Origin of the sequence: Candidatus Chloroploca sp. Khr17 (assembly GCF_004138165.1) — a bacterium.
Classification (GTDB): domain Bacteria; phylum Chloroflexota; class Chloroflexia; order Chloroflexales; family Chloroflexaceae; genus Chloroploca.
Map to the genome: position 1 here is coordinate 57,672 of NZ_RYFF01000002.1, position 115,343 is coordinate 173,014.

At 57.4% G+C, this 115,343-nt stretch carries 103 protein-coding genes (2 of these 103 cut by a window edge); 47 read left to right on the forward strand and 56 right to left on the reverse strand.

From position 1 onward, the window contains the following. The 5 genes from EKD05_RS01670 to EKD05_RS01690 form a co-directional block, all read left to right on the forward strand. Window positions 1-956, forward strand: partial view of an ABC transporter ATP-binding protein gene (locus tag EKD05_RS01670; RefSeq protein WP_129670580.1) — the 3' portion only. 295 nt of this gene lie to the left of the window's left edge; the window shows 956 of its 1,251 coding nt (coding positions 296-1,251); the start codon falls outside the window, past its left edge; the stop codon is at window positions 954-956. A 14-nt stretch (window positions 957-970) separates the two neighbouring features. After that, window positions 971-5,101: a glycosyltransferase gene (locus EKD05_RS01675; RefSeq protein ID WP_129670581.1), complete on the forward strand. Its 4,131-nt coding sequence runs from the start codon at window positions 971-973 to the stop codon at window positions 5,099-5,101. Between the two features lies 1 nt (window position 5,102). Beyond that, window positions 5,103-6,536: a glycosyltransferase family 4 protein gene (locus EKD05_RS01680; RefSeq protein WP_129670582.1), complete on the forward strand. Its 1,434-nt coding sequence runs from the start codon at window positions 5,103-5,105 to the stop codon at window positions 6,534-6,536. A 201-nt stretch (window positions 6,537-6,737) separates the two neighbouring features. After that, the gene (locus EKD05_RS01685; RefSeq protein ID WP_240695578.1) at window positions 6,738-8,297 is read left to right on the forward strand and encodes a glycosyltransferase family 4 protein; all 1,560 of its coding nucleotides are present in this window, start codon (window positions 6,738-6,740) and stop codon (window positions 8,295-8,297) included. A 5-nt stretch (window positions 8,298-8,302) separates the two neighbouring features. After that, a complete protein-coding gene (locus tag EKD05_RS01690) occupies window positions 8,303-9,301 on the forward strand; it encodes a glycosyltransferase family 2 protein (RefSeq protein ID WP_129670584.1) in 999 nt (332 codons plus the stop codon). Window positions 9,302-9,314: 13 nt separating this feature from the next. On the opposite strand, the gene EKD05_RS01695 is transcribed toward EKD05_RS01690, so the two are convergent. After that, entirely contained in the window at window positions 9,315-10,238 is a 924-nt protein-coding gene (locus EKD05_RS01695) for a methyltransferase domain-containing protein (protein ID WP_205703840.1), read from the reverse strand. A gap of 235 nt (window positions 10,239-10,473) precedes the next feature. On the opposite strand from EKD05_RS01695, the gene EKD05_RS01700 reads away from it, so the two are divergent. Both EKD05_RS01700 and EKD05_RS01705 read left to right on the forward strand, forming a co-directional pair. Beyond that, on the forward strand, window positions 10,474-10,872 hold the full coding sequence (locus EKD05_RS01700) for a hypothetical protein (RefSeq protein ID WP_129670585.1): 399 nt from the start codon (window positions 10,474-10,476) through the stop codon (window positions 10,870-10,872). Further along, window positions 10,869-11,945, forward strand: coding sequence for a glycosyltransferase (locus EKD05_RS01705; RefSeq protein WP_129670586.1), 1,077 nt, complete (start codon window positions 10,869-10,871; stop codon window positions 11,943-11,945). Before EKD05_RS01700 ends, EKD05_RS01705 begins: the two co-directional genes overlap by 4 nt. Before the next feature lie 88 nt (window positions 11,946-12,033). On the opposite strand, the gene EKD05_RS01710 is transcribed toward EKD05_RS01705, so the two are convergent. After that, window positions 12,034-13,173 carry an aminotransferase class V-fold PLP-dependent enzyme gene (locus tag EKD05_RS01710; RefSeq protein WP_129670587.1) on the reverse strand — a complete coding sequence of 380 codons (1,140 nt, stop codon included), beginning with the start codon at window positions 13,171-13,173 and terminating at the stop codon, window positions 12,034-12,036. 15 nt (window positions 13,174-13,188) lie between these two features. Continuing rightward, on the reverse strand, window positions 13,189-14,040 hold the full coding sequence (locus EKD05_RS01715; protein ID WP_129670588.1) for an alpha/beta fold hydrolase: 852 nt from the start codon (window positions 14,038-14,040) through the stop codon (window positions 13,189-13,191). Window positions 14,041-14,265: 225 nt separating this feature from the next. On the opposite strand from EKD05_RS01715, the gene EKD05_RS01720 reads away from it, so the two are divergent. From EKD05_RS01720 to glnA, 4 genes are all read left to right on the forward strand, one after another. Beyond that, on the forward strand, window positions 14,266-15,333 hold the full coding sequence (locus EKD05_RS01720) for a hypothetical protein (RefSeq protein ID WP_129670589.1): 1,068 nt from the start codon (window positions 14,266-14,268) through the stop codon (window positions 15,331-15,333). A 14-nt stretch (window positions 15,334-15,347) separates the two neighbouring features. Continuing rightward, window positions 15,348-16,826 (forward strand): hypothetical protein, encoded by a 1,479-nt coding sequence (locus EKD05_RS01725; protein WP_129670590.1) that lies wholly within the window; start codon window positions 15,348-15,350, stop codon window positions 16,824-16,826. Then, window positions 16,807-17,244: a hypothetical protein gene (locus tag EKD05_RS01730; protein ID WP_129670591.1), complete on the forward strand. Its 438-nt coding sequence runs from the start codon at window positions 16,807-16,809 to the stop codon at window positions 17,242-17,244. Before EKD05_RS01725 ends, EKD05_RS01730 begins: the two co-directional genes overlap by 20 nt. 515 nt (window positions 17,245-17,759) lie before the next feature. Beyond that, the gene (glnA, locus tag EKD05_RS01735; RefSeq protein WP_129670592.1) at window positions 17,760-19,181 is read left to right on the forward strand and encodes a type I glutamate--ammonia ligase; all 1,422 of its coding nucleotides are present in this window, start codon (window positions 17,760-17,762) and stop codon (window positions 19,179-19,181) included. Window positions 19,182-19,289: 108 nt separating this feature from the next. On the opposite strand, the gene EKD05_RS01740 is transcribed toward glnA, so the two are convergent. Both EKD05_RS01740 and EKD05_RS01745 read right to left on the reverse strand, forming a co-directional pair. Further along, window positions 19,290-19,568 (reverse strand): hypothetical protein, encoded by a 279-nt coding sequence (locus EKD05_RS01740; protein WP_129670593.1) that lies wholly within the window; start codon window positions 19,566-19,568, stop codon window positions 19,290-19,292. A gap of 187 nt (window positions 19,569-19,755) precedes the next feature. Continuing rightward, window positions 19,756-21,075, reverse strand: a complete 1,320-nt coding sequence (locus EKD05_RS01745; RefSeq protein WP_129670594.1) for an ammonium transporter — start codon at window positions 21,073-21,075, stop codon at window positions 19,756-19,758. Window positions 21,076-21,516: 441 nt separating this feature from the next. On the opposite strand from EKD05_RS01745, the gene EKD05_RS01750 reads away from it, so the two are divergent. The 6 genes from EKD05_RS01750 to EKD05_RS01775 all read left to right on the forward strand — a co-directional run bounded on the left by EKD05_RS01750 (window position 21,517) and on the right by EKD05_RS01775 (window position 27,567). Continuing rightward, window positions 21,517-22,077, forward strand: a complete 561-nt coding sequence (locus EKD05_RS01750) for a hypothetical protein (protein WP_129670595.1) — start codon at window positions 21,517-21,519, stop codon at window positions 22,075-22,077. Between the two features lie 148 nt (window positions 22,078-22,225). Then, complete coding sequence (locus tag EKD05_RS01755) at window positions 22,226-23,482, forward strand: glycosyltransferase (RefSeq protein ID WP_129670596.1); 1,257 nt, start codon at window positions 22,226-22,228, stop codon at window positions 23,480-23,482. Beyond that, a complete protein-coding gene (locus EKD05_RS01760) occupies window positions 23,479-25,890 on the forward strand; it encodes a 1-deoxy-D-xylulose-5-phosphate synthase N-terminal domain-containing protein (RefSeq protein ID WP_129670597.1) in 2,412 nt (803 codons plus the stop codon). Before EKD05_RS01755 ends, EKD05_RS01760 begins: the two co-directional genes overlap by 4 nt. Before the next feature lie 102 nt (window positions 25,891-25,992). Beyond that, window positions 25,993-26,706 (forward strand): sensor histidine kinase, encoded by a 714-nt coding sequence (locus EKD05_RS01765; protein ID WP_129670598.1) that lies wholly within the window; start codon window positions 25,993-25,995, stop codon window positions 26,704-26,706. Then, on the forward strand, window positions 26,681-27,310 hold the full coding sequence (locus tag EKD05_RS01770) for a response regulator transcription factor (protein ID WP_129670599.1): 630 nt from the start codon (window positions 26,681-26,683) through the stop codon (window positions 27,308-27,310). The genes EKD05_RS01765 and EKD05_RS01770 overlap by 26 nt, the downstream gene beginning before the upstream one ends. Continuing rightward, the gene (locus EKD05_RS01775; protein ID WP_129670600.1) at window positions 27,307-27,567 is read left to right on the forward strand and encodes a hypothetical protein; all 261 of its coding nucleotides are present in this window, start codon (window positions 27,307-27,309) and stop codon (window positions 27,565-27,567) included. The genes EKD05_RS01770 and EKD05_RS01775 overlap by 4 nt, the downstream gene beginning before the upstream one ends. A 56-nt stretch (window positions 27,568-27,623) precedes the next feature. On the opposite strand, the gene EKD05_RS01780 is transcribed toward EKD05_RS01775, so the two are convergent. The 3 genes from EKD05_RS01780 to EKD05_RS01790 form a co-directional block, all read right to left on the reverse strand. Next, on the reverse strand, window positions 27,624-28,979 hold the full coding sequence (locus EKD05_RS01780; RefSeq protein WP_129670601.1) for an MFS transporter: 1,356 nt from the start codon (window positions 28,977-28,979) through the stop codon (window positions 27,624-27,626). A 156-nt stretch (window positions 28,980-29,135) separates the two neighbouring features. Further along, window positions 29,136-32,054: an insulinase family protein gene (locus EKD05_RS01785; RefSeq protein WP_129670602.1), complete on the reverse strand. Its 2,919-nt coding sequence runs from the start codon at window positions 32,052-32,054 to the stop codon at window positions 29,136-29,138. A gap of 106 nt (window positions 32,055-32,160) precedes the next feature. After that, window positions 32,161-33,129: a hypothetical protein gene (locus EKD05_RS01790; protein WP_129670603.1), complete on the reverse strand. Its 969-nt coding sequence runs from the start codon at window positions 33,127-33,129 to the stop codon at window positions 32,161-32,163. Between the two features lie 153 nt (window positions 33,130-33,282). Between EKD05_RS01790 and EKD05_RS01795 the strand changes: the two genes are divergently transcribed. The 9 genes from EKD05_RS01795 to EKD05_RS01835 all read left to right on the forward strand — a co-directional run bounded on the left by EKD05_RS01795 (window position 33,283) and on the right by EKD05_RS01835 (window position 42,396). After that, a complete protein-coding gene (locus tag EKD05_RS01795; protein ID WP_129670604.1) occupies window positions 33,283-34,227 on the forward strand; it encodes a hypothetical protein in 945 nt (314 codons plus the stop codon). Between the two features lie 66 nt (window positions 34,228-34,293). Next, on the forward strand, window positions 34,294-35,520 hold the full coding sequence (locus tag EKD05_RS01800; protein WP_129670605.1) for a CpXC domain-containing protein: 1,227 nt from the start codon (window positions 34,294-34,296) through the stop codon (window positions 35,518-35,520). A gap of 15 nt (window positions 35,521-35,535) precedes the next feature. Further along, a complete protein-coding gene (gene gcvT / locus EKD05_RS01805) occupies window positions 35,536-36,633 on the forward strand; it encodes a glycine cleavage system aminomethyltransferase GcvT (RefSeq protein ID WP_129670606.1) in 1,098 nt (365 codons plus the stop codon). A gap of 9 nt (window positions 36,634-36,642) precedes the next feature. After that, window positions 36,643-37,032 (forward strand): glycine cleavage system protein GcvH, encoded by a 390-nt coding sequence (gene gcvH / locus EKD05_RS01810; protein WP_129670607.1) that lies wholly within the window; start codon window positions 36,643-36,645, stop codon window positions 37,030-37,032. Window positions 37,033-37,043: 11 nt separating this feature from the next. After that, complete coding sequence (gene gcvPA / locus EKD05_RS01815) at window positions 37,044-38,378, forward strand: aminomethyl-transferring glycine dehydrogenase subunit GcvPA (RefSeq protein ID WP_129670608.1); 1,335 nt, start codon at window positions 37,044-37,046, stop codon at window positions 38,376-38,378. A gap of 163 nt (window positions 38,379-38,541) precedes the next feature. Beyond that, entirely contained in the window at window positions 38,542-39,084 is a 543-nt protein-coding gene (locus EKD05_RS01820) for a Uma2 family endonuclease (protein WP_129670609.1), read from the forward strand. A gap of 56 nt (window positions 39,085-39,140) precedes the next feature. Further along, a complete protein-coding gene (gene gcvPB / locus EKD05_RS01825; protein WP_129670610.1) occupies window positions 39,141-40,616 on the forward strand; it encodes an aminomethyl-transferring glycine dehydrogenase subunit GcvPB in 1,476 nt (491 codons plus the stop codon). A gap of 322 nt (window positions 40,617-40,938) precedes the next feature. Then, window positions 40,939-41,634, forward strand: coding sequence for a lysophospholipid acyltransferase family protein (locus EKD05_RS01830; RefSeq protein ID WP_129670611.1), 696 nt, complete (start codon window positions 40,939-40,941; stop codon window positions 41,632-41,634). Between the two features lie 18 nt (window positions 41,635-41,652). Continuing rightward, complete coding sequence (locus EKD05_RS01835) at window positions 41,653-42,396, forward strand: dihydroxyacetone kinase subunit L (RefSeq protein ID WP_129670612.1); 744 nt, start codon at window positions 41,653-41,655, stop codon at window positions 42,394-42,396. Between the two features lie 80 nt (window positions 42,397-42,476). On the opposite strand, the gene EKD05_RS01840 is transcribed toward EKD05_RS01835, so the two are convergent. The 5 genes from EKD05_RS01840 to EKD05_RS01860 form a co-directional block, all read right to left on the reverse strand. Then, window positions 42,477-43,976 (reverse strand): DUF2357 domain-containing protein, encoded by a 1,500-nt coding sequence (locus EKD05_RS01840; RefSeq protein WP_129670613.1) that lies wholly within the window; start codon window positions 43,974-43,976, stop codon window positions 42,477-42,479. Window positions 43,977-43,982: 6 nt separating this feature from the next. After that, the gene (locus EKD05_RS01845) at window positions 43,983-44,225 is read right to left on the reverse strand and encodes a FeoC-like transcriptional regulator (protein ID WP_097651582.1); all 243 of its coding nucleotides are present in this window, start codon (window positions 44,223-44,225) and stop codon (window positions 43,983-43,985) included. 202 nt (window positions 44,226-44,427) lie between these two features. Continuing rightward, complete coding sequence (gene feoB, locus EKD05_RS01850; RefSeq protein WP_129670614.1) at window positions 44,428-46,149, reverse strand: ferrous iron transport protein B; 1,722 nt, start codon at window positions 46,147-46,149, stop codon at window positions 44,428-44,430. Window positions 46,150-46,160: 11 nt separating this feature from the next. Further along, window positions 46,161-46,694, reverse strand: coding sequence for a FeoB small GTPase domain-containing protein (locus EKD05_RS01855; protein WP_129670615.1), 534 nt, complete (start codon window positions 46,692-46,694; stop codon window positions 46,161-46,163). Continuing rightward, window positions 46,694-47,014 (reverse strand): ferrous iron transport protein A, encoded by a 321-nt coding sequence (locus EKD05_RS01860; RefSeq protein WP_370374866.1) that lies wholly within the window; start codon window positions 47,012-47,014, stop codon window positions 46,694-46,696. Before EKD05_RS01860 ends, EKD05_RS01855 begins: the two co-directional genes overlap by 1 nt. Window positions 47,015-47,308: 294 nt before the next feature. Between EKD05_RS01860 and EKD05_RS01865 the strand changes: the two genes are divergently transcribed. Then, window positions 47,309-48,037: a metal-dependent transcriptional regulator gene (locus EKD05_RS01865; protein ID WP_129670617.1), complete on the forward strand. Its 729-nt coding sequence runs from the start codon at window positions 47,309-47,311 to the stop codon at window positions 48,035-48,037. On the opposite strand, the gene EKD05_RS01870 is transcribed toward EKD05_RS01865, so the two are convergent. The 16 genes from EKD05_RS01870 to EKD05_RS01945 all read right to left on the reverse strand — a co-directional run bounded on the left by EKD05_RS01870 (window position 48,022) and on the right by EKD05_RS01945 (window position 66,280). Further along, window positions 48,022-49,452, reverse strand: coding sequence for a DUF2029 domain-containing protein (locus EKD05_RS01870; RefSeq protein WP_129670618.1), 1,431 nt, complete (start codon window positions 49,450-49,452; stop codon window positions 48,022-48,024). The genes EKD05_RS01865 and EKD05_RS01870 overlap by 16 nt on opposite strands. After that, on the reverse strand, window positions 49,449-50,270 hold the full coding sequence (locus tag EKD05_RS01875) for a glycosyltransferase family 2 protein (protein WP_129670619.1): 822 nt from the start codon (window positions 50,268-50,270) through the stop codon (window positions 49,449-49,451). The genes EKD05_RS01870 and EKD05_RS01875 overlap by 4 nt, the downstream gene beginning before the upstream one ends. Further along, the gene (locus EKD05_RS01880; RefSeq protein WP_129670620.1) at window positions 50,263-51,456 is read right to left on the reverse strand and encodes a glycosyltransferase family 4 protein; all 1,194 of its coding nucleotides are present in this window, start codon (window positions 51,454-51,456) and stop codon (window positions 50,263-50,265) included. The genes EKD05_RS01875 and EKD05_RS01880 overlap by 8 nt, the downstream gene beginning before the upstream one ends. 9 nt (window positions 51,457-51,465) lie before the next feature. Next, the gene (locus EKD05_RS01885) at window positions 51,466-52,287 is read right to left on the reverse strand and encodes a class I SAM-dependent methyltransferase (RefSeq protein WP_165360540.1); all 822 of its coding nucleotides are present in this window, start codon (window positions 52,285-52,287) and stop codon (window positions 51,466-51,468) included. After that, entirely contained in the window at window positions 52,274-53,632 is a 1,359-nt protein-coding gene (locus EKD05_RS01890; RefSeq protein WP_129670622.1) for a glycosyltransferase, read from the reverse strand. The genes EKD05_RS01885 and EKD05_RS01890 overlap by 14 nt, the downstream gene beginning before the upstream one ends. A gap of 11 nt (window positions 53,633-53,643) precedes the next feature. Then, the gene (locus EKD05_RS01895; RefSeq protein ID WP_129670623.1) at window positions 53,644-54,477 is read right to left on the reverse strand and encodes a glycosyltransferase; all 834 of its coding nucleotides are present in this window, start codon (window positions 54,475-54,477) and stop codon (window positions 53,644-53,646) included. An 86-nt stretch (window positions 54,478-54,563) separates the two neighbouring features. Further along, window positions 54,564-55,652 carry a non-hydrolyzing UDP-N-acetylglucosamine 2-epimerase gene (gene wecB, locus EKD05_RS01900; protein ID WP_129670740.1) on the reverse strand — a complete coding sequence of 363 codons (1,089 nt, stop codon included), beginning with the start codon at window positions 55,650-55,652 and terminating at the stop codon, window positions 54,564-54,566. Window positions 55,653-55,654: 2 nt separating this feature from the next. After that, complete coding sequence (locus EKD05_RS01905) at window positions 55,655-57,049, reverse strand: flippase (protein ID WP_129670624.1); 1,395 nt, start codon at window positions 57,047-57,049, stop codon at window positions 55,655-55,657. A gap of 1 nt (window position 57,050) precedes the next feature. After that, the gene (locus EKD05_RS01910; RefSeq protein WP_129670625.1) at window positions 57,051-58,310 is read right to left on the reverse strand and encodes a glycosyltransferase; all 1,260 of its coding nucleotides are present in this window, start codon (window positions 58,308-58,310) and stop codon (window positions 57,051-57,053) included. Window positions 58,311-58,316: 6 nt separating this feature from the next. Further along, complete coding sequence (locus tag EKD05_RS01915; RefSeq protein WP_129670626.1) at window positions 58,317-58,991, reverse strand: bifunctional 2-polyprenyl-6-hydroxyphenol methylase/3-demethylubiquinol 3-O-methyltransferase UbiG; 675 nt, start codon at window positions 58,989-58,991, stop codon at window positions 58,317-58,319. Window positions 58,992-58,996: 5 nt separating this feature from the next. Further along, window positions 58,997-60,121: a DegT/DnrJ/EryC1/StrS aminotransferase family protein gene (locus EKD05_RS01920; RefSeq protein WP_129670627.1), complete on the reverse strand. Its 1,125-nt coding sequence runs from the start codon at window positions 60,119-60,121 to the stop codon at window positions 58,997-58,999. Between the two features lie 83 nt (window positions 60,122-60,204). Then, window positions 60,205-60,813 carry an acyltransferase gene (locus EKD05_RS01925; RefSeq protein WP_129670628.1) on the reverse strand — a complete coding sequence of 203 codons (609 nt, stop codon included), beginning with the start codon at window positions 60,811-60,813 and terminating at the stop codon, window positions 60,205-60,207. Between the two features lie 313 nt (window positions 60,814-61,126). After that, a complete protein-coding gene (locus EKD05_RS01930; protein WP_129670629.1) occupies window positions 61,127-62,074 on the reverse strand; it encodes a Gfo/Idh/MocA family oxidoreductase in 948 nt (315 codons plus the stop codon). Continuing rightward, window positions 62,067-63,977, reverse strand: coding sequence for an asparagine synthase (glutamine-hydrolyzing) (asnB, locus tag EKD05_RS01935; RefSeq protein ID WP_129670630.1), 1,911 nt, complete (start codon window positions 63,975-63,977; stop codon window positions 62,067-62,069). Before asnB ends, EKD05_RS01930 begins: the two co-directional genes overlap by 8 nt. Before the next feature lie 22 nt (window positions 63,978-63,999). Then, window positions 64,000-65,136, reverse strand: coding sequence for a glycosyltransferase family 4 protein (locus EKD05_RS01940; protein ID WP_129670631.1), 1,137 nt, complete (start codon window positions 65,134-65,136; stop codon window positions 64,000-64,002). Further along, window positions 65,114-66,280, reverse strand: a complete 1,167-nt coding sequence (locus EKD05_RS01945) for a glycosyltransferase family 2 protein (protein ID WP_129670632.1) — start codon at window positions 66,278-66,280, stop codon at window positions 65,114-65,116. The genes EKD05_RS01940 and EKD05_RS01945 overlap by 23 nt, the downstream gene beginning before the upstream one ends. Before the next feature lie 660 nt (window positions 66,281-66,940). On the opposite strand from EKD05_RS01945, the gene rplS reads away from it, so the two are divergent. The 5 genes from rplS to EKD05_RS01970 are packed head-to-tail and all read left to right on the forward strand — an operon-like array spanning window position 66,941 to window position 69,522. Continuing rightward, entirely contained in the window at window positions 66,941-67,306 is a 366-nt protein-coding gene (rplS, locus tag EKD05_RS01950) for a 50S ribosomal protein L19 (protein WP_097651560.1), read from the forward strand. A 4-nt stretch (window positions 67,307-67,310) separates the two neighbouring features. Further along, on the forward strand, window positions 67,311-68,000 hold the full coding sequence (locus EKD05_RS01955; protein ID WP_240695580.1) for a class I SAM-dependent methyltransferase: 690 nt from the start codon (window positions 67,311-67,313) through the stop codon (window positions 67,998-68,000). Continuing rightward, on the forward strand, window positions 67,984-68,616 hold the full coding sequence (locus tag EKD05_RS01960; protein WP_129670633.1) for a ribonuclease HII: 633 nt from the start codon (window positions 67,984-67,986) through the stop codon (window positions 68,614-68,616). Before EKD05_RS01955 ends, EKD05_RS01960 begins: the two co-directional genes overlap by 17 nt. Before the next feature lies 1 nt (window position 68,617). Beyond that, window positions 68,618-68,995 (forward strand): hypothetical protein, encoded by a 378-nt coding sequence (locus EKD05_RS01965; protein WP_129670634.1) that lies wholly within the window; start codon window positions 68,618-68,620, stop codon window positions 68,993-68,995. A 29-nt stretch (window positions 68,996-69,024) separates the two neighbouring features. Beyond that, complete coding sequence (locus tag EKD05_RS01970; RefSeq protein WP_129670635.1) at window positions 69,025-69,522, forward strand: hypothetical protein; 498 nt, start codon at window positions 69,025-69,027, stop codon at window positions 69,520-69,522. A 55-nt stretch (window positions 69,523-69,577) separates the two neighbouring features. Here the strand turns inward: EKD05_RS01970 and EKD05_RS01975 are convergent, their stop codons facing one another. After that, on the reverse strand, window positions 69,578-70,069 hold the full coding sequence (locus tag EKD05_RS01975; protein ID WP_129670636.1) for a MarR family winged helix-turn-helix transcriptional regulator: 492 nt from the start codon (window positions 70,067-70,069) through the stop codon (window positions 69,578-69,580). Between the two features lie 174 nt (window positions 70,070-70,243). Between EKD05_RS01975 and EKD05_RS01980 the strand changes: the two genes are divergently transcribed. Continuing rightward, complete coding sequence (locus EKD05_RS01980; RefSeq protein WP_129670637.1) at window positions 70,244-71,107, forward strand: hypothetical protein; 864 nt, start codon at window positions 70,244-70,246, stop codon at window positions 71,105-71,107. Here the strand turns inward: EKD05_RS01980 and EKD05_RS01985 are convergent. Beyond that, the gene (locus EKD05_RS01985; protein ID WP_129670638.1) at window positions 71,096-72,055 is read right to left on the reverse strand and encodes a GTP-binding protein; all 960 of its coding nucleotides are present in this window, start codon (window positions 72,053-72,055) and stop codon (window positions 71,096-71,098) included. The genes EKD05_RS01980 and EKD05_RS01985 overlap by 12 nt on opposite strands. Before the next feature lie 8 nt (window positions 72,056-72,063). After that, the gene (locus EKD05_RS01990; RefSeq protein ID WP_129670639.1) at window positions 72,064-73,209 is read right to left on the reverse strand and encodes a lipocalin-like domain-containing protein; all 1,146 of its coding nucleotides are present in this window, start codon (window positions 73,207-73,209) and stop codon (window positions 72,064-72,066) included. 63 nt (window positions 73,210-73,272) lie between these two features. On the opposite strand from EKD05_RS01990, the gene EKD05_RS01995 reads away from it, so the two are divergent. The 5 genes from EKD05_RS01995 to EKD05_RS02015 all read left to right on the forward strand — a co-directional run bounded on the left by EKD05_RS01995 (window position 73,273) and on the right by EKD05_RS02015 (window position 77,776). Further along, complete coding sequence (locus tag EKD05_RS01995) at window positions 73,273-73,755, forward strand: hypothetical protein (protein WP_129670640.1); 483 nt, start codon at window positions 73,273-73,275, stop codon at window positions 73,753-73,755. Between the two features lie 571 nt (window positions 73,756-74,326). After that, the gene (folE, locus tag EKD05_RS02000; protein ID WP_129670742.1) at window positions 74,327-75,040 is read left to right on the forward strand and encodes a GTP cyclohydrolase I FolE; all 714 of its coding nucleotides are present in this window, start codon (window positions 74,327-74,329) and stop codon (window positions 75,038-75,040) included. A gap of 210 nt (window positions 75,041-75,250) precedes the next feature. Next, window positions 75,251-76,096, forward strand: a complete 846-nt coding sequence (locus EKD05_RS02005) for an ABC transporter substrate-binding protein (protein ID WP_165360541.1) — start codon at window positions 75,251-75,253, stop codon at window positions 76,094-76,096. A 125-nt stretch (window positions 76,097-76,221) separates the two neighbouring features. Then, a complete protein-coding gene (locus tag EKD05_RS02010) occupies window positions 76,222-77,022 on the forward strand; it encodes an amino acid ABC transporter permease (RefSeq protein ID WP_129670641.1) in 801 nt (266 codons plus the stop codon). Window positions 77,023-77,026: 4 nt separating this feature from the next. Continuing rightward, window positions 77,027-77,776: an amino acid ABC transporter ATP-binding protein gene (locus EKD05_RS02015; protein WP_129670642.1), complete on the forward strand. Its 750-nt coding sequence runs from the start codon at window positions 77,027-77,029 to the stop codon at window positions 77,774-77,776. A 6-nt stretch (window positions 77,777-77,782) separates the two neighbouring features. On the opposite strand, the gene EKD05_RS02020 is transcribed toward EKD05_RS02015, so the two are convergent. The 14 genes from EKD05_RS02020 to EKD05_RS02085 form a co-directional block, all read right to left on the reverse strand. Then, the gene (locus EKD05_RS02020) at window positions 77,783-78,421 is read right to left on the reverse strand and encodes a hypothetical protein (protein ID WP_129670643.1); all 639 of its coding nucleotides are present in this window, start codon (window positions 78,419-78,421) and stop codon (window positions 77,783-77,785) included. A 145-nt stretch (window positions 78,422-78,566) separates the two neighbouring features. Further along, window positions 78,567-79,484 (reverse strand): bifunctional riboflavin kinase/FAD synthetase, encoded by a 918-nt coding sequence (locus EKD05_RS02025; RefSeq protein WP_129670644.1) that lies wholly within the window; start codon window positions 79,482-79,484, stop codon window positions 78,567-78,569. 36 nt (window positions 79,485-79,520) lie between these two features. Beyond that, window positions 79,521-82,046 (reverse strand): PAS domain S-box protein, encoded by a 2,526-nt coding sequence (locus EKD05_RS02030; RefSeq protein WP_129670645.1) that lies wholly within the window; start codon window positions 82,044-82,046, stop codon window positions 79,521-79,523. Window positions 82,047-82,070: 24 nt separating this feature from the next. Next, the gene (locus tag EKD05_RS02035) at window positions 82,071-82,742 is read right to left on the reverse strand and encodes a phosphoribosyltransferase family protein (protein WP_129670646.1); all 672 of its coding nucleotides are present in this window, start codon (window positions 82,740-82,742) and stop codon (window positions 82,071-82,073) included. 18 nt (window positions 82,743-82,760) lie between these two features. Beyond that, window positions 82,761-83,480 carry an orotidine-5'-phosphate decarboxylase gene (gene pyrF, locus EKD05_RS02040; RefSeq protein ID WP_129670647.1) on the reverse strand — a complete coding sequence of 240 codons (720 nt, stop codon included), beginning with the start codon at window positions 83,478-83,480 and terminating at the stop codon, window positions 82,761-82,763. After that, window positions 83,477-84,538 (reverse strand): quinone-dependent dihydroorotate dehydrogenase, encoded by a 1,062-nt coding sequence (locus EKD05_RS02045; protein ID WP_129670648.1) that lies wholly within the window; start codon window positions 84,536-84,538, stop codon window positions 83,477-83,479. Before EKD05_RS02045 ends, pyrF begins: the two co-directional genes overlap by 4 nt. A gap of 4 nt (window positions 84,539-84,542) precedes the next feature. After that, window positions 84,543-84,869, reverse strand: coding sequence for a hypothetical protein (locus EKD05_RS02050; protein WP_129670649.1), 327 nt, complete (start codon window positions 84,867-84,869; stop codon window positions 84,543-84,545). Between the two features lie 63 nt (window positions 84,870-84,932). After that, window positions 84,933-86,003, reverse strand: coding sequence for a phosphotransacetylase family protein (locus EKD05_RS02055; RefSeq protein ID WP_129670650.1), 1,071 nt, complete (start codon window positions 86,001-86,003; stop codon window positions 84,933-84,935). Window positions 86,004-86,090: 87 nt separating this feature from the next. Beyond that, window positions 86,091-88,181, reverse strand: coding sequence for an acetate--CoA ligase alpha subunit (acs, locus tag EKD05_RS02060; RefSeq protein WP_129670651.1), 2,091 nt, complete (start codon window positions 88,179-88,181; stop codon window positions 86,091-86,093). A gap of 132 nt (window positions 88,182-88,313) precedes the next feature. Beyond that, on the reverse strand, window positions 88,314-89,087 hold the full coding sequence (puhE, locus tag EKD05_RS02065) for a putative photosynthetic complex assembly protein PuhE (RefSeq protein ID WP_129670652.1): 774 nt from the start codon (window positions 89,085-89,087) through the stop codon (window positions 88,314-88,316). 217 nt (window positions 89,088-89,304) lie between these two features. After that, complete coding sequence (locus EKD05_RS02070) at window positions 89,305-90,570, reverse strand: ABC transporter permease (protein WP_129670653.1); 1,266 nt, start codon at window positions 90,568-90,570, stop codon at window positions 89,305-89,307. Between the two features lie 5 nt (window positions 90,571-90,575). Beyond that, a complete protein-coding gene (locus EKD05_RS02075) occupies window positions 90,576-91,829 on the reverse strand; it encodes an ABC transporter permease (RefSeq protein WP_129670654.1) in 1,254 nt (417 codons plus the stop codon). Then, window positions 91,826-92,584: an ABC transporter ATP-binding protein gene (locus tag EKD05_RS02080; protein ID WP_129670655.1), complete on the reverse strand. Its 759-nt coding sequence runs from the start codon at window positions 92,582-92,584 to the stop codon at window positions 91,826-91,828. Before EKD05_RS02080 ends, EKD05_RS02075 begins: the two co-directional genes overlap by 4 nt. A gap of 152 nt (window positions 92,585-92,736) precedes the next feature. Then, window positions 92,737-94,542 (reverse strand): efflux RND transporter periplasmic adaptor subunit, encoded by a 1,806-nt coding sequence (locus EKD05_RS02085; protein WP_129670656.1) that lies wholly within the window; start codon window positions 94,540-94,542, stop codon window positions 92,737-92,739. A 222-nt stretch (window positions 94,543-94,764) separates the two neighbouring features. Between EKD05_RS02085 and EKD05_RS02090 the strand changes: the two genes are divergently transcribed. The 3 genes from EKD05_RS02090 to serA all read left to right on the forward strand — a co-directional run bounded on the left by EKD05_RS02090 (window position 94,765) and on the right by serA (window position 98,808). Continuing rightward, the gene (locus tag EKD05_RS02090; RefSeq protein ID WP_129670657.1) at window positions 94,765-96,114 is read left to right on the forward strand and encodes an Hsp70 family protein; all 1,350 of its coding nucleotides are present in this window, start codon (window positions 94,765-94,767) and stop codon (window positions 96,112-96,114) included. A 291-nt stretch (window positions 96,115-96,405) separates the two neighbouring features. Beyond that, entirely contained in the window at window positions 96,406-96,981 is a 576-nt protein-coding gene (locus tag EKD05_RS02095; RefSeq protein WP_129670658.1) for an SIS domain-containing protein, read from the forward strand. Window positions 96,982-97,230: 249 nt separating this feature from the next. Further along, the gene (gene serA, locus EKD05_RS02100; RefSeq protein ID WP_129670659.1) at window positions 97,231-98,808 is read left to right on the forward strand and encodes a phosphoglycerate dehydrogenase; all 1,578 of its coding nucleotides are present in this window, start codon (window positions 97,231-97,233) and stop codon (window positions 98,806-98,808) included. A 64-nt stretch (window positions 98,809-98,872) separates the two neighbouring features. On the opposite strand, the gene EKD05_RS02105 is transcribed toward serA, so the two are convergent. From EKD05_RS02105 to EKD05_RS02115, 3 genes are read right to left on the reverse strand one after another with little or no spacing between them, the layout of a single operon-like run. After that, window positions 98,873-99,679: a hypothetical protein gene (locus EKD05_RS02105; protein ID WP_129670660.1), complete on the reverse strand. Its 807-nt coding sequence runs from the start codon at window positions 99,677-99,679 to the stop codon at window positions 98,873-98,875. A 43-nt stretch (window positions 99,680-99,722) separates the two neighbouring features. Beyond that, entirely contained in the window at window positions 99,723-101,150 is a 1,428-nt protein-coding gene (locus EKD05_RS02110) for a hypothetical protein (RefSeq protein ID WP_129670661.1), read from the reverse strand. After that, a complete protein-coding gene (locus tag EKD05_RS02115) occupies window positions 101,140-102,186 on the reverse strand; it encodes an inositol monophosphatase (RefSeq protein WP_240695581.1) in 1,047 nt (348 codons plus the stop codon). Before EKD05_RS02115 ends, EKD05_RS02110 begins: the two co-directional genes overlap by 11 nt. A gap of 257 nt (window positions 102,187-102,443) precedes the next feature. On the opposite strand from EKD05_RS02115, the gene EKD05_RS02120 reads away from it, so the two are divergent. From EKD05_RS02120 to EKD05_RS02145, 6 genes are all read left to right on the forward strand, one after another. After that, window positions 102,444-102,956 carry a nuclease A inhibitor family protein gene (locus tag EKD05_RS02120; RefSeq protein ID WP_129670662.1) on the forward strand — a complete coding sequence of 171 codons (513 nt, stop codon included), beginning with the start codon at window positions 102,444-102,446 and terminating at the stop codon, window positions 102,954-102,956. 387 nt (window positions 102,957-103,343) lie between these two features. Beyond that, window positions 103,344-104,411, forward strand: a complete 1,068-nt coding sequence (locus EKD05_RS02125) for a deoxyguanosinetriphosphate triphosphohydrolase (RefSeq protein WP_129670663.1) — start codon at window positions 103,344-103,346, stop codon at window positions 104,409-104,411. Then, window positions 104,411-106,228 (forward strand): S8 family serine peptidase, encoded by a 1,818-nt coding sequence (locus tag EKD05_RS02130; protein WP_129670664.1) that lies wholly within the window; start codon window positions 104,411-104,413, stop codon window positions 106,226-106,228. Before EKD05_RS02125 ends, EKD05_RS02130 begins: the two co-directional genes overlap by 1 nt. Window positions 106,229-106,776: 548 nt before the next feature. Beyond that, window positions 106,777-107,643: an ABC transporter ATP-binding protein gene (locus EKD05_RS02135; RefSeq protein ID WP_129670665.1), complete on the forward strand. Its 867-nt coding sequence runs from the start codon at window positions 106,777-106,779 to the stop codon at window positions 107,641-107,643. After that, window positions 107,640-108,701 (forward strand): ABC transporter permease, encoded by a 1,062-nt coding sequence (locus EKD05_RS02140; RefSeq protein ID WP_129670666.1) that lies wholly within the window; start codon window positions 107,640-107,642, stop codon window positions 108,699-108,701. The genes EKD05_RS02135 and EKD05_RS02140 overlap by 4 nt, the downstream gene beginning before the upstream one ends. After that, the gene (locus tag EKD05_RS02145; RefSeq protein WP_129670667.1) at window positions 108,698-109,762 is read left to right on the forward strand and encodes an ABC transporter permease; all 1,065 of its coding nucleotides are present in this window, start codon (window positions 108,698-108,700) and stop codon (window positions 109,760-109,762) included. Before EKD05_RS02140 ends, EKD05_RS02145 begins: the two co-directional genes overlap by 4 nt. Window positions 109,763-109,829: 67 nt before the next feature. Here the strand turns inward: EKD05_RS02145 and EKD05_RS02150 are convergent, their stop codons facing one another. The 7 genes from EKD05_RS02150 to EKD05_RS02175 form a co-directional block, all read right to left on the reverse strand. Further along, window positions 109,830-110,186 carry a hypothetical protein gene (locus tag EKD05_RS02150; protein ID WP_097651525.1) on the reverse strand — a complete coding sequence of 119 codons (357 nt, stop codon included), beginning with the start codon at window positions 110,184-110,186 and terminating at the stop codon, window positions 109,830-109,832. A gap of 123 nt (window positions 110,187-110,309) precedes the next feature. Further along, window positions 110,310-111,524, reverse strand: a complete 1,215-nt coding sequence (locus tag EKD05_RS02155; RefSeq protein ID WP_129670668.1) for a glycosyltransferase — start codon at window positions 111,522-111,524, stop codon at window positions 110,310-110,312. A 16-nt stretch (window positions 111,525-111,540) separates the two neighbouring features. Beyond that, complete coding sequence (gene bchD / locus EKD05_RS02160) at window positions 111,541-113,481, reverse strand: magnesium chelatase ATPase subunit D (protein ID WP_129670669.1); 1,941 nt, start codon at window positions 113,479-113,481, stop codon at window positions 111,541-111,543. Between the two features lie 111 nt (window positions 113,482-113,592). Further along, window positions 113,593-114,666, reverse strand: coding sequence for a magnesium chelatase ATPase subunit I (gene bchI, locus EKD05_RS02165; RefSeq protein WP_370374867.1), 1,074 nt, complete (start codon window positions 114,664-114,666; stop codon window positions 113,593-113,595). 119 nt (window positions 114,667-114,785) lie between these two features. Continuing rightward, a complete protein-coding gene (locus EKD05_RS02170; RefSeq protein WP_129670671.1) occupies window positions 114,786-114,986 on the reverse strand; it encodes a hypothetical protein in 201 nt (66 codons plus the stop codon). A 165-nt stretch (window positions 114,987-115,151) separates the two neighbouring features. Further along, window positions 115,152-115,319: a hypothetical protein gene (locus EKD05_RS25620; RefSeq protein ID WP_165360543.1), complete on the reverse strand. Its 168-nt coding sequence runs from the start codon at window positions 115,317-115,319 to the stop codon at window positions 115,152-115,154. A gap of 15 nt (window positions 115,320-115,334) precedes the next feature. Further along, a protein-coding gene (locus EKD05_RS02175; protein WP_165360544.1) for a chlorophyllide a reductase iron protein subunit X crosses the window boundary here: on the reverse strand, window positions 115,335-115,343 show its 3' portion. 1,218 nt of this gene lie beyond the right edge of the window; 9 of the gene's 1,227 nt are visible here — the last part of the coding sequence; its start codon lies off the right edge, out of view; its stop codon occupies window positions 115,335-115,337.

The following is a 115,343-nucleotide window of genomic DNA, read 5'->3' on the forward strand; positions in this document are numbered from 1 at the left end:
GTGGCTTTCATCCCGAGTTGAATGGGCGCGAAAATGTCTTCCTCTACGGGTCGCTGATGGGGATTGGGCGGCGCGAGATGGAACGCAAGCTCGAAGAGATTGTCGATTTTGCTGATATTGGCCCTTTCATTGATACCGAGATCAAGCACTATTCTTCGGGCATGTATACGCGCCTCGCCTTCGCTGTCGCGACCGCAGTTGATCCCGATATCCTGATCACCGACGAGGTGCTGGCCGTGGGCGATGAGGCGTTCCAGCGCAAATGCATGGAACGCATCTATGGTTTTCGACGGGCTGGCAAGACGATTATCTTTGTCTCGCACGCCCTCGAAGTTGTGCGCTCGCTCTGCGATGTGGCCGTCTGGCTTGACCACGGCGAACAGCGTGCCGATGGACCCGCAGGCATAGTCATTGATGCCTATCTCGCCGAGGTCAACCGGAAAGAAAAGATTCGCCTCGAGAATGAGCGTATCCGTGAGGGCGAGGAGAGCGAGGATGCTCCCCAAGCGACCGAGAGCCTCTTTCGGCGGGGAACACGCGAAGTTGAGCTTGTCCGGGTTCAATTGCTTGACGAGACCGGTGAAGAACGGGCGGTCTTTCACACCGGAAAATCTCTGACAATACGTATACATTACGAGGCCCACGAGCCGATCACCGATCCGGTGTTTGGGGTGGGTATCTACCACGAAAGCGGAATCTGGATTAGTGGCCCGAATACCGGGTTTGACAGCGTTGCAATCCCACGTATCATGGGCCAGGGTTTTCTTGATTACACCGTCCATGATCTACCTCTTCTGACCGGGCGTTATAGCCTTAGTGTTGCGGTGGTTGATAGCACCCAGTTGCATGTCTTTGACCTGCATGACCGACTCTATCAGATTGTTGTGCATAATGATGCCGGACGTGAGCGGTACGGGATGCTGGCGTTGCGCGGCACTTGGCGTTGTGATGCGTGAGAAGGAGCAGCGGGATGGCGGAACAGAATCCGCAGAGCTTGTACGATAAGTTCTATTTTGCGACAGGCTGCGGAAGACCGTATGAGCGTGATGATCACTGGACGAATTTTTTTGGTGAGATCGCCGACGAAATCGTTGCCGCGATTGCGCCCAGCGATGTCCTCGATGCAGGCTGTGCCCTCGGGTTGCTGGTGGAACAATTGCGTGAGCGAGGGGTCGCCGCCGAGGGAATTGATATTTCAGAATTTGCGATTGCCAATGCCCCCGAAGCAGTCAAGCCCTATGTTCGGGTTGGTTCGGTCGCTGAACCCTTTGAACGTCGTTATGATCTGATCGTCTGCATCGAAGTCCTCGAACATATGCCAAAAGAAGAGTCCGAGCGTGCGGTGGCGAATTTCTGTGCCCACAGTGACGATATCCTCTTCTCCTCTTCGCCGTTTGATTATAAAGAAGTCACCCACTTCAACGTCAATTCCCCGGAATACTGGGCTTTCCTCTTTGCGCGTCACGGTTTCTACCGCGACGTTGATTTTAATGCGGCATTCATTACACCCTGGGCGGTGCGCTTCCGCCGTCGCAACGAACCGACCGCACGCATTGTGCGTGAATATGAGCGCCGTTTCTGGGAGTTGTGGAAAGAGACCACTGACCTGCGAGCGTTGAGTCTGGAACAGCGCGATCAGTTGCGCGATCTCAATGCGTTGTATGTGCAGGCTCAGCAGAACTATGAGGATGAACAGCGTCGTCATTACGCGACCCTCCAGCATTATGAGGATGAACAGCGTCGTCATTACGCGACCCTCCAGCGTTATAATGAAGCCTCGCAGCAGAACCAAGAATTTGAGGCACAACTCCGTGACCTGCACCAGCAAGTCGCTGCACTCAAGCAGAGCAAAGCGCTTTTGCGCCAGCAGCGTGATCTGATCCGGGCGATGGCGCGTGAGGATCTTGCCGATCTCCGCACTGATCCAACGCTGAGTCAAACCCAGGCCTATGCCCATCACCTTGAAGCTGAGCTCACGCATCGCGATGAGTATATCGCCTGGCTGGAAAGTCTGGTGCGGGCGTTTGAGCAGGGACGGTTGATGTCACTAATGCGACGCTTGCGCCGGAGTGGTACGATTCTCCCGCCTGCTTCTTCGTCTACTCCTACGCTTCCACCGTCGCCATCGCCACTGCCTGAATCGGCTCCTGCACCAGTGGCCTTGCCTTCTGATCCTGCGTCGGTCTATGCACGCTGGATCGTGGCCCATGAGCCCGATGCGGCTACGTTGATTGCCCAGCGGCAGCAGGCGTATCACCTGGCCTATCGTCCTTTGATCAGCATGGTTACGCCGGTCTATAATCCTGCTCCAGAAGCCCTCAAGGCGATGCTTGCGTCGGTCTTTATGCAGACCTATGATCGCTGGGAGTTGTGTCTCGCCGATGCTTCGACCGAGCCAGAGGTGCGTGCGTTGCTCCAGCAGTTTGCTTCAACTGATCCCCGCGTGCGCTTGACGACCCTCGCACAGAATGAGGGCATTAGTGCGAATTCCAATGCAGCCTTTGCCCTTGCGACGGGCGAGTTTATCCTGCTCCTCGATCACGATGATACACTGGCCCCCGAGGCGCTCTTTCAGGTGGTGCAAACCCTCAATGCCCATCCAGAGGCTGATATCGTCTACTATGATGAAGATAAGCTCAGTGAGGACGCGACGACACGGCATAGTCCCTGGTTCAAACCGTCGGCCTGGTCGCCCGATTTGTTGCTCTCGACCAACTATCTGATGCACGGGGTCTTCCGCCGGAGTCTGGTCGAAGCGTCCGGGCGCTTCAACCCGGCCACTGACGGTGCCCAGGATTGGGATTTAGCGTTGCGTTGCAGCGAGCGTACCAGGGCGATCTATCATCTTCCGCGGGTGCTCTACCACTGGCGTCAGATGCCTGGTTCAGCTTCGCGTGATGCCAATGCCAAGCCGTGGGCGCTGGCGGGTCAGGAGCGTGCGCTGCGTGATCATCTCTCGCGTGGTCTCGCTTCATCCGCCGAGGTGGTGCGGCTCAATGTGAGTGACCTGCGGGTGGTCTGGCCTGTGTCAGCTAAACTTGTTTCGATCATTATTCCCAATCGCGATCGCTACGAGTTGCTACACGCATGTCTTCGTTCGATCTTTGCCACCACAACCTACCCTAAGTATGAGGTGATCATTGTTGATAATGGCTCGGTGGATGGGCGTACGCTGGCCTATTATGAGCAACTCAAGGCCGACGGTCGGGTGCGCGTCGTTCCGTTTGCGGAAACGTTCAACTGGTCGCGAGCCAACAATCTTGGGGCCGCCGAGGCGCGCGGCGATCTGCTGCTCTTCCTCAATAATGATACCGAGGTGCGCGCCGGTGACTGGTTGCACGAACTGGTCGGTTGGGCCGAACGCCCCGAGGTTGGGGTGGTTGGCTGTAAGCTGATCCGCCCTGATGGTACGACGCAGCACGCGGGGATCGCGATTGGTGTGGAAGGCCACGGGAGCCACCTCTTTGATGGCGATGTGACCCCGACGTATGGCCCCTTTGGTTCCTCCGAGTGGTATCGCGATCTGCTGGCCGTTACGGGTGCCTGCATGATGATGCGTCGCGATGTTTTTGAAACCATCGGTGGCTTTGATGAACGCTACCGTGTCGGTTATAGTGATCTGACCTTCTGTCTTGCCGCCCATCAGCACGGTCTGCGCGTTGTCTATACGCCGCACGCCTCGTTGTTGCACCACGAAGGTGCTTCACGTGGTTTCGATTTGCCCTTTGCCGATATCCTGCGGGCCACGCTTGAGATGTTGCCGCACATTCTGGCGGGCGATCCCTACTTTAGCCCGCATCTTTCACCGGTGCAGCGCCGTCCCGCAATTGCCGATCCCGCCGGTGAAACAATCATCGAGCGGATGGCGCTGCTTGTCTCAACGTTTCATTTGACGAAGACGTATGACCCTGTCCAACTGGCTGCAGTTGCCGAGCAATTGCTCAAGCCACGTCTTCCTGCACAGCCGGTAGGATCAAGCAGCGCACCACGCCTCCTCGTCTGCTCGCACGAACTCTCGTTCACTGGAGCACCGCTGATCCTCTTCCAACTTGCGCAGCACTTTGCCGCGCAGGGTTATCAGGTGACGATGGCTTCGGTCAAGCCCGGGCCACTCGGGGCTGTGGTCGAGGCCGCCGGCATCCCGGTCGAGGTCAATCCATTGCTCTATGATGATGCCCTGGTGGCGGCTACCATGGTGCGTGACTATGATCTGGTGCTCGTCAATACGATCCTCGGCTATCGGGTTATCCTGGCCGCCCACGTAATGGGGGTTCCCTCGGCCTGGTGGATCCACGAGTCGCGCTCGGGGTATGCGTTGATGGAGAGCGAGGCGGCCCCGCGTGAGGCGTTGTCTCTTGCCGATCGCTTGATCTTCCCCGCCGCAGCGACGGCAGCCCTCTATCGCGGGTTTACTTCACGTCAACTTCCCACGCCGCTGCCGTATGGAGTGCCTGATCTTCCCTTTGAGCCTGACCGGCCTCGCGATCCTGAAGAACCGCTGATGGTGCTGGTGATCGCCAGTATGGAGACCCGCAAAGGCCAGGATCTCGTTGTCAAAGCCTTCCAGCAGTTGCCCCCGGCGGTGCGTGCCCAGTTTGAACTCTATTTCATCGGTGGTATTCACGATCCACACTATTATCGCCAGGTACGCGCCGATCTCGCGGCTGAACCAAATGTCTATTTTATCGGGTTGCTCAACCGCGATCAGACCCTGACCTATCTGCGCCAGGCCGATATCTTTGTTCTGCCTTCGCGTGACGAGGTGTTGCCTGTCTCGATCCTTGAGGCGATGGCCTGTGGCAAGGCGATGGTCGTGACCGATGTTGGTGGTGTGACCGAAGCAGTGCGCCATGAACAAGAAGGCCTTGTTGTACCGCCTGATGATGCGGGTCAATTGGCTGCGAGTCTGGCTCGCTTGATCAGTGCGCCCGAGCTCCGTCAACGCCTCGGTCGTGCCGCGCGTGTGCGCTACGAAGAGCGTTTTACCGCTGCGACCTTTGCGCAAGCGATGGGGGCGCTTGTGCGTGATCTTCTACCCCCTGAACGTGCGTTGCCCGCTGGTCACGATGCTGATGCAGAGCCTCAGCTACCCCAGGAGTAATATGACACGTGTTTTGATGGTGAGTACCGATGTGGTCGGTCCATCAATGGCGGGGCCAGGTATTCGTGCGCTCGAATTGGCGCGCGTGCTCGCACGTACACACGAGGTGACCCTTGCGATCCCCGAGGGCAGTAGGCCTTCGTCGCTGCCCTATGCGGTTGTTGCGTATCAGCCAGGCCGTGCGGGCGATCTTGCCGCTGCGGTCGCTGACACCGAGGTGATTGTTGGGCAGGGCTTTGTCTTTTCGCGCCATCCTGAATTGTTGGCTGCCTCACAACCGATTGCCATCGACCTTTACGATCCTCAGATCCTCGAGAGTCTGCATCTAGTGCGCCAAGTCGATCCGGTGACGGCGGCGATTGAGGCGCAGGGCTTTGTCGCTCGTACCAGGGCGCAACTCGAGCGGGGGGACTTCTTTTTTTGTGCGACTGCGGTGCAACGCGATTATTGGCTTGGGGCTTTGAGTGTGCTTGGTCGTATGACGCCAACGCTGGTGGCTGAGGCTGATGATGATCTGCGCAGTTTGATCGATCTTGTGCCGAGTGGCCTCGATCCTCAACCGCCACGTCGGGATCAGCCTGTTCTGCGTGGGGTGCATCCGGCGATTCCCGAGGATGCGTTTCTCTTGATCTGGGCCGGTGGTCTCTGGGATTGGTTCGATCCGCAGCTTGTCGTACGTGCCGTTGCGCAACTCCGTGAGACGTGTCCACAACTCAGGCTCTGCTTCTTTGCCGGGGCTCGCCCTAATCCTGATGGCCCACCGATTGTGACGCCCGAGGGTCTGGCTGTGCGCGAATTGGCCGCGCACCTTGGGGTGCTCAACGAGACGGTGATCATGCTTGATACCTGGGTGCCCTATGCCGAACGCGGTCGTTATCTCAGCGAAGCTGATGTTGGCGTCTCGGCGCATATGCCTGGGATCGAGACCCACTTTGCCTTTCGCACCCGTCTGCTCGATTATCTCTGGGCGCGTCTGCCGATCGTCTGTTCGCTGGGTGATAGTCTGGGGGAGCAGATCGCGCAGGCGGGGGGCGCGATCTGTGTTGCGCCCTACGATCTTGATGGCTGGTGCGCGGCCCTTCACCAACTCTATCACGATCGCGCGCAATGCAGGGCTATGGCTGCGTCAAGCGATGGCGTGGCTTGTACGTTCACCTGGGACGCGGTTGCTCAACCGCTGGTAGCTTTTTGTGATGCACCGCGTCGCACGGCACCCGATCATGGTGCAACCGAACGCCCGGCCCCAGTCGGGCTTGATCCGCAAGTGCTCGTGGCGAAACAAGCACAACTCGTCGCGCTTGATCACTATGCGCGGCAACTTGACGCCGCCTTGAACCAGAAAAATCAGCATATTGCCCACCTTGAACGCCATATCGAGCGGATCGAGATGGGCCGTGTGATGCGCTTGCTCAAGTTGCTGACCCGACAGCGGTAGCCCCTCTGTCTGCTATGACGTATCTGTTCAGACTTGGGGTAAAGCACCATCCTGGGAGCGCGGGTGGCTCGCCCGCGCTGGTCTCGATGCGGGTGAGCCGCCCGCGCTCCCAGGAGAAGTGTGAACAGGTACGCTATGACCTCGATTTAATGTGGCTCTCGAAGCGATTAGCCTGACCTTGCCAATATGATGCAGTTGTTGATGTTGAGCCACGATGTTGTAGGATCGCGCATGGCCGGGCCGGGTATCCGCGCCTGGGAGCTTGCCTGTGCCCTGGCAGGCCACGTGCCAACAACCCTCGTTGCGCCTAATCAGATCGATTTGCCCCCACCGCCTGGTTTGCAACTCGGTTCCTATACACCGGGTGAGCCAGCTAGTTTTGCCCCCTGGTTTGCTGGTGCAACGGTTGTGTTGCTCAATGGGCATCTGCTTGAGGCGCATCCTGAACTGGCTGAGCTTGATGTGCCTTTGCTCATCGATCTCTATGATCCCACCATGCTCGAAAATCTTGAACTCTTCCGCACTGCCTCAGCGGCGGAACGCTCATTGCGCCACCAGCGTGATGTGGCGCTTTTCCAGCGTCAGTTAGCCACCGGGGATTGTTTTCTCTGCGCCACTGAGCGTCAGCGGGATCTCTATATCGGTGCTTTGCTTCTCGCTGGCCGGGTGACGCCCACCTTGACTGACCACGATCCCGATCTTCGTCGCCTCATTGATGTGGTGCCGTTTGGCCTCCCTGCGGCTGCTCCTGTTCGCCAGGGGCCAGGGTTGCGCGGTGTGGTGCCTGGTATTGGCCCGGATGATCTGCTGGTGCTCTGGAGTGGCGGCCTGTGGGATTGGATGGATCCGCAGACGCTGGTAGCGGCAATGCCGGCGGTTGCCGAGGCGTTGCCTCAGGTGCGGCTGGTCTTTCTGGCGGGGCGGCACCCTGGACATGCGCTGCCAATGCAGGCAGGGGCGCAGGCACGTACGCTTGCGGCTCGCCTTGGGTTGCTTGATCGCCACGTCTTTTTCTATGACGAATGGCTGCCCTATGCCCAACGCGCCGATCTGTTGCTTGAGGCGGATCTCTTTGTTTCGTTGCATCGTGACCACCTCGAGACCCGCTATGCGGCGGTGCGTTCGCGGGTGCTTGATCATTTCTGGGTGGGCCGCCCGAGTCTCTTGAGCGACGGCGATCCAGCGGCCGAATTGATCCGTGCCGAAGGCGTTGGCTTGGTTGTTCCTCCTGAAGATCCGACTGCTGTGAGTGCGGCCCTTGTGCAGTTACTTGAGGATGCTGAGTTGCGGTCACAACAGGCGATTCGGGCGCACGCCCTGGCATCACGGTTGCAATGGGCGCACCTGATTGAGCCAATCCTGCGTTTTGTCCGTGAGCCTGTGCGTACCCGAACTCTTGTTCCTCTTCTCCGTGAGCCGGTACGCCCAACGGCGGCTTCGCCAGTTGCGCAACGCAATGAAGCCGTGCGTTTGCTGGAAGAACGTTGGCATCAGTTGCAGCAACCTGCCCCTGGCACGCCCTTCCTGGCGCACCTTGGCAGACGCCTGGCGCATCTGCTCGTGCGCCCCGTCATGCCGCTGCTTGCAGCGCATATTCAGGTTGTCTATGCCCAGGCCGAAGTAACTGATCATCTGGCTCGGGTTGGCAAAACCCAGATCGAAGCCTTTGCGATGCAACTCCAGGGCCTCGAGGATGCTGTCTTGCGCTTGGAGGCGTTGCAACGCGGGGAGGTTCCACCTCCCCCCACCAGTAAGGAGTAACGCCGGTGCGGGTGGCTGTTGTGGTCTTGAGTTGGAATGCTGCCGATGCTCTGTGCGCCTGCCTTGCCGCTCTGTTGCGCCAGCAGCGCCCTGCCGACAAGCTTCTGGTGGTGGATAATGCCTCTGCCGATGCGAGCGTCGCTCGGGTTGCCGCCGCCTTCCCCGAAGTCGAAATCCTGACGAATCCACACAATCTTGGCTTTGCCGGAGGGATGAACGTGGGCCTGCGCTCCTTGCTCGCCGCCTCGCCCCCGTTTGACATTGCTGTCCTGCTCAACCAGGATACCCTGGTTGATCCAGGCTGGCTGGCCGGTTTGTTGGCTCCCCTCGATGAGCCTCAGGTTGCAGCCGTTGGCAGCAAGATTCGCTACCCTGACGGACGCCTGCAGCATGCCGGGGCGCTGCTGGAGTGGCCGTTGGGCTTGGTACGCCATGTTGGGTGGGGCGAGCCTGATCAGGGCCAGTATGAGTTGCCTCGTGACTATGAGGTGCTGACCGGGGCGGCGCTGGCGTTGCGCCTGGCAGCGCTCGTTGACGTTGGTCTCTTTGATGAAGGCTTCTGGCCCGCGTACTACGAGGATGTCGATCTCTGCTGGCGGCTCGCCCGCGCTGGCTACCGGCTGGTGTATGCCTCGGCGGCGACGCTCGCCCATCAAGAGTCACACTCGACACGCGACGAAGTCACCCGCATGACCTACTATCACCGCGGTCGCCTACGATACCTCTTCAAACACCTCACGGTCGATCAGTTAACCAGAAGCTTTCTGCCTGCCGAAACAACCTACCTGGCGACCAGGCTTGCCTCACCCGAAGCGCGTGCCCTTCGGCGAGCATATGCTGACACCCGTGACACGGTGCATGAACTCTGTGAGGCGCGTGCCTTCTTCCATCCAGATGAGCCTGGTGTGAGCACGCATCTGCAACATATCCTTGCTCATGTGCAACAGACCATCGCCCAGGCTTACGTTCGCCAGGCCCACGATGTTGCTGCAGCCTTAGGTTAAGCCTGGGCTGTGATTAAATGACGCGTAAAATCATAATAAATTCAAGCTCGTTTTTGAGCGTCATTTCAATATCAAATGGCAATGTAAAGTCGCGCCTTAAAATTACCAGAAGCTCAAGCAATTCAAATTGCGTCCAGGCGTGATAGTGGATGCTGTAATCTATATCCAACAGAAAAGTGACGTGTTGGGCAATCGCTTCTTCCCCTTCGACTTTATGGACAAATTGAGTCCACTCTTCAAAATGTTGATGCTTTGACCAGGCCGATCCTTCGGCATGATCACGCAACAGATGTTCAATGCTGGTTGACGGGCGCTCATGGTCAAAGGTAAAGCGTTTATCGGGAACAGCCAGGTAGAGGAAGCCTCCGCGCTTCAAGACACGTAACAGATTTTTGATCGTGCCAATGGGATCCTCGCAATGTTCAAGGAAATGATTGGCAATCACAAAATCTTGCGACTCACTGGCAATGGTTGTTAATGTTTCACCGTTGTCAATAATGTCTGGTTCAACCAGATCTAAATGTGCCAGTTCAGCGTAGTGTGTACGCAAATCGGCGACTGACATCCGATCAACATATTTGACATGGGCTGTGGGTGGAACTCGTAACGGTTGATTGAGTGCCCCGATCTCAAGTCCTTCACCGTGGAGGTACCGCGATGCGGCGAGCCAACGCCCTATCTCGAAAGGTGTGGTAGGCACAGACTCGCTGGGAGGGACTTCTTCGCTGGGAGGGACTTCTTCGCTGGGAGGGACTTCTTCGCTGGGAGGGACTTCTTCGCTGGATAGGGGCGGTTCGGCACTTGAAACGGTGCTTGAGAGAACCGGGGGTGGTATCAAAAGGGCACCTGATGGAACCGGCATCGCAACAGGCTCAACTCCTGCTAGCGCACGGAAGCTTGCACGGAGGCGTTTTTTGACTCCATTCAATCCTGACATAAGATCCGCTTCCTCCAGGTTATATTACTCAGAAAATTATAGCCCCCATTGCGTGTCAATAGCACGCTCTTATTGATGAAACGAGGATAGCGTAAGTATACCACATTGCACTTTCATTGGCTCTTTGCTAGACGCCTCAGCAGCTTTACAAGGCTGCAAGGACTGTTATAGTATAGCAGGTACGACGTTAAGGCGTTAAGGCCACACTCTTCATAACCAGGGCCGAGGAGATGTTGTGACGAAGAAGTTTGACCCCCAACCTCTGTTTGTTGTCCCTGATACCCAGAACGAACCCCTGCTCGTCGCTGTTGAACGTGCTTTGCACGCTGATCACCCTGCGCTCGCGTCCTTGCCAACGCTGACTGAGCTCGCGCTGCGCGATCCGTTTCTTGCCCGTGAACTGGTGGCCCTGCGCGAGCAGTGCGAGCTTCGCCCGCCTCCCGCGCACGGTTTTGTTGCTCGCCTCCGCACGCGTCTGGCCTGGTGGTTGCTTGGCCCCGAGTTGGCCCAGACGAGTGCGTTCCATGCTTCGCTGGTGCGCGTTGTTGATAGCCTGACGGCCCATCTGGATGAAGAACGGGCCGCTCGGGCGCGCCTCGAGGCGCGTGTACAAGCATTGGAGCGTGAGGCGTGACCGAATTTGTCTGGCATTCGTCGTTTACGTCACTCACCGGCTATAGTGGCTCGTCCCGGGCGCTTGTCCTTGCGCTGCGCGACCAGGGGCGTGCTGTGCGCCCGCTCTATCTCTTCGACTCAGATGACCGTGAGGCCACCCTCTTTGGGGTCGGCGATCCGCAGATCGCTGCGTTGCAAGCGTTGCCCCTGCGCCTCGATGTGCCCCAGGTGGTCTATGGTCGCGGCGATCTCTTTGCCAAGAATAGTGGTCGTTATCGCCTTGGTTTTACGATGCTTGAGGTTGATCGGTTGCCGTCAACCTGGGTAGCCCAGGCCAATCTGATGGACGAGGTCTGGACGCCGACGGCGTGGGGGGCGGCGATGTTCCGTGCGAGTGGCGTGACGCGCCCGGTACATGTAGTGCCGCTCGGCGTCGATCTGGCGACGTTTCGCCCCGCGCCTGCGCGTGAACGTCTTGCTGAGCGTACAATCTTTCTTTCCGTCTTCGAGTGGGGCCGGCGCAAGGGGTGGGATTTGCTCTTGTCGGCCTATCGGGCGGCCTTTCGCCCTGATGATCCGGTGCTTTTGCTGCTGAAACTTGACTGCCGCACGCCTGCGACCAATCCCCTCCGTGAGTTACACGCTGCCTTGCCCGCGCCCGCACCGCCTGTAGGCATCCTCTACAACCGTGCGCTGACTGCGCCGCAACTGGCTGAACTCTATCAGAGTGTCGATTGCTTTGTGCTGCCGAGTCGCGGCGAGGGCTGGTGTATGCCCGCCCTTGAAGCAATGGCGTGCGGTGTGCCTGCGATCGTCACGGACTGGAGCGGGCCAACCGCTTTTCTCACGGAAGCCTGTGGCTATCCGCTCGCCGTGCGTCGCATGGTGCCCGCCGATCTGCACGAGCCACTCTACCGTGGCGCGCAGTGGGCCGAGCCTGACCATGACCACCTAGTGGCCCTCCTGCGCCACGTCCATCTGCATCGCGACGAAGCCCGCGCCCGTGGTCAGGCCGCCGTGCTTGAGGCGCAACGCTGGAGTTGGGCGGCAGCCGCAGACGTGATCACGCAGCGCCTTGCTGCGCTTACGTGACTGAGATGACCAATCCTATCGCTCCAACCCGAAGGCCAGCTTTTGCTGGCCTTCGGGTTGGAGCGATAGGAATTGAACGTGCTGCTCGTTACACAGCATCCCCCAGCACCTCGCCCACCTTCAGTACCTCTTCGGTCGTATTGTAGAAGTGGGGCGCAAAGCGCAGCCCACCGCGTACCGTTGCAATCACCCCGGCTTCATCAAGGCGCTTGCTGGCTGCATCGGGGTCGGGCAGGTTGTTAATGACTACAATGCCACTGCGATGCGCTGGCGACGGATCGGCAGCAAACGTATACCCGCGCTCACTCAGGTCATTGATCAGCGTATCCACATGCGTCAGCACCTGGCGCTGAATCCGCTCGATGCCAACCTCTTGCAGCAACATCACCGACTCGCGCAGGGCCACCGCCCCATAAATATTCGGTGTGCCAAGCGTAAAGCGATCAGCGCTTGCCGGGAAAGTGAGGTTGTAATCGAGGTAATTCATCGCGTCAACGACACTCGACGCCCCCACATACGCCCCTGGCTCAAGCTCATCAAGCAGTTCTTGACGGACATAGAGAAAGCCCGCCCCTGGTGCCGAGAGCATCCACTTTTGCGAGCCAGCCGCCAGGAAATCAATGTTGCACGCTTGCACATCCATTGGGAACGCCCCCAGCGTCTGGATGCCATCAACCACAAAATAGATCCCACGCTCTTTGCAGAGCTTGCCGACGGCCTCGATATCATTGCGAAAGCCGGTGGCAAACATTGCGGTGCTGAGGGCGATCACGCGGGTATGGCGATCAATGCGGGCGGCGAGCATGTCGAGATCGAGGCCACCCTTGTGTTGCGGCACTACCTTGGTCAGAACGCCCTTGTAGGCCAGTTGTTGCCAGGGGTAGACATTGGCGGGATAGTCACCTTCGAGAATCAAGACATTATCGCCGCGCCGCAACGGCAGGCTGACTGCCGCTGTATTAAGGCCCATCGCCGTATTGGGCATCAACACCACTTCGGAGGCCTCGCGGGCATTGATCAGCGTCGCCAGGCGTTGGCGCAGATCGCCCATCAGTTGAAAAACCTGCCCCAGAAAACGCATCGGTGGCTCGGTTGAAGCAAGTTGATTGTGGGCGGCAACGGCCTGCACAATGCGTGTATTGAGCGGCGAGACAGCCGCATGGCTCAAAAAGGCGTACTTCTCAGTAATCGGAAATTCAGCCCGGTAACGGACGAGATCTTCGCTCATGCCATCCTCTACTGCTCAATCAAGAAACTCACGCAACACCCGATGATAGACCTTCGGCCGCTCGATCATTGGCAAATGCCCACACCGCTCGATCCAGACCAGACGGCTATCAGCAATCAGGCGTGCCACTTCAGGGGTTCCTGATGGTGGCATAATCGTATCCTGGCGCGCCCCGATCACCAGGGTCGCATTGCGTACCGACGCCATTGCTGGATGGATGGCGTGATCGCCGGCACTCGACGCCGTTTCGAGCGCGGTACGCTGATCCATCTTCATAAAGTCAATGAAACTCTCGTAGAGGATCTGATCATCACTGGGCGTTCGATAAAAAAAGCGTGACGCAACCGTACGATAAAAAGGACGCACTCGCCCCATCCACGGTCGTCGTAGCGCCATCCAGAGCGCCAGAATATGATGTACTTGCTCGACAATGCGCCGCTCGCCTTCACTGCGAAACGTACTTACGCAGGTAAGCACGAGCCGTCGCACGCGGTGCGGATATCGCACCGCTAAATGGACGGCTACACTGGCACAGAACGAGTGCCCATTAAGGTCAAACTGTTCCAGCCCCATCCTGTCGGCAAACGCAATCACTATCTCAGCCAGATTCTCGGCGGTAGCAGTACCCTTCAGTGGTGGCGACTCACCGAACCCGGGCAAATCAGGGGCGATCACCACACGATCGTTGCCCAGATCAGCCATCGTCGGGCGCCAGTAGCGTGATGAGCCACCCCACCCGTGCAAGAGCAAAAGGGGTGGGTGAACCGCTGGCTCACCAATCGTTTCACGGTAAAAGACAGGCCCATCCCAGATTTGAATCGGCCCACGGAGTGGATACTCATCAACGGGCAGGACGTTTGCCTGCATAATGCCTCCGCGAACTAAACCGAGCACATAATGCGTGCTATTATACACCACGCTTGACAATCATCAGCGCAATGCGCTATACTTCCCCCGAAAGCGGCGCGTAAAATTGCGCAGTCTGATGCCGCAAATGTGCCTGAGCAATCTTGTTCATCGTGCTGTTCAGCGTCTCTCCTCCCCGGTGTTTGTACAGCATGCACCAGTTTGCACAACCACGAGGTTTGTCCTATGGCTCAAGGCTCTGCCTGGCCTCCTGAACCTGATCTCCCGCCATCTTCAGCCCAGGAAAGTTCGTTTGATGACGAACAGCGCTTCAGTGAGTGGATTCAGAAGCGGTTGGCGATCTATCAAACACTTGAGCAGCAAATTCAAACGAGTATCCAGCAGACGGTGGAGTTTGGTGGTGAGTTTACCCGCCAGCTTGAGCAGGAGACCGAGCGCTTCATTGCGCGCTACCGGCGTCAGCGTCAGGAGCAGATCCAGATGCGCGATGCTCTGCGCCAGGAACTTGCCGATCTCCGTATGGCTCTCGCTGAGGAACGCCGCCAGCACGAGCAGGCTCTGAGCCAGGCTCGTCATCAGGCCGACCAAGAACGCGCCCAGACACGCCAACAGGTGGCCGCCGAGGTTGCCCAGCAACGCGCTTCCGCTAAAGCCGATTGCGAACGCATGATCCGCGAGGCCCAGGTCGAGCGTGAGCAAATCCTTGCTGAAACGCAGCAGATGTCAGCCCAGTTGATGGATCTCCAGCGCTCGCTCAGCAATATGCTCAAGCCAATGTCTTCGGTCGGGTTGCCCCCGGCATCTACCTCTGAAGCAAAAAAAAAGACCGAGTTAGCTGAACGCTCGTATGCGCGTGTCAGTGAGGCACCGTCGACTGTTACTCCCCCTCCTGTTCGGGCGAACTGGCCTGAGCCATCGGTGCGTCCGTTTGCGCCCGATGCTCCTCTGTTCCAGCCAGATCCTGAACCTCAGCAGATCGTCGAAGCGACATCGTCCGGTGAGTCTGCGGTGGTGGTTGAACCCGCGCCATCTGCCGAACCTGCGTCGCCCACGGCTCCCCCTGAACAAACCGAATATATGGTGCATTTCAAAAATGTGCAGAGCTTTATCATTGCCTCGGATCTGCTTGATCGCATCGGTAACCTCAATGGGATTGAAAGCACGCGTCTGGTAGAGTACGAGCATCAGCAGCTCTCGGTTGCGGTGAGCTACCAAGGTGCTATTCCTCTTGAGCGTATGCTCAAAGAACGCCTGTCCGAAGTCACCGTAGTGGTTGACGTAGTTGGTCAGTAGCCTTCGCAACGCTGATGACACGTCACCCTCAGCCATCAGACGCCTTTCTTATTGATGTTGCCAGTGATGGTCAAGCATTTCTTGTTGATACCCTGACCGGTGTTGGCTATCAGGTGACCTTGCTCAGCCACGATCAGGTGCCGTTCCATCCTCTGGTGGAAATGGCTGCACTGGTTGTCGTTGGCAGTGCCGGTGGCGACACGAATGTCCTCATCAGCTATCGCCATTTTCATCATCATCCCCCGCTGATCATTGTTGATCCCGCTCAGGTGCGCCTGGCTGTCGGCTTCGAGCCCCTTCCTCCCGGGCCGCATCCCCTTGCTACTTTGCCTGCATTGCTCCGTCAACATCGGGGCCTCCCTGAGCCTGTGCCTTTCGCCGGGGTTGGTGGCGATGATCCTCACTTTGATGCGCTGCTGAGGACGCAAGAGCCCCCCATGCCCGCCGAGGTAGCTGAGGCAACGGCCGAAGCGCCTCCTTCGCATGCCCAGGCAGGAGAAGAGTCCGTAGCGCCGCCTATGCCCGCCGAGGTGGCTGAGGAAGCGGCTGAAGCGCCTCCTTCGCATGCCCAGGCAGGAGAAGAGTCTGTAGCGCCGCCTATGCCCGCCGAGGTGGCTGATGTCGATGACGGGGAGTCTCTCGTTGGCCCGGGCAGTGAAGCCCCGCCTATGGCCGAAGAAGACCAGCGAGCTTCCTGGGATGATCAGCCGCGCACGTCTCCGTTCCGTAGTCCACTCGAAGAGGCTCTTGGGGCATATGGCAAGCCCGCTACTTCTTCGCCCGTAACACCTGATGAGGGGGCTGAGGAAGAACGTTCTGGCCCGGTTCTATGGGTCTGGTTGCTCTTTTTGCTTGGTGTGGTGATGTTGGTCGTCTTTGTGGTGGGCAACCTCATTGCGCGTCAAGACCCGCTTGCTGGGCAAACACCGGTGCCGACCGCTGTTCCAACGCTGCCGACCAGCATGGCCGAGGCTACTGCCCCTCCTTTGCCACCTGAGCCATCGATGACCGTCAATCCTCCGACCCGCGTTGTGCCACCGACGCCGACCTCGGTGTCTGCTATGGCGCAGATCGAGATCGAGATTGTTGCCGTTACGCCTTCACAACCGCAGGTTGGTGAAAACGTCAATATTCTCGTTCAGGTGCGCAATGTTGGTACCATGCCCATCAACCAACCCTTCTGGGTTGATCTCTATGTTGATCCTGATTTACCACCGGCGCTGGCCGTTGCCTGGCCCGAGATTGCCGAGTATGGCTCAACCTGGCGGGTTGATCGCTTGGCACCGGGCGAAGTCCGTGATCTTAATACCCTCAATGCCGACCCCGAACGCTCGAACTTTCTTGCGTTCTCCATCGCCCAGGAGTACGAGATCTATGCACTGGCCGATACATTTGACGAGTTGTCAACTGACCCATCTTTTGATCAAGGTGATCTGTTGCCCCTAGCAATGATCACGGTGAACGTGGTAGAGAATGTCTCAACACAGCCGTAGTCTCTTCCTCCCCCTTCTGCTGATCCTCCTGGTATTGATGATCGCCTCGGGAGGATATGCTGATGGAACAGGGGTGGTGCAGGCACATGTCAGTCCGCCTCGTGAGGCATATGGCGCAATGGTTAGCCTCCGCCCGACGCTTGATCCGACCCGAATGCCACTCACCACGCAGCCAGTTGAGACGATTCGCGCCGAATTGACGGCTACCGCACTGGCTCCTTCGCCGACCCCCACCGCAATGCGCCCAACCGTCACACGCACGCCTAGTGCCATTGCCACGGTCACCCCGACCAGTCCCCACGTTCCCCACGTAGGAGCCTCCCGTTCCTCTGCAGGATCGCTCGCTTTGCTCTGGATCGGGTTGTTCTTCTGTGTCGTAGGGCTTGTCTTCAAGTGGCTCAGCTCACAGCGTTCGTAGCACGAGGCTCGCGTTGTTCAGCAGGCTGATGAACCCAGTCGGCAGGATCCGCTGGCCATCTGGCTTGATCGCGTTCGTAGCCCGCGACCAAGCCAGATGGGCATTTGTTTCTTTTATACAATCAGGCCGTGCTGAGATTGGATCTTCTCACTCTGGCACGAGGGCCAAGTGTCGCTTATGATGGAGTGTAATGTGCATGGGCAAATCGCTTGTCCAGACCCGCGCAAGGAGAGATCGACATCGTGGTGCGCCAGGTACGCGTGATACTTGTCGACATTGCAATGGCGCAGACAGTCGCAATCAACGGTTCAGCCCTTTCTGTATCTCGGAAGATATACAGAGTCCCCGGGGTTGACGTTTTCTCGTCTCTTCTCCCGTCCATCGCCCATCAGGGCTTTTCGTCAGTGCATTCGCGCCGTGTCGCGCCCCAGTATTGTCGCGCCGCCGCGTTGCGCAGGTTGGATCGCGTCCGCAGGACCCTGTCCGTTCTGTAGCTACACAAGGAGATTGGCTGTATGAGTATGACCGCTAAGGACGTTCTCAAACTGATTAAAGACCATGACATCAAGATTGTCGACACCCGTTTTACCGATCTTTTCGGTGCATGGCAGCACTATTCACTGCCTGCCTCGCGGTTGACCGAAGATATGATGGAAGAGGGTCTGGGGTTTGACGGTTCATCAATTAAGGGTTTTCAGGTGATCAACGAGAGCGATATGCTCATGGTGCCTGATCCCAGTTCGGCCTTTGTTGATACGACGCTCGGGGTGCCGACGCTGGTGCTGATCTGTGACATTATTGATCCTATTGTCCGCGAACCGTATTCACGTGACCCGCGCAATGTTGCCAAGAAGGCGGAAGCTTATCTCAAGAGCACTGGCCTTGCTGATACGGCCTACTTTGGCCCTGAGGCTGAGTTTTTCCTCTTTAGCGATGTGCGCTTTAGCCAGGCGGCTAATCACGGCTACTACTTCGTGGATAGCCCCGAGGCGGTGTGGAATACCGGTGCCGAGGTTCCTGGTGGCAACAAGGGCTATCGCATTCGCCACAAAGAGGGTTATTTCCCCGTGCCGCCCACCGATACCCTCCAGGATCTTCGTTCCAAGATGATCTTGAAGATGATGGAGTTTGGGATCGATATCGAACTGCACCACCACGAAGTGGCAACAGCCGGGCAGTGCGAAATTGATATGCGCTTTGATACGCTGGTCAAGATGGCTGACCAGTTGCAGAAGTACAAGTATGTGGTGCGTCAGATCGCACGTGAGCATGGCTATAGCGCGACCTTTATGCCCAAGCCCCTCTTTGGCGACAATGGCTCGGGCATGCACTGTCACCAGAGTCTCTGGAAAGATGGCGAGCCGCTCTTCTTTGATGAGACGCAGTATGCGCTGCTCTCGAAGATGGCGCAGTATTACACTGGTGGCATTCTCAAGCACGCCCCGGCCCTGCTGGCGATCTGTGCACCTTCAACCAACAGCTATCGGCGTCTGGTTCCGGGCTTTGAGGCCCCCATCAACCTGGTCTACTCAGTGCGCAACCGTTCGGCGGCCATTCGTGTCCCGACCTATTCGTCGTCGCCCAAGTCACGCCGCATCGAGTTCCGTGCCCCCGATGCGATGTGCAACCCCTACCTGGCCTTTGCTGCGATGATGATGGCTGGCTTGGATGGGATTATGAACAAGATTGAGCCGCCGCCGCCGCTTGATGTTGATATTTACGAACTGTCGCCCGAAGAGAAGGCCGATATCCGCGGTACGCCTGGTTCGCTGAGCGAAGCGCTGGATGCCCTTGAGGCTGACTACGAGTTCTTGCTGCAGGGCGGTGTCTTTACGCCTGACCTGCTCGAGGCGTATATTGATGCCAAGCGCCGTGAGGCTGTCTCCATTGCGCTGCGTCCGCATCCTTATGAGTTCTCGATGTACTACGACGCATAGGCCTCGGTTACAGACGAACACGAAAAAGGCCAGCATTGCTGGCCTTTTTCGTGTTCGTCTGTAACCGAGATTTATCTTATTTTACCCGACCAATGAATGGTTCGCGCTTCAAGAGCGGGTGTGTGTCCGACGCGATATGCCAACGACCATAATCACGCCAAGGGCAAGCGTCGTGATGCATACATACAGCACGGCGGTATAGGTGTTGAGCAGACCTTGCAACACCAGCGCCCCAAACGCAGGGATCATCCAGATCGTCCAACTAAAGACACTCATGACTCGACGGTCGGTAACGGTCAAACGTGAAGCATTCTCAAGCATTAACGTGGTGGCTGCCCAGCCGATCAACCCGATCAAGAGACTTTGCAGGTCAGATAGCATTTCCATGGTTGAACCTCCGCTGCATCGTTGCAGTTTCTTTCCTGGTTCAATCATAGCAGACGAATTGGATCATTTCAACAAATACAAGCCCCATGAAGTGTACAAAATGCACAACTTAAGTCAACCCAAACAACGCGTGAGGCGGCAGGCTTGAGCCTGCCGCCTCACGCGTTGTTTGGGTTGTGACGAAAAGTTACTTGGCCGGGGCGCGGCTGACGCCACCGGAAGGAGGTGCCGGTGGGGCCATGCCCGGGGTTGGGGTTGGGAGGAAGTCAGGATAGGCAACCATACCGTGCTCGCCAAGGTCGAGGCCGAGTTCCTCTTCCTCTTTGCTAACACGCAGACCGATGGTGGCCTTGAGTGCATAGAACAGCGCACCCGAGAGTACGACTGTCCAGACGGCAACCGCTACCACACCAATCGCCTGAGCGATCAGCAGGGCCACGCCGCCACCGTAGAAGAGGCCAAGCGTGCCTGTGTTGCCCTCGATGGCGGCAAAGAGACCAAGGGCCAGGGTGCCCCAGACACCATTGACCAGGTGAGCAGGCACAGCGCCGACTGGATCGTCAATCTTCAACGACTCAAGCCAGGAGGTCGAGAAGACCAGGAGCGGCCCGGCGACCAGGCCGATAATTATGGCACCCACCGGCGTTACAAAGGCACACGCCGCAGTAATTGCCACCAGACCACCGACGACACTGTTGAGGGTCAGGCCAGCATCGGGCTTGCCCGTGCGGATCCAGGTGAGAATAACAGTGGCCATAGCAGCAGCAGCGGCTGCCAGGGTTGTATTGACGGCAACCAGTGCGACTGCATTGGCATCAGCCTGCGACGAGAGCGCCAGTTGGCTCCCAGGATTGAAGCCGAACCAGCCGAGCCAGAGAATGAAAACACCAAGACCGACCAGCGAGACGTTGTGCCCAGGAATTGGCTGCGATTTGCCATCTTTGGAGAAGCGACCAATGCGTGCGCCGAGCACAATGGCCCCCATCAAGGCAGCCCAACCGCCGACGCTGTGGACGACCGTGCTACCAGCGAAATCGGTAAAGCCAATCGCGGTCAGCCAACCTGCGCCACTCCAGACCCAGTGAACCACCACCGGATAGATGAGCACTGCCATTAGGGCACTGACAATCAGGTATGACGAGAATTTCGTGCGCTCGGCCATAGCTCCCGAGACAATTGTGGCTGCGGTACCGGCAAAGACGACCTGAAAGAGCCAACTTGCCAGGATTGGGACGCCGCCAGCCTCAGCTGCATCATAACCGAGGAAGAACTGATCAACACCGATAAAACCACCTGCTGAGGCACCGTAGGCAAAGCCCCACCCGATCATCCAGAAGGTGAGCGCTCCGATGCAGAAGTCCATCAAATTTTTCATCAAAATGTTGACGGCATTTTTTGAGCGCGTCGCCCCGGCTTCCAGCAAGGCAAACCCGGCCTGCATGAAGAAGACAAGGAACGCTGCCAACAACAACCACATCGTATCAAGTGCAACTACCATCTCTTCCATTCTGAACACTCCTTAACAACATATGCAGCTTGTGACCAGTTCGGATGCGTGAAACTTATGACACATACGAGAGAAATCCATCCGGTCGACTTCGGAAGTACGCTACTCAGCGATAGTTGTGTCTCGTTAGAGCAGCTCACCCCCGGCGCTGCGACGTTGCAGAGCGGGTAGCGAACGCAGTACTCACCCCCCTTAAGCATCTTGGCACACATGGCCTGAAATATCTGTCTTCTTTGGTTGCTAGATAATAACTATGTTAACAGAATGCTCTGTTGTATCAAGAGTCAAGGCATCCAAAATCATTCGAACGAAAGCTGGATCTTTTGTACAAGTCATTCATGGTGGCTGCACACAACCGTATCCAGACGCGGTACAATAGAGGCAATGGTGGCGAGCTATGTCTGCTTGCCGGCAAGCCCGTATGGGCAAGGAGCACGTGCCATGGCTATGGTGATGGCAACCTTTACTGACCAGGCGCAAGCCCAACTGGCGGCGTCCCGTTTGCGAGAGGCTGGCCTTGGTGAGGTGACGGTCGGGATGAGTGACGATGACGCTGGTGCGTACCTTGGTCTTGGCGAGACGGTTGAATGGTTTCGTATCAAGGCCATTCTGGTCTCGACCCTGGGTGGGATGGTGACCATTGGTGCGCTCGGTGGTCTGCTCGGGTTGATTTATGGGGTCTTTCCCGAGAACCGGAATATGGGTATGCTGGCGAACTTTCCGACGACCCTTGCCGTTGCGCTGACCTGGCTTGGGGTTGCTCTGGTCATTGGCATTGTCCTCGGTTTTCTGGCTGGCATTCCTGTTGCGTATCTGCTGGGCAGTGCGGCTGAGCAGGCCGCTGCGCGCGGTGAAATCCAACGCCGCCCACTTGTGTCGGCCAGTGCGCCTACCTCTGAGGCCGTTGATACGGCGTTTGCTGTGATCAAGACCTGCAGTCCTTTTGAGATCGCTCGCGTCGAGCCTCCGACCGGGCTGCGACGGATGACGGTACGAGCGTAGGCCCCCAGAGGGTGGTCTGTCTTAAGTTGGTCAAAAACGCCAGTTTCGCTGGCGTTTTTGATCAACTTGAATCTCGCCTGTTTGGGCAATCACGCTAGCTATGGTATGATCATGCTGGTTCCGGCTGACCCCAGACAGAAGGGTAGCGATGAAGATTTTACTGCTTGCCCCGTATCCTCCTTTCCCACCGCGTAGTGGTGGTGCTTTGCGGGTCTTTCATTTGGCCCGCGGCCTTGCGATGCATCATGATCTGACCTTGCTGACTTTTGCCCCCAATGCGGACGCGGCTGCTGCACTGGCACCGTTGCGCGAACGTTATAGTGTGGTGACTGTGCATGGCCCTCCCCCGCGTTCGATGCTGCGCCGTGCCGTGACTACGCTGGCGGCACCGTTGCCCGATATGGCCCTACGGAATCGTAGCCAGCCGTATGCAGAGGCGTTGAGCCGGTTGCTGGCGGCGGAACATTATGATGTGGTGCAGGCCGAGAGTATCGAGATGGCCCATTATGCGCTGATGGCACGCGATTTGACGCAGCGAATCGTGCTTGATCAGTTCAATGCTGAATATCTGTTGCAACGCCGCGCTGCGCTTGCCGATCTGAAGGGCGGTCTCGCGCTTCCACCTGGCAGACTCGTTGCCGGGATCTATTCGTTGGTGCAGTGGCGTAAGTTGTCGCGCTATGAACGACGTTTGCTGCGGGCGTTTGACCATATTCTGGTCGTCTCGGAGCAGGATCGTGCTGCGCTGCAACGCCTGGTGGCTGCGGCTGCGTCGAAACTGGCGGTTGTGCCCAATGGCGTTGATACGGCGCGCATTCGTCCTGGGGCAGTACGGGGCGATCTCGGTGCCTCGACCATGGTTTTTGTGGGTGCGCTTGACTATCGCCCAAATCTTGATGCCCTGCGCTGGTTTACCGCTGAAGTTCTGCCTCTGCTGCGGCAGAAACGCCGCGGGGTGCGCCTCCTGGTTGTTGGCCGCGCCCCGGGGCGTGTTGTGCAGACCTTGGCAAGCGATGAGGTTGAATTAATTGGTGAGGTGCCTAGTGTTGCCCCTTATATTGATGGAGCTGCGGTCTTTGTTGTCCCGATGCGCATTGGCGGCGGCTCGCGTCTCAAGTTGCTCGAGGCGCTCGCGATGGAGGCACCGGTGGTGGCAACGTCTATGGCGGTCGAGGGGATTGCGGGGGTGCGAAATGGCAAGCATTTGTTGATTGCCGATCGCCCTGAGGCGTTTGCTGATGCGGTGTTTCGCCTGATGCAAGACCCTGAACTGGGACGGACGCTCGGGGCCGCCGGGCGGTCCCATGTGGTCGATCACTATGATTGGGACGCAAGCATTGCTTCGCTCAATCAATTGTATCAGCAGGTGAGTGAACCAGTAGCCAACGAACGGAAACGACGATGACAACTTCCAGGCAGCGCCGCCCGGCAGATGCGTTGCCAGTGGACACGCCACTGGCTCCGGTTATATCCGCAGATGAGCTTGCGGCCCTTGAACGGGTGCAGCAACGGCTTCTCTGGTTGTCTACGCTCATTGTCCATCATGCCAATTATGTACGCCCAAATCATGATGGCACCAAGGTTGGTGGTCATCAGGCTTCCTCGGCTTCGATGATTTCGATCTTGACGGCACTCTATTTTCACTATTTGCGTCCTGGTGACCGCGTGGCTGTCAAGCCCCATGCCTCACCGGTCTTTCATGCGATCCAGTATCTGCTTGGTCAGTTGCCCGAAGACTATCTGCCGACGCTGCGCTCCTTCGGTGGGTTGCAGGCCTATCCATCGCGGACGAAAGATCCTGATCACGTCGATTTTTCAACGGGTTCGGTTGGGCTTGGTGCGGTCGCGCCTGCATTTGCGGCCCTCGCTGGGCGTTATGCGACCGCCCATTTTGGTGCGCCTGATACCCGTCGTTTTGTGGCCCTTGTCGGTGATGCTGAACTTGATGAGGGCAATGTCTGGGAGGCGATTCTTGATCCGGCCCTCGCTGGTCTTGAGCATCTGCTCTGGATCGTTGATCTCAATCGTCAGAGCCTTGATCGGGTCGTGCCTGGGATTCGGGCGGCTCATCTCAAGCGTCTTTTTGCCGAGAGTGGCTGGCGTGTGCTCGAGGCGAAGTATGGTCGTCGTTTGCAGGCGCTCTTTGCCCGTGAGGGTGGTGCGGCGCTGCGGCAACGCATTGATGAGATGCGCAATGAGGAGTATCAGGCGCTGATTCGGTTGCCGGGGGCGGAACTTCGCCCGCGTTTGCTTGGCGATGATCCGGCGCTGGCGGCGTTACTGGCGGATGTTCCTGATGCTGAATTACCCCAGATCCTGGCGAACCTGGGCGGTCACGATCTCGAAGAATTGTTGGCAACGCTGGCCCAGGCTGATGAAGCGCCGCGTCGCCCGACGATCATTTTTGCCTATACGATCAAGGGGTGGGGCTTGCCGATTGCCGGGCATCCGCTGAACCACTCGCAGTTGCTGACAACTGATCAGATCGAGACGCTCCGTGACCATCTTGGCATCAAGTCTGAGGCGCTCTGGGCCAGTTTTGAGCCTGCGAGCCCCGAAGGACAGCTGTGTACTGCCGTTGCGCAGCGTCTGTATGGGCCACACGAGGCGTCTTTGGGGGCGCGTGAGCGTCTCGCCGCAGTTGCGGCAACAATTCCTGATGATCTTGAGGTGCTGGCGACCGGGCAGACAAGTACGCAGGAGAGTTTTGGGCGTGCGTTGATGCGTCTGAGCGAGGTGCCAGGGCTGCGTGAACGCATTGTGACCACCTCGCCGGATGTCTCGGTGTCAACGAATCTTTCGGGTTGGATCAATAAGACCGGGGTCTATGCGCCCACCGAAGAACCCGATTTCGAGAGCGCCGAGGTCTATCGGTTGCTCCGCTGGCAACGCGGGCCTTCGGGTCAGCATATTGAACTGGGCATCTCTGAGATGAACCTGTTTATGCTGCTGGGCATGTTTGGGTTGAGTCACGAGTTGCTTGATGAACTGTTGCTTCCGATTGGCACCGTCTATGACCCATTTGTGTGTCGGGGGCTTGATGCCTTGATTTACGGGCTCTATGCGGGGGCAAAGTTTGTCGTGGCCGGCACGCCTTCGGGCATTACGCTGGCCCCGGAGGGTGGTGCGCACCAGTCAACCGTCACGCCCTCACTCGGCATCGAGTTGCCCAATTTGCACAGTTTTGAGCCTTGCTTTGCGGTCGAGTTGGTCTGGACGCTGCTAGAGGGGCTCACGCAGTGTTGTGATCGCGAGAAGGGTCGGGCGACCTATTTGCGTCTTTCGACGCGGCCGCTTGATCAGGGATTGCTTGAACCAGCGCTGCAACGGCTTGGGCGGGCCGCGTTGCGGCGTCAAGTGCTGGCCGGCGGTTATCGGTTGATTGACCGCCGTGATCATGCCGATCACCCCGCATCCCCGGTCTTGCAATTGGCGGCAGCCGGCGCGGTGATGCCCGAAGTGGTGGCTGCTGCTGACTACCTGCGTCGCGAGGGCGTTGCGGTCAATGTGCTCAACCTGACGAGTCCGCGGCGGCTCTATGAAGCCTGGCGTGCTGGTGATGACCTGACCTGGTTGATTCCGCCCGATGAAGCGACGGCACCTTTTGTGACCGTGCATGATGCTTCGTCACACGCACTGGCCTGGCTCGGCAGCATCTATGGTGCACCGGTGCTTGCGCTGGGCGTGGATGCCTTTGGTCAGTCGGGGACACGTGATGAACTCTATCGCGCTTTTGGGCTTGATGTCGAAAGCATTATCAAGGCGGGGTTTGCGGCCGTTGATCGTATGCTGGTGCCCACAGCAGGGTGGTAGCCATTTCTCAACACCCTGTAGAGCGCATGAAACCATTTTCTTGATCGTGGCTGTGACTGCCGGGTGTATACTACATAACATCCAGTGAAAGGCAGTGCGGCCATGAGCATTGATCACTATCCTAATCGCATCCAGGAACCATCGGGGCGTTTTCTTGAAATTGCCGAGCGTGAGGTAGGCCGGATCATTCTTGATATTCATGATGGCCCGGTGCAAAATATTTTTGCCGCGCTTTCGCAACTCTATGTTGTGCAACGCCGGATGGTGCAAAGCCCTGATCAAGCCCCGGATGAGCTCGAACGGATCAGGCGCAGTGTGACCCTCCTTGAACATGCCCTCAATGAGATCCGTACCTTTATGGGTGCGTTTCGTCCGCCTGAATTTGAACGCCGTGACCTGGTTGCCATCCTTGAAGGGCTGGTGATCCAGCACGAGGAATTGACGGGTAATCCAGTCTGCCTGGAGCTTGAGGGTGAACTTCCTGCGGTACCTTTGCCCGTGAAGATCAGTTTCTACCGTATCTTGCAAGAGGCACTCTCGAATGCGGTGCGCCATGGCGAAGCCGACCATCATACGGTGGGCCTACACTGTGAGGGTCACAATGTGATCATGGAAGTACGCGACAATGGCTGTGGCTTTGATGCTTCGTCGGTGTTGCAGCAGGCGCTTACTGGTCATTTTGGGCTACAAGGGATGCGTGAACGGGTGGGTCTGCTCGGGGGTACCTTTATGATCGAGAGTAGCCCTGGTCTTGGGACGTGTGTGCGGGTTATCGTGCCATGTGGTGACAATGATCAAAGTCTTTCTTGCGGATGACCATGCGCTTGTCCTTGAAGGTCTGCGTTCGCTGATCGAGGGTGAAGGCGACATGGAGGTTGTGGGGACGGCCAGTGATGGCGATCAGGTGCTCGAACGAGTTCGTGCGCTTGCGCCCGATGTGGTGGTGCTCGATCTTCAGATGCCGACCGTTGGTGGGATTGCGTGCCTGCAGAGTATTCGGGCGGCGAATGTGCCTGCGAAGGTGTTAATTCTCTCGGCCTTCTATGACGGCGATACGATGCAATCGGCGCTTGAGGCCGAAGCCGATGGCTTTGCGCTCAAAACCGAGGCTCCACAACAGACCCTGGCCTGTATTCGTCAGGTCTACCAGGGCCAGCTTGTCTTTCCGCAGGCAGCCAAGCGTTGGTTACGGCAACACCGCCAGCGCCCCAGCCCGGCCTCTGATCTCTCTGATCGCGAAGCCGAGGTCTTGACCCTGGTGGCGCAGGGGCTGACGAATACGCAGATCGCCCAGCGCCTGCAGGTCAGCGATAATACGGTCAAATTCCATCTGCAGAATATCTACCAGAAGCTGGGTGTGAGCAACCGCACCGAAGCAGCCGGTATTTTCTTCAAGTTGCGTCAGGAAGGTCGGCGGTGAGTGCGTATGTGCTCTTCTTTGGTGCTGCCGTGTTGCTCATCGGGCTGATTGGCCTCGTCTGGTATGCCTGGTTCACGTTTGTGCGCCGGAGTCCTGCTGAGCAAGAGCATGAGCGGGCGCTGGCGTCGCTCAACGATGCCCAGGCCAACCGGTTCAGTGATGAGCAACTGACGCAGGTTCCCGACACCGATACCGCCTGGCAGACAATGGTGCAACGAGGGAATGCACCACCACGTCGCACCAAACGACGTCGTTGAACTGATTCTTCGTGCCCCCCAAACCCGCGCAGCGGGTTTGGGGGGCACGAAAGAGTTTACACTAGGGCTGGTGCCTCATTGCCCACTTCTTCGATCGCACGGCGGACATTGACAAAGAAGAGCAGGACAATGCCGGCAATGAAGAAGACGATCAGCGAGATGAGGGCAATGCGGTAACTGCCCGTCATTTGAAAGGCGAGCCCAAACAAGAGCGGCGCAAGCCAACTCGTGCCCCGTTCGCTGATCTCGTAGATGCTGAAATACTCGGCTTCCTGCCCCTTCGGGATCATGAGCGAAAAGAGCGAACGACTGAGCGCCTGACTGCCCCCGAGAACGACGGCAATCGCTGCGGCAAGCAAGAAAAATTGGGCGGGCACCCCGGCGGGCATCACATAGCTATAGGTGACCACAACAGTCCAGATCACAAGACTGAGCATAATCGCCCTCTTGCTGCCGATGCGCTGCGCTAACCGGCCAAAGGCGAGCGCACCAAAAAAGGCGACAAACTGCACCATCAGGATCGCCTGAATGATCACGCCCTGGGGCATCCCGAGTTCTTCGGCTCCAAAGAGGGCGGCCAGCGCAATGACGGCCTGAATGCCATCGTTATAGAGCAGGTAGCCCAGCAAAAAGAGCAGAGTCTGGCGATAGTGCTGCATCTGGCTAAACGTATGAGCCAGTTGCTTGAAGCCAATCGTCACGTAGCGCTCGCCGGGGGGCAGGCGCTTGATGGTGCCACGGGTACGCAGGCGGATCAGCGGCATAATCGTGAAGATAGCCCACCAGAGACCGGCAGAGGTGATACAGATGCGGACGGCTGTGCCTTCGTCGAGCCCCAGAGCCTCGGCATTGGTAAAAAGGATCAGATTCAGGAACAAGAGCACGCCGCCACCAAGGTAGCCCATGGCCCAACCCCTTGACGAGGCCCGGTCGCGGTTATCGGGGCTGGCAATTTCGGGCAAGAAGGCATTGTAGAAGACAATGGAAGCGCCAAAAGCGAGATTGGCGATCAAAAAGAGCGAGCCGCCAAGGATATAGCGTTCGCCCTGAAGAAAAAACATGCCCATGGTGGCAAAGGCCCCGATATAGGCAAAGATACCGAGCAAGAGCTTTTTGGCACGCGAGTAGTCAGCAATGGCCCCGAGGATGGGCAGGAAGAAGACCTGGAGCAGCACTGAGAGCGAGACGATATAGGCGAAATAGGAACCTGCGGCGACTGGAATACCGAGCGGATAGATCATCCCATCAGCATCGGCTGCGGCACGGGCAATCGAAGTCAGATAGGGGCCAAGAAAGACGGTCACAACCGTGGTTGAAAAGGTCGAGTTGGCCCAGTCATAAAAATACCAGCCAACCAGTTCGCGTCGATCATCGATGGGATACTCTGTTGTGGCCGCTTGCTCGGCACTCATAGAGACTCTTTCTGCTCAGATGCATGAACCCCCAGCACGAGCGCAATCCTTGGGAGTCTGCGACCCCATCATGCTTCTGGCGCAAGATGTCAGCAAGGCTGGCATCTTGCGCCAGAAGTATCTTTCCTAGGGGCTGCAGGCCTCCAGAAAGCACCCCTACCCCATAACATTCACCGGGTTGAGCAACCCGGGGTGCTCACGGTTAGCGGTGGCGATCGCCTCGGCGGAACCAACGACGGCAATGATACCATGATCGCGCACGGTGTCGAGGATCTCGGCGAAGGCGCGGAAGTCAGCTTCGGTCGCATCGAGGATCTGTTCGCGCAGTGCTTGACGATAAGCGTCGGTAATGCCGTTGAGGTGGCGCATCATGGCGGTGTAGCCTTTGGCGTCGGGCAGTTGGTAGCCGTCAATGTCGCCAATGGTTCCGATGATGCTGCGTTCGATCGCCGTCGCATCCATTGCTACCGTGCGCAGATAGTCGCCGGCTCGGTCATAGACGGCAAGGGTTTTGAGCAGATGCGGGTCACGGTACGAGACAGCCCCGAAGATGCCCGTACTACGCTCAAAACTGGCTCCGACCCCATAGGCACCGCCTTGAACACGCACTTTTTCGAGGTAGTAGCCGATATTCAGGAAGCGGGTGATGGCACTTGCCGCCCCACTAACCTTGAGCCCCAACGGGTAGAGGCTTGCAGCTTTGGCGACATAATTGACTTTCGCGGGGACGATCAGGCCTTCACCGGGGCCTGGCTCGGTGATCGTCCACGGGGCCGGTTCGTAGGCAGTGGAGGGCAATGTGCCGAGGAAGGCTGTGAGGGCTGGTTCCACCTGGCGTTGATTGGCTTCGTCGAGCGTCAGATTCGCCACCATCGTGCTGCGATTGATCAGACTGGTGCGGATCAGTTCGAGATCGGCCAGCACACCCGGCCAGTCCTCGTCAATGCGTTGCACCAGTTGACGGACAAAGAAGAGGGCGCTGATGCCACCGAGTTGCTCGTCGGCCCATTCTGCCGGGGCAAGGCGGGCGAGGATGCGCTTGCGGGCGAAGGCATTGCCACTTGGCACAAGCGCTGATTCACGCATGGCCCGGCTGCGAGTGGCGATCTGGCGGAACCGCTCGCGGTCATTGAGGTTGACGGTCAACAGGATGTCGTGCATCAGGGCGAGCATCGCCTCGGTCTGGGCGACGGTCGCCTTGCCTCGGATCACGAAGTGCCCCAGTGGTTCGCCGGTCTGGAGATGGGTTGAGGTGCTTGTTGAGGCATAGATGCCACCGGTGTCGCGCCCGATGCGCTGCACAAGGCGCACAAAATCCTCGTTGGCGGTGCCCATCTCGGTCAGGGCGCGGGCGAAGAGCGGGACATAGCCGAGCAGGTGCGCTGGAACGGCCCGCAGATCAAAGACGAGATCGAGATAGACGATGCCGTTGGTAAAGAGATCGTGATAGAGCAGAGGTACTTCACCGCTGGTCAGTCGTGCCGTTGGGATCGTTTTGCCCTGACGATCCAGGTCGCCCAGGGTCAGCGTAGGAATCCGGGCGAGATCTTCGGGGCGATCCGGGGTCTCTTGCAAGATCTTCAAGGCCTGGGTATCGGCAATAATTTGTTCAAGATCCTGGTCGTTCAGGGTCGCCTGGACGGCGTCGAGCCGAGCGCGTTCTTCCGCCGCATCGCGGGTTGCCTGTTCGGGATCGGGGCGCAGCATCACTCGTACCCGGTGCGTATTTTCGAGCAGGGTGTGACGGATCAGATCTTCAAACATTCGTTCGCCGTTGGCAAGGGCGGCCTTGATCGTTGCCAGCGGGGCCTCGAAGCGCAGCGGGGCCAGCGGGTCGCCATCGTAGAGCCAGGTATCGAGCGCACGGAGCATGATGCTCAGCCCGCGAGGGAAGCCGCCGGTATTATTCTCGCGCAGCGAAAACTCGACCGTGTTGAGCGCAGAGGCCAACTGGTCGGCATCAAAGCCTTCGTCGGCCAGGCGTTGCAAGGTGGTCAGGACAAGTTCCTCGGTGGCCGGTGCAGCGGTCGGATCAATGCCTTTGAGTCCCACCGAAAAGGTGTGCTGTCGTAGCCCATCGTTATAGCCGCCACCGGTCAGGCTATCGCCGAGGCCCGAGTCAGTGAGCGCCTTGTAGAGCGGTGCGGCTGGCGTGCCGAGCAACAGATAGCTCAGCATTGCCATCGCGAGGACACGGGTTTCGTCGTCTTCTTCGCCGATCATCCAGTTGATCGTCACCATCCCCTTCTTGCTACTCTCTTCAGAGGGCGCCGTATAAGTCTCTTCGACGATGCGAGGCTCGGGGAAGCGGGGTTGCAGGGCTACCTCGGATGGAATAGGCAGGGCGTCGAACTGTGCCAGGTACTCGTCAAGCAGTTCAAGGCGACGCTCGGGATCGTCATCGCCATAAAAATAGATCCGAGCGTTGGAGGGATGATAGAGCGTCGTGTGGAAGTTTTGGAACGCCTCAAAAGTGAGATCGGGAATGTATTTTGGATCGCCTCCCGAGGCCATGCCATAGGTTGTTGCGGGGAAAAGCGCGGCCTGACTGGTGCGATAGAGCAGATAATCAGGTGACGAATACTGCCCCTTCATCTCGTTAAAAACCACCCCGTGGAAGGAGAGCGGCTCATCTTTGCGGGTCAATTCGTAGTGCCAACCCTCTTGTTTGAGCACTTCGGGCGTGATCCGCGGAAAAAAGACCGCATCAAGATAGACATCAACGAGATGATAAAAATCGGCAAGATTCGTTGATGCGACGGGATAAGTGGTCTTATCTGGGTAGGTCATCGCATTGAGGAAGGTCTTGACTGAACTCTTGACCAGTTCAAAAAAGGGCTTCTTGACGGGATACTTGCGTGAGCCACAGAGCACGGAATGTTCGAGGATATGGGCTATCCCGGTATGATCGGCTGGCGGCGTACGAAACGTGATACCAAAACATTTATTTTCATCAGCGCACTCGAGCGAGAGCAGATCGGCCCCGGTGTGCGTGTGGCGATACAGCCGGGCGCGGGTATTCAACTCGGTGATCTGCTCATCGCGAAGCAGTTCAAAACCGTGGTTACGGCTCATTGCAACCTCCATCTAGTAGTTTTCGAAAATGAAAACAGGTCGACGCCTGTGATGTGCGAGTAATAGTTTTTAAGTACATAATTCGCTTCATAAGATACGTTCAGGTTCAAGTGACGGGTGACGATGCCTGGAACGTAAGGGCTGGATAGAACCGGTTCATCAAGCCAGCCGTCTGCTGGAGCATGGTCGGGGTTTCGTGGGCAAGGCTGACCAGGCGTGCGTGCATAGGCGTGCCTTCGTCATATTTCGCATTGACCTTGGCCCATTTGGGCAAGACATCCTGCTCGATCCACTGCCAGCGGTCGGCGGCATTGGTGACACTGCGCGTTCCGGTGAGCACCGCGAGCGGCCCATAATAGAACGTGAACGAGGCTTGGCTTTCCAGAGTGGTGCCGCCTTCAAAGTCGAGCCACGAACCAAGTGAAGCAATGCGTCGCCCCAGATCCGACATCTTTTCCATATACCGGGGCAAGACGGTCATTTGCTCGTGGCGCAGCATCGTTACCGCTGCCTGGTTGATCAGGGTGAGGCCTGCCTGATACTCTTGCGGCTTGCAGAGCAAGTGGACAGCTGCGTCGAGCATCCGGAACGCCTCGCGCAACCCGGATTGATCGCTTGCCGTAAGATTCGCCTCCACGGTATCCAGGCCACCGTAGAGATAGGCCAGATGGGCCCAGCCAATATCGTTGAAGATGGCATCATTGGCCTGCTTGACGAGTTCGAGGTCAGCGAGCAGCAGGGGGCGCGTGGCGGCATCGTGGAGAGCCAGCGGAAGTGAGAGCATCAGCTTGAAGACCTGTGCTGCCATCTCGTTATTGGCTCCTGACTGGCCGTTTGCGAGCGCCTCTTCGACGCGCACGGCCTTGTGTGGGGCAAGGAGCAACTCGACCATCGCGAGGCCAACGCCTACCTGGAAGGAGGCAAACGCCGCCATACCGGCCCATTTGAAGAGCCATGGTTCTTGCAGATACCACCCCGCATAGCAGGCAGTAATGGCTCGATTCCGGGCAATATAGGTTGATTGAGGCGGAAGTTCGTGCTCGAGAATGGCATTCCACTCGTCGCGTGTAGGCATAGTACGGATCTCCAGATAGACATAACGTTGAGGTTTTCGGGCTGACAAGCTATGCCTGCGTTTTCAACACAGGCTACGCCAGTTGTTCCAGCGCAGATACAGAATGTTATAATTCATTATACGTCAGTTCAGATAGGCTTGGATATTATTTTGATGCAACAATTCCTGCGGCTGCAACAGCATATTACCCCTCTTCTCGAGTTGCTTGACGAGGGGTTGCGGCTCTACCGGCGTCATTTGACGCGGTTTCTCTTGCTGGTTGGCATGCTTGCTTTGCCCCTGGGGGCGGCGCTATTTGGCCTGTTCTTGTTAGCGGATCGCGTGAGTGAGTCGGTTGTCGTATTGCTGATTCTGGGCGGCCTTCTTCTCACTCTCCCGCTGAGCTTTTATATTATGGGAGCCCTGAGTCGTGCGGCGGTGATGGCAGTTGCAGGTGAGCCGGTACGTCTGCGCGCTGCGCTGACAATTAAGCCGCGCCATCTGGCCGGAATGGGCTGTTATGGCACGATCTTTCTGATGGTCGCGAGTGCGATGATGAGCATTGCAAGCCTGGCGTGCATCTTTCTTGCCTACCTCGTTGTCTTTGTTGGCATTATCGCGGCGACGGCTTTGCCGCTCGGCGGGGGGGCGCTTGAGCAGGCGACGGCTGGCTTGCTGGTGATGGTGGTTGTGCTCATCGTTATCGCCACTTATGTGGTGAGTCTCGTTGCGAACGGGGCGGTCTATAGCAGTACGATCTATGCCTTGCAGCCATTTGTGCAGGATCAGATCGGGGTACGTGCAGCGATGCAGCGCAGCCTTGATCTGGTGACCTATCGGTTGGGGCAGAACCTGTTGATGTTTTTCTGTGCGAGCCTAGTCTTTGGGGCGGCAGCATTGGCGACCACCCTGGCGATCGGGGTGTTGGTGCCCTTGCCGACTTTCTTTTTACTGGGGGAAGAGTCGGCGGTGGCCCAGGCGATCACGGCGGCGGCCTGGGTCACTGGCCTGGCGGCGGCGATGCCGTTGTTGCCGATCTGGATGGCCCTCTTTTACCAGCAGCGGCGCATTGCGCGACGTGGTGAAGACCTCGCCGCTCGGATTAACAGAGTCGCCTGAGTGATGGTACAATAGAACATCATACAGGCGTGCTCCAGTTGTTCCATGTGTTTAGCGTAGAGTTCTATGCCCATTGCTTATCAAGAGCCTGAAGCGTTTGTGTGCCCCGACTGTGGTGCCGATTTCGAGGCACCAGTCTGGCTCATTCTTGATGCCCAGGAAGTGCCAGAAGCGGTTGCGGCGTTGCTTGAGGGTACCCTCAATCTGGTGACCTGTCCCGCGTGCCAGCGGCGTGGTCCCGCCGGTGCGCCGTTACTTTTTCACGATGGCCTGGCGCGCCGCGTGATCTTTGCGCCTGCACCTGGCTTGCCCGAGCATGCCTGGGGTGAGCAGGCCCGTGATTTGCATGCGGTGCTGGTTGGCTCGATCCCTGAAGAAGCGCGCCGCCCCTATCTGGCGGATGTTGATATTGCCCAGGATCTGGCCGGCATTGCTCATCTGTTGCGCCGGATAAAGCGTCGTCCGGTTGCACAAGCGGAGTCAGGCGTGCCCGAGGCCCCTGTTGGGCCGCCTGTGCATGAACCTGTTGCGGCGGCGCAGGTTCGCCCGCCAGCCGACGAGCAAGATGCTCCTCCATTGTTGCTGGCGGTCGAGGCGTTGCTGGGGGCCAATAGCGCCGAAGAACTTGAGCAGGTTGTGGCGCAGTACCCGATCCTCTTTGCGCCGACCACTGATGCGGTGCTCAACGAACTCGTTGAGGTCGCCGCCAATCAGCGTGCCTTCGAGATTGCCGAGAGTCTCCGTGAGGCGCGGGCTTTGCTCGCCCGGATGAGTCAGCGCCTCAGCGTTGCTTTGCCGCCTGCTCTGGTTGCTGGTGAGCCTGTCCTCCCTGCTGCCCTCACCTACGTGCCTGACGAGGTGCTCCAGGCGTTATTGCAAGCCCAGAGTGCCGCAGAAGTGGCGCAGGTTGCGGCACAGCATCCGCTGCTGTTGCAGCCAGAGATAGATCAATTGCTGGCAGAGCGTATCGAGCAGGCCCTTGATGATGAGCACGAGCGCTTGGCGCAGGTGCTCGAAGATCGCCGTGAGGCGCTTGCCCAGGTGCGTGCGCAGGCTGCTGGTGATCCAGGTGAGCTTGATGAGGCGATTGAAGCACTCTTGCTGGCCGATGGAGTTGACAGTCTTTCGCAGGTGCTGGATCGTTACCCGATCTTATTGGAAGAAGTTGCCCTGCAGGCGCTCTGGCAATTTGCTGCTGAGGCGCGCGCCGTTGATGATCACGACCTGGCCCGCTATGCCATCGAGTGTCGTGAGATGTTGCTTCGTGTTCGTAAGGGACTGAATTCGTCGTAAGCAAGGAAAGATGCCATGCTCAAACGCACGCCGCTTTTTGTAACCCATGTTGGCATGGGTGCCCGCATGGTCGAGTTTGGCGGCTGGGAGATGCCGGTACAGTATAGCGGGATCATCAATGAACATATGGCGGTACGTCAGGGGGCGGGTCTCTTTGATATCAGTCATATGGGGCGTTTTATGGTGCGCGGGCCGCAGGCCGAGGCTTTTTTGCAGTATGTGGCGAGTTGCAATGTCGCCGCGATTACGCTGGGCCAGGCCAATTATGGCTTGCTCTGTCAGCCTGACGGTGGCATTGTGGATGATATTTTCATCTACCACTTGCTCGATGAATATCTGGTGGTGGTGAATGCGTCCAACCGCGACAAGGATTGGGCCTGGTTGACGCAGCATAGCGCCGGGTTTGATGTCGAGCTTGAAGATCGTTCCGAGCGCTGGGCGATGCTCGCGTTGCAGGGGCCTGCCGCCGAGCAGTTGCTTTGTCAGGCTGAAGACTCAACCACCCACGACCTGGCCCATCTGCCGTTTCACGGGGTGGCGCTGACGACGGTCTTTGGTCAGACGGCGCTGATTGCGCGGACGGGCTATACGGGCGAAGATGGCTTCGAGCTCTTTTTTGCGGCGGGTGCAGCGCCCGAGATGTGGCAACGCCTGCTGGCCCTTGGTGACGTCAAGCCGTGTGGCCTCGGGGCGCGTGATAGCTTGCGTTTTGAGCCGTGCCTTGCGCTCTATGGGCACGAGATTAGCGCGACGATCAACCCGTACGAGGCTCGTCTTGGCTGGGTGGTCAAGCTTGATAAGGGTGATTTTGTGGGGCGTGAGGCGCTCGCTGCGATCAAGCAAGCCGGGCCAACCCGCCGCCTGACCGGGTTTGAGCTTGTTGGCAAGGGCATTGCCCGTGGTGACTATGCCGTGCATTCGGTGGAAGGGGAACCTGTCGGTGTTGTGACCACTGGTATGCCTTCACCAACGCTCGGTAAGCCATTGGGGATTGCTCTGGTACCGACCGCGCTCAGCAGTGAAGGCAGTGCCTTTGATGTTATCATTCGCGACCGACCGGTTCGTGCGCGTGCCGTGAAAATGCCGTTCTATAAGCCACGCTATAAGAAATAAGAGGAGACCATGAGCATCAGTATCCCAGGCGATCTTCGCTACAGCACGTCTGACGAGTGGGTGCGCACCGAGGGTGAGGAAGTGGTGATCGGGATCACCGATTATGCCCAGGATGCGCTTGGCGATGTGGTCTATATCGAACTGCCTGCCGTAGGTACGGTATTGACCCCGGGGGAATCGTTTGGTGTGATCGAGTCGGTCAAAGCCAGTTCTGATCTCTATGCGCCGGTCGGCGGTGAGGTTGTGGCGGTGAATAGTGATCTCGAAGGCGATCAAGAGCCGATTAATCAGGATCCCTATGGTGCCGGATGGCTGTTGCGCATCCGCCCGTCAGGTGAAGAAGAGCAGTTGATGGATGCGACGGCCTATGCCGCCTATTGTGAAGAACGAGCCCACTAGGGGAGCAGAGCATGTCCCATTATATTTCGATTACCGCGACGGAACGCGCCGAGATGCTCAAGGCGATCGGGGTTGCGTCAACTGATGACATGTTTGTTGATGTGCCTGAAGGATGGCGCTTTCCGGCCCTGGATCTGCCCGCGCCAATGTCTGAACCAGAATTGGTACGCGCTTTGCTCGCGCGGAGCAATAAGAATGCGCATGTCCATACGCACAGCATCTTTCTGGGAGCCGGGGCGTACAACCATTTTGTGCCGACGGCGATTGACCAGATTCTGCGTCGTGGCGAATACTATACCTCGTATACCCCCTATCAACCCGAAATTAGCCAGGGGACGTTGCAGGCGATTTTTGAGTACCAGAGCATGATCTGCTCGCTGACCGGGATGGAGATTGCCAATGCGTCCCACTACGATGGTGCGACGGCGCTGGCCGAGGCGGCGATCATGGCGCTTAACGTGACCCGCAATCGGCGCAAGATCGTCGTGGCTCGTAGTGTCAATCCGCAGTACCGGGCGGTGTTGCGCACGTATCTGCAGGGGCTTGAGATTGAGGTTGTCGGTGACGAGACGCCGGGCAGCAGCATCGACGATGCGCTGGCCTTGGTGGATAAACAGACGGCCTTGTTGATTGTGCAGAGTCCTGATTTCTTCGGGCGGATGCATGATCTGCGTGGTCTGGCCGAAAAAGTGCAGGCTCAGGGTGCGCTGCTGTGTGTCCATTTCGACCCGCTTGCGCTGGGGCTCTTTCAGACGCCCGCCGAAGTCGGGGCCGATATCGCGACCGCTGAAGGGCAACCACTGGGTCTTGGGCTGAATTTTGGTGGGCCGTACCTCGGTGTTTTTACCACGCGCCAGAAGCATGTCCACAAGATTGCCGGACGCATTGTTGGTGTCACCAAAGATGTTGATGGTCAACTGGCCTATGTGTTGACCCTGCGCGCCCGTGAGCAGGATATTCGGCGTGAGCGGGCGACGAGCAATATCTGTACGAATCAGGGCCTGATGGCGCTGGCCGCGACGGTCTATATGAGCCTGATGGGCCGCCAGGGGATGCGCAACGTGGCCGAGCTTTGTTATCATCGGGCGCACTATGCCGCCGAGGCGCTTGCCCGCTTGCCTGGATATCAGGTTGAACCGGGGACGTTCTTCAAAGAGTTTGTGGTGCATTGCCCACGACCGGTGGCCGAGCTTAATGCGGCGTTGCGTGAGCATCAGATTGTTGGCGGCTATGATCTGGCTGAGGATGAACCGACGCTCGGTAATGCGATGTTGCTCGCGGTAACTGAGATGAATAGCAAAGCCGACATTGATCGCCTCGTTGAACTACTGGGTCAGTTTGGTTGATGCCGGCGAACGTTGGGCAGTTGGCTAGGACGTATGCTTGAGCAGAGCGGCCGAACTCAGGTCAATTGTTGCCCATACCTTGCCGGGGGCAGGGCTGCTGAGCACGCGGCCCTTTGGTGAGCGAACCCACTGCTGAGAGGTGAAGAGGTGAAGAGGTGATACGATGAGTACGCTCACGCGCTTGCTGACAGCGGAAACTTTTGCTCTTTTACCTGGTTCACGGCATCAGGAACTTGTAGCGGGAGAGGTTATTGATCATATGCCCCCCGGTGGTGTGCATGGGATTGTGGCTGCTATGCTTGCGGCGCTTTTGATCCAGTGGAACAAGCAAACCAACCAGGGCTTTATTGGCGTTGAGTCGGGGTTTGTGCTTGCGCACGATCCGGACACGGTGCGCAGCCCTGATGTCTATTACGTTCGTGCCGAGCGCCTGCCCAAGCATGGCCTTCCCGAGGGCTTTTGGCCTTTTGCGCCTGACCTTGCCGTCGAGATTGTATCACCTCATGATACAGCCGATGAAGTACAAGCCAAAGTGGGTGAATACCTGCGCGCTGGTACGCTTGCCGTCTGGATGGTCTATCCGACCACGCGCCTGCTGGTGGTACATACGCCAGATGGTCTGGCGCGTACCTATGGCCTTGAGGCAACGCTAGATTCCGTTGAGTTTTTGCCAGGTTTTGTGTTGCCGATCAAAGATTTGTTTTAACGGGGCACGTATCGAGGGCTTTGCGCCAACGATATGGGTGAAATAAGGAGAGCTACGTGGATACGTACGAACCGCATATTTATGAACTTTCGGCTCCGGGCAAGCATGGTACCAACCTGCCGCGCCTTGATGTTCCCGAAGCAGCGTTACCGACCGCATTGCTGCGGCAGGACGGGATGAATGACTTTCCCGAACTGACCGAGCCTGAGGTCATGCGGCACTACACGCGGATTAGCCAGCGCAATGCTTCGCCCGATACAATGATGTATCCACTGGGCTCGTGTACGATGAAAGCTACGCCCAAATTGCACGAGGAGGTGGCCCGTTATGCCGGGTTTGCGGCGGCGCACCCGTTGCAAGACGAGAGCCTGAGCCAGGGTGCGTTGCAATTGATGTACGAATTGCAAGACTACCTTGGTGAAATCTCGGGGTTTGAGGCCGTCTCGTTGCAACCGGCGGCGGGCGCGCAGGGCGAGTTCACGGGCATTCTGGCGTTCCGGGCGTATCACCTTGATCGCGGCGATCTTGATCGCACCGAAGTGCTGGTGCCCAACGCTGCGCACGGGACCAACCCTGCGACTGCCGCGATGGTCGGACTCAAGGTTGTCGAGTTGAAGAGCAACGCCCGGGGCAACGTGGATATGGACGATCTGCGGGCGAAACTTTCGCCACGTACGGCTGGCATGATGCTGACAAACCCCAATACGCTCGGGCTCTTTGAAGACCAGATTGTCGAGATCTGTCAGCTTGTCCACGAGGCGGGTGGCCTGATGTACGGAGATGGTGCTAATTTCAATGCAATTCTTGGTATTGCAAAACCAGGTAAGCTTGGTTTTGATTTTATGCACTATAACTTGCACAAGACCTTTACGACCCCGCACGGCGGTGGTGGCCCTGGTTCAGGGGCGGTCGGTTGCACGGCAGAACTTGCGCCCTTTTTGCCAGGGCCACGGGTACGTCAGACGGCGAGCGGCAACTACGAACTCTTTACCCCCGAGAAGAGCATCGGGCGCATGAAAGCCTTTCATGGCAACTTTGCCATGCTTGTGCGGGCGTGGACATACATTCGCACGCTGGGGGCGGCAGGGTTGCGCGAAGTGAGTGAAATCGCCGTTCTCAACGCCAACTATGTGCGCGTGAAACTAAAAGACATCTACCCGCAGGCGGTTGACCGGATCTGCATGCACGAGACCGTGCTCAAAGGGCAGATTGCCGGTGCGCAGGGCATCCGCACGCTCGACATCGCCAAGCGGTTGATTGACTATGGGTTCCATCCGCCAACGGTCTACTTCCCCCTGATCGTGCCCGAAGCACTGATGATTGAGCCAACCGAAACCGAAGGCAAGCGCACCCTGGACATCTTCATTCAGGCCATGCGCGACATTGCCCGCGAAGCCGTTGAGACCCCCGACGTCCTACATGACGCCCCGACGACCGCACCAGTGCGTCGGCTCGACGAAGTGCGGGCCGCTCGTCAGCCAATTTTGCGTTACAACGCCGAAGCCTTTGCGCAGATCCTCAACGAGCAGTAGTGAAGGTAGGTGCAAGTGTGCCTGGACACGGGGCAGAGCCCCGTGTCCAGGCACTTGCCTTTGTAGGCAAGGGTATGGGCGCAGCCCCCCAAACATCTCGCTTATGCTGGTGCAAACGGCTAGCTTCGATGGCCTTTGCACCAGCATAAGCATGCGTTTTAGGGCGATAGCCCGAACGCCCCCATACCCACTTTCTCAACTTAGCGGTATAATAACTCGAAGCGTATCTGGACGATGAGCTCATACCATATCATGCCAGAAACAAAGTTGAGAGCCAGGGATTAGCCGTGATTCACCTGAAAAACGGCGTGCGGAGCACGCGATGAGCCTCTATCGGAGCCGCCATGCTGCGGCGCGTTTTCTGCCCGGCATGTTTGTGCGCTTTGTGCAATTGTATGTGCGTCCGCGCATCAGTGGGCTTGAATATCTTCCTCGCGAGGGTGGGTTTGTCATTGCAGCCAACCACCAGAGTCACGCCGATACGGCCGTTGTTTTTGCAAGTCTTCCCCCCGATATTCGCGACCATTTTGTGGCGGCAGCGGCTCAAGATTATTTTTTTCAGGGTGGGCCGCAGCAATATTTTTCCCGCGTGCTGTTCAATGCAATTCCAATTGCTCGCGATCGCCGTGGTGGGCAAGATCCACTGCGCCATGCGGCGCGGGCGTTGCGTGAAGGGTATGCGCTCTTGCTCTTTCCCGAAGGCACGCGGAGCAAGGATGGCTCGTTGGGGCCGTTTCGGGCAGGCATTGGCAAGTTGCTGGCCGATTTTCCTCAGATCCCGGTGATCCCAACCTGGATTGGCGGGACAACCAGGGTCATGCCCAAGGGCAAGTTTGTGCCGCGCCCCGTGCAGGTGACGGTTCGTTTTGGTGAACCGCTGCACGTCGAGGCGCATCCGCGAATGCGGCGTTCGTGGCAAACTGCTGCTGACCAGATTCGCAATGCGATCCTTGCCATTGGTGATTATGCTCCCGAAACGCCTGATCAAACCGATGCTTTTGCCCAGGACGATGAATAACAAAGAGGAGTTTTGCGCATGGCTGATGCAAAGAGTCTTGTCGCCCTGTTTGAGGCGATGACCGAGAATCTTGAGCGCGATCGCCCCGATCTCAACCAGCTTGATCGCGATGATGGCGATAGCGGCGACAATATGGTCAATAATTTTCGCCTCGTCACGGGTGCCTTGCAGCAACAGATGAATACTGGCGCTGGCAGTGACCTCGGATCCGCACTGGCTCAGGCGGCCCAGGTGTTGCGTGACAATGGCAAAGGGGCGACCGCTCCGATCTATGCCCAGGGCCTTGATCAGGCGGCGACGAATCTGGCGGGCCGCTCGGATTTTAGCCTCAGTGATCTGCAACCAATGCTTGAAGGTTTGCTTGGTGGTGCGCAGCAGTCGAGTGGTGCGGCACCTGGCCAGGGAACCCTGATTGATGTTTTATTGCCTGCGATCGGTGCTTTTAGTCAGGCCAAGAAGAATGGTGATGACGATCTTGCTGCCATTCTTACGGCGCTGCTCGAAGCACGTCGGGCAGCGAATCATACGGCGCAATCACCTCAGGGGCACGGGCGTGGTTCGGGCCGCAATACCCAGGGTGAGATTGATCCGGGTGCGGCTGGGGCAGCCTCGCTGCTCGAAGGTCTCTTTGGAGCCTTACTCAAAGGTGCCCTGAATCAGGGCGGTACTGCGGCAGGCTCTAACGGGCCTGCGGCACAGCCCGCAGCGAGTGGCAACCCGATTTTTGAGATGATTGGCAGCCTCTTTCGCCCGAAGGGGTGATTTTGCGGCTGCGCCGCCATCCCCAACCGCTTGCCGTGAACAAAGCCAGCGCAGCTGGCTTTGTTCACGGCAAGAGAGGCTCACCCTGCATCCGCAACCCACGCCCGTAGTGCATCATCATTTCCTGGCAAGAGCGGTAGGGCGGCGATGCCACTGGGATAGTGCTCCGCTTTGCCTCGACCTGGGTAGAGCAGGGCGACCCCTTCGACGAGGCGTACGCCGTCACGGTTGCCAATGCTCCCTAGATAGCTGTATCCGTCGGCTAAGGCGTCGGCGGGCACGCCGCCACTGGTATCAAGTCGATATTTGGCGTCGAGCAGGCTGATCCGGGGCGGGCCGTCAGGCGGGGTCACTTCAAGGGCAAGATCGGGGATGCGTGTGTGCCGGTCGAGTGAGCGCACGTTGGTACCGTCGGGCGGGTAGCGGGGATGATAGCGCAAGGTCAAGATGCTCCCATCCTCGTGTGCCAGCACAACGAGCGCCGTTCCTTCCGTCAACGTTAGCCCCTGCTCGCCGGCATCGTCGTTCCACAACTCTTGGCTGATCAGCGTATATTCGGGCCTTTCAAGCAAGGTGAGCGCGACGCGCACAGCGCACCATCGCTCGTAGAGGCGGGGTAACTGGCTGATGGGCAAGGTCAGGGTCGCGGTATCCCAGGTGATCAGTGGATGTCGCCGGAGCCATTGCCAGACCCGGGCGACCATGCGGTAGTCGGTGTCGCGCTGCATACGCGATGTGATTCCGCGATAGGCTTGCAGCGGCGGCACCTCGGCAAGCAGGGGCAGTGACCGCAGTTCGCGCAGGCGCTGCCGGGTTGCTTCCAGTTCTGGCGTCGGGGTGGTCAGGCTCGCCAGTTGTCCAAGGCGATGCAGCAGTACCTCGATGAGCCGTCGCAACAGACGCGCCTCATAGCTGTCGTAGCTCGCCTCGGTTGCCTCTTCTGGTATGCTGCTCAACGAAGCCGGCGACAGCTTTCCCGGGTCTGTCGCCGACGTTGCTGATGTCTTGATCAACTCGCCCCTGTGAAGCGCCGGTCGCTGCGCCGTGCCTGGCTCGACCGAGATAGTGCGGGTTCGTAGGCGATCAGGTGGGCGTTGGGCGAGGCGTTCAACTGCTGCGGCAAGGCGCGGGATTTCGTCGCGACAGAGGGCGTGTAGCATCGCGGCGGCGTTCGCGCTCGGTGAAGTTGGATCAGGTTGCACCCCGTGCCGTCCACCAGTGAGCGCAAAGACCAAGCGGGGGGCCACTGCTTGCAAATCCTCAAGGAGCAGTGCATAGTGTTCAGCGTCAAGTTTACGTGGCACAACCACGATCTGCGTACGCACCTCCTCGGTGCGACCATCAGGCCAGCATGCGCACACCAGTACCTCGTGCCCACCTGTACTGGCCGGAGCAAGCCAGCGCCAGCGCCAGGCCGGGTCACCAGGGCGCAAAAATGGCTCTAGAGGTACCCCGTCGAGGGTCAGGCTAAGCGAAGAAGCCCCGGATGGTGGCACCGCGTGCAACTCAACCGACGCCCCCTCAACGACGGAAGAGGGTTCACGATATAACTGTCCATTAAGCAACAGATCGATCGGCATACGGCTTCAGGTGAGGGTAATCGATCGTGGTCTACCACGGTCAAACGTGCAGCCTTGCGCACCGGGATTACAGTTTCCGCATCCTCCGGCACATGCAGCCAGGCGGCTATCTTTCAGCTTGCCTTTCCGTACCCAAAAATCGATCATTCCCTCGAGTACCCCCACATCAAGCTCAAGTTGGCGACTCAACTCATCGAGCGACACCGGGCCTTGCGTCTCTTCGAGAGCCTGCAAGACTTTTTGCAACATGTGATGCTTTGCTTTCTTTTTGTTACCTGGAGCCAACGGTTTGTTTTGCTGGAAAAAAGCCAGCAATGCTGGCTTTTTTCCAGCGAAGGAAGCCAGGTTTGCGGGTCAGCGGCTAGCGAGAGCCTCGCTTGTGCTGGCACAAACGGCTAGCGAAGCTGGCCGTTTGTGCCAGCACAAGCATCAGTTTGTAGGGCCGCAGGCCCTACAAAAAGAAACGCCCCCCCTGGAAGACGATCAGTGCTGCGAGCCAGGCGATGACAAACTGGCCGATAATGCTGACCCACATCCAGCGCGAGCCAAACTCTTGGCGAGCAGCCGCAACCGCGACCATACAGGGCGTATAGAGCAACACAAAGACCAGGAAGGCGAGGGCCGCCAGCGCCCCGTGCCCGCCGCTACTGGCGTCAAAACCCTGGCGAATCGCCCCTGTGAGGCCGTCTGGAGCTTGCTCGTCCTCTTCTGCGGCGAGATTGATCCCGATGATCGAGGGGATTGCTTTGAGGGCGTCGCTGGTGGCGCTGACAAAACTGCCGCCGATTGCCAACAGGTCTTCACCAAAGGTGGTTGCAACGGCCTCTTCTTCTTCTTCCCCAGGCACATTGTAGACCTGGATCATCGTGCTCACCACGACTTCTTTGGCAACAAAGCCGGTCAACAGTGCCCCGCTCGTCTCCCAACTGCCAAAGCCAAGGGGGGCAAAGACGGGCGTCACCACCCCTGAAACGGCTGCGAAGGCACTCTGGTCAACGTCAGTCTCAGCAAAACCGCCTTCGCCGCTGACCGGAAGTGCGAGCAGCAGCCAGATGAGCATGCTGGTACCCAGAATAATTGTCCAGGCATGCTGGAGAAAAGCCGCAGTTCGTTCCCACATCTGTTGCCAGATATTGCGCAAGGTTGGCAGGCGGTAAGGCGGCAATTCGATCACAAACGGTGTCGGTAGTTCATTGCCAAAAAGAGTATGCTTGAGCAGGATCCCCAGGCCGATCGCCACCAGGATGCCCGTCAGATAGAGCCCGAAGATGACCAGTCCCGCCATCGTTGGGAAAAAGATCGCCGCAACGAGGACATACACCGGTAGGCGGGCACTGCAACTCATAAAGGGCACCAACAAGCCTGTCAGGATGCGGTCACGTTCATTTTCGAGCGTACGGGTGGCGTAAATCGCAGGCACCGAACAACCAAAACCCACAATCATCGGCAAGAAACTCTTGCCATGCAGCCCGAGGCGATGCATCAAGCGATCCATCACAAAGGCTGAGCGGGCCATATAGCCTGAGTCCTCAAGGATCGCCAACGCAAAATAGAGGGAAAAGAGCACAGGAATAAAGACGAGCACCCCACCCACACCGGCGATAACGCCATCAATGAGCAGAGACTCGAGCCAACCTCCGCTGAGCCCAGTGATTGACAACAAGCTGATGATCCAGTGGCTGACTGGCCCGGTCAAAACTGCATCAATCCAGTCAACAAAGGGTGCGGCAACATCAGTGGTCAGCTTGAAGACGACCCACATAAGCCCAAGAAAGATCGGAATGCCCAACCAGCGATTGGTGACAATGCGATCAACGCGGTCGGACATGGTCAGAGAGGGTGTCTTGGGGCGGGTCAGGGCCTGTGCGGCAAGATCGTGGACAAAGCGATAGCGCTGGTCAACCATGGCAACATCAAGATCTTCGCCATAGTGTGTTTCCAGGCGCATCCGACTCGCTGCGAGCGCTTCGCTTGCCACTGATCCCCCAAGGCGTTCAACCTCGGCCTGCAGCAACGCATCACCTTCAAGCAACTGGATCGCCAGCCAGCGCATCGGATAGCGCGCAACAAGGTCTGGGCAATGCCCGAGATCCTCACTCAACCTGGTCAGTTCAGCTTCAATCGGTGACGCATAGGTCATCCGCAGTGACGGCGTGAGCCCAATACTCGTCATTGCCTCGCCTCCTATGCACATACCGAGCTACCAACCATCGCCTCACGAGGGGTGCGTGCGAGGGTTGCCAGCAGTCTCTTTAGTTCACTTAAGCCTTGTCCGCGACTGGCGGCCATCGTAATGACTGGAATCCCGAGCCGTGTACTGAGCACTTCGGGATGGATCTGGAGGCCACGTGCCGTTGCCACATCGGTCATATTGAGGACAAGGATCATAGGAGCCCCGGTTTCAAGGATCTGGGCAGAGAGATAGAGATTGCGCTCAAGATTTGCCGCATCGAGCACATTGACCACTGCATCGGGCCGTCCACAGACAATGAAATTGCGGGCGATTTCTTCCTCAGGCGAATGCGCTGAAAGGCTGTAGGTTCCTGGTAGATCGATGATCGTCAGGTGCTTTCCCTCAATTATCAGCTTGCCCTCTTGTTTGGCGACCGTCTTGCCCGGCCAGTTCCCTACATGCTGATGCTTCCCCGTCAGGGCATTAAAGAGGGTACTCTTGCCCACATTGGGATTGCCGGCAAGGGCAATGGTTAGATCAGCCATTACTGCTTCCTCTCCAGGAACGTTACCAGTACCTTATGAGCCAAGCCACGCCCAAGAGCTAAGCGTGTATCCCCAATTCCGATGACCATTCCGCCGCCATGGGCGGTAATGATCGTCAGTTCTGTGCCAGGAATCAAACCAAGTTCTGCCAACCGATGAGCGCTACGCATCCCACCACTGAACCGAACGATACGGACATACGCACCGACCTCGACAAGCGAGAGTGGTAGCGTTGTTTCATCTGCGATGTGCATTGCTAGCCTTTGCCCTGGGCCTCTCTCTTGATGACACTGGTCGTTCCCGGAGGGTATAGTATGCATGGGACTCTTTCATTCTCCGATCTTTGGGTGTGCCTGTACACTAGAGGTATATCACTTTGGGTAAGGCTGAACAAGTAGTGGCAACACAACTGCCAGGAGAGAAAAAATCACTATCTACCCTCCAGAAAGTACGGTATACTACTTTTGTCTCACTTGATAGTATAGGTTGACCTTATTTTTCTTCTTCTGATGGAAGATGCCAGTAAAAGTGGCATCTTCCATCAGAAGAAGAGTGGATGTTGAAAGCCTTGCTGCCGAGATGTCGTATGGTATGCTCCAGGGTGGGAGTCGATAATGAGTGAAAGTATTGAGATGTACCTGGTGATGACGGCGCTGCTCCGCAGTGAGCCGCAACAGCCAGTACCAGTATCGTTATTGGCGAATAAACTCGGTGTCTCGCAGGTCTCGGCCAACGAGATGTGTCACAAGCTCGATGAGCGCGGCCTTCTTGCTTATCAGCCCTACAAAGGGGTGACCTTGACCGAACATGGCGAGACGCAGGCCCAGCAGATCCTTTCGCGTCGCCGTCTCTGGGTCATGTTTCTGGTCGAAAATCTGGGCATTGAACCGGAAGAGGCCGATGACCTCGCCTGTCAGCTTGAACATATTACGTCGGAACGGCTGGTGACAGCGCTCAAGGCGTTTCTCGAGCACGCACCTGGGTCGAGGCAGCGTGCGTTCGAGGCAGTGCCGACCCAGGAACTTGCCCATTGCACAGCGGGAACCCGTGGCATCGTGGCATCGGTCGCCACCGAGCCGATGGTGGCTGCATTTTTGCGTGCCCAGGGTGTCGTGCCTGGTACGATGGCCGAGGTGCTCGCGATCAGCGCCGAAGGTGCTGTGCTTGTCGGGCTTGGCGAACACCACGTTGCCCTTGCCCCTTCGATGGCAACGCAGATTATGCTCGCCCCGCCTTCAACTGATCAGAGCTCGCGTCATCGTGCCTGGGCGCGTTGCAGCGCCTACTGGTCGTGTCCACACAGCGACACATGTGATTGTGTCCGCGACTACCAGGTGCAGTGATAGATCTGGAGCGGGGTGGCAAACCGTGGATCGGGGAGGGCGGCGACTTCTTTACATGCTTCGGCCAGCGCCGGATCATACGTGATCAGTGGAAAAGCCGTTTCGTGGTTGACGACGTACGCTGGCCGGTAGTGCGCAAGGGCAGCGAGCGCCGCTTCGCGGTAGCCGCCTCCAGCGCGAAAGATCGCGTTCACTTCGGGCTGGATTAGGCCGGCGAAATCAATCATGTGGCGCTGGCTATAGTAGCCGATGACCCCGATTTCGAGGGTGCCAACACGGGCGTCGGGCTCGGTATTGGCTGCCAGCCACTCGCCCGCAGCGCGGTACGCGGGGATACGGAGATCCGGGTTGCGCGTCGCAAGGGTGACGATGCTGCCATAGCCAGCCAGGGCGAGCACGATCAAACCTGTTGCCACGCTCAGCCCTGCTCTTCGTCCTCCGATACGCTCCCCAAGCTCAGCCAGCAACTGGATGCCCAGCGCCCCCAAGATGGTCAAGCCGGTCATCACCGGGCCAAAGTACCAGAAATAGTCGGTTACACCCAGCAGACTATAGGCCAGCGCGTGCGCCAATGACCATCCCGCCACCAGGGCCAACGGGCCGCGTTTCCAGAGTGCCTGGACCCCACCGATGATGATCAGCACCGCAAAAGGCCGCCACGGCATCCAGTTCCAGAGGTTGCCCAGGCGCAGCACGAGCCCTGCCAGATAGTTGCGCCCACCTGGAATATCGGCCTGGCTCTGTTTGGCCCCCAGCGTCACCGGCAAAGGCGAGCCAAAATACCACCAGGCAGCCGCCACAAAAGGCAGGGCTGTTAGCGTCACGGCTACCCCAAAGTTCAACGCCGGACGCAGCCCATTGCGCTTGAGCAAGAGCAGACCGACCATCACCACAGCCAACCCCGCATCGGCGCGGGTCAGCGTGGCCGCCGCGAGCAGCACCCCGGCGAGCCATGGCCGTTCGCGCCAGGCCGCCTCGAAGCCCCAGAGCACCAGGGCCAGAAAGAGCATCGTTTCAGCACCGAGCGTATTGATCAGCAGGGGCGTCAACGGAAAGAGCAGCGCTGCCGCTGCACCGGCGACGGGCATCTCACCCATCCGGCCCATCCGCCAGAGCGCCACCGAACCTGCGCCGAGACTCAGCGTGCCGATCAGATTGCTCACGAGGGGCAGATCTGCCTCGATCGCTGCAAACGGCACTAGTAGCAACGCATAGAGCGGTGCCGTCGTACTGAGCACCCGTTCACCAGGATTATAGACAAACCCATTGCCGTGCGCGAGATTGACCGCGTAGCGATAGGTAATGAAAGGATCATCGAAGCCGGCATCACGGAAGACCACAAAAAGCACCGCAGCGCTCAGGATCGCCCAGGCGAGGATCAACCGATCAGCGAAGCCAGACTTCACGGTGCTCATAGCAACGCTTTCAGGCGCTGATAGATCAGCAAACCGATCACCAGCCACAGCCGGAACGAAGGCGGATAATGCCGTCCATAAAAAGAGCGCAGACTCGCATAATACGCGGCTTGCGCAGCCGGATTCTGTTGCAAACTCTGCCCACCGAGATGGGTAATCGCAACGGTAGGCACATAACAGATCTTCCAGCCATGATGCCTGATGCGCCGACAGAGATCAACATCCTCAAAATACATAAAAAACGCCTCATCGAAACCCTTGACTATGGCAAGGGCTTCGCGCCGGAGCATCAAACACGTTCCGGCGACCCACGCCACCTCAAGCACCTGTGCAACCCCCCAGTCATGGAGCGAGCGGTTGAAGAGCAAGCGCCACAGACCGCGACGCAGCAGATAGGCAGGCGTCGGATCATCACCAAACGCAAACGCCTGCGGCTGACCTGTAGCTGTCAACAGACGCGGACTGCAAGCCCCCACCGCTGGATGCGCATCCATAAAATGCAGCAACCCCTCGATCGCCCCGGGCGGCACGAGCGTATCAGTATTCAGCAACAGCAGATAGCGCCCCTGGGCAAGCGCGAGTGCCTGATTATTCGCACGAGCAAACCCCACATTCTGCACATTCTGGATCAGCGTCACCTGGGGGAAATCAGCGGCTACCATCGCCGCGCTCCCATCGGAGGAAGCATTATCAACGACGATAAGCTCAGCCTGAGCCTGTTGCAGATAGGGCGCAAGCGTAGTCAAAAGCGCGTGCAGCAGGGCGTGGGTATTCCAGTTGATGATAATGATGGAGAGATCAGGCATTGCATCAGGCACGATCGCAGACCTTCTGGTAGATCGCTTCTAACGCCGCAATTGTTGAGGGCCAATGATGCTGACGAAGTACACATGCTCGACCTGCGCGGGCTAAGTGCATCCACAGCGTATCATCTTGGAGCAACCGGACTACCGCATGACCAAAGGCAGTGGCATCATCAGCAAGAAGCACTTCCTGCTCGTCGCGTACAGCAAGGCCTTCCACCCCGATGCGGGTCGTAACGATAGGACATCCGGCCGCCAGTGCATCAATTGCCTTCTTGATAATACCACCCCCAACAAAAAGAGGGACGATAGCGAGCCGCGATGAAGCATAAAAGTCCTCGATCCGTTCAACTGCACCAGTCACAACAACCCCAGGATCTTTCGCCAGGCTTCTAATGGTATCCGGTGGATCGGCACCGACCACCACTAAACGGGCCGCTGGCACCTGCTGGCGCACATACGGAAAGACCTGGTGATAAAACCATAAAACAGCACTCACATTGAATGGTCGTTGCATATGGCCAACAAACACAATATCTTTGGATTCATGCAACTGGAGCGGCAATTGCAGAAGAGTCTCATCGACACCGGGCAGCAAGACACTTGCTTGCACCTGGCGTATATGGTTCATCAGATAGTCATGATCTTTCTGCGACAGGGTAATGATATGGTCGATCTGCGGATAGATTTTTTTCTCGTAGCGCTTGGCATCCTTGGCATACCAAGACAACCAGAGCTTACGCACAAAATCTTTCTCATTGGCCCAGTCCCGTTCAAGCGTCGTCGATAATACATCAATTGCACATAACACCGTTGCACTTTTTTGCTTGAGCAAGCCTACGTACTGGCCCAATTCACTCCAATTGAGCTGCACAACATCAAAGGTTTCCTGCGCCACCAGGTTCTGCAAGACCGCTGCCAGCTTCGGATGCCAGCCTGGAAAGGTTGCCGGAGCAAGCAGGTGGCGTGGCAGATACTGCACCGCATGGCGCCAGTGCGGATCGGTAGGGATGGTAACAACGCGGCTACAGATTGCTTTCATTGGTGCAAGATGGCGCGCTTCTTCCTCAGTAACGAGTGACAGTAGCGTCACCGCATGACCATGTTCGGCCAGCCCCTGGATCATGCGAAATGTATAAACGCCACCTGCATGGGCCACACTCGGATAGGGAAAATAGGGTGTAACAAAAAGAATCTTCACAGCAATGAGCTATTTTCTACCTACAATAATGATCTGACTTCCGATTGATGTGTAATGCAGCAAGCGAGCATACAACGCTCGCAAAGTACTTCCCAGCATAGGCATCTGTGTCATTGCTACGGCTATGCGATGCCCCCGATGCTGGGGTTGTCCGCGCATAATTGGCTTGACGGCAAGCTTGCGCAGACCAGCCTGCCGCAGCGCCCGCACATACTCAGACTCGAGATAGCTATGTTCATTCACCCCGAATGGGACGGCGGGATGACGTTGACGAAATTGTTCATCGCTACTCCACCATGGGCGACGATGATCGCCGTAGGCGTAAAAAATTCCGCCTGGTTTCAGCACACGGATCAAATTTTTCGTTAATTTTTGCAGATCAAAGGCATGATGCAATGCCTCACGACAATACACAATATCGAAACGATCAGCTTGTACGGCTATATATTCGCCATCAGCAACAATAGGCTGGATCTGCTGGCGATAGGACTGAAAAATAGCTGCACTTCGCATCATCCCAAGACCAGCATCCTGACTTGCATTGATGTCAATAGCTACGACCTTGCACCCGGCCTGCGCAAAGGCAAATGAAGCAAGCCCTCGTCCTGCGCCATAATCGAGTACCATCATCCCAGGCTCTGGTTTAAGCATCGCGATCGTCGTGTCCCATTCCTGGCTTTGGCCAAATTGCTCTACGGCGAGATCGATGTCTTCATAGAGAAAATTATCAGCAATGATCTCTTCGCCATTCGGCAAACTGCGCAAGGCAGCCAGCACATCCCCGTAACCTCTTACCTCATCCTGTTTAATTTTGGTTTCATCCGGTACCATTACTTCTATTTCCTTTTGCTTCACACGCCGCATTCAGGACCTCGGCAAGCTTGCCCGTGAGTTGTTTGCGGTCGTAGTGTGGATATACCCCCAATGCTCCTGCATGAGGCGGCTCTTGCTGAAACTGCTCGAACAACAGCATAATTGCCTGACGGATTGCCTCGACATCATCAGGATTCACCACGATCCCTGCACTCTCTTGCCGAATCAGTTGTGCGGCTTCACCCTCAGGTGGGACAAGCGCGAGCATCTTTTTGCCACATCCCAGATATTCAAAGAGCTTATTGCCATGCGAAAGCTCAATCCCTGGCACATCAGAGGGGTATTTCAAAAGAGCCACATCAGCCTGAAGGATTTCGCGTAAGGCTTCGTGATGCGTAACAGGTGGACGGAGCACAAGAAATTCATGGTCTTGCATCGCAGCAAGTTGGTGCTGTATCTCTGGTGGCACATGCCCGATAAATCTGAATTGCATGGCATGCGCAAGATCTGTATTGTGGTAAATTGCTTGCAAGGCCGTGATCAAGGGGTCTTCTTTTGATGAAGCATACCAGGTTCCCACATGCGTAACCGTGAATCTTGCATGCGGTTTGCGATCAGATTCAAGCTGAAGCTTGCTCAAGTCGTAGCCATTGGTAAGCGTTACGATCTTTGCTTCTTCAAGGTCTGGATGCTGATGCAACGTGAGCTGGCGAATACCCTCAGTCACAACAAGGACGCGATCAGCCTGTCGCATACACCGACGTTCTTGTTGTACGGCGGTCTGGTAGCCTGATGTTGCTTTCGTAAAGCGGTTTTCGCTCCACAAATCGCGTAGATCCATCACCCATGGTAGCTCGGGATAGCGCTTTTTGAGCATGTACCCTAATAACTGGGTTCGATGTGGTGGTGATGTCGTTAAAATGGCATCAACCGTGCCAGATTCGATGAGTGAACACGCCTGCTGATAGGCAAAAAACATCCATGAGCGCACATTGATCTCGGCTTGCACTACTTTTTGCATAATGCTTTTGAGCGAAGAAGGTGCTCGTTGCGTTGTGATCGCAGCCTGAACGGAACGAGCGCTGGCGGTGGGTTGCGCCATCCTCAGCTTGCGCAGCGCGGTAAAGACCCCAAAGCGCTGCAGTGTGGCAAAGAGATCATAAGTACGATAGATCGCTTGACCGTGTGGCAGATCCATGAACAGATCGCGATCATACTGTGAGACAAATGAGGTTGTCACAATAAGCGGCTTCCACCCATAGATTGGTAGATATGTGCAGAACTTGGCGATCCTGATTGTTCCCGACCCAGCCTGAGGAGGATAATAGTAGGTCAGCACGAGCACTTTTCGTACGTTTCGCATAGGAGGGTATCTCAGGATTGACCTCGAGTTGGGTGCGAGGCGACACGATCACGTACTTCCCTGGCAATAGCCCGAACAAAGCGATACGTTCGACTGAACACATTCGTGATCGGCATCCAGCGCTCGTTCGCCTGGCGTTCGTAGAGTGCAGGATCGGGCAGCACAAAATCATCGCGTAGCCGGGTCAGCGAAGCGCGGGGCCAGATCGCTAACGCATTGCCCATGTTCCGTTGATGCACAAGTTGCAGCCACATCGGGTCAGTGCGGAGGTTCTTGATTGGCCCGATCTCGCTGAGAAATGTATGATTGTGGCACAACACTGTGCGCGGGTTGTCCGCACGCTCAATCAGGCTGATAAACGAATTAGAGGTGTAGTTGCGTAGAAAGAGCCGACGGCCCTGCAAATCGAGGGTATAGCCATCAGCAAAATTGACAAACTCAAACGGTTGAAACGCAAATTGCCCCTGCAATTGTTCAACAAAACGTTTTGACAGAGCATCATCATTGTCAAGCCGGGTGGTAATCAAGTAGGGGGTTTGCACGTAGTTTTGGATCACGTCCAGCAGATTTTCGAGCGTGAAGTGTTGCATGTAGATGGGCTGAAAGTTTGGCCATGTGGCATACGTTGCAATCTTTGCCCGAAATGGTTCAGGGGTTCCAGCATCAAAGAGCACCAACCAGCGAAAATGCTGGCATGTCTGTGCCTCAAGCGAAGGCAGACAGAAGCGCTCAAAGAGCTCGAAACGATGCGTCAACCATGCCTCATCGGGAGGTTCTTGAATCCACTGCCCAATGCGCACATTGAAACGGGTCAGAATTAAGTGATCAAACAATGCTTCGGGCATACAACTGCTTTTTCAACTAAGGCAAGGTTTCAGGCTACTCTACCGTTCGGAGGCGTGAAGCGCGTCCTGATCTGCTCGGCTATTTCCTATTTTCTAGCTGCTACATCCTTCTCTAAGACAGTTATGCTTTGCAGCGCTGCTTGGCCATCACCAAACACTGATGGTGGCGCGGATGACGGCCATATGTGCTCCCGCAACGTCGTGGCAATGCGCTCCTTGCTGGCTCCCACCACCACATTCCACCCCGCCTCGACCGTCTCAACCCACTCTGTCTCTGGGCGCAGTGTAATACACGGCACGGCAAAGAAGTAAGCTTCCTTTTGCATCCCACCCGAATCGGTCAGGATCATCCGGGCGTTCTGCTCCAGCATCAACATATCCAGGTACCCCACCGGCTCAATGAGGCGCACATGGGGCGCGTCTTTGAGCATCGCCATCACGCCGGCGTCGGCTAGTCGCGCCCGTGTACGGGGATGCACCGGAAAAATCACGGTTTCACCGCATGCGACAAAGGCCGATATGATAGAGCGTAGATGCTCTGGGTTATCCGTGTTGTAGGGCCGATGCGCGGTCGCCAGCAGATACTGTTTGGGCGTCAGGCCAAGCGTCTCCAGGATGCGCGAGCGTTGGCGGGCAAGCTCGCCGAACTGCAAGACAGCGTCATACATCGTATCACCAACCAGATGAACCCCCTGGGTGATCCCTTCCCGCGCCAGATTATCCACGGCGGTCTGGGTGGGGCAGAAGAGCAGATCAGCGCAGTGGTCGGTCAGCACACGATTATGTTCTTCGGGCATCTCGCGGTTGAAGGAGCGCAACCCAGCCTCGACATGGGCGACGGGCACGTGCAATTTGACCGCAGCCAGGGCACCAGCCAGGGTCGAATTGGTGTCACCATAGATCAGCACCCAATCTGGTCGCTGCTCAAGGATCACCTCTTCCAAGCGCATCAGCATCGCGCCAGTCTGCTTGCCGTGCCCACCCGAACCAACCCCCAGGTTGACATCTGGTTGTGGAATGCCGAGTTCATCAAAGAAGATCTGCGACATCGCGTGGTCGTAGTGCTGACCGGTATGCACCAGATACTCGTGATGGCCGGCCTCACGCAGGGCCTTGCTGACCGGCGCGGCCTTGATGAATTGGGGGCGAGCGCCGAGGACGGTGAGGATGTGCATAATCATGGATTCACTGATTTCAGTCCGGCGATTTTAGCTAAGACAAGGTGTAATTGATGAACAATCTGGGCATCATATGCATTGAAAAGGAAAACTTCATACCAAGAATTTTTACTCACCTGTGCATACATCGAGACTTGAGTAACACAAGCGACAAGATATGCAATAGTCGTCGCAAGGGCGGCCCCTGTGATGCCCATGCGTGGTATCAAAACAATGTTTCCTATGATATTAATCACCACAACGATAGCCATATTGTACATATTTAATTCAGGGCGTCCACGTGATGCGAGGTCATTCGCTAAGATTCGCACGAGACTCCAACTTACAACGCCAGGTAGTAAAAAGAGAAGCGGTTTGAGCGTTTCTCTATAGGCTGGGCCAAATAAGATCATAATCAAAAATGGGGCGATAATGGCAAGAGCAATGGCTCCTGCGGTTGTGAAGATGAGCGTCCAACGCGCAATTAAGGGGGTTAGTTGCTTGCGAATCTCGTCATCATGATGCAGTTCTGCCAGGCGTGGGAGGAGGACAGTGCTGATCGACTGTGAAAGAAACCATAACTTTTCACTGAGCGATATTGCAATCACATAAATACCCGCCGTAGCTGGATTTAGGATTAAATTAACCATGAAAAGATCTGCGCGATAATTGATAAAAGTCAAAACCCCACTTCCGTGGGCTTTTATTCCATATCGTGCGGCTTGGATGGTATATTGTTTATGATTGATGGCTTGTTCTGTCTTCAGCAGTTCATTTACATCGGATTTCAGATGATGGCGAACTAACAAGTAATGGATGATCACGTTGACAACCTGAACAAGAACGAGAGCAGCAATAACGGAGGTAATCCCTCCCCCGATGACAAAGAGTAATGATACGACGCCAAACATCATGGCAGGTAAGGAAATGGTTGCGAGATTATAACGACGAAAATCTTGGACTGCTTGCAACAAACTGCCAAGATAAAATTGTAGTAGTCCTGATGGGAAGGAGAGGAGAGCTAACCAGAGAAGCAGGGTTGGCATGCCAGGAAAGAGCATATCACCATAGAATATGATTGATGCACCCCCAATAAACATACCAATACATGTAAGACCTATCCATATAGAGAGACTGGCTTTGAAAGCAGTATGCAGTCTTACGACTTGACCGCCTACATAATACACATTTGCTGCCCCAATGCCTAACTCTAACATGGTCAAGAGAAATGTTGGGAGGAGCAGGGCAATGGCATATTGCCCATTGCCTTCAGGGCCAAGTACCCGGGCTATAATGACAACGGTTCCAAGACCAAACAGAAAGCCAAGCAATTGACGCCCAAGAGTATGTCCAATATTTGTCGCTATTTTGCTCAGACCCAGTTGACGTGGTGGCTTGTCGTCCTTGGAACCCATGTTATTCTTTCCCCGCCACAGGTGTCATATCATCAATAACCTGTTGCACGAAGGAGGTGTAATTGCTCTCGGCGTTGAAGTGTTTGATGATCCATTGCCTTGCTGCCTGACGTGTCTGGTTATCTTTATAGTGATCATAGGCACACAGGGCGCAGGCTATTTCTTCTATCGAGGGCTGCGCTGATAATAACCATCCATGTTCCGGTCGTACAAGTTCTGGGATACCACCTACAGCCGGTGCAATGCTTGGAATGCCGTGCGCCATTGCTTCCATAATCGAAACAGGTATACCTTCAGACTCACTTGTATTGATCAGCACATCAATAGAATGTGTTTTGAGGTAGCGTAAGACTTCTTGATTTTTAAGATGACCCATAAATGTAAACTTAACTTTGCTGAGTTTTCCAAGTATCTTTTGGGCATACACGCTCAGTTCATCTTGAAGATCCCCGCCCCCAAGATGGATCCAATCTATTTCTACTTCTTGTCCGATCTGCGCTGATGCAAGCGCAAGCGCATCAATGATGCGATCAATTCGTTTGATAGGTGTGCAAAAGGCAATAGATGCAACCTCTATCTTGCCATCTGGTGATTGTGGTGTTACGTCCTGAGCGATGTTGACACCAAGCCGTGCAATGGCAAGGCGATCGTGAGGGATGGCATATTCTTTGTTTAGATAAGCATAACTTGCTTGTGAAATGGCAAAAATCTTATCAACTTTATCTCCGAATTGTCTTTTAAGAGGCATATAATGTTCTTTTTGACGCTCTTGATACACATCTGAACTATGTGCTCGTGTAATGACTTTGTGCAATAGATTTTTCTGTTTTAACAATGCAGATCCATACGTTGCAATGTCAAACCAGTAGCTATAACAAACGACGGACTCGGCTTCTGTTTTTTTGCGCTTATACTTTAAGCTTGTATATATGCGTAGAACTGTTGCGGTCATGCGCCAGGCAAGCAAGATACTATGGAGTGAGCAAGCTCTGTTTTGTTGTAACCAGATAACTTCACGCAGGAAAATTACTGAAAACAGTGCTTGAACAAGCGAAAAGATTTTTCTTATGACGTTGCTATTCGCTATGCATAGATCTACTGAGATGTCAGACGGGATCGGGCGCATCTTCTCCTTGGCAAGTATCGGAAGACAAGTGACTTTAACCCCATCTAATTGATGCCAATATGTAATTTCTGTCTCTAAGAATTGTTCGCCGGATCCATAAGGAAATGAACTCGTCAGAATCCAGATTTCTTTCATAGGTCGTTAAGCTTGTTTCGTTGCGATGATGAGCAGGCCATCCTGAAGTAAAGGATATTTTTTGAGGAGCAGGTTGCGGTATAATCTGAATTTTGATGGGTAATCGGTGAATTCGATCGCTTCGATCTGGTATTTTGCTTCTGTCACCACTTTTGCTAAGGTAAAAGGCGAAAACCAGTACCGATGATCGGTGTTGATAAGTTCTGCTTTGTATTGCTTTCGGTTTATTCTTCGATATGCGTTCGGCGTGGTAATGACCAGTCTGTCAAAGGTGTATCGTTTGAGATCTGTCAAGAAGAGATTGACATTTGGCACATGTTCAATGACATCGGCAGCAATGAGCAGGTCATAGTTTGCTTCTGGTGCCATTGAGGGATGGTAAATATTTGAAAACCCCAGCTTTTGCATCACTTCTATGCTTTCAGGATTTATGTCTATGCCTACCAGTTTGCTGCTGGTATGCTGTAATAACTCATGTAAGTACTTGCCCTTCTTGATTTTACTCTGAATTAAACCAGTGTGATCAGCGCACCCGATGTGAAGAACTGCTTTGTTTTGGGCAAGCTCCACTAGACGCTCGTTGCGTGAGACGATGCGCTGCTGCCTGGGTATCGTGAGCGACCATCCGTTTGAAAAATGCTCTCCACGAAGGTACGTGTATGCTTCTTCAGAAATCAACATGATTTTTAGATCCAGGTTTGAATAGTATCGACAATCCTGGCTTGCTGATCTTGCCCCAACTCTGGATACACCGGGATCGCCAGCGTCTCTTCTGCGGCGTCTTCGCTTGCCGGGAAACTGCCTACTTCGTAGCCAAGGCTGGCAAAACATTCTTGCAGGTGGATCGGTACCGGGTAGTAGATTTCACACCCGATCTGGTGTGCCTTTAGGTGGGCCATGAGGTCGTCGCGCCGCTCGCTCCGGATGACGAATTGGTTGTAGATGTGCCGCCCGTAGCCAGCATCTTGAGGCAATCCGATGTTTGCTCCAGCCGCGCTGAAGAGTTGATGGTAGCGTTCGGCGTTCTGCTGCCGCGCTGCCGTCCACTGGTCGAGATACGCGAGCTTGACCCGTAGGACGGCCGCTTGCAGCGCGTCGAGCCGGAAGTTGCCGCCGATGAGCCGGTGGTAGTATTTTGGGTGCGCACCATGGCCGCGTAGCAGTCTGATCCGTTCGGCAAGTTTGGGGTCATTCGTGGTGACCATGCCCCCGTCTCCAAAGCCGCCTAGGTTTTTCGAGGGGAAGAAGCTGAAACAACCCATGTGTCCAATCGATCCGGCCCGCCGACTTTTGTATTCCGCCCCGATTGCCTGTGCCGCATCTTCAATGACATACAGCCCGTGATACTCTGCGAGGCCCATGATCGGCTCCATGTCGGCCATCTGACCAAAGAGATGCACTGGCATGATCGCTCTGGTGCGCGGGGTGATCGCCGCCTCGATGCCGGCCGGGTCGATGTTGTAGGTCAGCGGATCAATGTCAACAAAGACCGGTTGCCCACCAAGACGCGCAATCGAACCAGCTGTTGCAAAGAAGGTGTACGGCGTGGTGATGACTTCGTCACCCGGCTGCAGGTCGATCGCCATCAGGGCAACTAGCAGTGCGTCGGTTCCCGAGGAGACGCCAATGCCATAGGCACACTGGCTGTACGCAGCTATTTCTTGCTCGAAGGCCTCAACTTCTGGCCCCAGGATGAACTGTTGACTCTCAATGATCCGCTCGATCGCAGCCGCGATCTCTTCACGCAGCGTTGCATACTGGGCCTTTAGGTCGAGCAGTGGGATTGGCTCTGGATTTGATCCTGTTGTCATGGGCTTGTTCCTGGTTTCTCAGCCGCAGGCGGCGGGTGGGGCGTGGGTGGACACCTGACTGTGATGCGCACACGCCTGGTTCTTTATCCCGTCAGGGCCTGGTCTTCGGGCCAGTCGAGGCAGCGCACGAGGCCTGGTTGCTCTTCACGATAACGCCAGCCGCTTATCTGGCACGTCATGATACCATTCTCGCCGGGCAGTGGCAAGCGTTGCCCATGGCGACTCATCCAGCCCCGTTGTTTGCCAGGGACGCCGACGATCAGGGCGTAGTCGGGGACGTTGCCACGTATGACCGCTCCTGCACCTATGAAGGCGTAGCGCCCGATGGTGGCCCCGCAGACGATGGTGGCGTTGGCCCCGATGGTCGCCCCGCGTCGGACGAGCGTTGGCTGGTACTCGCTCTGGCGGTTGATCTGTGAACGTGGGTTGACCACGTTGGTAAAGACGCACGATGGCCCGCAAAAGACGTCGTCTTCTAGTTCGACGCCGGTGTAGAGGCTGACGTTGTTCTGGATTTTGACGTTGTTACCAATCCGTACGTGTGAGGCAACCATGACATTTTGCCCCAGGGTGCAATGTGTGCCAATGCGTGCGTGGGGCATGATGTGGCAGAAATGCCAGATTTTTGTGCCTTCCCCTATCGTGCAAGGTTGATCAAGATAGGCACTTTCGTGGGCGAAATATGGGGTCATTTTTTCTTCTGGAGCCAGTGGCCCCAGCATACGTAGTCTGGAACAAAGGTTTGCTGATACTTCGCGCCCCTGCCCTGGGTACGCGGACGTCCCGCCCGCTTGTGCTCCCGAAGCGGGCGAGACGCCGCATACCCAGGAATGCCACAAACCGTAGGCTCCAGACTACTCATTAGGGCGTAACCTGCGTTTTCTGATCCACAGCCGACCACGAATGGGGCCACGAAGAAACGAATACCGCACCGCCCCTATTCGTTTCTTCGTGATCAGTATTCGTGGTCGGCGGCGCTACCGGAAAACTTCATTCACACACTACTTAGCATAACGACGGATGCCGCATCAAGGGTTCGTCGGCGACGATGGGGGCGTTACGCAGTTGATGCACCAGTTCAATCGATGGTCGTACTTCGTCAATGCCAAAGCCCCCGCCGGCCAGGATGTCTTCGTAGACACGGGTATGTAGATCGGTAAAACCTGCGGTGAATTCAACCTCTTGTTCGTCAATGGTGATCGAGCGATACGTGGTTTTGGTGCCAGCCTGGGCTGCAAAAGGCAGGTCGTGATGATCAACCGAGAGAAACCAGCGGACGCGGGCGCGTTCGAGTTCGAGGATGCCGCCCATCCGCTGCGGATCGCTGTGATGAACCCGCTGCTCGAGCACGTCGCCAAAGAGCCAGATCAGCAGGTCAAAGAAGTGGATGCCAATGTTGGTGGCGATGCCTCCTGATTTTTCGCTGATCCCTTTCCACGAAATGTGGTACCAGAAGCCGCGTGCGGTAATGTAGGTGAGTACCACCTCATGACGGTGGCCCCTCGGCGCTTGCTGTAGCTGTTCCCGCAAGGCGATGAGCCGTGGATGCAGGCGCAGTTGCAGGATCGTGTAGATCCGTTTGCCGCTCTCTTGCTCGAGTTCTTGCAGCGGGTCGAGGTTCCACGGGTTGATCACCAACGGTTTTTCGCAGATGGCGTCGGCCCCAATGCGTAGCGCCGCCCGACAGTGCGCGTCGTGCAGGTAGTTTGGTGCGCAGATGCTGAGATAGTGAACCCGTTGCTCTGCCGGGCCGCGCCGCAGTTTTTCGAGATGACGATCAAAACGCTCAAATTCAGTAAAGAATCTGACATCAAAAGCATATTGATCAAGAATGCCAACCGCATCATTCGGGTCGATCGCCGCCACCAGGCGGTTGCCCGTCTCTTTGATGGCCTTGAGGTGACGTGGGGCAATGTACCCCGCCACGCCGGTCATGGCGAAATTTTTAGGCATGGACACCTCCCTTCATCCGTTGTTCGGCCCAGAGCCCGAACATTAAGAGGGCCCAGAGCTTTTTGCCGTGGTTGGCCCGCCTTGCGCAGTGGTCTTCAAAGAGGGTCTGGACGGCCGCCGGTTGAAACCATTCGTCAAGTGCTGGATTGCCAAGCAGCCGTTCGCGGGCCCAGGTGCGGAGGTCGTTGCGTAGCCAGTGACTGATTGGCACGCCAAAACCCTGTTTGCCCCGGGCGACAATGGCCGGTGGTAGTGTAGCGCCAAAAGCCGCTTTGAGCAACCATTTGGTGGTGCCGCCACGGATTTTGTAGCGCCGCGGAAGTTGGGCCGTCCAGGTGACCCAGTCCACATCGAGAAAGGGTGCGCGTGCTTCGATCGAGTGCGCCATCGTCATGCGGTCAGTTTTGGGGAGAAGGTCGCCCGCGAGATAGGTGGCATGATCCGCGGCCAGGGTGCGGTCCAGTTGGCTGCGTGCCTGCGCTGCATCATACGCTGCGGCCAGCCACGTCGCGCTGTCGTGTGCCCCTGGCTCTTCGCGCCACCGTTCGTGGTACAAGGCCAGCTTTTCGGCATGGGTGAAGTATGAGCCCCAGCGTACCAACGAGGCTTTGTGAGTGACAGAAGCGAAATGACCCAGACGCTTCAAGCCTGTGATTGGGTTGCGATCTTCGGGGAGCCACGAGGGTTCTGGGATCATTGCGGCCATCCCAGGTATTGCCTGCTGGGTAATCCAGTTTGGAAGGGCGGCATAGGGCCGCAACCACTCGTCAAGCAGGTAGCGTCGGTACCCGGCAAGGGTCTCATCACCCCCATCGCCACTCAGGGCGACCGTGACATGCTGCCTGGTCTGACGGGCCAACTCGTAGAGTGGCAAGGCCGCCGGGTCAGCAAAAGGCTCGTCGGCGGCAGCGGCGACGCCTTCAATCACGCGCACGAGATCCTCGGGCCGAAAGATAAATTCGTAGTGCTGGGTGCCGTACCGTTCGGCCAGTTGGCGCGCATAGCCGACCTCGGAAAAGTGGCGTTCGACAAAGCCAATCGAGAAGGTGCGCACTGGCTCGCGGGTGCGTTCGGCCATCAGCGCGACAATGATCGATGAGTCGATTCCGCCACTGAGGAACGCCCCGAGCGGTACTTCGCTAATCAACTGACGCTCGACCGCCGCCGTCAACAAGGTCCGGGCTTGCTCAATCGCTTCGGCATCGCTTAGTTGCTCTTTTGGCTCAAACTGAAGTTGCCACCAGCGCTCGATACGCGGCGGTGCGCCAGCTTCCACCACCAGTTTGTGTGCCGCCGGCAACTGCATGATCCCCGCGTAGATGGTCAGGGGGTCAGGGGTATACTGCAAACTCAGATAGTGGTGCAGTGCCAGGGGTTCAATCTGCCGTTCCACCCAGGGCGCCGCCAGCACCGCCTTGGCCTCAGAACCCCAGACGAGACCGTGGTCGCTGTCGTGCCAGTAGAGCGGCTTTTCACCCATACGGTCACGCGCAAGCAGCAACCGGCGCCGTCGCCCATCCCAGAGTGCAAGCGCAAACATGCCCTTGAGTCGCAGCAGCATCGCGTCGCCCCACTCTTCATAGGCATGCACGATCACCTCGGTATCGCTGTCGCTCGCAAAATGATGCCCACAGGCGCGCAATGTTTCGCGTAACCCCTGAAAATTGTAGATCTCGCCGTTAAAGACCAGCGCAATCGTGCCATCCTCATTGAAGACCGGCTGCTGACCACCGCTCACATCAATGATCGCCAGGCGTCGCATTGCCATGCCCAGTGCCCCTTGCACCAGGAAACCAGCGCTATCAGGGCCACGATGGATCAGCGTCGCATTGAGTCGCTCGAGCAACGCAGGCTCGACACGGCGTTCAGGATCACGATAGAGCACGCCGCAAATTCCACACATTCGCTTCTCCGCCTTATGAGAGTCACAGTCCTCGCTCAAAGATCGCCAGATAGCGTTCCGCCGCATGTTCCCAGGTAAAAGCGCGGGCACGCATCCGGGCGGCGTCCCCCATCTGGCGGGCCAGGGTGCGGTCGTTCGCAAAACCGCGCAGGTACTCAGTCAGGGCCTCAAGATCTGCCCAGGCGAACCGGAAACCCGAAACGCCGTCGGCAATCAATTCGTCAGTCCCACTTGTCTTGGTTACCACGGCGGGCAAGCCAGCCGCCATCGACTCAAGCGTCGCAACGCTCATCCCCTCGTTGAATGAAGCAAGCACAAAAACATGGGCAGCAGCATAGCGCCCAGGGATCGCTTCACGCGGCACATAACCAGCAAATTGCACGCGCTGACTCACCCCGGCCTGATGAGCCTGTGCGCGCAAGGAGGCCTCGGCATCGCCGGTACCAACGAGTTCCAGGACAACATCGTACCCTTCGGCGACCAGGCGGCGCACCGCTTCAATGAGATGGTGCTGACCTTTCCGCTCAATAAGCCGCGCTACGCTCAGCAGGCGCAGCGGGCCATCATCGTGGATCGGGGCCTGGGGAAACTGGGTCAGATCAACTCCATTCGGGATCAGATCAATCGTCAGCCCTGGTGCAACCGCCAGCATCATTTCGGCCTCGCCCTGACATTTTGCCACCAGATGCGACGCCCCATACCAGATCGCCTTGATCACCGGCGTCAACACCGGATAGAGTGGCCCATACCGTCGTTCAAAACCAGGAATATCGGGGCCACAGACCCGCACAAGGTACGGCAAACCCGAGAGACGACGCAGGGCTAGCGCAACCCCCCCGGCAGGCACGGCACTCCACGCAAAGACCGCATCATAGGGATGCGTGCGCTGCAAACGCAACGCCATCGGCAGCGCACGCGCCGCATACGTCAGCAACTCGCGGTTACTGGAATGGTGCAAATTCCGGTTCCTCACCGGAACCTTATAGATCCGCACCTGCTCAGCAAACTGCTCATACTCAACCGCCCGCCCGAGCGCCGACGTCACCAGATCAATCCGCACACCTGGCACATCCGCCATGCGCGCCAGAATCGCCCGGTTCACCGTTCCCGTCCCCCCACCCAGCGGAGGGAACTCGTTATTGAGCATGAGAATATGCATAGTTTCGATATACTTGTCTGACAACGTACAAAGGCCGATGCTTCACTTCTTCAAAGATACGCCCGACGTATTCGCCAATAACCCCGATGGTGATGAGTTGGATGCCGGCAAAGAAGAAGACGGCGACGACAAGGGTTGCAAAGCCGGGTGGTGAGAGGCCAATGGTGAGGCGCTGGATGACGTAACCGATGGCGATGAGGATGGAGAGCAGTGAGACGATGAGGCCGGCGACTGAGATCATGCGCAATGGAATGTAGCTGAATGAGACGAGGCCATCGAGGGCGAGGTAGATCAGTTTGCTGATCGTATATTTGGGCTTGCCGGCATAACGAGCGTGCCGTTCATAGGCGAGTCCGGTTTGCCGAAAGCCAACCCAGCTCCGGATGCCGCGGACAAACCGGTTGCGTTCGGGCATCCCGTTGAGAATGTCAACGACCCGGCGATCCATCACGCAGAAATCACCCGCATCAAGGGGGATGTCAATTTGGGCAATGCGCTTCAGGATACGGTAAAAACTCAGGTACGCGAATTGTTTGAGCATACTCTCTTTGCGCTGCTCACGGATCGCGTAGACAACTTCGTAGCCTTCGCGCCATTTGGCGATAAACGCCGGCAGTATTTCGGGAGGATCTTGCAGATCAGCGTCCATAATGGCGACCGCCTGCCCATGACTATAATCCATCCCGGCACTGATGGCGACCTGATGCCCAAAGTTACGCGCCAGATCAACGACTAAAACACGTGCATCTTGACGGGCCAGATCTTGCAACAGCGTGAGTGTCTGGTCGTGGCTGCCATCGTTGACAAAGATGATCTCGTAGCTCAGGCCGAGCGGGTCAAGGGCGGCGATGATCCGCTGATAGAGCGTCGGCAGATTCTGTGCTTCATTGAAGGCCGGGATCACCAGCGAGAGTTCAACGGTTGGCGGTCGCCGCGGGGGCAATTGAGGGGCAAGAATGCTTGTTTGCGCCAGCCCTATGCTCGAGTTGTTGGCCCCGGTCAACGCCGCCAGGGTGCGGCAAAAGTGGAGGGCTGCTTCGGGATCATCAGTCGGAATAGGTGCAAAGGCGAGGGGGGCTTCCGGGCCTGGGGAGATTGGTCTACTCGTGGCAGTCTCGTTGACCGTTGATTCACTGCTCGCCATATCCCATCTCCTTGCAAGTCTGTCTTTTCTTTCGTTGCCTCATTCTATTATACGTATCTGGAAGAACCAGGGGTGTACCAGAAGAACCGGGGCTTTGCTCCATGCTTCCAGCGAGAAGGTCGGGTGTCACCCCCATGTCCACTCACGGAACGGTCTGGCTAACCGAGCCGATCCGCTGGATGCCCGCTTTCGCGGGCATGACATAGTGCGCGTGTAGATTGGGCGTGTAGCGCATCGGGATGAGGTCGGCATCGCGCTGATGCCCGAACAAGTCGCCCGGTACTCCAATAGATACGACCCTCCGTGTCGTTCCCGCGCAGGCGGGAACCTAGGCCGCACACGCGGCCACCAGCCCGCGTACCACGGGTCGTTCCCGCGCAGGCGGGAACCTAGGCCGCACACGCGGCCACCAGCCCGCGTACCACGGGTCGTTCCCGCGCAGGCGGGAACCCAGGGCTGGCATTTGCGTTGACCGCGCCGATGATGCAGTTACTGCCTTCAAACAAAGTTGTCTCGGATGGAACCCTATGGTATACTACACGCTTGTGAACTGCACTGGCAGCGTCTTATGCTGCTCTGCTTGCTTATTCTGTTGCCTCATCAGTCCCGCGTTGGTGCGGGCGCCTGGTAGAGGTTGATGCTGAAAGGAACGACATCGTCATGTCGCAGCAAACCCTGGATGATTTGGCTCAACGCTATCTCAAGCCTGCTCTTCCTGAGTTTCAGGTGGGTGATACCGTGCGCGTTGGGGTGAAGGTGGTTGAAGGAACTCGTGAGCGTGTGCAGGATTTTGAGGGTGTCGTGATTCGCCGCCGCAGTGGTGGTTTGAATGAGAATTTTACGGTGCGCCGCATTGCTTCGCACGGGATCGGTGTTGAGCGTACTTTTTTGGTGCATGCGCCTCGGGTTGATTCGATCAAGGTGATTCGGCGCGGTAAGGTGCGTCGGGCCAAGCTCTACTATCTGCGTGGGCGTTCGGGCAAAGCGGCTCGGATCAAAGAGCGTCGCGATACGGTGCGTCGCTAAACTGGTGTTGCTCTATCGCCGTGTGGTGCGGTGGGCTTTTCACGTGCTCTACCACGAGTTTGCGTGGAGTTATGACTTTGTAGCGGCGCTGGTGTCACGTGGGTACTGGCAGCGCTGGACAGCAGCAGCGCTGCCTGAGTTGCATGGTGTGACGCTTGAGCTTGGCGTGGGGCCGGGCCACATGCAAGTGGCCCTTGCGAACCGTGCGGCAACTTTTGGCTTGGATCGCTCGCCCACGATGCTGGCCCTTGCTGCCAGACGGGTGCGTCGGGCAGGGGCAACACCCCGTTTGATGCGTGCGGATGCCGCCGCGTTGCCTGTGCGCTCGGCGGCTTGTGCGACGCTTTTTGCTACCTTTCCCTCGGAATATATCGTCGATCCCGCAACGCAGGCTGAAATTCGCCGCGTGCTGGTGCCCGGCGGTCGGCTGGTGCTGGTGCCGTTTGCCGAACTGGATGCCGGTTGGTATCAACGGTTGATGGCGCTGGCGTACCGTCTGACGCTTCAGTTCCGCCCGCGTGTCGATCACCAATCTGACCAGGGGGCCTCCTTGCCTGGATCGCCCGCTGGGACGCCCGAGCGCCTCGAACTGGCCGGGATGATTCTCCACGGCCGCTGGGTGAGGGTCGGGGCGAGTCGCGTAATGGTGATGGTTGGTACTCACGGTCAGGAGGCATATGGCACCGACCTGTGAATACGAACGTGAGCTTGTAGCGCAGGGCTATCAGGTGATTGCTGGTCTTGACGAGGCCGGTCGTGGGTGCTGGGCCGGGCCAGTCGTCGCGGCTGCGGTCGTCTTTCCGCGTGATCTGTTGATGCGCTCGGAGACTTTGTACGGCATTGACGACTCCAAGCAACTCTCTGCCCTTGCGCGTGAGCAGGGCTATGCTCAGGTGAGGCGATGGGCAACAGGAATTGGTGTCGGTATTGTCCCGGCCTACCTGATTGATGCCTTTGGCATTATTGCCGCGACGAGGCTGGCAATGATGGTTGCGTTGCTGCAGTTGCCCTGTCAACCTCACGCACTCTTGCTTGATGCCCTGGTCTTGCCCACGCTACGCTTACCACAGCAGCCGTTGATCAAAGGTGACGCCCGCTCCCTCTCGATTGCTGCCGCCTCGCTGGTCGCCAAAGTGACCCGTGATCGCCTGATGCAGACGGCGGATCAGGCTTTTCCGGTGTACGGTTTTGCCGCACACAAAGGCTATGGCACGGCGCAACATAAACGCATGCTCGATCAACACGGCGCGTGTGGGTTGCATCGGCGTACTTTTGCCCCGCTGCTTGCCCTGCAAGCCGAGGGAGCCTGAGATGCGGTTTCGTACCCACCTGATCACTTCGTTACTTCTCGGCGCGGTCTGCTATCCCCGGCAGCCTGTCCAGTTTGCGTCTGTGGTGGTCGGGGGGACGTTGATTGATCTTGATCATCTGGTGCTTTATGCGATGCGTACCGGTGATTGGAGCATCGTTGGGGCGCTGCGGTATGATCGGTATCGTCACCTGCCGTTGCAGCCAGGTGATCATCGCCCGCGCTATGGTTTTTTGCGTTCGTGCTTGCATCGGCCTATGTTGAGTCTGCCGCTCTGCTGGGGGTTCGCCTGGCGGTATGCTGCCTTGCGCCCGGTGGCCCTGGGGGTGACATTGCATTTGATCCTTGATCGTCGCTGGAAGGGTTCTGTGGTACACTGAAGATCAAGCAATGAAGAAGGGAGGCCAGGATGGATGAATTTCTTGATCCGCTGGATTCCCAGCAGGAAGATCCCAGTGGTGAATTAGAGCGGCTTGCTCGTGAAGCACTGGAGGCACAAGCAGAGACGAATGATCCCATTGCGACCCGCCAACGTTGCCAACGTGTCATTGATCTCTATGCTGGTGGCTGGATTCAGAATGAACGTGATAATTTTTATGCCGCATGGGTGATGATCTGCGGTGAAAGCCAGGGCCATTTTAGCTTGGCGCAACTCTTTGCGCGTCGGTCGGCTGAACTTGGCGAAGATCGGGCCTGGACGTTGTGGGCGATGGCGTGGGATCGCTGGCTAGTAGCCGCAGGGAAACCACAACGCTTTGGTACCCAAATTATTAAACAGCACGGACGCTGGTCACTCGGTGTCGTTGATCCGGCGATTAGCGATCTCGAGCGTGCCCTTTTTGCTGTGCCCCCACTCTATGTGCAACTTCAGCGCGCTGAACAGTTGCAGCGCCAAGAGAATAACTGACCCGCCAAAACGCTGCGAGGACTTTTGTCCAGCAGCGTTTTGGCGGGTCATCAAGTCAGATGGCATCGCATCCTTGCTCGGTATCAGGATGCACTTCCTGAAGACCGGTGAAGAGTTGTTGCAAAAGATCACGCAATTCCTGAACCTGCGGCTGCGAGAGGGTTCGCATGCGTCGATGAACACCCGCATGATGGCGTGGACGGATCTGGCGGAGCTTTTCCGCCCCGGCTTCGGTGAGACAGATCAGGCTCACCCGACGATCCTGCGGGTCGGGACGACGTTCGACGAATCCTTTGCTGATCAAACGGTCGACGATGCCAGTCAAATTGCTGTTGTCACAGAGCATGCGACTGCTGATTTCGCTCAGCGGAACCCCCTGGGCGTTGGCGTAGGTCAAAATCATAAACTGAGGTACCGTCAGAGCCTCGCTACGTAAATCGTACCGATTGTAGGTCTCCATCATCGAACTAATCTGGCGGATCAGAGTGTACGCCTCAAGTTCAGGAGTGAGCAGTTCTGGTGAGGGTAGCTCAGAAGGCAGACTCATAACGTGACTTTCGTGTACTGTTTCGAGTGAGACAATTTGAGGATCACTCTTTTGATAGTTCAAACTATAACATGTTTTACCGCAGAATGTCAATAAGTCATACATGTTTTGCACAGCAAAACTGTGCAAAATGTTGGGCAAGCCTGAAACCCTTCCGGGGTGAGGAGGACGTGTATGCTCTCGGCGAGTTCACCAGTGCCGCGTTTTGATCGCATTGTTTCGCTGATCTTTGTGATCTTGATCGGCCTGGGGGTGATTTTTCTTGTTGATACCAACCCTGATACCCTGCGGATTGTGCCGGGGGGTGATCTGCCGACTATTACCCTGTCGTGGTTTCTGGTTGCGTTGCTGACCGTCATCACGAGTGTAGGCGCCGATCTGCTTGCCCGTGCGCATCCGCAGTTGCAGTCACGTACGTTGCCCGAGGTCAACCTTGGCTTTGTGCGGTTTGAGGTGGTGCCCAATTTCTGGGTGTTGCCCTCGCTGAGTGTGGTTGGTTCATTTGCCTTTTTCAGGCTCTTTAGCAATGCCTTCGAGGGCCTGGCCTTTGTGCTGGCCCTGGTTGCCGCTGGCAGTTCGCTCTTGATCGTGTTGCTTGCCCAGCATTATGTGCTTGATCGTACGCCCAGGGTCAGTCAGCTTGCGCAGGTGGTCTTGCAAGCGGTGGGCTATTTGCTGGCGTTTGGTATCTTTAGTGCGGTGAGTTATACGGGCTATCGTACGCTCTATTCAGCCTCGATGATTGGGCTGACTGGTGCGCTGCTTGCCTATGCGTTGCTGGCGTTTCATCCCCGTACCAGCACGGTGCTCTTAGCGCTGCTCGTTGGTCTTGTGCTTGCTGAGGCGACGTGGGCGCTGAATTACTGGGCCACCTCTTTTTTGATCGCCGGAACAGTGCTCCTGGTGCTCTTTTATGTGGTGGTCAGTCTGTTGCAACATCAGGCTGCCGGTCGCCTGCAGCGAAGGATGTTGCTGGAATATGGCGTGCTGGGCGGGGCTCTCTTTGTGACGATTGCCTATGTGGCGTTACTGATCTAGTAGTTCGTCGTACCGCTGGCGCCAATGGTTGGCCCGCTCGGGCGCGTCGGCACAGCGATCCAGGTTGGCAAAGATCTGCGCGGCAAGCGGTTCGAGGTCAGGCCCAATCAAGATGAGCCGGTTGAGCGGTTGCTGGTGCTGTCGCGGTCGTACGCTGGTCAGGCTGTGCCGTCCAAAGACGTGGTGGACTTCGTTGGGCCACGGGGCATCAGTGCAGTGAACAAGGCCCTTCGCTCGGTAAACCCGCTCGGGCAGGCTCGCCAGGGTTTGCTCGAAGGCACTGCGTATCAGGGGCGTGTCGTTGCTCCAACTGAGCGCACTGAACCCGTCTTGTGTGCGGTGCCCAGCGTACGCGGGTGGGTCTTCCCCTTCCATCCGAAGGCTAAAGAGCAGATCAGCAGGAACGAGGCCCTGAACCGTTGGGACAAGCGCGGCACGGGCATTGATGCGTTGCACCTCTTCACTGACCTGTTTGCATCTTTCTGTGGAAATAAGATCGGTTTTGTTGAGAATAATCAGATCGGCTGCCTGTAGTTGCCAGGTGGTGACTGGTGAGGCAGCGAGGGCTGCTGCGAAATTGGTGGCATCAACCACCGTCACAATCGCATCGAGGGGCAGTTCGGCAGCCCGGATGCGGCGCACCAGGCCGCCTGGTTCGGCGAGGCCGCTGGTTTCGACCAGGATTTGGTCGGGATGGTAGTCCAGCAACTCTTCGACGGCCAGCAGGAAATCCGAGCCTGCTTCGCAACAGACGCAGCCGCCGGCGAGTTCAACAATCGGGGCGTGACCGCTGCGAGCGAGCGTTGCGCCATCCAGGCCGATCTGGCCAAATTCGTTGACAATTACGCCCAGACGCCGACGCGTGCTTGCCTCTGCCACCAGTCTGCGCACGAGTGTTGTTTTGCCACTGCCCAGAAAGCCTGTCACGAGCGTCAAAGGTGTTTGCATAGCTTAACCTACCAGCGACAATCAACCGAACGGCAATCGTCGCCCGCATAGCCGGTCAATTCGACATAGCCGCGCCCGCTGAGGGGCTGCCCGCCCTGTGAACCCTGGACGTCTACCGCGCCTTCCCAGTAGATAATCGTGACGGGCAACTCCTGGTCACGTAACGCGGGTTGGATGGTGAGTTCGAGCGCAAGCTCGGGAATGGTGAGTTGCCAACCCGATGGGTAGACGGCCCCGCTACGCGGGCTGCGCCAGGTGTCGAGAACGTCGAGCGTCACTGGGGCTTGATCCAAGATGCGCATTGTGCCGTCTGCCTCGACGAGTGAGCCGAGGCGGTAGCTGATGGCATCGGCTGTCCGCACCTGTGCGTACATTATTTCGCGTCCATCATCAAGCTGAAGGCTGAACCAGTCCCACCCGACGGCCCCATCTTCAAGGGCACTGGTGCCCCACTCGTGATCCATCCAGCTGAGCCCGGTGACCGCATACTGTGCGTCGCCGATGCGCACGGTGCCGTTTGTCTCCATCCGGGTCAGCGAATAGTAGAACGAGGCATTGCCGGGAGTCAAACCCTTTTGGCTCAAGCCCTGGTCGCCCTGAAGCGCCGGAGCTTTGCGGCTCACGAGGGTCAGATCAAGGGCAACCTCCTCTTCGGCGGCGCGGAGGTGCATGGTCATCCCCTCGGGGCCACTCCCTTCGGCTGACCAGTCTTCGAGGAAGACCCGAAACGGCTCACCCGACGCCCCGGCGAGGCCGACCGCATCGCGGCTGAAGCGTTCAAAGGCATAAAAGCGGCCATTTGCCACATCACTGAGCGCCAGATGGGCCATATAGATCGCACTGGTTCCCCAGGGCGAAGCCCGTTCGGGCGGCTCAGGCGTCAGCGCACTGCGAAAAAAGGTCAACTGATAACCGAAACGGTGCTCACCGGCGTCAAGGTTGCCTGTATAGTACCACCACTCAATCGCATACTCAGGGTGTGGTCCGTGATCCTGTGGGAAGACAAAGGGCCGTGGCTCGAGCACACGGGCAAAACCACTGTCGCTTCCACGGTTGATGGCCTCAACCGCATCGAGGCGCGCCGTAATCGAGGGTGGCGGGGCGGTGCAGCCTGTGATCAAGAGGATACCAATCAAAATGAGCCAATAGGGCATATCTTTTACGCTCTTCTAGCGGTATATGGTGTATCGACTTATTCATTGTACCTGGATTTTGTTATGCTTGACGACCAACCTGAAGATCAGGCGCGTGTGCTTGTGGTCATTGTGCCACAGCCACGTGATCTGGCACTTGCTCGTGACGAGGGCTGGTATCGTGTGCCCCTGGCCCACACACCGGCGCAGTTTGCCGCAGACTACCTGGCCTTTTACCAGACGGCGGCCTTTGGCGACGAGCGCTGGTCAGTTCGCTTCTATGCCGAAGTCTTGCGCTACACGATCCAGACGCGACGCGAATTATTGCCCGACGAACCGGATCACCCGCGGGCCAACGAGCGCTACTATCGCGTCACCCTGGGGCCGTTGCGTGAGCTGCCGTTGCCTGTACCGTCGGCGCGGCTGCGTCGGGTCGTCTTTATTGCGACCACCTTTGGGCAACTACGTCGGGCAAGCGATCTGCGTGACCTCTATCACCCGGATGAAGACGACCTGCCTGATGACGATCTCTGGGGGGCTGGGTTGGCAGGACGCACCTTGCGTTAAAGAAGATGCAAGCGCCCTGTTTAATCCTGTAGGGCAATCGGATCACACGAAACCGGATAAAAAAAAGACGCTTTCTTTGGCAGCATGTGCATGCAACCAGCGGCGCAAACGTGCGAGCAGGGGGGGGCCTGGCGGGGGCTCCTATCAGGCCCGGCGGCACCCGCCAACAACGGGGCACCCGCAAGGGGTGCCCGTACCGCAAGGGGTGCGGGCGGGGTGTAGGGGCACCCCTTGCGGGTGCCCTGGCGGGGTGCCCTGGCGGGGTGCCCGTACCGCAAGGGGTGCCCGTACAGGGCCGGGGCGCGGGCGGGGTGTAGGGGCACCCCTTGCGGGTGCCCTGGCGGGGTGTGTACACGGAAGGTGCAACCGCCATGTTTAATCCTGTGCAAGTACTTGACAAATTCTGTGCAAGTGGTATTGTTAATAGCGGTGCTGTAATATAAAGAATGATTTGTGGCAGCGCATTTTAGCGACCCGACTGGCGCAAAGATCCTGAATGACTGAAGTAATTGCTGGCAATGGTTGCCAGGCTATCGTCGAGAAGATTGAAGAGGAAACAAACCTAATGGGTATGCATAACGGAAATGGACACAACGGGAACGGACACAATGGCAATGGGCAGCATCATCGGAGTGTCGGTGAGCTTGATGGACACGACTATGATTTGTTGATTGTCCCTGGTCGCGGCAAGCTTGAGGGTGTGACGTACACCTCTGATCCGCAGATCGAGGGGGCAGTGCGCGAGATCCTCGACGGGATCGGTGAGCAGCCGGATCGTGAGGGTCTGCTCAAGACGCCTTCGCGGGTCGCCAAGATGTATGCCGAGTTGACCGCTGGCTACCATGTCGATCCCGAGGCATTGATCAACGATGCGATCTTTACGGTTGGCTATGACGAGATGGTGGTGGTCAAGAATATTGATTTCTACAGCCTGTGTGAGCACCACATGCTGCCCTTTATGGGTCAGGTGCATGTTGCCTACATTCCCAATGGCAAAGTGGTTGGCCTGAGCAAGATTCCGCGCATTGTTGAGATGTTTGCCCGGCGCTTGCAGGTGCAAGAGCGGATGACGGTGCAGATCGCCGACTTCATCAATGAGCACCTCGAGCCGCAGGGTGTCGCTGTGGTCGCCGAAGGAGTGCATATGTGCTCGGTGATGCGTGGCGTCAAGAAGGCCAATGCCAGCATGGTCACCTCGGCGATGCGCGGCGTCTTCCGCGATGACTCCAAGACCCGCGGCGAATTCATGGCTCACGTTGGGCGTTCGCGTTCATTTGAAGCGTAAGGTTCTCTATCGGCCACGTTGTGGGTCGCCTCTAAAACCTGTGCTTAGCTTCGTGAAATTGATCTTCCTGGAACCTACGGTTCCAGGAAGGTCGCAACAAATCTCCTCATCAACCAAGATCAAATATGTTATTCTATGCACATGCCAGCGAAGCGTAGCCTGTGGCAGGGTTCGGTGGTTCGTTTTCGTTTAGTGTAAGGAGAATGACCTATGCGACGGTTGGCGATGGTGGCTCTTGTGAGCCTGTTGCTCGTGTTGGTTGCAGCGTGTGGTGGGCAACCCGCCGCAGCACCGACACCGACGAGTGCCCCAAGCACAGATTCCTCGACCCAGACGGAAGGTGGTTTGCCCGATCTTGGGGGCCGCAGTGTGACAATTGCAGTCGAAAATGCCTATCCTCCCTTCAACTATATCAATCCCCAGACGGGGCAGGGTGAAGGGTGGGATTACGATGCCTGGAATGAGATTTGCCGCCTTTTGAACTGCACGCCAGTCTATCAGGAGGCTTCGTGGGAGGGGATGATCCAGGCGGTCAGCAATGGACAGTTTGATGCGGCTGCCGATGGCATTACGATCACGGAAGAGCGTGCCCAGCAGGTCGATTTTTCTGATGGCTACATTCAGATCAGCCAGCGCCTGCTTGCCCTGGTTGGCGAGGATCGCTTTGCAAGCATGGACGATTTCATTGCTAATGAGAGCCTGTTGCTCGGGACGCAGACTGGCACGACCAACTATGAGACGGCGCGGAACCTGTTGCCCGAGAACCGCATCCAGGCCTTTGAGCAGTTCCCGTTTGCGGTTGCCGCGCTGCTCAATAGCGATGTTGACGCCGTCATTATGGACGAAACCGCCGGTCAGGGCTATGTTGGTACCAATGCCGAGCGTCTCGAGTTGATCGGCCCGGCGATCTCGAGTGATGAACTTGGTTTCATCTTCCCCAGGGGCAGCGATCTCGTTGAGCCGGTCAATCTGGCCCTCGCCGAGATGCGCAGCAGTGGCAAGCTTGATGAGTTGGCGGCGCGCTACTTTAGCGATGACTTCAAGTTGCCCGAGTAGGGTCTTTCTGGTGACGCGTAGCATGGAGTTGATGGCCGGTCAGCGTCGGGAACCCCTGCATGGTTTCCGGCGCTGACGATAGCCGCGACTGGCAAGACATGCTCTTGAGACAGAGGAAATGCTGTATGACGGTTGACCACGAGCGTCCCGAGATCCAGCCCCGTCCGCGTGACCTGCGTGCCCATTTGAATGAGTTTCCCTGGTGGTTGCTGATCATTTTGTCGGTCATTGGGTATATGGTGGTTCGGATTATTGTTGATCCGATCTATCGTAATATTTTCAATACGATCCTCCAGGGCCTCTCCACGACCCTCTACGTAACGGCTATCTCGTTTGTCTTTGCGCTTATTTTTGGCCTGTTCCTTGGGCTTGGGCGTGTCTCGACGAACGTGATTTTGCGCAACCTCTCGATTACCTATATTGAGTTCATTCGTGGCGTGCCAATGCTCGTGCTGATCTTTACGATCTCGTATGCGGTTGTGCCGCTCCTTGCACGTACCTTTGGTTTGTCCAATAATGCCATTTCGTTGACGTCGCGGGCGATTATTGCGCTGGTCTTGATCTATGGGGCCTATATTGCCGAGGTTTTTCGGGCCGGGATCGAGGCGATCGGGCGTGGGCAGATGGAGGCCGGTCGCTCGCTTGGTATGTCGCGCTGGCAGACGATGCGCTATGTCATGTTGCCCCAGGCGACGCGCAATATGCTGCCGGCACTGGGCAATGATCTGATTGCCTTGCTCAAAGATACGTCCCTGGTCTCGGTGCTTGGGGTGCGCGAAATTACCCAGGTCTCACGGCTGTCGGTCAGTACGTCGTTTCGCTATGAAGAGACCTATTTCATTCTGACGCTCTTTTATCTGAGCATGACGCTCGTCCTTTCGTTGCTGCTCCAATGGATCCAGCGTCGCGCCAAAATCAAAAGGTAGTGTGATGGTAGCAACTTCAGCCGACCCGATGATCAGGATCGAGAACGTCTCGAAGTTTTATGGTCATTTTCGGGCGCTTGACCAGGTCAGTCTTGATGTGCAGGCGGGTGAGGTGTTGATGATTGTTGGCCCGTCGGGGTCAGGTAAATCAACGCTGTTGCGCTGCATCAATCACCTCGAAGTTCCCGACGCTGGACGCATTGTTGTTGATGGCATTCTGCTCGATAACGATGAGAAGCATATCAATGCGGTGCGCGCCGAGGTGGGCATGGTCTTTCAGCGCTTCGAACTCTTTCCCCACCTCACGGTTAGCGACAATATTTGTCTGGCTCAGCAGAAGGTGCGCCGTCGCTCACGGGCCGAGAGTCAGACGATTGCGCGGGCCTTGCTCGAGAAGGTTGGCATTCCCGAACAGGCGCAGAAGTATCCCGAGCAACTCTCGGGTGGTCAACAGCAGCGCGTAGCAATTGCCAGGGCGCTGGCGATGCAGCCTAAGATTATGCTCTTTGATGAGCCGACGTCGGCCCTTGATCCCGAGATGATCAAAGAGGTACTTGACGTAATGCTTGCCCTCGCCCACGAGGGTATGACGATGGTTGTGGTCTCGCACGAGATGGGGTTTGCCCGCAATGCGGCACACCGGGTCGCTTTTATGGATCAGGGCCGGATTGTTGAACAGGGCCCCCCCGATAAGATCTTTGGCACGCCCCAACACGATCGCACCCAACTCTTTTTGTCACGTATTCTGCATTGAGCTCTGCTACCGCACTTCGATGATGAGTGGGTAGAGGGTTGTGTTGCGCCAGATGCCGAGGATTTCGACCGGGCCAAAGACGATGCGTCCGTCGTTGCTGGTGGTGAGTTGCTGCCGTACGGCTTCGTCGCGCAAGGGGTCGCTGAGCTTGATCTGGCGTGTGTTGTCGGCAGGAACGCCACCTGGTCCGAGCCGCTCGACTAGCAGGGCGCTTTGCGGTGAGGCGAGCAGTTCGCCACTGAGGCGTACTGGTTGCCCACTATAGAGCGCACTGTTGCGCAAGAGCAGATCGATAGTCAGATCGCGTGATGAACGTGAGATCAGGGTTGCTGAGGTCAGGCGGTACATATACGCCCCCCCTGGCCCGAATGCGCCCGGGCCTTCGAGGATGCCGCGAGCTTCAACGACCAGATAGCTGATTGCGCCAAGCACCACTGGCGCTGGTTCGGGGGGCAACGGCGGTACCTCTTCAAGCCAGATCAGTGCCGGGCCAATTGGCTGCGGCGTTGCCCCACTGATACTCAGCCCGTCGGTGAGTAGCGCCCCTCCTGCGCTCAGCACAAGCAAGCCAATGGTCTGGATCGCCCCTGGTTGTGGCTCGGCCAGGATTTCGCTAACGACGGGCACCGTTGGCGCTGGCAGCATCGTTGGGGCCGGTGTGGGCTCGCTGCTGCAGGCAGGTAGCAGAAGCAGTAGCCCACAGAACAAAAACACGAGTCGTGCAAGCATAGCTCAGAAAGATAGCGCGATCGCCATCTGGTAATCTACGGTGTTTCAGGGGGCCATCTGGTTACCCAAGGAGGGTGCGTGTGCGTGCTGCATCCTGGGCAATCTGACTCACCAGGGCCTCAATGCCACTGAATTTCTGCTCGCCGCGCAGATAGTGGCGAAATTCGAGGCGTAGCGTCTGCCCATAGAGATCCCCACTCCAGGCGAGCAGGTGGGCCTCGACGGTGCGCCGTACGCCATCAAAGGTTGGACGCAGCCCGATATTCGTTACGGCCGGCCACCGCATCTGCGCGGCGATCACGTAGCAGGCATAGACTCCATCGGCAGGCAGCAAGCGCCCTTCGGCAAGTTGCAGGTTGGCGGTAGGAAAACCGATCGTGCGGCCACGTTGATCACCCTGGATGACGGTACCCTGGAGGGCAAAGGGCCGCCCCAGCAATTGCCCAGCTATGCCTACCTCGCCCTGGTCAAGCAGTTCACGTACGCGTGAAGCACTGACCGGAGTTCCCTCGATCACGAGTTGACGAACAGTGCCCACGGCAAACCCCAGATTGGCCCCAATCTGCATCAGACTGGCTACGTCACCACTGCGCCCGCGGCCCATCGCAAAACCTTCACCCACCCAGAGTTCACGCAGTTGCACTGCTTCGGCAATGGTGCCCATGTATATCTCGGCACTGGTACGCCGGGTCGCTTCGGTAAAAGGGGCGATAATGAGCAGATCAGGCGCATATTGTTCAATCAGTGCGATCTTTTCATCAAGGGTGGTAAGCAAACGAACCGGCTGATCCGGGCGGAGCACCGTGTTCGGGTGGGGTTCCCAGGTCAACACGGCACTACAGAAATCGAGGGTTCTGGCTCGTTCGACCGTGGTTTTGATCAGTTGCTGGTGGCCCAGATGCAACCCATCAAACTTGCCCATCGTAAGAATTGTTGAACGCCTGGTGAGCCCAGGTTTGAGCGTACCGACAACTTCCACAGCGATGCTCCCGGCCAGGAACGACTTACAACCATCTTAGTGTACCATAACTGGTGCCCCGGCTTGATCAAGCATCGTCAGGAAGGTCTTGACGACCCACGGATCAAACATGCTGCCTGCCTGAGCCTCAATATACTCTCGGGCTGCCTGGTGGCTCAAGGCTGTGCGATAGGGTCGATCCGACGTGAGGGCATCCCAGACATCAACAATGGTAAAGATGCGTGCGGCCAGGGGGATCTCGTCACCCTTTAGTCCTCGTGGATAGCCGCTACCGTCCCAGTGTTCGTGATGGCAGTAGGGAATCGCGAGGGCGGGCCTCAGAAAAGCGATTGGTTGCAAGAGTTGATAGGCATATTCAGGGTGGCGGCGCATGATCCGCCATTCGTGGTCGGTCAGTGGCCCGGGTTTGTGCAGGATGGCATCGGGAATGCCAATCTTGCCAATATCGTGCAAGAGCGCCCCGCGTCGCACATGCTCCAATTCTTCTTCATTGAACCCGAGTGCCCGAGCAAGTTGGAGGGTCAACAGGGTCACGCGACTGCTATGGCCTTCGGTCTCGCGGTCACGGAGGTCGAGCGCCTGTGACCAGCCTGCCAGCGTGCTATCGTATGATGCGATCAAGGCATCGTGAGCGGTACGCAACGCTGCTTCTGCTTCTTTGCGTTCGGTAATATCCTGCTTGATCGCCACAAAATGGGTGATGCCATTGCCATGCATCTGGACTGGGGTAATGACCTGTTCTTCGGTATAGATCGTGCCGTCACGCCGCCGATTGATGGTTTCACCCTGCCAGACCTTGCCGGCTAGAACGGTTGCCCAGAGTTGGGCATAGAAGTGACGATCCTGATGGCCTGACGAGAAGATCCTGGGATTCTGGCCCAACACTTCTTCGGCGGGGTAGCCGGTCAGCGTTGTAAAAGCCGGGTTCACCCATTGGATGGTTCCCTTCGTATCGGTAATCACAATCGCGTTGGCGACCGCCGCCAGCACTTCGCCCTGAAGCCGGATCTGGGCTTCAGCGGCACGACGTTGACTTAGATCACGAATGACGCTGAGCAGCACTGATTCGCCTCCGTACCTCATGCTCGTGGAACTGACCTCGACGGGAAAGGTTGAACCATCAGCGCGCTGATGCTCGGTTTCAAAGATGAGCCCGCCTGAGGCGGCGGCGGCCAACTGGCCCCCAATAGTTGGACGCGTATTCGGCGCACGCAGGTCTTCGAGGGTGCATTGCAGCAACCTGGTGCGACTGTAGCCATACACTTCTTCAGCGGCAGCATTGGCCTCGATGATCCGTCGGTCGGCTTTGCGTACAAAGAGCACAATATCGTGCATGTTTTCCGAGAGCAACCGATAGCGCTCGAGAATCGCTTGGGCTTCGATGCGAGCGGTGATGTCGCGGGCGACGCCTTCAAGCGCCACGAAATGGCCTGCCTTATCGTAGATCCGTGTATGATGCTGTTCGATCCAGATGATTTCGCCATTTTTGCGCAACCAGCGCAAGGTCAGCGGGCCATCTGTGCGCGCCTGACTATTCAGCAGGGCTTCGAAGTGGGGGCGGTCGTCGGGATGCACAATGTCTAGGCAGAGGTTTGGGTCGTGATAATAGTCTTCCGGTGCATAGCCGGTGATGGTGGTGATGGCAGGGCTAATATATTCGGTGAAGGGGCGAGGATGCAGGCCAAGGCGATAGATGGCGTCAGGGGCATATTCGGCCAGGGTGCGGAAGCGTCGCTCACTCCTTTCCAGGGCTTCGACGGCATTGCGCCGCTCGCGCTCGCGGTAGGCTGACTCGATGGCAAAGGCTAGGTCATCGGCAAAGACCGTGAGTAGGCTTATTTCCTCGGGACTAAAGGTACGTGGCTGGTCGGCATAACAGCAGAAGGCCCCGACAATCTTCTCCTCGATCCATAACGGAAAGGCTGCTGATGACCGCAGGCCCTGGGCTTCGTACCGCGTTCGCCAGATCGCCATGTAGTCGGCTGCCTGGACATCAACACAGATGCGAGGTTCACCACTGCGTAACGCGGTTCCAAGCGGGCTTGTCATATGCGCATCATCGGTCGTGTCAAGGACGAGTTGATCGAGAAACGCTGTCCGCCCCCAGGCCGCGAGTGGGTAGATGCGGCTGGTTTCACTATCGATCAGCGCAACCCAGGCCAGTTGAAAGCCACCTCGTTCGGCGGCAATGCGACATGCTTGCTGCGCAATCGTGGTCGGATTGCGTTCGTAGATGATCGCCCGATTGACCGCAAAGAGTAGTTCGTAGAGGCGGGTAGTTTGTTTGATCGTTCGGAGAAGACGTAGGGCGAGGAAGGTGATCAGAAGGGTGGTGATGCTAATGAAGCCGATTCCTTTGATCATGCTGACCTGGATCAGGGTCTGTTCGTTCAGCAGCAACCTAAGCAGAATCCAGTCTGAGAGGATGATCCAGGAAAAGGAGACCAGAAAGTAGATGCCTCCTATCCAGAGGGCTTGATGCCAGAGTGGCGGCCCACGGTCTTGATCGAAGCGATGATGTTCATGTGCATCCTGGTTTGGCTTTTCTCTTCTACCCGCCATAGCTTTTATCCATATGTTCCGGTCTTATTCAACCGCAAAACGGTCTGGTTGCTCGCCTTGTGTGGTATGTTGACGGGCAAGGAAAGCGGCACCTTTGCCGAGGCGTGTATTGATGGGCTGGCCTGCTGCGCAGAGCGGGCATGCCTCAGCGTCAAAACTCTCAAGTGGTACGCTCGTCAGGCAAAAGAGGTCGGGTGCATCAATGGCGGCGGCGGTGATGCCCCCGCGATTGCAGAGTGCTCCGACGCCTACGACGGTGCCTCCGACGGCCCTGACTGCCTCGATCACCATGCGTACCGAGCCACCGGTCGTCAGGATATCTTCGACTACCAGTACCCGCTGAGCGTGAATGAGCTCAGCGTACCCCCGGCGAAAACTCCGTTGTTTGCTCCCTCCGCTCACTTCTTCTTCGGCATACACCGCCAGGATATCGCGGTTGCTCAGCCTGCTCAGATGATATGCCGTCCACTGAGCCATAATGACGCCACCCACGGTTGGCCCGGCCACCACATCAATCGCTGCGTTGGCAAAATGGTGCGCCAGCCGCTCACACACGGCGCTCGTGGCCCCCGTATGCGGATAGAGCGCATCTTTGTTGACATAACTGCTGCCGTGGCGACCCGAGGTGTAGACCAGGTGGTCATTGGTGATCAAGGCACCGACCTCGGCGAGGGTGACGAGAAGATCCTGTTGCATGAGCTAGCGTTTCTTTGTTCAACGGGCGAGTTCAGTGACGATACGGGCGGCAGCGGCGACAGGATCATCTGCTGCCGTGATTGGGCGCCCCACCACGAGATAGTCAACTCCGGCTGCAATAGCCTCGGCAGGCGTCATGATCCGACGCTGGTCATCGCGTGCAGCCCAGGTCGGGCGTACGCCTGGGGTCACAATCAGTAACTCCGGGCCACAGGCTGCACGAATGGCTGCGACTTCGTGTGGTGAGGCGACGACGCCATCGAGACCACACGCTTGCGCGAGGCGGGCGAGGTGGACAACATGGGCTTCGAGGTCGGCCCCAACGCCGAGTTCCTTGTGGAGTGCCTCTCCATCGACACTGGTCAGCACGGTAACGCCAAGCAAGAGCGGGCGTTGGGGCGCAGTGTGGGCCGCAGCGACGGCAGCTCGCAGCATAGCGGCCCCGCCCTGGCAGTGCAAGGTCAACATGCGCACGGCTGAGCCCAGTTCACAGACGGCGCGCACACTTGCTGCCACGGTGTTTGGAATATCGTGGAGTTTCAGATCAAGAAAGAGTGCGCCCCCCGCCTGTCCCACGGCTTCGACCACTTGCGGGGTTCCCATCGCAGTGCAGAGTTCGAGGCCCACTTTGAAGCCGCCAACATATGGTTGAAGGAGGCCAACCAGCTTGAGGGCCGCCTGGAGCGTCGCTACATCCAGCGCGACAAGGATGGGTTGTTCAATGCTACGCGCACTCATCGTACTCTCCTCGCGAGGGTCTGTTTGATCTGGCGGGGCAATCCTGGCCCCTGATAGACGAGCCCCGTATAAATCTGGACGAGGCTTGCTCCGGCCTCAAGCATGCGGAGGGCATCCTCGCCACATGCAATACCCCCTACCCCGATGATCGGCAGCGCGCCCCCGGTCTCTTGGGCAATAAAGCGAACGACCGCGAGTGCCTTTGCGGCGAGGGGGCGCCCACTCAGGCCACCGGTTTCACCTCGCAGCGAAGCGTCTTGCTCAGACAGGCCCTCGCGACTCAGGGTAGTATTTGTGGCAATGACGCCACTGATCGCGTGGGTTGCGCAGACGTCCAGCACTTCGCCCAGGGCCGACTCACTCAGATCTGGTGCGATCTTGACCAGAATTGGACGGGGTTGGCTTGCCCCATGTGCGGCCAGTTGGTGATTCTCGTGCGTGAGCGTGGCGAGCAACGCATCCAACTGGGCGCGATCCTGCAGGCTCCGTAGTCCGGGTGTATTAGGTGAACTGACGTTGACCGCAACATAGCTTGCATAGGGAAAGAGCGTCGTGAAAGAGGCAACATAATCTTCAATCGCGTGCTCAAGCGGGGTCTGTTTCGATTTGCCAATGCTGATGCCAAGTGGAATAGGAAGTGTTCCGAGTTGCTTGAGGCGTAGGGCGAGCGCATCGGCCCCGTGATTATTGAAGCCCATCCGATTGATAATGGCTTCATCTTTGATGAGACGGAAGAGACGCGGACGTGGATTACCGGGTTGGGCATGGTGGGTGACTGTTCCGACCTCAACAAAACCAAAACCGAGCGCGGCCCAGGCTGGCAACGCAACCCCATCTTTATCCATACCGGCGGCGAGGCCAACAGGGTTGGGAAAATGCACCCCGAAAAGCGTCCGTGCCAGTGATGAGGCTTGATCGGCATACAACCGCTGCATCAGGTACAAGAGCATCCGCCGACGCGCAACCATTGCCAGCAACGCAAGCGTCCGTTCGTGCGCACCTTCGGCATCGCCGCGGTGTAGGCGAAAGAGCGCCGGTCGTAACACATGCTGATACATAACGTCAGAAAGGCTCAACGCCAGCCTCTGAGAGACTATCAGCCAGGCGCTCGAGGTCGCCGATGGTTCGTACGCGCCCAATACGGTCAAGCAGACGTGAGCGCATCGCATCTTCCGCAATGACCGCCCGTTCGAGATACTGACGCAGATAGATCTGGATCAACTCAAGTTGCGCTGGTGCGAGTTTCTCACCGCGCATATAGACCTCAATGGCCGCTGCCAGTACCCCGGTTGTCTCCTCCATCCAGAAGCGAGGTGGCTGTTCCACCGCAAAAGGATAAGGATACTCAAGATTTTCCACAAAGACCAGCGGCCCAATCTGTTCTTCCATACGCTCAAAGACTCCACAACTCGTCTAGAGCGCAGAGCAGAAGCCCGTGCGACCAGGCTTCCCTCAGCGCAACCTCATTCCCATCGCATCATACAAACGATCAAAATCAAAACTCGCCTCCAACAGATCGGCAAACCGTTGCAGCTTGGCGGCCTGATGAAAGCGCACGCGCCCAAAGAGTCGTTCGGCCCGGTCGACCGTTGTCAGGGTATCATCAGGGACAAGCACAATGGGCACCTGACGCTCGTTGGCGCGGTCGAGCACCTGGGGACTGGGGCGGAAATTTCCTGTCAACACGAGGGCCGTCGTACTTGTCTCAAGTGCAGCGAGTTGCAGATCGCTGCGATCACCGCCGGTAATCACGGCCTTATTGGCGCGGCGGCGGAAAAACGAAATACTCGCATCCGCCCCCATTGCCCCGATCATCAACGCCTCGATCGTGCGGGTACACCATGCTGGTTGCCCAATCAACTGCCCCCCGAGATGTTCGAGCAGTTCATTGACCGTCACACCGCCGAGGGTTGAATCGCGTGGCATCAAGCCAAAGACAGGGATGCCACGTCGTTCGAGAAAGGGCATCACGCGACTCTGCACAAAGTCGAGATGCGGCTCTTCGATCTGATTGATCAATACACCGAGCAAGCGATCACCGACATACCGTTGCACCGACAGGATCGTATCAACATTGAGGGTCGAGCGATAGCGCGTCACCAGGAGTGTTGGGGCCTGCAACAGATCGGTTACCTGGTCGGAGGTCAAATCAACCAGGGCTCCTTCCGACCAGGTATTGGTACCTTCAAGCACCACGATATCTTTATCGCGCGCAATAGACAGATACGCATCACGGAGCGTTCGCGCATAGGTTGCCGACTGCCCACGCAAAATCGACTCGACCACACCAGGTGTAATCAAGACGGGTGCGATATGTTCCAGGGAGGCTTCCAGCCCGAGGGTACCGCGAATAAAGGCTGCATCCTCATCGATTGCTGCCTCGCGGGTATGCGCTACCGACACACTGACCGGCTTCATGTACCCAATTCTGAAGCCATCCTGCTGCATCCGGCGCAGTAACCCGATACAGACAGCGCTTTTGCCCACAAACGTCTCTGTTGAGGCGACATAGAGCGTTGCCATACAAACCTCCGCAGGAGAGAGCAAGATGTTGTTCCTCCTGCTATTATAGACCCTCTTTTCACTTTTCGGGAGTAGCAAAGAGGGCGCTTATTGAATCAAGATCCGTGCATCAAGCACCACGGCACCTTCGCCCTCGTGATGGATCACAAGCGGATTAATATCGAGTTCAACAATTTCGGTAAAATCGGTCACGAGCTGGCTAACCCTGAGCACACAATCTTCGACGGCGAGCACATCAACCGGTGCATTGCCACCGGCCCCGCGTAGCAGTGGATAGGCGCGCAGCGAACGGATCTGGTCGCGAACATCCTGTTCGCTAATCGGGGCGAGCCGATAGGCGACATCCTTCATCACTTCGACATACATCCCGCCGAGCCCAATGGCAACGAGGGGGCCAAACTGCGGATCGCGATGGACGGTGATCAAAAACTCTTGACCGGGTTTGATCATTTCTTGGACAAAGACCCCATGCACCCGTGCTTCAGGCCAGTATTTGTGGGTGCGATACTCGATCAACTCGAAGCTATCACGGGCGGCTTCTTCACCGGTAATGCCCAGTTTGACCCCACCGATCTCGGTCTTGAGCAGAATATCGGGGCTGGCGATCTTCATGACCACCGGAAACCCGAGCATGGCAGCTTGTTGGACAGCTTCTTCGGGTGACATTGCGAGGTGGCTCTCGGGGAGGCGTAGCCCATAGGCCGAGAGAACCGCACGGACTTCGCCTTCACTCAATTCAACGCGCCCAGAAGCGTGTGCATCGGCAAAAATCTGGCGCACCTGATCCTGGTCAGTCTCAAAGGTTCGATAGATCCGTTGGGGACGACGGCGGCGCTCATAATAGTGGTGCATGCCGGCAATGGATTGCACCGCTCGTTCGGGGAACGTATAGTTGGGAATATGGGCGCGACTCAGGGCCGCCAAGGCCGGCCCGAGGCTATAACCACCCATAAAACATGTCACAACTGGCTTCTTGTACCGTGCAGCCGTCTCACCAATCGTCTCGGCAATCTCAACGAGGGCACTCTGTGCCTGTGGAGTTAACATAATAATCAGACCATCAACCCCCGGATCTTCAAGCACGGCGGTAATGGCTGTCTGGTAGCGGTTGTTCCGCGCATCGCCGAGGATATCAACGGGATTATAGACACTTGCCGAAGGGGGCAGATCATGATTCAGTCGCTCGATCGTTGCCGGGGCAAAGAGGGCCATCGCCAGGCCACTGCGTTCAACGGCATCGGCGGCAATAATGCCCATTCCGCCTGAATTGGTCACCACGGCGACGCGATTACCCTGAATCAAGGGCTGATACGAAAAGATCAAAGCCAGATCAAAGAGCTCGCTCACCGTCCGGGCACGCAGAATACCACTCTGCGCAAAGGCTGCCTCGTAGGCGTGTTCCGAGCCTGCCAGGGAACCTGTATGTGATGATGCCGCTCGTGAACCTGCTGCCGTTGTGCCACTCTTAATCGCAATCACGGGAACCTGACGGGTCACTTCGCGTGCCGTTGCGATAAATGACGCACCATCGCTAATATCTTCGAGATAGGCCAGAATGACCTTGCTTTCGGGATCGCGACTCCACGCCCGCAGCAACGTGACCTCGTTAATATCGGTCTTATTGCCGAGTGACACAAAGCGTGAAAAGCCAATGCCGCGATTCTTGCTCCAGTCAAGAATCGCGGCGCAGATAGCCCCCGACTGCGACATCAGGGCAATATTGCCCTGGTTGGGCATGACTCCGGCAAACGAAGCATTAAGTTTGCTGAACGTGTCAATCACGCCGAGGCTATTTGGCCCGATCATATCCATGCCATAGCTACGCACTAGGGCCAATAATTTGCGTTCAAGCTCGTTGCCCTCACTGCCGGCCTCTTTGAAGCCAGCGGTGATGACAACCAGACCGCGCACGCCCTTCTGCCCGCATTGCTTAACCACAGGCAAGACCTGACTGATTGGGACAACAAGCACTGCCAGATCAATGAGATCAGGAACATCCAGCACGCTTGCATATGCTTGATACCCCAGAATCTCGGGGATATGTGGATTGATCGGGTAGACCGCGCCAGGATAGCCATTGTCCAGGATATTCTTGAGCACGGCATAGCCTACGCGATCAGGACTGGGCGACGCCCCGATCACTGCGACTGACTTTGGCGTAAAGATCGCCTCGAACATCCCTCCCTCCTTGCGCTGCGCCTTTCATCATACTCCAATGCGCCTGTATGCGCAAAAAGCGAAAGCTAGGCTAGCATAGCAAGCCCGGTTACAGCCGCTTGTGGTGAGGTGTGAGCGATCTGGTATCACCAGCTAATCAATGCTCGAGGCAACAGCCACTGTTCGTCGTGCGGGCAAGGCGAGCATCCAGTGCTCGATGGCACCGAGGGTCACCAGTGAGGCGAGCAAGGCGAGCCGTACTCCTGATGGGTCGAGGCGATGCGCCCATGTTGCGAGCCACAGCATGATGGCAAGCATGGTCGCAATCGAGACCGAGGGGATGAAGAAACCGCTTGGAACCCGGGGAGTCCAGTAGCTGCCCAGGTAACGCAGATGTTGCGGAAAGAGTTCGACATTCAACCGTGGTACCCCGAGCAAAACATTGAGTTTGGCGCTATGCTGCATTGCCCAGCTTAAAGCAAAGACCAAAAGCCCAAGGGTATTTGTTCCGCCACCTAGAAGCCAGACCATCAACACAACTTCGGCGAGGACGGCCAGTTCGTGATAAAGATGTGTTCCAAGTGCATAGCCAAAGCGTTTGACGCCTCGGGCCGCAGGTGGGCAGGGCTTGCGCCATGGCCCAGTTAAGACCCCGCTATAAAAAGCTAGCTCGTGCCATGCCCAGATAAACGTCCCCGCCACAAAGGCCCGGTAGGCTCCGCCAATGCTTGCATCGTAGGCCACGACCCAGAGTTCGTGGTGGGCCATTGCCAGCAATGGCAGCACCGCAACGAGCGCAACCCTGCCCGGCCATGGGCTGCGGCGGTTCAAACTGCCCACGATCACCGTCAAGCCAACCCAGAGTAGCATAGCTGCGAGCAGTGGGTAGAGCAAAACATCGGGCCAAGCGGGCAATGGGCTGAGCATGGTGCCTACTTTGTCAGCTTATCTGCGAGTGGATAAACCGATGACAATTTTTTGGGTGACATAGATGTCACGTTCTCATATATGCGATGGTAGCATACATGCTCTTGCCGAGTCAACTCTAGAGCGCACTCTTCAGGGCTGTTGCAACAGCCCTAGCCCTCTTGGTATGATGCCGCGAGCGGGCCAGTTTGGCTGGCCCGCTCGCGGCATCATACCTTCATTCATTGCGCAGGGCACGGATCGGGTCAAGCCGCGCCGCACGGATCGCTGGGAAGAGCCCGAAGAAGATCCCGATGCTTGCCGAGATGGAAGTCGCCAGGATGATCGAGAAGAGCGAGACACTGGCACGGATATTGGGATCTTGCGAAATCGCGTAGAGCACAAAGGTTCCCCCGAACGAGAGCAGATATCCCAGGCCGATCCCTATTGCGCCACCGGCGAGGCAGAGGACCAGCGCTTCGATCAAAAATTGGAGCAGGATATCACGTCGTTTGGCCCCGACCGCCTTGCGCAGGCCGATTTCGCGGGTACGCTGGGCGACACTGACGAGCATAATATTCATGATGCCAATGCCCCCAACCAGCAGCGAGATCCCCCCGATGGTGCCCAGAAAAGCACTGAAGCCGACGGTAATCGTTTGAAACTGCGCCGAGAGTTGCGCAGGATTGGTGATCCGAAAATCGTTGGCCTGGTAGGTCAGCCGATGCTCCTCGCGCAATACCTCGGTCACCTGCCGGATCGCCTCATCAATCTGTTCGACATCGCGTGCGCGTACGGTTAGGCTCGAGACATCAACTCGTGTCGTCACGTCGTTGCGGAAGAGCCGGTCACGGGCGGTGCGATACGGTAGATAGACTTGTTCACCTGGGTCACTGAACCGTCCGAACGCGCCGGCGATCTGGCTCTGTTGCGCGACCGAGACCCCGATGACCTCGAATTGTACCCCGTTGACGGTGATGCGTTGCCCGACCGCCCCTTCAATGCCCCCAAAGAGCGTTGTGGCGACATTTTGCCCAATGACGGCAACGCGTGCGCTCGCGAGATCTTCCTCGTCGGTAAAGTAACGCCCATCACCAAGTTCCTGGGCACCGATGGTAAAGAAATCGGGTGTCACCCCTTTGACCCCAAAGAGGAAGCGTTCGCCGCCCGCACTCACAACCCCGTTCCGGTTCAGTTCGATCACCACCAGATCGATCGCTGGCGCTCGCCCCGGTTCCATCAGCGCAGCAGCATTGGCGGCGGTCAATTGTGGTCGCAAGGTCTCGTCATCGGCGTCGCGGTCAACCGATGGATTGACATAAAAGGTGCCAACCCCAAGCGAATTGAACTCGGCATCAATGTAGCGTGCGTAGCCTTCGCCAATCGCGAGCATGCCGACTACCGCTCCGACACCGATAATGATGCCAAGCATTGTCAACAGCGAACGTAGTTTGTGGGTAAGCATTGCGCCCCAGGCAATGCGAAAGGATTCTAAAAGCGCCATAGTCTCTATTCGGTGCGAAGGGCTTCAATCGGGTTCAGGCGCGATGCCTGCAGGGCCGGAAAGAAGCCAAAGATAATGCCGATGATAGCTGCAATGCCGCTTGCCAGCATGATATTGCTCATATTGACCGTAGCTTCAGCGCCTTCGGCGTTGAACAGACTAACCAGGACAAAGGTTCCAACCAACGAGAACCCATAGCCTAATACTGTGCCCAGCGCTGCTCCGATCAGACAAAGCACCAATGCTTCGATCAAAAATTGCAGGAGGATATCACGCTGTTTCGCTCCAACAGCACGACGAAGGCCAATCTCACGGGTGCGTTCAGTTACACTGACGAGCATGATATTCATAATCCCAATGCCCCCAACGACGAGCGAAATACCGGCCACGAGTCCGAGAAAAGAGTTGAAGGCTCCGATCACACTATTAAGTTGGGCGGCGATCTGTTCAGGGTTGATGATCGAAAAATCATTATCCTGATAGGTCAGGCGATGTTGCTCACGCAGCACCGCCGTTACTTGACTGATCGCATCATCAATCTCGTTGACACTTCGGGCTTTGATCGTGATAATCGAAACGTCAATGCGATCATTGACCTGATTCCGATAGAGTCGGGCGACCCCGGTATGATAGGGAATGAAGATCGCTTCGGCAGGATCGGCCCCGATACTGAAGGTGCCTTCAGGGGTTGTCAAGACACCGATCACATCGAAGCCAACGCCATTGAGATCGAGCCGCTGACCGACGGCACTATTGATATCACCAAACATGCGTTCAGCCACAATGCTGCCAAGCACGGCGACCCGTGCGCGATCCTGGTTCTCGTCGCTCGTGAAGAGACGGCCCGGCCCGAGATCCTGAGGGGTCACGTCGAACCACTCGGGGTTGACCGCGCGTACGCTGTAGGTGCGCCGCTCTCCGCCGGCACTCACCTGGGCGTTGCCACTGAACTCGATTGAAACCTGGCTGACCGCCGGGGCGCGGCCTGGTTGCATGATGGCCTGCGCATCACTCGCCGTCAAACGTGCCGATGTGAGCACATCAATCTGGTTGCTATCGATAAAGGGGGCCACATAGAAGTTGCCCGCCCCAAGTTGCGCAAACTGACTATTCAGGAAACCCTGAAACCCGTTGCCCATCGCCAGCATGCCAATGACCGCTCCAACGCCAATAATGATGCCGAGCATCGTCAACAAGGCTCGGAGTTTGTTGCTGAGCAGAGCCTGCAGAGCGATGCGAAAGGACTCGATCAGATTCACGATGCGACCTCATCCATTGCTTCGGCCTCGGTTGCAACCGCAGCGACCGTGGCCCCCGCGACAATCCGGCCTTGTACGGGTTCGTCGCCGGCAATGATCCCGTCGCGCACGCTGATAATGCGTTCGGCGTGTTGGGCAACATCGTGTTCATGGGTAACGAGGATCACCGTAATGCCTTGTTCGCGGTTGAGTTTCTGAAAAATGCCCATGATCTCTTCGCCGGTGCGGGTGTCGAGGGCTCCTGTGGGTTCGTCGGCCATGATAATGCGCGGTTCGTTGACGAGGGCACGCGCAATCGCAACCCGCTGCTGTTGCCCACCCGAAAGCTCGTTGGGTTTGTGATGCATGCGTTCGTCCATGCCGACGGCGGCCAGGGCCGCCATAGCGCGTTCGTGGCGACTGCCCCCTTTGCCGCCATAGAGCATTGGCAGTTCAACGTTGCGCAGCGCGGTTGTGCGTTGCAGCAGCATATACTGCTGAAAGACAAAGCCGATCTTCTGGTTGCGGATCTCGGCTAGCTGGTTGTCGTTCAGATCTGCCACGCTAACCCCGTCGAGGTAGTATTCGCCATCGCTTGGTTGGTCAAGGCAGCCAATGATATTCATCAGGGTGCTTTTGCCACTGCCCGATGGCCCCATAATGGCGACCATCTCACCCTCACGAATGGTCAGCGCAACCCCGCGCAGGGCGCGAACCTCGACATCGCCCATGCGGTACACTTTGGTGAGGTTCTTGACGACAATCAAATCAGTCATGGCATTGCTTTGCTTCCTGTTGACCCTTGTTGCCAGTGACCACAAGAGCCAGGATAATTCGTAGGTTGTGAACGAAGGTTTTGGCCTTCCTGGGAGCGCGGGCGGCCCGCCCGCTTCGGGAGCGCGGGCGGCCCGCCCGCGCTCCCAGCGACTTAATTCGGCGGGCCAGCCGGATTGAAGGTACTCACAACATCCTGTACCAGGACGCGTTCTCCCGGGGCAATGCCCTCAACGATTTCGACAAACTCACTGCTGCTCAAGCCAATGGTCACTGGACGGCGATCCCCAGGCAACTCTGCCGTTTGTCCCGGAACGGTTGGTTGCGGCACAAACTCAGGATTGGGTACCAGGACAAAGCTCTGTCCGCCCTCGGCACGCACCGCACGTCGTGGCACAAGGACAACATCCTCTTTTTCCTCGGTAATGATTGCGACAACCGCCGTCATCCCTGACCGCACCCCTGGGCTCTCCTCGTCAAAGGTGACGGTGACCTCGTAGGTCGTGGTTCCCGTTTCGCTGCGTGTGGCGAGCGGGGCAATCGCCGTTACGACGCCGCCGAGCCGTGCGCCAGGCAGGGCATCGAGTTCGATCGTCGCCCGCTGCTCAAGCTCTACTTCGGCAATATCGAGTTCATCGACTGGCAAATCGACGTGAAAGCTGCTCAGATCGGCCAGGGCAATCACGGCTGATGCGTCGGCAGGTTCACCTACGCGCATATCAACGCGGGCAACCGTCGCGGCAAAGGGGGCCACCAGGGTGCCCTGTGCCAGGTCCCGCTGCGCACTCTTGAGCGTGACTTCGGCCCGGATCAATCCGGCTTCGCGGGCGGCGAGGGCGGCGCTGCTCGGCTCGGCAAGCAGACGATCGAGCGAAGCCTGGGCAATTTCGATGCCCGATTGTTGGGTCGCGAGCTCACTCTGGCGCTGTGCGCCGGTCAGTTGATCAAGTGTAGCACGAGCCCGTTGCACGGCGGCGCGAGCCTCGGCGATGGTCTCAGTTTCCGTACCTTGGAGCAGGCGATCACGCGCCGCGATGGCGCTGTTCAACTCGGCTTCGCGGGCGGCGAGACTGTTGATCTCTTCTTGCTGCGCCTGTTCGTAGGCCGTCTGGGCATTACGCAAAGCCGTTTCCGCATCAGTCACATTGCGTGCTGCCTGTTCTTCGCGATCGCGCCGCTCTTGCGGGAGATCCGTTGGCAAGCGCTCAAGCTCACGATTTTCCCAGTAGATCCGACTATACTCGTCCTGAACGTTGCGCAGGGCATTGGCGCGTGTTTCTAGATCGTTACGGGCGCGTTCTTTCGCCGCACTCAGATTTGTGCGTGCGTTTGCCAGATTCGTCTGGGCACTCTGCACCCGTTCGTTGGCACTTGCCAGTTCGTCGGTCGCGGGCCCTGCTTCAAGCCGGGCCAGCCGGGCCTGGGCACTCTCAAGCTCGGCACGGGCTGCGCTCACGTCAGCCGCACTGACACTTCCTGCCGCCTGGGCATACTGGCGCCGAGCCTGCTCGACGCGTGCGTTCGCCTCGGCAAGTTCTTCTTCCGTCGAACCTGTCAGGAGGGCTTCAAGATCGGCCTGGGCCTGCGTAAGATCGGCCTGGGCCTGTTGCACGCGCAACTCAAGCGTTGTTGTGTCAATGCGGGCGAGGGGTTGACCGGCTTCAATAACGTCACCAGGTTGCACCATGATTTCGGTGACGGTGCCACTGGTTTCAAACCGTACCTGCGCCTCGGCCTGTGGCTCGACATTCCCTGTGGCGCGTACCGACGATGTGATGCTTCCGCTGGTAACTTCGACTTCCTGCCACCCCGTAGGCAAGGTGCCGGGGGCGGCCCCTTGATTCAGGAAGGTCATGACCACGCCAGTTAGCGCAGCAATGCCCAGCACGATGACGACGAGTGCAATGATCCAGCGCCGTCCATTGCGGTTGCGTTTCCGAGGTGTGGCTGTTGCAGCCATCGCTGATAACTCCTTGCGTTGTAGGGCCTTGCCCTACCCACCCACATGAATCTTGTCGCGGTTGCTATGTGCAACCCTTTATCCATTATGCCTGATCTGACGTTCGTCTGCATCAGTCTGTTGCAGGATGTGCACTCGTACTTCAGTCGATGGTCGCATTGACACCCCCTTTCCTGTCAGGTATCCTTCGTTTGGTACACCTCGCGCGATGAGGAGAATGCGATGCGTATCGGGCTGGATTTTGGGACAACAAATTCGAGTGCGGCGATCTATGATGGTAGTCAGGTGCGGCTTTTGCCACTTGATCCGGTCAATGCCAATCCGGGCATTCTGCGGTCAACGCTCTTTATGACCCGCGAAGGGGCTGCCTATCTTGGTCGTGAGGCGATCAATCGCTTTACCGAGGGCAATGTTGGGCGCGAAGTTGAGTATGAATGGAAGTATATTGGCGATGCCGAGGTGACTTTCGCTGATTTTGGGACGATCCAACAGGCTCTGTATGTGAAAGTTGATGCGAATGCGCCAGGGAGGCTCTTTCAATCGCTCAAGACAGGGCTGCGTGACCGCAGTTTTTCGCGTACCAATGTGTTTGGTACCTTGTATACGCTCGAAGAATTGATCGCGATTGCCTTGCGCATGATCCTTGAACGGGCCGAGGCAGCGCTGGGGACCCAGGTGACCAGCATGGTGATTGGGCGCCCGGTCTTCTATAGCCTCGATCCGGCTAGCAATGAACTTGCGTTTCAACGTATGCAGGCTGCCTGCAAGCTCGCAGGTTTGCCCGAGGTGACCTTCCTCGAAGAACCGACGGCTGCGGCGCTTGCCTATGCCCAGACGGTGCGGCGTGCCGAGCACGTGCTTGTCTTTGACTTTGGTGGAGGGACGCTCGATGTCACCGTGATGCGTCTTGATGCGTTGGGGCGTCGGCAGATTCTGGCGATCGATGGGGTGCCCGTGGGCGGCGATCTGCTTGATCAGCGCCTGGTGATGGGCCGCCTCTTGCCCCATTTTGGCGAAGGTGCTACCCTAGGTTCCCGTCGCTTGCCCTTCCCGACCCATGTGCTCGATCATCTCTGCGAGTGGCAGCAAATCATCGATCTCACCCAACCCCACTATCTTGAGATTATTGATGAGGCCATTGCGATTGGCGACCGCCCCCGCGAATTGCGTGCGCTCCGCTCGCTTGTGCGCCAGAATTATGGTTTGCCCCTCTACGAGGCCGTCGAAGCCGCCAAGGTGCGGCTCAGTGAGGCCCCCGAGACGGTGCTTGGTATGCATATGGGCGAGATTGCTTTTGATGAAGTGATTCCACGTTGGGATTTTGACCGCCTGATTGGACCTGATGTGCGGGCCGTTGAACAGTGCATTGATCGGGCGCTTGCCGCCGCCGATCTCTTGCCCCACGATATTGATGTCGTCTTGCGTACCGGTGGTTCGTCACGCGTGCCGCGCTTTGTCAAAATGCTCACCAAAAAATTTGGCGCCGACCGCCTCCAGGAGATGGATGTCTTTACGGGTGTTGCCTCGGGGTTGGCGCTTGCTGCAGCCGATTTTGGTTCGCAAGCGCGTTAGGCGTTGAGTGCGCATCTAGACGCAATATCTTGCAAAGAGGCAGGGCAATTGCATCTTTCATTCATGCGCCCCGCCAGGGCACCCGCAAGGGGTGCCCGTACACCGGGTTCGGCCCCCGGACGGTAGGGGCACCCCTTGCGGGTGCCCTGATAGCGCGTCTTGTTGTATCCGGTGTTGCGCTCCCAGGAATGTCAGAAAACCTCGCTGACAGCCTCCTCAGGATGACGCATGCCAGGAACCTATGCTACAATGCCAAACGGTTTGCCGCCATATAGTATGGTTACTCTTGTGATGCATAGCTCTTTTACTGATCAATGCGATGAACTCGTTGCCGTGCTCCAGCGCCTTGCCGCGCAGTCAGCGGCGGTCGATGCGCTCGTTGATCGCATTGCCGAGGCGGTGCTGGCCGGGCAGACGCTTTTTACTTGTGGCAATGGCGGCAGTGCCGCTGATGCGATCCATCTTGCCGAGGAACTGGTCGGGCGCTATCGGAGCGATCGCCGCCCGCTCGCCGGGATCTGCCTCAATACCGATGTTGGTGCGTTGACCTGCATCGCCAATGATTTTGGCTACGAACAGGTCTTTGCCCGTCAGATCCAGGCGCTTGGCCGGCCCGGCGATCTGCTGGTTATCTTCAGTACCTCTGGTGGCTCGCCCAATCTTCTGGCCGCGCTACGTGCGGCCCGTGAGTCCGGACTCATCACGTTTGCCCTGCTTGGCAAAGATGGTGGTCTGGCACTGAACCTCGCCGATCATAGCCTCGTGGTGCCGAGTGCCAACAGCGCCCGCATCCAGGAAGTCCACGGTCTGCTCCTTCACGCGATCTGCGAAGAGCTTGAACAGCGCCTGCAACGTGCCCAGGGCTAGCCCTGGGCACGTTGCAGGCGTGGCCAGGGCATGAGCAAAGTTCCAGTAGGGTTAGATAGTGTTCGCAGATTACTCAGATGCGGAACCTATAATCTGCGTCATCTGCGGACGATAGATCTGGCTTTGCATCAGGCATGACGGCGTGGCACGCACCGTGCTTGAAACTCGCCCTGGTATGATAAAGCGTGGGCTGATTGGCGCATCGGCCTCTTTTGTGTTGGCTGATGTCTATAGCTGGAGAATGCTTTCATGGATCGGATTCTTGTCACAGAGAAGATTGCGGCTGAGGGCCTCGACGTTCTCAGGCGGGCGGGCGAGGTTGATGTTAAGCTCGATCTTGATAAGGCTGCACTGCTTGCGCAGGTTGCCGAGTATGACGCGCTGGTCGTGCGTTCGGCCACCAAAGTGACCGCCGAGGTCATTGCGGCAGGCAAGCAGTTGAAGGTGATCGGGCGTGCTGGAACCGGTGTCGATAACATTGATGTTGAGGCGGCTACCCGCAATGGCATTATTGTGGTCAATGCGCCTGCCTCTAATAATGTCGCCGTGGCCGAACTTGCGATAGGTTTGCTCATCAGCCTTGCCCGCTCGATTCCGCAGGCTCACGCTTCACTCCAGAGTGGCAAATGGGAGCGGACGAAGTTCGTCGGGTGGGAAGTTCGGGGCAAGACGCTTGGCCTCGTTGGCCTCGGGCGGATCGGTTCTGAAGTCGCCATCCGTGCCCGTGCCCTCGAGATGACGATCCTTGCCTATGATCCGGTGGTCTCGCTTGACCGCGCTGAGCAGATCGGGGTCGAGTTGGTTTCGATGGACGATCTGCTGGCCCGGAGTGATGTTGTTTCGTTGCATATTCCTCTCGTTGAGGGAACGCGCAATCTCTTTGATGCCAGCCGCATTGCGCGCATGAAGCGTGGGGCGTGTTTGATCAATGCCAGCCGTGGTGGCATTGTTGATGAGGCAGCTTTGATGGAAGCGCTTGATAGTGGTCAGTTGACCGCTGCTGCGCTTGATGTGTTTAGCCAAGAGCCGCCCGCGCCTGATGCGCTGGTGACCCATCATCCCAAGATTATTACGGTGCCCCATATTGGTGCGTCAACCGCCGAAGCCCAGATCTCTGCTGGAAGCGAGGTCGCCGAGGGTGTTGCGGCTGCGCTTGGCGGCGAAACGCCCCGCTACGCTGTCAATGCGCCGTTTGTGGCCCCTGAGTCGTGGGGTGTCTTGCAGCCCTATATGACCCTTGGTCGTCAACTCGGGCGCCTGATTTCCCAGATGATTGTTGATCCGGTGCGCAGCTATGACCTCGAATTTCGCGGTGAACTGGCTGAAGTTGATACCCACCCGGTGCGTCTCGCGGTGCTGCAAGGTCTGCTCGAAGCCAATAGCCCCATGCGCATTACGCCTGTTAATGCGCCGCTCATCGCTCGCGAACGTGGCGTGCGTCTCACCGAGCGCACCGATCCTGATGCGCAGAGCTATACCGGCCTGCTGGTTGTTAACGTCCAGACGGCAGATAATCTCCATTGTTTCAGTGGCAGTGTCTTACGTGGTGAATCACATATCATTCAGGCTGATGGCTATTTTGTTGATTTTGTGCCCCACGGTCCGCTGCTCTTTACCTATCACCGCGATCGCCCCGGTATGATCGGCCGCGTCGGTACCTTGCTTGGTACCAGTGACGTCAATATCTCGGGTATGTATGTTGGTCGTCTTGCGCCCCGCGAGCAGGCGATGATGGTGTTGACCCTCGATGAGCCGGCCTCAGTTGAGGTGTTGGCGAAGATCGAGGAGGAAGAAGATATTCAGCGGGCCATTGGCGTCGTGTTGTAAGGTTAATCATGGTTCCTTGGCTAGAAGGCCAGTTACGGTGGCCTTCTAGCCAAGGAACCTAGACTTACTCTGGCAAGCTCCAGATCGCAAAACGATCCAACCAGACTTCGACCTTGTCTTCATCGCTGTACGAGTTGGTTGAGACGCCAACTTTGCCGCCAGGGTAGGAGTTGTCCTTGATCCTGGCAAGCATGACGTTGTTCAGTTCAATTTGGATGAGGTTGCCTTCACGGATGACGCGTAACTGGTTGAGTTCCCCAGGTGCGTTGATCACCGATGACGGATCGCCTTCGGCCAGGATCCCTGGTTCACCATTGCTCTGAATGATAAAGAGCCGGTAGTAATCCTCGAACAGTTCGTATTTGTAAAACCCCAACTCACCCTGATGCCCAAAAACGAGGCTACAGCTTCCCTTGCGATCACCCTCGTGAATGCGACAGTCCAGTTCGGCAATGAAATTATTGAGCTCGCGCACTTCAAAGAGTTCGTACGATGCTCCTGAGGCTGTCCAGCCTATTTTGAAAAAGCCGTCCTCAATGGTATTCGTTTCAATCTCATTGAATACGCCAGTAAACCATGCGTTGCGATTATCAACAAAATCGTCACGAAAGACCTGTTGCGCAACCTCTTGCCGCTGCGCCGCAAGGGTGGTTGCCTCGATCCGGGCTTCTTCAGCCTGGGTGGTTGCCATCAGTTCACGTGCTGTTGGCGTTGGTGTCCCGATGGGGCTCGGTGTCATCATGATCATCGTTGGCGTTAGCGTTGCCTCGATGATCGCTAGGCCCGTGGTCTCTGGCTGATCCACTCGCTGGTTGCTGCATCCAGTGATCACTAGACTCATCAGCAGGATGACCATCAAGCGTGGCATCATCTCTTTACCTCACACAAAATCCCGTTGCAGATCTTGCATGCTATCACACCTCGCGTACGCCGGTTGCGTGTGCTCCCGATGACGTGCCGCCCGTCACTCGCATATGCAATCCCGACTCTTGGGCAACCTTCTCAACCAGGGTTTCTAGTGCAGCCTCGGCATCGCTATGGCCCAGCACGACCAGGCTTGCCCCCGATGCTGCTGCGGTTGCCCGTGCTCCATAGAGACCGAGGCCGCCCCCGTCGAGCGCAATGACTTCGACGAGCCGGTCGGCCCGCGGATCGCCCAAGCCTGCGGCACGCTGGCCGCCGTGTGAGCGCGCCAGCAATTCGCCAGCGAGATGCAGATCCTCGTCGCGTTGTGCCTTGCTTGCCGCCGCCCGTAGCAACGCCGCGATCATGCGTGCGCGCAGATGCTCTTCAACGGCGAGCGCTGCGGCCGCGCGCACTGGATAGAAGACGGCTGGATCGATGGATATGCCCGCAGGTACGTCTGCACGTTCCAGGAAAGCGGCTCCACTCAGACTCACCGGCAACGCAGCCCGTATCCGTGCTTCATAGCGCGCCGTTCCCAGGTTGCTCAGATACCCGCGCCAGTAGCTGTTCGCGTCGGTTGGCGCTGTCTCGGTCACCTCAGCGACGAGATGATACGCCATCGCCGTTGCCACCTGCAATTGATGCTGGGATTCCATCGGTGCTCCATCTTCGATCTCCACCGCCCACAATGCGGTGCCCGGTGGGAGATGCAATTCGCCCCAGAGCCAGGCTGGTTGTTGATGCACGAGCAGCAGCGACCCAGCGTGGCTACAAACACTGACGAGTGGCCCAAGCACGCCCGGATTCGCGCCACTGAGCCGATGCAGTGCCGTCTGAACCAGCAGACCCAGTTCACGCGGGGCAAGCTGTATCTGAAACGCCGCGACAAGGGCCTGAGCCATGGCCGCTCCGAGGCCGACCATTTCGCCAGGGCCGGTATGCGGCTGTACCAGCACCCGTACCCCGCCAGGAAAACGCACAAACTCTTCACGCATCAGGGCGAGCCAGATCCCACCGACGATCTGCACCATCGCCGGGAATTCGCTCAGCATCTTTCTCCCTTCACCATAACTGGATGGTGTACCATCGAGGGACGCCAATTGATGGCACAGCAGCCTGTATGACGCAACGTTGGCAAGAGGAGCGAGTTCCTTGTCTCTTCTGCGTGGTCGTGAGCGAGTGTGAACCTCCCCAGTTGCGTGCGGGTCAGGCAGGATACGTACCTCGATAACGGGTTCGCTCTGCGGTTGCACAGCCACAAATGTCCCGGTTCCAAGTGGCCAGCCTAGCGCGAGTGTGCCGCCATCAAAAGCCGCGCCGCCAACCAGATCAACCCAACCCGGCCCACGACTCGCATAGACAGAACCCTCGGCATGCCAAAAAAAATCTCGTTCCGCCTGCACAAGCTGCAGAAAACGCTCAAACTCATGTGGCACGTTCGGCACTCCCTGATTTCAACCGCTGGCGTAACTCAGCCAGGAGCACAGGCTCGATCTGACTCCGAATGGCTGCATTCGCATACCCAATCCAGCCCACGTCAGCATCAACCGTGAACGGGGCATCGAACGGGTTGCCATCCTCATCGGTGAGCAGCACCCCGGCTCGTTCGGCCAGCAGCGCCGTACAGAGATCGTACGGATGGCAACAGATCCCGAGGGCTTCGCCGCGTGCGGCCATATACTGGTCAAGCAGTGGGCGCAAGTCAGCGACAAATCGGTCGTGCCCGGCGATCAACTCGTAGAACTGGCCCGCTGAGCAGATATACTGATCCTCAAAGCAGCGGGCCTTGCCCCGCTCGGGTGGCCCAAGCACCGCCCGTACCATCGCTTCATCAATGGCCGCGAGCTCTTCCCGTGCCCCCGGAAAGAAACGACTGATCATTGCAAAGCCATGGGCTATCGTTGTGGCCCGCGACGGACGCAGCGTGATCGGCCATCGCTCACCAGTCAGCCGATTGAGGCGCTCAGCATGAAGCGGCCCGCCAGCCGTCGCCCAGAGTGTATCGCAGAGATGCTGCTTGACCAGGGGAATCTCGGTCTGCACAGCCAGCACAATGTCACGCAGGCGGGTTGCTGGGCCATAGTTGGGGGCCACCCCCGTCAGTACCCAGGCTGGGCGCTTCTGGTACATCAAGCCTCGGGTTCCATCAATCGGATCAACAAGCACACGGATCACGGCCTTGTCGGGGGGCAACCCTGTTGGCAGCGTGATACCCTCGGGCGGCAAGCCCTCGGCGAGCAAGACCAGCGGCCAGCGTGGGGCCACATGCTCGCCAAAAAAATCCACGAGCAGCGCCTCACTCACCCGGTCAATCGCATAGATCGTATCGCCGGCCTGCTCATCTTCGGCTACGCCAGCCAGTTCTTCCACCGCCGACTGCTCGCAGGCCGCCACCACTGCATCACGAATCTGCGTGTGCAGCAGACGCAGCAACGCCAACAAAGCTTCAGCATCATCAATTGGAATCTGCATAGGGATGATCGGGGTTGTCTCAAACAGCAACTACATTAACAGCGGCGACCCTCAATCCAGAAGTTTGGAAACGCCAGCATACCACACAACGCATACCCTCACAAGCGCTTGATCAGCGTATCCTTTGCCGCCTCTCGACGGTCTATCTTGTAGATGCAGTGTGCGCAGCCTCTCTTCGCTTTGGCCGCCTCATTGCCTCACTTTGGCCTGGTTCTTCCTTCAGGTTCGTCCAGGCGTTATACCACAGCGAGGTTGTTATGCGTGTTCTTGGATGGTTGGTTGTTGTGTTGACCTGTACGCTTGCTTTTGCGTATCCGTCAGTCGGTGCTCGTCCCAGTTCTGCCCCCAGTCAGGCCTTTCTCCCGTTGATCCGCAGTCCCTATCCGAATCCTGATCTTGCTGCGCTTGCCCAGGCCGCCGAAGGCTTGCTCTATCCCAGTGAAATTGATGCGCCCCTCGATCCTTTTGCCCCTCCTGCATACTTCGGTCTGGCCCCCTCGCAGGTTTGCCTCGCCCTTGCCGATGGTGCCCCGATGCGCCTGCTTGACGCCGATGCCTTCCTGGCGGCCCCGGCGCGTGCCGAGCCATGGATGTCGCCGGAGCAACTTGCCCAGGCGGCCCGCTTTGCGACGTTGCGCGAGGTCTTTCGGCAGCGTCTTGCCAATCCGGTCGCCTGTCGCATCGGTGGCTATCAGGCCGATGTTTTTCTCCTGGGAATCTCATCAACAGGCCATATTGTGGGCCTGCATACCGTTGTGGTCGAAACATGATCTGACGCACAAGCTATGCGAGTGCTGGGTATCGGGGGCTCCAAATCGCTTCGCTCGCAAGCATGGAAGCGAGGGCGTCTCGCCCTCGAACACATAGAACCCCCGCGCTCGCAGAAGCGTCATAACGAAAGCGGCCTGTGCTGGGGGACAGCACAGGCCGCTTTGACCATAGAGGAGGTGAGAGAGAGGTATCAGATGTGGCGGTTGCTCCGCCTGCACCACTATTCTAGCACCGGAATGATCATTTTTGAGAAAAGATTTGGTTGCGTAGTGAGGTAAAATAATAACGGAAGGACTGCACGAAAAACTACCCTCATCGCAAGGCTTGCTCTGCTGGCACGAGGTGCCAGCGCAACGAGCATCGCGTGCCACCAGAATGGAAGCCGTATGGTCTCTGCACGTGTACGTGAGTATCAAGAAGAACTTGAACGCCGGACGCTTTCGCCTTTGGCGGCTTTCAGCGCCGAGGCGGTGCGTGAACATCCTGAACCTCCATGCCCAATTCGTCCGGCGTTTCAACGTGATCGCGATCGTATCTTGCATTCGAAGCCGTTCCGCCGTTTGAAACATAAAACCCAGGTCTTCATTGCGCCCCTTGGTGACCACTATCGTACCCGCCTGACCCATACCCTCGAGGTGACGCAGGTCTCGCGGACGGTCGCACGGGCCTTGCATCTCAATGAGGATCTGACCGAGGCGATTGGTCTGGGTCACGATCTCGGCCATGCTCCATTTGGTCACGCCGGTGAGACGGCCCTGACCCGGATCTTCCCCGACCACTTCCGCCATAATGAACAGTCCCGTCGGATCATTGAGGTGCTCGAACGCGATGGCCGTGGCCTCAATCTCACCTATGATGTTCGCGAGGGTATTTATCTCCACTCCAAGGCGCGCCGTGATATCATGATGACAGCCTGGGGTACCGCCCATACCCTAGAGGGGCAGATCATTAAGATCTGTGATAGCGTCGCCTATATCAACCACGATATTGATGATGCCCTCCGCGCTGGTGTTTTACATAAAGAGGATTTGCCCGCCGATCTGCTCGAGATCCTTGGTCATACTCACGGCGAACGCCTCAATACGATGGTTGGTGACCTGATTGCCCATAACTGGTGGGCCACCGGTGAAGGAACGCCCCCCGATCCGCCCTTGATCGCGATGAGCGCTCCCATTCTCGAGGCCACCAACCGGCTGCGCGAGTTTATGTATCGCGAGGTCTATTTGAACCGCAAGGCGAAGGCTGATGATGAGAAAGTTCGCTTTGTGATCGAGACTCTCTATGCCTACTTTGTCAAATATCCAGAACAACTTCCCCCTGATTTGCTACGCATTAATCGGGAACGCGATGAACCGATCGAACGGGCCGTCGTGGATTATATCGCGGGCATGACTGATCGCTATGCCCTCGAAATCTTTAAGCGGATCTTTGTGCCGCGTACCTGGGGGGCTTGATGCCAAATATTTCATCGGAACCGCCGTCGCCCCGACGTCGCCGCTACGCCGTGCTTGCGCTGGTTCTCTTTGTGCTTCTGCTGCTCACGCTTGCTCGGTTTCCCGCTGGTGATGCTGCCCAGGCCCGCTTTGCTGAGCAGTCTGGTTCACATGCCGCCTATGTTGCCCCACAGCGCGATCCTGACGTTGTCAATCATCTCGTTGAATTGAGCAGAGCCGCCCAGGCGGAAGGCAGCGTGCAGGTTATCGTGACGCTTGCGGTGCCCACGGTTGCCGAGGGGGTCTTGCCCACATCGGCTGACGTCGCTGACCAGCGCCGCCGCATTGAACAGGCGCAGGATGCCGTCCAGTCGCGGCTTGCCGGGCACGTTGCCACTGTCCGCCATCGCTATACTCTGACCCCGGCTATGGCCCTCGACGTTGATGCTGCCGCACTCGAGGTGCTCGCTGCCTCCCCCGAGGTGGTGCGCCTCCAGCCTGATCTGATGCTGCAAGCTACCCTCTACGAGAGTACCGCACTGATCGGCGCAACGACGGCTTGGGCGCAAGGCTTTACTGGTGCTGGGCAAGTTGTCGCTGTGCTCGACACGGGTGTCCAGACAACGCATCCTTTTCTGGCGGGCCAGGTTGTGGCCGAAGCGTGTTTCTCTTCCACGAACTCCACAACGACGAGCCTCTGTCCGGGTGGGGTCAGTTCCTCAACGCAGCCTGGCTCAGGTCAGGCGTGCGATTCTTCCATTACGGGGTGTGGGCATGGTACGCACGTGGCTGGCATTGTTGCCGGTAAGCCGATCAGCCTCACGATCGGTGGCGTGCCCCAGACGGTCGCCGGGGTCGCCCCTGAGGCAGGTCTGATTGCCATTCAGGTCTTTTCCCGCGTTGCGTGTGACTCTTCATATTGTGTCACGGCCTGGTCAAGCGATCTTATGGCGGCGCTTGAACATGTCTATGGCCTACGGACAACCTATGCGCTGGCCGCTGTGAATATGAGTCTCGGTGGTGGTCGCTACGAGACGACGTGTGATAATGATCCGATGAAGCAAATTATCGACTCGTTGCGCAGTGCTGGCATTGCGACCGTCGTTGCTTCGGGCAATACAAGCTATAGTGACGCAATCTCATTTCCGGCCTGTATCTCGACGGCTATCAGCGTTGGTGCAACGACGACCAGTTCCTCGGGCCTGCCAGTTGATCAGGTGGCGAATTTCTCGAATAGTGCCTCGTTTCTGAGCTTGCTTGCTCCAGGCTATTTTACCCTCTCGTCCGTCCCAGATAGTTCCTATGCCTGGTATTCGGGCACCTCGATGGCGGCACCTCATGTCGCTGGGGCCTGGGCGGTCTTGAAGCAGGCCGCCCCCGCCGCAAGCGTTGCGTCGCTGTTGGATACGTTGCAAACTACCGGCAAACCAATTGTTGCTGAACGCTCTGGTTTTTCCACCATCATCAAGCCGCGCATTCAACTTGATGCGGCCCTTGCTGCTCTTACCTCCAATAATCCGACGGCTACCCCTGCTCCGCCGACCGCAACAGCCACTGCTACACCGTCACCTACAGCAACGCCGTCACCCACAGGTACCGGCACGGGGACGGCAACGCCCACCGGCACAGGGACGGCAACGCCCACCGGCACAGGGACGGCAACGCCCACCGGCACAGGGACGGCAACGCCCACCGGCACAGGGACGGCAACGCCCACCGGCACAGGGACGGCAACGCCCACCGGCACTGCTACCATAACGACTATGCCCAGTACGACACCGACCGCCACACCACTCACGCCCTTGTCGCGGGTCTACCTGCCCCTCATACGCCATTAAATCCTTATGCCACCTCCAAGCCCTCTCGCTTGCGCCAGCACAAGCGAGAGGGCTTGGAGGCCGTAGGCCTTCAAAGGGTTTCACTAGAGGGAGTAAACCCCCTGCTGCCTCGGATGGAGCCCGGTTTACGGGCCGCATCGTCGTGCCACATCCCGGTGGCGGAAGGCCTTTCAGAGAACTGCTAGGCGTGCGCCACAGGGATCCTGGGGGTACCGGAACGATCCTCCCGGCGCACACCCGGCAGGTCTGAGGTCGCCTGAAGTCGGCACGACCTGATGTAATGCTTAAAAACCATTACGACGACGGACGTTTCTCCCATCGCCCTACCCCGCAAACGGCGTACTTGAAAAGTATTGACACCCGACGTACAATCAAGGTAATTTAGATAAGGTTCCCAGTTACTCAACCGTACACCGACACACATTGCATCCTTGATGTTCTCATCCTACTCTCCCCTTTCCCTTTCCCTTTCCCTTTCCCTTTCCCTTTTCATCTTTCATCTTTCATCTTTCCCTTTTCCCTTTTCCCTTTTCCCTACGAGGCTTCTTATGCCTATTCCTTCAATTATTGCCGAGAAGTTGGTCTATCGTTATGGCTCGTTGCTCGCTGTTGACCAAATCAGTTTCCAGGTTGCTTCCGGAGAGATCTTTGGGTTCCTTGGCCCCAATGGTGCTGGCAAATCGACAACGGTGAAGATGCTCACTGGTCAACTGCTTCCCCAGTCAGGCCAGATGACGATCCTGGGCATCGATGTTGCCCGTCATCCCAAACGGGTGCAAGCGCGGATCGGGGTCTGTTTCGAGTTGACGAATCTCTACGAGACGATGAGCGGTGCCGAAAATCTGCATCTCTTTGCCCGCCTCTTCGGGGTACGCAGTTTTGATGCCGATGCGCTGTTGCGTCGGGTTGGCCTCGATGGCCGCGGCAAAGATAAGGTTGAAGGCTATTCCAAAGGGATGAAGCAGCGCCTGATGGTTGCACGAGCACTCGTCAATCAACCTGATGTGCTCTTTCTCGATGAACCAACCGAGGGTCTTGATCCAACGTCGGCGCAGGCGATTCGCAATGTGATCCGTGAGGAACAGGCCCGCGGGGCGACGGTTTTTCTGACCACCCACGATATGCACGAGGCCGACATGCTCTGTGATCGGGTTGCCTTCCTTGATCGCGGTACCATCGTCGCTCTCGATACGCCGCATACGCTCAAGCAGCAGTATGGCGAGCGTATGGTGTATGTCGAGGTGCTCGCCCCCGATGGTAGCCTGCAGCGCCGTGAGATTATGCTCGATCGCGCTGATACACCCGCCGAGGTTGCTGCCTTGCTCCAGGGTGAGCAGGTCGTCACCTTGCATAGCGCCGAGGCGACCCTCGAAGATATCTTCATTCGCATTACTGGCCGGGGGCTTGCGTCATGACAACGATGATGCTGACCGCGCTCATTGCCAAGGATTTCAAGGGCTATTTTGCCAATCGCTTCTTTGCCCTTGTGACCGTTTTGTCACTGGTGGCATTTACGGGCCTCTACTTTCTTCTCCCCAAAACGGTTGATGAGACGCTTGCGCTCGGCTTGGTGCTCGCCGAGGCTCCTCCTGCGCTTGAGGCTGAGTTGAGCAATGCTGATGAGGTGCGCATCGCTCGTTTTGCTACCTCAGAAGAGTTACAGGCTGCCATCCTTGCCGGTGATCTTCCCGTTGGCTTTGTTTTTCCTGATGATCTCGCTGCTCAGTTGCAGGCTGGTACGCAACCTCAGGTGACCCTCTTCCTTGCCCCCGATGTTCCACCCGAGTTTGTGTCTATCTACGAGGTGGCGGTGCAAGAGTTTGTCTTTCTCATTCTTGGGCAGGAATTGCCAATTGAGGTCACCGAGACGGTGCTTGGGCCTGATATGGCTGGGGCACAGATTGCCCCTCGCCAGCGCATGCTGCCGCTGCTGGTGGTGTTTGTCTTGATGGTTGAAAGCCTCGGTCTCGCCAGTCTGATTGCGAGTGAAGTTGAGGCTGGTACCATCCGGGCGTTGTTGGTGACCCCCTTGACGATGCGCGGGCTCTTTTTTGCGAAAGGCATCTTTGGGTCGCTCTTTGCTTTTGCGCAGGCTGCTCTGCTCTTGCTGCTTACCGGTGGCCTTGCGGCTCAGCCCCTGTTGAATTTGCTCGCGCTCCTCGCTGGGGCGGCCATGGTGACCGGGGTGGCGTTCTTGATCGCTTCGGTCGGGCGCGATTTGATGTCGGTGATGGGTTGGGGCATTCTCGCGATGCTCTTGCTCGCCTTGCCGACGCTGAGCCTTCTGATCCCCGGTCTTGCCTCAAACTGGATGCGGCTGATTCCGTCGCATTATCTGGTCGATACGCTCTTTCGTACCCTTAATTTTCAGGCCGGCTGGCGTGAGGTTGGTGTCAATCTGCTAGTCTTGCTGGCGTATGCGGCGGTCCTGATGACCCTTGGTACGATGACGCTGCAAAGGAGATTCCGATGAGTCTCTATCGTGTGGGCGTGCTGCTTTACCGTGAAATGGTGCAGGGCCCAAAGAATATCATTTTTATCTTTGCTGTGGTGGTTCCTCTTGTTCTCAGCCTCGTCCTTGCGCTGCTCTTTGGGACGCTCTTTAGTGGCAAGCCTCGCCTTGGTATCGTTGATGAGGGTTCCTCGCAGTTGAGCCAAGCGGCCGCTGCGATGACTTCCATCCGGTTGACAAGCTTTGCTACGCAGGTTGCACTCGAGGAGGCAACTCGTCGGGGGGCTGTTGACATGGGTGTGGTTATACCAGCAGCTTTTGATGCCCAACTTGCTGCTGGTCAACCAACGACGATGGTCGCCTATGTCTGGGGCGAGAGTCTGCTGAGGGATCGCGCCCTGCTCGGTACCGCTCTTGTCGCCTGGACGCGCCAGATCGCGGGCCAGGAACTGCCTGTCACCTTGACGACCACGATGCTTGGCGATACCGTCGCCCTGCCTTGGCAAGATCGCATCTTGCCCTTGCTCATCCTGATGAGCGTCGTCTTTGGGGCAATGATGCTCCCTGCTTCATCGCTGGTCAGCGAAAAACAGCACCGGACGCTGACGGCGTTGGCGATTACGCCTGCGACGACCGCTGATGTGTACCTTGCCAAGGGCTTGCTTGGCGTCGGTTTGAGTACCGTGATGGCACTGGTTGTGCTCGCGCTGAATGGAGCCCTCAACGAGCGCACTGGGCTTGTCGCGGGGGTCTTGCTCTTGGGGGCGATCTTCTCCGCTGAACTGGGGATCGTGATGGGGGCGCTTGTCAAGGATATCAATTCTCTCTTTGCCACGATCAAGGCCATCGGTTTGCTTTTGTATGCTCCTGCCTTGATTGCGCTCTTTCCCGACATTCCACAGTGGATCGCACGCATCTTCCCAACCTATTATCTTGTGCAACCGGTCATCGAGATCGTTCAGCACAATGCGCGTCTCGCTGATATTGCCGGTTTACTCGGTGTCCTGCTCGCTCTGATTGCCGTGACAGGCGCGATCCTTGCGTTGTTGGCCCGCCGCAACTATCGCCTCGGGACAGTTTAGGTGGCGTTTGACGGCACGAAAAAGGCCAGCGTCGCTGGCCTTTTTTCGTACCGCCATCGGTTTCCCGCTAATCCTCCAACAACTTCATGCCTGTCATCCGCTCCACGGCCCAGAAGCCAAGCGGTAGCACGCTGAAGAAGGCCATGATGAGGTTCGAGAAGGTCGCAGCATTCAGCCCGACCCCGCCTGCACCAGCCAGACGCCCAACATTGGCGAGCGCCGCAATGGTACCCAGGGCTGCGATACCCAACGCGATGAGCGTCATTAGCCTGGTGCGCGCTGGATTGCGTGCCAGCCACCCTAGAACGATCAGAACCAGCCCAAACAGGGCCGGAATAAAAGCGGTTGTGGCAGTGGTGGCAATGCCTCCCCCCACACCGAGGACAACCAGACCGACGCCCGCCCAGATGATAATGGTGATCATACGTGACTCCTGGTGGCTTGCAGGTATCTGCTCTCCTGCAAACTCGCAAACGTCTGCATGGAGAGGCAACCAATTCTGCCTCTCCATGACGTATGGTACACGCTTTTAGCACATTGCGTCAAATCAGCACTCGTTGCCCTTGATGCGCTGCACAACCGCGAGAATACGTTCGGCGCGTTTGCCATAGGTGTGTTCGGTCGCGATCACCCGGCGTGCCATCGCCCGCCTCCTATCCGGTGCCCGTGCCAGCGCGTCCGCCAGGGCCTTCGTCAGACCTGCTTGATCGCGTCGGGCAAAGGTGTGACTCAGGTGCAGCGGCACAATCTCTTGCAAGGCAGGCAAGATGGGCAGCACAAGCGGCTGCCCCAGGGCAAGATATTCAAAGAGTTTCAGTGGCGAGGCGGTAATGTCCGTTACGGTGTCTGGTATCGCCAGAACATCGGCTGCCTGCAGGTAGGTGACAATCTCGGCCTGGGGCCGTGGCGGGATGAGCAGGCAGACGCCCTGTCCTTGCTGTTGCCCACCATCACCAAAACCAAGATCATAGGCCTGCTTGCGCAAAGCCTCGCGTTCGTGATCGCGCCCGCCTGCCAGAATGAGCACGAGATCCGGGCATTGTTGCCGCAGTTCCGCGCACGCGGCCAGCAGACCCTCAAGCCACCGATGCGCGAACGTCATACCTGCATAAGCGATGATCGGTGCTTCGGCGGGGAACCCCAGGGTTTGCCGGGCTTCCTGCCGATTTCCTTGGGTAAAAACCTGCTCGTCATAGGCGTCGGGAACGACAAACACCTCGTCCAGGTTGCGCCAGCCAAGCGTTGCCAGCAACTGCCGAAAATCGTCGGTCAGCGACACAACCGCCGAAGATTTCGTCAGTGCTATACGATCAATCAGGTGCAAAAGTCCCTCGGCCCACGGTTCGCGTGCCCGCGACGGATTCTTCGTCTCCAGGTCGTGTGCCTCGTAGATGACTGGTATCCCCAGGCAAGGCCCCAGCACGCCTGCCCACCAGGCGGCACAGATCACCTGCCGCACATAGACCGCTTCAACCTCGTGCCGTCGTGGTGCGATCAGTGCCGCTGTCATGAACGCAAAGGCTGTGTGCTCAAGGTAGTAGAGCAACGTTGATTTGTAGAGGCGTGAGAGCTTGCCAATCGCCGGGCGTGGCAGATGCACGGCACCTACCTCCTCAAACCGACTCGCTTCGCGCCCCCAGCGCGGGATCAATGCCAGCGTGTCAGGTTGACGAACCCGAAGTTCACGCAGGGTGGTATACGTTTGCAACGCATTGGCCGACTGCAACGTCAGACTGGTGGGGTAAGCAATGTAGACGAGCATAGATGGACACCACCGCTCAACTTTCCGTGCTGGCATCGAGCACAGCCTGGGCGATCTGTTCACCACGACCTTGCGGTAGATAGACATAACGTCCACCCAGCCAGGCTGCCAGTTGTTGCGCTTCGCCTCGACTAACAAAGCTTCGTTGGGTGTCAATCACGACGGCACCGATCCCGGCTGCGTGCAAACGCGCACTTAGGGTCTGGACTTCCCGGCGCGCAACTTCCAGCCGGGTCTGCTTATCGTGGCTCGGGTCGGGGCGTAAGGGCACATTGGGCCGCCCATCGGTAATAATCACCATGGTGGTTCGATGAATGCCCCGTGCACGGGCCTGTTCAGCAACCTGATAGGCCGCGAGCAACGCCGCCGCCAGGGGTGTTCCGCCGCCTGTGGGCAGCACATCAAGGGCACGTTTCGCCAGTTCGACACTCTGCGACGGTGGCAAGAGCAATTCGGCCTCTTCCCCACGAAATGCCAGCAGCGCGACCTGATCACGATGCACATACGCCTGCTGCAACAGCGCATTAACAGCCCCTTTTGCCTGGCGCATCCGGTGCAGCGCCATCGATCCACTGGCATCAACCAGAAAGCAGAAGAGCGTCCCCGCTTTGCTGCGATATTTCTTGATATGGAGATCGTCGGCTTTGAGCCGAATATGGCGTTTGTGTACCTCGGCGCGTGGTCGTTGACTCGCTTCTTCGTGGCGCACGCGTTGCCATGGTGCCGCAGCGCGCAGCGTCGCCACAACATCCAGCCGCCCCTGTGAGGGAAGTCCGGGGATCGAGCGAATATGCCGCCCACGCAATCCCGAGGTTGTCCCGCGTGACCCACTACGCCCGTTGCGGCGCACCGTAAAGGGTGTCTCTAGCACATCAGGGGGGATTTCGCTATCGAGGGCCGCCAGGATCAGATCCTCCACCGTCAATTCTTCCGGTGGGGGAGGGGGCTTCTCTTCTTCATCTTCGTTATTCTCTTCGCTCTGCGAAGGTGGCGGGGGCTCTTCGGATGGCGGGGGCTCTTCAGGCGGCGGCGGTGGTGCCTCCATCTGAGGGGTACGGGTTGCACGTGGCAGCAGCACAAAACGCACAGCGCGCTCAAGATCCTCATCAGCGACCTTTTCACGTCCAGCAAGTGCTGCCGAGGCCAGCGCCACCCGGGTCGCAAAAATATCAGCCCGATGGCCTTCGACGCCGAGCGCCAGCGCGGCCTGAATCAGTTGCGTAACTTGCGCCTCTTCGATCGTGACTTCTTTCAGCGCTTCGCGTGCCGCCAGCACCATTGCCTGCAAGAGCGCATCTTCATCTTCGAAATCACCGCTCAGGCCTTCAGGGAGCACCGGAGTCTTCTTTGACCGTTTCAGCTTCACCAGGCGTTCGCGGTCAAGCGTGAGATTACGGCGCACGACCTCGGCGCGGGCGGGTGCAGGGGCCTTGGAGATCGGGGCGGCAATCAAGCCAATGCGATCCATCAGGTGACGCCGGGGCGGGCCTTCATCAGGATCATAAGTCGCAAGCAACGCAAATCGTGAAGGCTCAACCACACTCAAGCCTTCGCGTTCTACGCGCACCACTCCGCTATCGAGCGCAGCGAGCAGATGGTTAATCGTGCTATCGTCAAGCAGATTCACCCCATCGGCATAGAGCAGGCCACCGTGAGCACGGGCAAGCACCCCACTACGATGCACCCGTTCGCCCCGGGCAAGCGTTGCCTCGAGATCGAGGCCACCCAGCAAACGATCTTCCGTCACCCCGACGGGTAGTTCCACAAAAATCTGCTCATCAATCAACTGCGCAAAGGCACGTACCAGCGTGCTTTTGCCTGTGCCAACCCCGGCGGCAATCACCGCTCCACCAAGACCGGGATCGACTGCGAGGAGGAGCAGCGCCTGCCGTGCAGCATCAAGTCCGACGAGAGCCGAGAAGGGCATACCACACTGGGGAATCGTAACCAGAGGCATAGCGTTCACCTTACGCAAACCTGGAGCAGGCACAGACGACCGCTCAGGCCCATACTCAACAGGCAGCGCCTGAGCCGGCGCTGCCGATGGTCTGTCTGCTGCAAGCGTCAATTACGTCAGCACCTCTTCGACTGCACGTTCAATGCGAACCGCGTCGTCCTGGGTTTCGAGGGGGTCTTTGCGGAGGCGATGGCGCAGCGCAAGATTGGCAATGCGCCGGACATCCTCCATGCGCACTTCGTTATGACCCTCAAATGCCGCCAGTGAACTGGCAGCCCGGCTCAACGTCAACTCACCGCGATGCCCATCAATTTCGAGCTTCACACAGAGTTCAGCGATCTTGTAGAGTGTTGGGTCAGGCAACGTGACCTCAGGCAACCGTTTCTGGGCGCTTTTGATCTTGCGTTGCAACTTGGACGTTTCTTTCGCCCACTCGTCGACAAAGGTAAACGGATCGGTATCATAGGCGCGACGGCGCTTCACAATTTCGACGCGATCGTCGACACTCGTGATCGTTGTGATCCGGGCGTGCAAGCCAAAGCGATCAAGCAACTGCGGTCGCAGATCGCCTTCTTCAGGGTTGCCGCTACCTACCAGGACAAAACGTGCCGGGTGACGGATGCTGATGCCTTCACGCTCAACCACATTGGTACCACTGGCCGCTACATCGAGCAATACGTCAACCAAGTGATCCTCAAGCAGGTTCACTTCGTCAATGTAGAGGAAGCCACGATTGGCGCGGGCCAACAACCCTGGGGCAAACGCCTGCACACCCTGCGTCAGGGCGCGTTCAATATCAAGCGTACCACAGACGCGGTCTTCAGTCGCGCCCAATGGTAGATCGACCACTGGTACGGCAATGGTCACAGCTGACGGATGCCGCGCCGCCTTCTTTCCTCCAGGCTCATTATGCGTCGTACAGCGTTCACATAGCCCAGCCGTACGATCAGGCGAACATGAATATGGGCAACCAGGCACAGCCTTGATCGGTGGCAACATCGCCGCCAGGGCGCGCACGGCCGTCGACTTGGCGGTACCGCGATGGCCCATCACCATCACCCCGCCAATCGTTGGATTCACAACACAAAGCAGCAGAGCCAGTTTGAGCTCGGCCTGACCAACAATTGCAGCGAACGGGTACGGAGGAACAGGTGCAGAAGACGGGGGGACAGCACCATTAGACAGCGTCTGAGGAAGCTCAGGCTCAGTAGCCGTGGGCACAGTTTTCACCTCATTGAAATGCGAAGTGCAACATGTAGCGAGCACACCTTACACTTCGCGTCACACACGTTACCGAAACGACATTACCGTTCGGAGCGTTTCACCACCGAACCGGCAGTAGGAACACGCTGACCATTGCGCTCACGTCGCGCAAAGGCCGTGATATTGGTCCAGAAAAACGTCAAACCGAGTGCAAGCACCGTAATAATCAAACTTGCCCAGCACATGAGCGCCGGGGTGATCGGGCCAATCATTTGCGTGGCCTCACCAAGACCTGCTGGCATACCCCTACTCCTATCATTTGTCGCGTACGGTTTGACGCGAAGAATGGCACCATGGAACTGTAGCTGATGAGCTTCCGAAGGACGATCCTTCTTGTCTATTGTACCATATTGCTGCAAGTATGCTTCATCACCAGGGTGCCATATAACCCGTTACAATGAGCTATCTTACCGACGCCACAGTGGATTAGCTTGTTCTGGTGACGTTACTTGTTGCGCTTCAAAACTATTGCACCAACTCCAGAAGATCGCGCTTGCCCACCAGCGCACGCGCAAGTGCCAGGGTGCCAACACATACTCGGTCAGGGCTACTTTTGAAGGGGTTTCTAGCTTCATCGTGCCATCCTTCGTTTAACGATA

Coding starts and splice junctions, on each gene's coding strand:
- EKD05_RS01675 (WP_129670581.1), top strand. CDS start 971: ATGGCGGAACAGAATCCGCAGAGCTTGTACGATAAGTTCTATTTTGCG.
- EKD05_RS01680 (WP_129670582.1), top strand. CDS start 5,103: ATGACACGTGTTTTGATGGTGAGTACCGATGTGGTCGGTCCATCAATG.
- EKD05_RS01685 (WP_240695578.1), top strand. CDS start 6,738: ATGTTGAGCCACGATGTTGTAGGATCGCGCATGGCCGGGCCGGGTATC.
- EKD05_RS01695 (WP_205703840.1), bottom strand. CDS start 10,238: ATGTCAGGATTGAATGGAGTCAAAAAACGCCTCCGTGCAAGCTTCCGT.
- EKD05_RS01710 (WP_129670587.1), bottom strand. CDS start 13,173: ATGAGCGAAGATCTCGTCCGTTACCGGGCTGAATTTCCGATTACTGAG.
- EKD05_RS01715 (WP_129670588.1), bottom strand. CDS start 14,040: ATGCAGGCAAACGTCCTGCCCGTTGATGAGTATCCACTCCGTGGGCCG.
- EKD05_RS01720 (WP_129670589.1), top strand. CDS start 14,266: ATGGCTCAAGGCTCTGCCTGGCCTCCTGAACCTGATCTCCCGCCATCT.
- EKD05_RS01725 (WP_129670590.1), top strand. CDS start 15,348: ATGACACGTCACCCTCAGCCATCAGACGCCTTTCTTATTGATGTTGCC.
- EKD05_RS01730 (WP_129670591.1), top strand. CDS start 16,807: ATGTCTCAACACAGCCGTAGTCTCTTCCTCCCCCTTCTGCTGATCCTC.
- glnA (WP_129670592.1), top strand. CDS start 17,760: ATGAGTATGACCGCTAAGGACGTTCTCAAACTGATTAAAGACCATGAC.
- EKD05_RS01740 (WP_129670593.1), bottom strand. CDS start 19,568: ATGGAAATGCTATCTGACCTGCAAAGTCTCTTGATCGGGTTGATCGGC.
- EKD05_RS01745 (WP_129670594.1), bottom strand. CDS start 21,075: ATGGAAGAGATGGTAGTTGCACTTGATACGATGTGGTTGTTGTTGGCA.
- EKD05_RS01750 (WP_129670595.1), top strand. CDS start 21,517: ATGGCTATGGTGATGGCAACCTTTACTGACCAGGCGCAAGCCCAACTG.
- EKD05_RS01755 (WP_129670596.1), top strand. CDS start 22,226: ATGAAGATTTTACTGCTTGCCCCGTATCCTCCTTTCCCACCGCGTAGT.
- EKD05_RS01760 (WP_129670597.1), top strand. CDS start 23,479: ATGACAACTTCCAGGCAGCGCCGCCCGGCAGATGCGTTGCCAGTGGAC.
- EKD05_RS01765 (WP_129670598.1), top strand. CDS start 25,993: ATGAGCATTGATCACTATCCTAATCGCATCCAGGAACCATCGGGGCGT.
- EKD05_RS01770 (WP_129670599.1), top strand. CDS start 26,681: ATGATCAAAGTCTTTCTTGCGGATGACCATGCGCTTGTCCTTGAAGGT.
- EKD05_RS01780 (WP_129670601.1), bottom strand. CDS start 28,979: ATGAGTGCCGAGCAAGCGGCCACAACAGAGTATCCCATCGATGATCGA.
- EKD05_RS01785 (WP_129670602.1), bottom strand. CDS start 32,054: ATGAGCCGTAACCACGGTTTTGAACTGCTTCGCGATGAGCAGATCACC.
- EKD05_RS01790 (WP_129670603.1), bottom strand. CDS start 33,129: ATGCCTACACGCGACGAGTGGAATGCCATTCTCGAGCACGAACTTCCG.
- EKD05_RS01795 (WP_129670604.1), top strand. CDS start 33,283: ATGCAACAATTCCTGCGGCTGCAACAGCATATTACCCCTCTTCTCGAG.
- EKD05_RS01800 (WP_129670605.1), top strand. CDS start 34,294: ATGCCCATTGCTTATCAAGAGCCTGAAGCGTTTGTGTGCCCCGACTGT.
- gcvT (WP_129670606.1), top strand. CDS start 35,536: ATGCTCAAACGCACGCCGCTTTTTGTAACCCATGTTGGCATGGGTGCC.
- gcvH (WP_129670607.1), top strand. CDS start 36,643: ATGAGCATCAGTATCCCAGGCGATCTTCGCTACAGCACGTCTGACGAG.
- gcvPA (WP_129670608.1), top strand. CDS start 37,044: ATGTCCCATTATATTTCGATTACCGCGACGGAACGCGCCGAGATGCTC.
- EKD05_RS01820 (WP_129670609.1), top strand. CDS start 38,542: ATGAGTACGCTCACGCGCTTGCTGACAGCGGAAACTTTTGCTCTTTTA.
- EKD05_RS01830 (WP_129670611.1), top strand. CDS start 40,939: ATGAGCCTCTATCGGAGCCGCCATGCTGCGGCGCGTTTTCTGCCCGGC.
- EKD05_RS01835 (WP_129670612.1), top strand. CDS start 41,653: ATGGCTGATGCAAAGAGTCTTGTCGCCCTGTTTGAGGCGATGACCGAG.
- EKD05_RS01840 (WP_129670613.1), bottom strand. CDS start 43,976: ATGCCGATCGATCTGTTGCTTAATGGACAGTTATATCGTGAACCCTCT.
- EKD05_RS01845 (WP_097651582.1), bottom strand. CDS start 44,225: ATGTTGCAAAAAGTCTTGCAGGCTCTCGAAGAGACGCAAGGCCCGGTG.
- feoB (WP_129670614.1), bottom strand. CDS start 46,149: ATGACGAGTATTGGGCTCACGCCGTCACTGCGGATGACCTATGCGTCA.
- EKD05_RS01855 (WP_129670615.1), bottom strand. CDS start 46,694: ATGGCTGATCTAACCATTGCCCTTGCCGGCAATCCCAATGTGGGCAAG.
- EKD05_RS01860 (WP_370374866.1), bottom strand. CDS start 47,014: ATGCATACTATACCCTCCGGGAACGACCAGTGTCATCAAGAGAGAGGC.
- EKD05_RS01865 (WP_129670617.1), top strand. CDS start 47,309: ATGAGTGAAAGTATTGAGATGTACCTGGTGATGACGGCGCTGCTCCGC.
- EKD05_RS01870 (WP_129670618.1), bottom strand. CDS start 49,452: ATGAGCACCGTGAAGTCTGGCTTCGCTGATCGGTTGATCCTCGCCTGG.
- EKD05_RS01885 (WP_165360540.1), bottom strand. CDS start 52,287: ATGGTACCGGATGAAACCAAAATTAAACAGGATGAGGTAAGAGGTTAC.
- EKD05_RS01890 (WP_129670622.1), bottom strand. CDS start 53,632: ATGCGAAACGTACGAAAAGTGCTCGTGCTGACCTACTATTATCCTCCT.
- EKD05_RS01895 (WP_129670623.1), bottom strand. CDS start 54,477: ATGCCCGAAGCATTGTTTGATCACTTAATTCTGACCCGTTTCAATGTG.
- wecB (WP_129670740.1), bottom strand. CDS start 55,652: ATGCACATCCTCACCGTCCTCGGCGCTCGCCCCCAATTCATCAAGGCC.
- EKD05_RS01905 (WP_129670624.1), bottom strand. CDS start 57,049: ATGGGTTCCAAGGACGACAAGCCACCACGTCAACTGGGTCTGAGCAAA.
- EKD05_RS01910 (WP_129670625.1), bottom strand. CDS start 58,310: ATGAAAGAAATCTGGATTCTGACGAGTTCATTTCCTTATGGATCCGGC.
- EKD05_RS01915 (WP_129670626.1), bottom strand. CDS start 58,991: ATGTTGATTTCTGAAGAAGCATACACGTACCTTCGTGGAGAGCATTTT.
- EKD05_RS01920 (WP_129670627.1), bottom strand. CDS start 60,121: ATGACAACAGGATCAAATCCAGAGCCAATCCCACTGCTCGACCTAAAG.
- EKD05_RS01925 (WP_129670628.1), bottom strand. CDS start 60,813: ATGACCCCATATTTCGCCCACGAAAGTGCCTATCTTGATCAACCTTGC.
- EKD05_RS01930 (WP_129670629.1), bottom strand. CDS start 62,074: ATGCCTAAAAATTTCGCCATGACCGGCGTGGCGGGGTACATTGCCCCA.
- asnB (WP_129670630.1), bottom strand. CDS start 63,977: ATGTGTGGAATTTGCGGCGTGCTCTATCGTGATCCTGAACGCCGTGTC.
- EKD05_RS01940 (WP_129670631.1), bottom strand. CDS start 65,136: ATGCATATTCTCATGCTCAATAACGAGTTCCCTCCGCTGGGTGGGGGG.
- EKD05_RS01945 (WP_129670632.1), bottom strand. CDS start 66,280: ATGGCGAGCAGTGAATCAACGGTCAACGAGACTGCCACGAGTAGACCA.
- rplS (WP_097651560.1), top strand. CDS start 66,941: ATGTCGCAGCAAACCCTGGATGATTTGGCTCAACGCTATCTCAAGCCT.
- EKD05_RS01960 (WP_129670633.1), top strand. CDS start 67,984: ATGGCACCGACCTGTGAATACGAACGTGAGCTTGTAGCGCAGGGCTAT.
- EKD05_RS01965 (WP_129670634.1), top strand. CDS start 68,618: ATGCGGTTTCGTACCCACCTGATCACTTCGTTACTTCTCGGCGCGGTC.
- EKD05_RS01970 (WP_129670635.1), top strand. CDS start 69,025: ATGGATGAATTTCTTGATCCGCTGGATTCCCAGCAGGAAGATCCCAGT.
- EKD05_RS01975 (WP_129670636.1), bottom strand. CDS start 70,069: ATGAGTCTGCCTTCTGAGCTACCCTCACCAGAACTGCTCACTCCTGAA.
- EKD05_RS01980 (WP_129670637.1), top strand. CDS start 70,244: ATGCTCTCGGCGAGTTCACCAGTGCCGCGTTTTGATCGCATTGTTTCG.
- EKD05_RS01985 (WP_129670638.1), bottom strand. CDS start 72,055: ATGCAAACACCTTTGACGCTCGTGACAGGCTTTCTGGGCAGTGGCAAA.
- EKD05_RS01990 (WP_129670639.1), bottom strand. CDS start 73,209: ATGCCCTATTGGCTCATTTTGATTGGTATCCTCTTGATCACAGGCTGC.
- EKD05_RS01995 (WP_129670640.1), top strand. CDS start 73,273: ATGCTTGACGACCAACCTGAAGATCAGGCGCGTGTGCTTGTGGTCATT.
- folE (WP_129670742.1), top strand. CDS start 74,327: ATGCATAACGGAAATGGACACAACGGGAACGGACACAATGGCAATGGG.
- EKD05_RS02005 (WP_165360541.1), top strand. CDS start 75,251: ATGCGACGGTTGGCGATGGTGGCTCTTGTGAGCCTGTTGCTCGTGTTG.
- EKD05_RS02010 (WP_129670641.1), top strand. CDS start 76,222: ATGACGGTTGACCACGAGCGTCCCGAGATCCAGCCCCGTCCGCGTGAC.
- EKD05_RS02015 (WP_129670642.1), top strand. CDS start 77,027: ATGGTAGCAACTTCAGCCGACCCGATGATCAGGATCGAGAACGTCTCG.
- EKD05_RS02020 (WP_129670643.1), bottom strand. CDS start 78,421: ATGCTGCCAGCGCCAACGGTGCCCGTCGTTAGCGAAATCCTGGCCGAG.
- EKD05_RS02030 (WP_129670645.1), bottom strand. CDS start 82,046: ATGGCGGGTAGAAGAGAAAAGCCAAACCAGGATGCACATGAACATCAT.
- EKD05_RS02035 (WP_129670646.1), bottom strand. CDS start 82,742: ATGCAACAGGATCTTCTCGTCACCCTCGCCGAGGTCGGTGCCTTGATC.
- pyrF (WP_129670647.1), bottom strand. CDS start 83,480: ATGAGTGCGCGTAGCATTGAACAACCCATCCTTGTCGCGCTGGATGTA.
- EKD05_RS02045 (WP_129670648.1), bottom strand. CDS start 84,538: ATGTATCAGCATGTGTTACGACCGGCGCTCTTTCGCCTACACCGCGGC.
- EKD05_RS02050 (WP_129670649.1), bottom strand. CDS start 84,869: ATGGAAGAACAGATTGGGCCGCTGGTCTTTGTGGAAAATCTTGAGTAT.
- EKD05_RS02055 (WP_129670650.1), bottom strand. CDS start 86,003: ATGGCAACGCTCTATGTCGCCTCAACAGAGACGTTTGTGGGCAAAAGC.
- acs (WP_129670651.1), bottom strand. CDS start 88,181: ATGTTCGAGGCGATCTTTACGCCAAAGTCAGTCGCAGTGATCGGGGCG.
- puhE (WP_129670652.1), bottom strand. CDS start 89,087: ATGCTCAGCCCATTGCCCGCTTGGCCCGATGTTTTGCTCTACCCACTG.
- EKD05_RS02070 (WP_129670653.1), bottom strand. CDS start 90,570: ATGGCGCTTTTAGAATCCTTTCGCATTGCCTGGGGCGCAATGCTTACC.
- EKD05_RS02080 (WP_129670655.1), bottom strand. CDS start 92,584: ATGACTGATTTGATTGTCGTCAAGAACCTCACCAAAGTGTACCGCATG.
- EKD05_RS02085 (WP_129670656.1), bottom strand. CDS start 94,542: ATGGCTGCAACAGCCACACCTCGGAAACGCAACCGCAATGGACGGCGC.
- EKD05_RS02090 (WP_129670657.1), top strand. CDS start 94,765: ATGCGTATCGGGCTGGATTTTGGGACAACAAATTCGAGTGCGGCGATC.
- EKD05_RS02095 (WP_129670658.1), top strand. CDS start 96,406: ATGCATAGCTCTTTTACTGATCAATGCGATGAACTCGTTGCCGTGCTC.
- serA (WP_129670659.1), top strand. CDS start 97,231: ATGGATCGGATTCTTGTCACAGAGAAGATTGCGGCTGAGGGCCTCGAC.
- EKD05_RS02105 (WP_129670660.1), bottom strand. CDS start 99,679: ATGATGCCACGCTTGATGGTCATCCTGCTGATGAGTCTAGTGATCACT.
- EKD05_RS02115 (WP_240695581.1), bottom strand. CDS start 102,186: ATGCAGATTCCAATTGATGATGCTGAAGCTTTGTTGGCGTTGCTGCGT.
- EKD05_RS02120 (WP_129670662.1), top strand. CDS start 102,444: ATGCGTGTTCTTGGATGGTTGGTTGTTGTGTTGACCTGTACGCTTGCT.
- EKD05_RS02125 (WP_129670663.1), top strand. CDS start 103,344: ATGGTCTCTGCACGTGTACGTGAGTATCAAGAAGAACTTGAACGCCGG.
- EKD05_RS02130 (WP_129670664.1), top strand. CDS start 104,411: ATGCCAAATATTTCATCGGAACCGCCGTCGCCCCGACGTCGCCGCTAC.
- EKD05_RS02135 (WP_129670665.1), top strand. CDS start 106,777: ATGCCTATTCCTTCAATTATTGCCGAGAAGTTGGTCTATCGTTATGGC.
- EKD05_RS02140 (WP_129670666.1), top strand. CDS start 107,640: ATGACAACGATGATGCTGACCGCGCTCATTGCCAAGGATTTCAAGGGC.
- EKD05_RS02145 (WP_129670667.1), top strand. CDS start 108,698: ATGAGTCTCTATCGTGTGGGCGTGCTGCTTTACCGTGAAATGGTGCAG.
- EKD05_RS02150 (WP_097651525.1), bottom strand. CDS start 110,186: ATGATCACCATTATCATCTGGGCGGGCGTCGGTCTGGTTGTCCTCGGT.
- EKD05_RS02155 (WP_129670668.1), bottom strand. CDS start 111,524: ATGCTCGTCTACATTGCTTACCCCACCAGTCTGACGTTGCAGTCGGCC.
- bchD (WP_129670669.1), bottom strand. CDS start 113,481: ATGCCTCTGGTTACGATTCCCCAGTGTGGTATGCCCTTCTCGGCTCTC.
- EKD05_RS02170 (WP_129670671.1), bottom strand. CDS start 114,986: ATGCCAGCAGGTCTTGGTGAGGCCACGCAAATGATTGGCCCGATCACC.
- EKD05_RS25620 (WP_165360543.1), bottom strand. CDS start 115,319: ATGAAGCTAGAAACCCCTTCAAAAGTAGCCCTGACCGAGTATGTGTTG.